The following is a 115,343-nucleotide window of genomic DNA, read 5'->3' as shown; positions in this document are numbered from 1 at the left end:
GATCCAGACAACGGTGCGGGTCAAGGACGGCGAGATCGTTGTACTTGGTGGCCTTATCCAGCAGAACGAAACGACATCGGTCGATAAAGTACCGTTTCTGGGGGATATCCCACTTCTCGGTCGGGCCTTCCGCTCAGACAAGAAAAACGCATCCAAAACCAACCTGATGATTTTCCTTCGCCCCACCATTTTGCGCGGCAGCGAGGATATGAGCGCGGTTACAGCCCGCAAGTATGACTATATCCGCACGAAACAGGCCGGGGTGAAATCCCAGATGCCGATCGACCAGCTGGTGAATGAAGTCATGGGCGGCAATGCGCCCGCGCCTATCAATGCACCGCTTCCCATCTTTGACGAAGGCAGCCCGGAATAAGTGCGATGACGGAACGAGTTGATCCAGTCCTGAAATACAGTTTCGCCCGTGAGCACGGCTTTGCGCTTGTGCAGGCGGGCGGGGGCACAGCAACCGTTGCCATGCGTGATGGTGCGGACAGCCTGATGCTGGCTGAGGTGCGCCGTGTGCTTGCATGCCCTATTGCACTTGAGCATAAGTCAGCGCAGGACTTTGACGGCCTTCTCTCCAACCTATATGCGGCGGACGGCATTGGCGCGCACGCGGAAGATGACCTGCCGGTTGAAAGCCTTGATAGTGCGCTTGAAGGCATGCCGAAGGCGGCTGATCTGCTTGCCAATGATGACGACGCGCCGGTTATCCGCCTGATCAATGGCATGATGGCTGAGGCTGTGAAAACCAAAGCGTCAGACGTGCACCTCGAGCCGTTTGAAAACAAACTTTCGGTGCGCCTTCGTATTGACGGTGTGCTCGCGGAGGTCGCCAGCCTGTCCGCGCGGCTCGCGCCCTATATCGTTTCACGCATCAAGGTGATGGCGCGGCTCGATATCGCTGAAAAACGCATCCCGCAGGACGGCAGGCTTTCCCTCACCCTTGGGGATCGCACCTTCGATGTGCGGGTCTCAACGCTGCCGTCCCGGCATGGGGAACGTGTGGTGCTGCGCCTTCTTGATACGTCTCAGGCGCATCTGAGCCTTGAGGACCTTGGCATGCAACGCGCGGTGCATGACGGCCTTGTTGATGCGCTGGCGGAACCTAACGGCATTATCCTTGTCACCGGGCCAACGGGCTCCGGTAAAACTACCACGCTTTATGCGGGCCTCACGCTTCTTAACGACCAGTCCCGCAATATCATGACGGTGGAAGACCCGGTTGAATATGCGCTTGAAGGCGTAAGCCAGACGCAGGTGAACGCCAAGGTGGGCATGACGTTTGCGAACGGCCTGCGCGCTATCCTCCGGCAAGACCCGGACGTGGTGATGGTGGGTGAAATCCGCGATATGGAAACGGCGGAGATGGCCATTCAGGCCTCGCTTACCGGCCACCTTGTGCTCTCAACGGTGCATACCAACAGCGCGGTGGCGGCGATCACCCGGCTCCGCGACATGGGGGTGGAACCGTTCCTTCTGTCCTCAACCGTCAAGGCCATTCTGGCGCAGCGCCTGGTGCGTCGTCTCTGCCCGAGCTGTAAAAAACCAGCGGCAGATGAAGCGTTTATCCGTAAAGAGCTGGGTATCAAAAAGAAGGTTGAAGCAACTTTCTTCGAGCCTGTTGGTTGCCCTGACTGCGGCGGCAAGGGCTTCAAGGGCCGCATTGGCATTTATGAGCTTGTCCGTATGGATGAAACCCTGCGCCGTATGGTGCAGGAAGGCGCGGCGGAGCAGGATATTGAAGCTCATGCTTTCAGGAAGGCCAAAACGCTGGCCACCAGCGGGCAAGACCTTGTGCTTCAGGGCCTGACAACTGCGCAGGAAGTGATGCGGGTTTCCCGTGTGCAGGGGGCATCCGATGCTGGCGTTTGAGTATGAAGCGCTTGATAGCCGCGGCAAGGCAAAAAGCGGTGTTATCTCTGCCTCAAACGAGCGCGAAGCACGCGAGCGTCTGAAAGCCAACGCGCTTTTTGCAACAGCGCTTTCACCAGCGTCGCAAAAGAAAGCTGCCCGTAAGAAGGCGCTTTTCTCACAGCATGAGGTGATTGGTGGACGCGATCTAGCGTTGATCACCCGTCAGTTGGCGACGATGCTGAGCGCAGGCTCAACCGTGGAAGAAGCACTTGGCGCCATCGCGTCACAGGCAGAAAAACCGGCGCCCCGCCGTGTGCTGACCCGCGTGCGCTCAAGCGTGATGGAAGGCCGCAGGCTCAGTCAGGCCATGGCCGATGAGGCTGGCAGTTTTGACAACCTCTACCGGGCTATGGTCGCGGCTGGGGAGGCGTCTGGTGATCTCGCCCGTGTGCTCGAAAATGTGGCGGAGCATCGGGAGAAATCGCAGGAAACACGGTCAAAGGTGCAGTCCGCGCTGATATATCCCATCGTGCTTGCGGTTGTTGCAGTGTGCGTGGTCACCGCGCTGATGATCTTTGTTGTGCCCAAAGTGGTGAGCCAGTTTGAAAGCTTTGGCTCTGACCTGCCACTCCTCACCCAGATTGTGGTAGGTGTTTCTGATTTTCTGGTGGCTTATGGCGTCTGGCTATTTGGGGGGCTTGGGCTCGCGGTCTTTGCTTTTATTAGCGCGCTTCGCCTGCCCACCTTTCGGTTTTCGGTGCATTCAGTACTTCTGAAAACCCCCGTTATTGGGCGGCTTGTTCGTGCCGTGAATGCTGCGCGGTTCGCCCGGGCGCTGGGCACGTTGGTAGCGGGCGGCAGCCCGGTGCTCGAAAGCCTGATGGCCGCGCGGGAGACCGTGCGGAACGACCGCATGCGCCGCGCGCTTGACGGCGCTATTACCCAGATACGCGAAGGCATGGGCACATCTGCCGCGCTCAAGCAGGCGGGAGAGTTCCCAGCCATGCTCGCCTATATGGTGGCGGCAGGAGAGAAAAGCGGGCAACTGCCGCATATGTTGCACCGGGTGGCCGACTATCTGGATGCGGAGTTTGACGGTTTCACCAAAACCGCGCTCAGCCTTCTTGAACCCCTGATCGTAATTTTTATGGGCGGTATCGTTGGGGCCATCGTGCTCTCGATCATGCTGCCCATCCTCAAGCTCAACAGCTTGGTCCTTTCTTGATGGAGAAGAGCGATGAAAATGCGCTTTAAAAACTGGCTTAAAACACTGGCTGCTGAAAGCAGACGCGATGAAGGTTTCTCGCTTATCGAGCTGATGGTGGTGATCGTGATTATCGGCCTTCTGACCACTGTGGTGGTGGTGAATGTGCTGCCAAGCCAGGATCGTGCAATGGTAGAAAAGGCGCGGGCGGATATCCGCTTGCTTGAGCAGGCGGTTGAGATGTACCGCATGGACACTCTGAAATACCCGAGCCTTGAAGACGGTGTTGAAGCGCTGATGAAAGCACCAAAGGGTGCCGCAATGCGCAGCGAAGGGTACATCAAAACCCTGCCAAAAGACCCATGGGGTAACGCATACCAGTATCTGGTGCCTGGCGAGCATGGTGCGTTTGATATCTATTCGTTTGGTGCTGACGGTCGTTTGGGCGGTGAGGGCCTGAGCGCGGATATCGGCAACTGGGAATCCTGAGAGCAGTAACCAGCCATGAACCGCGTGCTTCAAAAAGATGATGGCTTCTCGCTTGTTGAGCTGATGGTGGTGATGGCCATCATGGGCTTGATGGCGGGTGCTGTCGTTTTTATGATGCCGTCACGCGATACGCGGCTTGAAGATGACCTGGAGCGCACAAAAACATATCTGACTGCCCTGTCGCGCAGCGCGATTGCAAATGGTCGTCCCCTCGGGGTGCGGTTTGAGGAACGCGGCTTTACGCCCTTTGTGCTTGAAGGCGGCGTGTGGCAGGCGCGGCCCTCAATGGTTGGACAGGGGGGCATGTGGGAGAACGTATCGCTCACCAGCGTCACCGTAGATGGCCAGAAGCTTGGGCGTGAATTGAGGCGAGATGCCATACGGCCACATGTGTGGCTGCTGCCTACCGGGGAAGTGGCTGCGTTTGATATCACGCTGATGGTGGATGGCAGGCAGGGCCATGTAAAAAGCGTGGGGAACGGCAGCTTTGAGGTCAGCGCCGATGACTAGGCTTCCACAATATGCGGCACGTGCGGACGCAGGGTTTTCCCTATTGGAGCTTCTCGTGGCTGTGGCGGTGCTTTCGCTCGCGGCTGTTACCATGATCGAACATCAAGCGGGTGGTGCACGCATGACGAGCCGTGTGCAAGTGCAGGCGCTGGCTGCCACTGTTGCGGAAAACCGCCTCGCACTTCTCAAAACCCAGGATGTGGCACCGCGCGCAGGCAGCAAAACGGGTGAGGAAGAACAGCTCGGCGTAACCTTTCGCTGGCGGGAGGAGGTCAGGGTGATCTCCGGCAGTGACATGCTCGCGCTCAATATTGTTGTAAGCCTTGAGAACTCTGAGGCACCCGTCGCCACGCTCACCGGGTTCAGGAGGGCGGAATGATGGCGGGCTTGGTACGGAAATACACCGGTGCTGACGCTGGTTTCTCCCTCGTTGAGACCATGGTTGCCATGCTGATTTTTGCGAGTGTGAGCGCGGCGGGTGTCGCTATCCTGATCAGCTTCAACAGCGGGCAACAGGCGCTGGCGACCGCAGACGATTTTATTGCGGATATGCAGATCAGCTCGTCCCTGTTGCGGGCGGATCTCGAGCATGCGTTGCCGCGTGCGAGCCGCGATGCATCCAGTGCCGTGCTGCCCGTGTTTGCGGGTGGCTTGCGGGGTGATCAGCTTGGCGTGCGGGAGGATGGCATCGTGCCGTTGCTGGCATTTGTACGTGGCGGTCATATGGCGGCGCTGGTGTCGGACACGGCACCGGCTGTGCAGCGGGTTGAATATGTGCTCAAGGATGGCGCGTTGGTGCGCCGGGCTTACGCGCGGCCAGATGCGACCGCAACAACACCGGTGGCTGAGCGCGTGGTGATGCGCGGCGTTACATCAGCCGAAGTGCGTTTCCGCAGCAGCGACACCTGGGTGATGGATTGGTATGGCCGCGCCGGGCAACCGAACAATATGCCGGGTGTTGTGGAAGTAAGCCTTGAGATTGAAGGCCGGGGCACGCTTAAGCGCCTCTATGCCGTAGGGGCTGGGTCATGAAGCGTCTTTTCCACCACATGCGGCACGATAAGGGGGCGGCGCTCGTAACCGTGTTGCTTCTTGTCTCAGTTATGAGTGTGGGGGCGGTTGCATCGTTTGAAAATCTTGGCTTCACGATCAAACGTACCACGGCGATAAAAATGCACCAACAAGCGCGGGAGTATGCGCTGGGCGGTGAGGTGATGGCCAAGCTGGCAGCGGAAGAAATGCACCGGGCGGACGCCAAGCTGATGGCGCTTTCTGGCGGCGGGCGTGGCCGTGCTATCAGCTATCCGATCGATGGCGGCGTGATTGAAGGTTTCATTGAGGATACCAGCAACTGTTTCAACGTGAACAGTTTGGTAACGGCAACGGGCGGCAGGCTCGTCGCGAATGAACAGGCAGGCGCGCGCTATGGTCGGCTTCTGGTAGCACTCGGCCTTTCCGCCTTTGAGGCGGAGCGGCTGACCGCAACGCTGACAGACTGGATCGACAGTGACAGCAGGCCAGGGCCGATGGGCGCGGAGGACTATGACTATGCGGCCCTCACGCCCGCCTATAGGGCAGCCAACACCTTGCTCGCGGATATCAGTGAACTTCGGCTCATAAAAGGCTATGAGGCGGAGGTGCGCGCGCTTGTCGAGCCACAGCTTTGCGCGCGGCCCACGACAGAGCCTGTACTTCTGAACGCCAACACCCTGACGCCGGAAAATGCGCCGCTTCTGGTCGCACTTGTTGGCACAGGCTTGGATATAGGCGCCGCACGGCGCATGATCGCAGAGCGGCCAGCAGGTGGTTACGCAGACAATGCGAGCTTCTGGGCGGAACGCGCATTTGAGGGCATGGCACTTGAGCAAAGCGTGCGGGCCCGTGTGGGGGTGAAACCACAAGCCTTTGATGCAAAAATTTCGGTTCAATATCATGATGCGCGGGTCGAGCTTGTCTCTCACCTCCTTGTTGGGGGGAATGGCAAAGCCACGGTTGCGGCCCGCGGGTTTGGAATAATCTTTTGAGCGATACTCTCCTAATAGAACTAAGTGTGGATGCACTTTCAGTGAAAGCAGCAGGCCTCGTGAGCCCTGACGGACAGTGGCTGCGGGATATAAGCGCTGATGATGTCGCTGGCCTGAAGGCTGAGGGTGTGGTTGCCGTGATATGTGGCACGGCTGTCTCGTCCTGGTCTATGCCCCTTCCGAAACTGCCGACGGCAAAACTCCTCAAAATCGTGCCGGGTCTTGCGGATGAAAAGCTCGCACGCAGCAGCGCGGATAATCACTTTGCGGTGTGGCCGGGTGAGGGTGAGGAAGCGCTTATTGCGGCAGTGTCGAACGACTATATGCAAGCGGTGCTTTCGACCCTTGAGGGGCTTGGGCTGGATGCGGCCTGTATTGTGCCGGATTATATGTTGTTGCCCGGCGAGGAGCAGGTGGTTGCCGTCAAGGCACCTGACGGGCTTGTGCGGGCGCGCCTGCCCTCCGGCGCGGGCTTTGCTGTTGAGGCTGACCTAGCAGCCCACATGTTGGGCGGCACTGAGGCCGCAGCTATTAGTTTAAGTGGCTGGAAAGCCGTTCTTGCGCGCGCGGCAGACACGAGCTTCAACCTGCGCCAGGGCGCGTTTGCAGGGCGCACGGACCTGGGTGCGCTGCTGTTCTTTTTCCGTCGTGCCGCAATGCTGACCCTATTGGCCTTCAGTGTGTATGTCGGCTTGCAGTACTATCAAACTGCGCGCGATAGCGCAGCCGCAGACGCGCTATATGCTGAGACGGAGGCGTTATTTAAAGCCAGTTTCCCTGAGGTCAGCCGCATTGCCAATATGCGGGCTCAGGCATGGCAGGAAGTATTAAAGCTGCGGCAGAAGAGCGGCGGGGAGTTTCTCAAGCTCTCTGATCTGCTGTTCACGGAAGCAAACGGCGCGGAAGGTACGCTTATTGAAGGCCTGCGGTTTGATAATGCACGGGGCGAATTGGCGGTGTCCATTTCCTTTGCGTCTTTTGCGGACGGTGAGGCCTTCAAGAAAAGCTTGTCTCGCCAAGGTGTGCAGGTGAGCGAAGGTGGCAGCCGACAGGAAGGCGCGCGCATTGTCACAGACCTTACACTGAGGAGTTTGTCATGAAGGACTATTGGGCAGGCCTGAGTGATCGGGAGCGGGGGCTGTTGCTCGGGTGCGGTGTGCTCGCGCTACTGGTTTTTGGCTGGTTGCTGATCATAAGGCCACTGGAGCACCAGCGTGCCAGCGCCGCGCGGGATTTGGCGGCGGCCCAAGAGCTTCATAAACTTGTCGCGGATGCCGCGGCAGAGGTGAAGCAGTTGCGCGCGGCAGATAACAGCAACAAGACGGTCGGAAGTGGTGAGCCTCTCCGTGTGGCAGTTGCGCTGGCGGCGCGGTCTGCCGGTGTTTCCATCAGCCGTATTCAACCAAGCGATGACGGTCTTCTTACCATCTGGGCGGATGATGTTGGCTCAGCCGCCTTTTACCGCTGGGTGACGACCCTCGCACAGGAACGGCAAATCACACCTGTGAAAGTATCGCTGCAGAAATCCGGCACCAGCGGGCGGCTTCGTGCCCAGCTTCAGTTTGAAGAGGCCCGGTAATGCTCAGCGTCAAACAGCTTTTCGCCATATTTTTGGTGGCTTTTGCGGTGCTTCTTTTTGCGCTTATGCCCGCGCGGGCCATGGCTGGTTGGGCGGGTCTTGATCAGTATATCCGTTATGAGCGCATAGAAGGCGGGCTCTCGCACGTACGCCTTGAAGGCGTAGAAGTGGGTGGTTTCCCTCTTGGTACAGTAACCATTGAGCCAGAACTTGATGCGCTCCTGCTGGGTAATCTGCATGGTTCTGTAGTATTGAGCGACATGGGGCGCAGCGGCCGCGCTGATGTGACGGCCTTGTCGGATACACAGATTCTGCTTGAGGACGCATCCCTTATAACGCCACTTGCGCTCACAGCAAAGGGCTGGCCCCTTTCTGGCGATGTGGCGCTTACCGCGCAGTCGCTGACGCTTGATGCGGGTCAGGGCTGTGTTGATGGTAACTTCGATATGCGCACGGATATGTTCAGCACAGCCGTTAGCGCTCTTGGGGGCGGTGATCTGATCCTTGCGGGCACAGGGCAGTGTGCGGATGGCCAAGTAAGTGCCAATCTAACAGGGGAAAACACGGCGGTTGCTCTTGATGTTACTTTTAAGCTCTCCCGCCAAGGGCGGGTGGTTGCTGATGTGACGCTGACACCGAAATCAGGGGGTGACAGCCAAGAAGCCTTGCAAACCATGTTGAACTTTGCTGGACTGCAGCGTCAAAAGGGCGGCAAGTGGGTTGGGCGCATTGAAGCGCCACTCTCGTTTTAGGATAGATTGTTTATGATGGTGCGGTTGGTTGTTGTTGGAATGGCGTTAATGCTGGCGGCGTGTGCGGGTAATGGCACAGGGCCGGTTGCGCGTCAAAACACGGTGGATGCCACCTCAATGCCGCGCCTTGGCGCTGACGAAGTTTTATCGCACATCAGCGCGCTTCCGGCACAGTCGCTCTCGACGGGGGAATGCGGCCTTTTCCTCTGGCTCAAACGAGATGATGCACCGCTGATCTTTTTCCAGCGGTCCAAATCTGAAACCGCACAGATGATCATTGATGGCGCACCGCTTGCGCTTGCACGTGTTGAGATGTCAGGCCCCATTGGTATGTCCTTCTTTGAGCGCCAAGGCTTCACGGCAGACGGTATGACGGTCAACCTGCGCATGCAGGTGGTGATGGACCAATCCATGCAAGGGGGGCTTAAGGTGCCCTCAGGCATTATCTCAATTGACCGGGCTGATGGCTGGTCTGCCGCGCTTCCTGCTGCAGGCGCTATCGGCTGCAAGTAAGGCAAAATCCACCCTATGGTCCGCTTGGGCTTGTCACCCTGCGATGCAGTCGTTAAAGGGGGATTAGCGCAGCCCTCTTAACGGAGCCGGTGGGATGAGTGACCTTGTTACCGATCTGGTAAGCGACCTTGTAACAGACCATGACGGTGATCTTGGTCGGGGGCCTACCATTGCATTTATAGGTGGGGGCAACATGGCGTCTGCCATCATTGGTGGCCTGGTGGCGCAAGATTTCCCTGCGGACGATATTATTGTCGCGAACCCCGGTGTTGGGCGGCGCCTGCAGCTTTCAGAAAAATTTGGTGTGCACACGACGGACAGTGTGGCCGAGGCTGTGTCCGAAGCCCTGGTGGTGGTGTTGGCGGTTAAGCCCGATGTGCTTGGCTCTGTGCTTGAAGAAATTGCGGCAGCGAAGGCCATCAAAGACAGGCTGTTCATATCTGTGGTGGCAGGCAAGCCACTGAAAGTGTTCGAGAAAATACTGGGTTCTGAGGCATCTATTGTACGCACCATGCCCAATACGCCCGCACTTGTTGGCTCTGGCGCGACAGGGCTTTATGCCAATAAAAACGTGAGCGACGCGCACCTGAGCACGGCAGTGGCCTTGATGTCAGCTGTTGGTATTTGTGTGCCGCTTGAAAAGGAAGCTGATCTTGATACGGTGACCGCGCTTTCTGGCACGGGCCCCGCCTATTTTTTCCTGCTGATGGAAGAGATGATCAAAACGGGGGAGCGCCTTGGACTTGACCGCGACGTGGCGCGGGCGCTTACGCTTCAAACAGCCCTTGGCGCGGCGGAACTGGCGGTTTCATCTGATGAAGGCCCGGAAACGCTCCGGCGCCGGGTAACCTCGCCGAACGGAACGACCGAACAGGCGATTGGCAGCTTGATGTCCAGTGGTTTTGGGCCGCTCATCGAGCAGGCGATCCGTAAAGCATGGCGGCGGGCGGCGGAGCTTGCGGGGTCTTAGGACGCCTTAAGGTGTGACCGTTAATGGAAATCCCTGCTTTTGGGTACCAGTCCTTTCACGTTTCGCGGGTGGCCGGGATATCGGTAGCTTGGCAGGCGCTGATCTCCCGCCGTGGGGCGCAAGGCTTCATCCGCGCCCATTGTGGGCAGTTTCATCTTGTCTTCAGAAAGCCGCAGCAGCTCAACGGACCTGTCCTCCAGCTCATTTGCGACAAGGTGAATAACACCGCTCTGGTTTTGTACCCTGCCGCGCACCAGCAACAAACGGCTACCCATCACAGCGGCCCGGGCTTTTTCAAAAACTTTCGCCCACACAACGATATTGGCGACCCCGCTTTCATCCTCAATGGTCATGAAAAGCACGCCTTTGGCGCTGCCGGGGCGCTGGCGTACCAGCACGAGACCCGCGGCGGACACCAGGGCGCCATCTTTCTGTTTGGCAAGGTCTGCGCAGTGTATGGCTCCCTCTTCATCAAAAAGGGTGCGCAAGAACGAGAGCGGGTGCGCCTTCAGAGAGAGCCGGAGCGTCTGATAGTCGTTTACCACATGCTCGGATAGCGACATTTCGGGCAGATGGGCCTTCTGTTCCACACCGCGGTCGCTGGCATCGGCGTGGGTGAAAAGCGGCAGGTTAGGAGTGTCATTAAGCGCGCGTACCTGCCAGAGCGCCGCGCGCCGGTCGAGGCTGCAGGAACGAAAGGCGTCAGCCTCCGCCAGTTTTTCAATTTGTGCAACCGGCAGACGGGTACGACTGTGCAGGTCTTCCACATCCGTGAATGGGCGAAGGCGACAGCCTTCAATAGTGAGGGCAGTTTCTTTATGCACGCCTTTTATCTGGCGCAGGCCCAGCCGTAACGCGAACTTCCATTTGCTGTCTGGTGCTGGCTCCAGAGTGCAATCCCAGTTGCTGAGGTTGATGTCTGCGGGGCGGACCTCCACCCCATGCTCGCGGGCATCACGCACAATTTGCGCAGGTGCGTAAAACCCCATGGGTTGAGAGTTGAGAAGCGTGCAGGCAAACACAGCCGGATAGTGACACTTGAGCCATGCGGAAGCATAAGCCAGCAAGGCAAAAGCCGCAGCGTGGCTTTCAGGGAAGCCATAGTCCGCGAACCCCTTGATCTGGTTGAAGCAGCGCTCGGTGAACTCCGGTGTGTAGCCACGGCTGAGCATGCCAGTGATGAATTTCTGCTCAAATTTATGGATTGTGCCGACGTTACGAAACGACGCCATCGCCCGCCGGAACTGGTCTGCCTCAAGCGGGGTGAACTTGGCGCCGATAATGGCAATCTTCATGGCTTGTTCCTGAAAAAGCGGAATGCCGTAGGTTTTGGCCAGTATGTCCCTAAGCTCGTTTGGGTCACCGTGCTCAGGTGCGGGGCTTGGAAATTCCACCGGTTCAAGCTCCTGCCTGCGCCTGAGGTACGGGTGCACCATATTGCCCTGGATTGGGCCGGGCCGCACAATCGCGACCTGTACAACAAGGTCATAAAACTTATTGGGCTTGAGCCGGGGCAGCATGCTCATCTGCGCGCGGCTTTCAATCTGGAAAACACCAATGGTGTCTGCCTTGTGCGTCATCTCATAAGTGGCCCTGTCATCCTGCGGGATATCATGCAGCGTGAGCGCCACACCATAATGGGTATTGAGCATTTCAAACGACTTGCGGATGCAGGTGAGCATGCCAAGCGAGAGGACATCCACTTTCAGGATATTGAGGGCGTCAAGGTCATCCTTGTTCCACTCGATCACCGTGCGGTCCTCCATCGCAGCATTCTGGATGGGAACAATCTCATGAAGCGGGCTCTCCGTGAGCACAAAGCCCCCAACATGCTGGGAAAGGTGACGGGGAAAGCCGATAAGTTCATGCGCGATGTTCAGCGTTTGCCTGAGGCGAGTATCATTAGGATCAAAACCCGCTTCAATCACACGCTCATCCGGTATTTCCTTGCCGTATGAGCCCCAGACGGTCCCCGTGAGCGCTGCAATCGTATCTTCCGATATGCCCATCACCTTGCCCACATCCCGCACGGCGCTACGCATGCGGTAAGTTATGGTAGTGGCGGCAAGGCCCGCACGGTGACGGCCGTATTTTTTGTAAATATGCTGGATTACTTCTTCCCGGCGTTCATGCTCAAAATCCACATCAATGTCTGGTGGTTCTGAGCGGGCTTCAGAGACAAAACGCTCAAACAACAGGTCCATGGCGATGGGGTCCACGTCGGTGATGCAAAGCGCATAACAGATGATGGAGTTGGCAGCCGAGCCTCGGCCCTGGCAGAGAATTTTCTGCGACCGGGCATAGGTGACAATGTCATGCACGGTCAGGAAATAAGGGGCATAGTCTTTGGTGGCGACGATGGCAAGCTCACGCTCCAGCGTTTCATGGGCGCGCGCCTGTGTATCTTTGGGCGATGTTTCATAGCGTTTCAGCAGCCCCGCCCGGGACAAGTTTTCCAGATGTTGTTGGGGGGTTATCCCCTCCGGCGTCTGCTCAAGCGGGTAATTATACATAAGCTCATTCAGCGAAAATGTGCAGGCTTCGGCAATCTCGAGCGTGTGGTTGAGTGCATGCTCGTATCCTTCAAAAAGACGGGCCATCTCGTGTGGCGGCTTTAGGAAACGTTCCGCGTTTGCGTCTGTCAGATATCCGGCGCTGTCAATACGCTGATGTTCCCGCACGCATGTAAGCACATCGGCCATGATGCGGCGTTCCGGCGTGTCATAATGCACATCACCTGTGGCCAGCAGCTTAACGCCTGTGTGGGTGGCGATATGGTCAAGCCATGCAATGCGCTCATTATCTTGCCCACGGTAGCTGTGGTTTGCTGTCAGATAGAGCGGGGCTGCCAGCCGTTCCTTCAGGTGCGGGATGAAGGTCGCCAGGTCATGTTTTGGCTCGGCCACCGGCACAGTTTCTGGCAGCAGCGCGAAAATCATACCTGTTGAGAAAGCACAGACATCATCAAGCCACAGGTGGCAACAGGCCTTGTCAGCCCGCCGGTTGCCGGTGGTTAAAAGCTCGGTTAACCGGGCGTAAGCTGCGCGGTCCGTCGGGTAGGCCAGCAGGGAGATGCCGTCTGGCGTGGCGTCTGCCTCTGGGCTCGTTGTTGTCTCGCGCATCAAATCCAGCCGCACGGCGGGGATGAATTTGAAGTTGAAATTGAAATCTTTTGCGCATTGATGTGCGCGCACAATACCGGCAAGCGTGTTGCGGTCTGTGACCGCGGCGGCTTTGATGCCAAGGCTATGTGCCCTGATCATCAAATCTTCAGGGTGGGATGCCCCGCGCAGAAAGCTGAAATTACTGGTGATCTGAAGTTCCGCATACATGGTTTTATGTCACGCAAAAAAGCCGTGCACATACCAGTGCGGTTGCTGGCTTTCGCCGGGGCGAACACCGGGTACACCGTATAGCCCGTGCCGAAACAGCCAGAAACGCGCACCAGTTGATACCTCCACCCGGTAATAATCCCGCGTGTTGTCATGCGGGTTTAACCACCACTCACAGGCGATACGCTCCGGCCCTTCGGCCTTGACGACCTTATGGTCCACCCGTCGCCAGCGGAAGGATTTCGGCGCGCCTTCAGGTACGGCAGACAGCACATCAACCGCTTCAGGTCGCGGCAGAAGGCGCATGGGACGCCTGTTTTTGCTTGCCATATAGTCCGCCCAGCCGAGGTTCTCTTCACTGGCGGAGGTGATCTGCTGCGCACGTTCCGGCATATGGCTGGCATAATGTTTGAGCTTGGCAACAGAGCCGGGGCCAAGGCGCGCGGCCAGCTTGTCCATCAGCTTTGCTGCTGCCTGCGCTTCTTCCTGCCTGAGGTCACCAATTTGCGAAGGGGCCAGACGTTCGCTTTCAAGCGCGGCAAGCATGATGAGGTCAAAACCAAAACCGGCCTCCAGATCTTTGATTTTCTCATCCAGGAGCCGCATGAAATGCGCCGCATCCCGGCTTGGTTTGCTGATGCCTACTATCCGTTCCTCCACGGTGCCATCCACCCGGTAGGCGCTGAATATCAGGCGCTTGGCGCCGCGCCCGGCTTCCATCAACACGGTGGCAAGGTCTTTGGCAAGGCTGGTTAGCGCATGCTCTATCATCTCGAGATGCTGCGCGGGTTCCATGAAAGCCTGGCGGACCTGCCATTCAGGCAAGGGGACCAGTGGGCTGATCGGCTCATCCCTGCGTCCAAGGGTTTGGTCCAGCTTTTCCAGAAGGGCCGTCACGGCTTTGGCTGGATTCCCCCGAAAACGCTTGGCCAGAGAGGCGCGCGGCAGGGAGGTAAGGCTGCCGATGGTTTTGAGACCCAATCGCCCGAGCGTGGTGATGCTGGCTTCATCAAGCCGGAGCGCACGCACAGGCAGGCCCTCAAGCGCTTTCAGGCTTGTGGTGCTGTCGGTGATGCTACCGCGCCGGTAGCGCGCAAGCGCCCACGCCGCCCCCACGGTTTCTGCCATGGCAGCGCAAGCGGTGATCCCGGCTTTTTGAAGCAGCCTTGTCATGTTCTCAAGCATCTTGGCTTCCCCGCCAAAGAGGTGCGCGCAGCCGGTGGCGTCGATGAGTAAACCGTCCTTGCCATCAGTGCTGACAAGCGGGCTGTAGCGCACCATGAAGCGCGCGAGTTTTTGCAGGCTTTCCGCGTCGGCTTCCCGGCTGGCGGGGCTGGTTGCAAGCGCGGGGTGAATGGCGCGGGCCTCCGCCAGCGTCATGCCAGCCCTAAGGCCAAGCGCAAAGGCATGGGGGCAAGGGGCATATACCTTTTGTGTTTGGTCTACCGTCTCTGTAAGGACCAAAGGTTTGGCTGCCTCACCCTGTTGCGCACCGTTTTGCGAGTGTATCTGCTGGCCTGAAATCCGGTGTGCGGATTGGGCTCTCATGTGGCGTTCTATCGGCCAATGGGGCAACCACAGGGAAACGATCCGGCGCATCTGACCACTCCATTTTTTTGATGTAAGGACGTTCGCCGCCACGGTGTTTTACAAGGGCAACCTCCACATAGGGTTGGCCCGGCGCATAGGGTGCCAAGCCCGGTGGTTCGCTCTGGCTTGAAGAGACCTGATAGCGGCTGAAGCTGGCGCTTGAGGGTGCGCGCTCGCTGCGCAGTATCACAACACAGCGGGTCATATGTTCTCGTGTTGCAAGCGAAAGGCGGCGGCTTTCCGTGAGGTCGATATCTTCCACCTCGCCGATCACGGCGGCAAGGGTGCTGACCTTTAAGCCTTCTTCAATGGCCCACAGGGCTTCAGTGCGGGTGCGGGTGCGAACAAGAATGATGCGGGCTGGGTCGATGCCCAAACCGATAAGGCCGGGCCCGTATGGCAGGCCATGCTCAAGGCATAACCGGCGGCTTGTGACCCACAAGATGGGGAGGTCGTTTTCGGTTGCACAGCCCAGAAGGGCAAAAGCCGTGGCGGGGGTCATGGTGTCGGGCGTTTGGCCCCATACTTCATGAGGGCACCCCGCAGGGAAGGCAGACGTGAGCGGAGTTTTTGCTTTTTTGTCTTCCAGATTATAGGCGTCTGGCCGGGCCTCCAGTTTATTCACCGTTTGGCGAAGCTGCTGCAGGATAGCCGCCTTTTTGTCATCCGCCTGCATGGGGGCGGGGGCATTTCCCCTCGTAGGGCGGTTATCATTTTCAGCAGCATGCCGCACGCAATTTACCTCAATATGTCGGGACTCGGGTGTTCTTTTTGTTCACTATTTGTTCTCATATTTTACCCCATGAGTCAATGAAGGATGGAAACAGCGGTGACGATTTAATCACCGAGAGGTGAGAATATGGTGCTTGACCCCGGAGTATGCTCCGGCCTTATACTGCGCAGCATGAACCGCTTGAAACATACCATTTGCCTTGTGCTTTTCCTGTTTGCCTTTATGGGGCAGAGCGTTGCATCTGCGGCTGACCGCATGGCGTGTTGTGAACGCGGTTTAATGGCGGCAGACACCAGCATGAGCATGGATATGCCTTGCCATGAAAGCGCGGCAGATAACGATATAGCGGTTGATACCTGTTGCAAGGACATGGCGACCGGGCCTGTGATCAGTGATCTGGCTGCGGATATCAGCTTGCCGGCGTTAACCGCCGATAGGGTTGAAGTGGCGGATGGTAGGGTAACGCCTGGCCGCACGCCCGAGTATATTCCCCCACCCCCAAACGCCTGAGAATTGTATGGTAAGGGCCGCAGTGCTGTGGCCCTGATGGTCAATTCTATCAGGTGATATCAGATGAAATTTATACAGGGCCTTGTGGCCGGAATAGTGGCAACCCTTATTGGTGCAGCTGCCCTTTATATGAGCGGAATATTTGCGAGCCCAGCGCCTGCGCCAGAGGGTGCAGCCCAAACAAGCGAGCGCAAGATTGACTATTGGGTCGCGCCGATGGATCCAAGCTACCGGCGTGACGGGCCTGGCAAATCCCCCATGGGGATGGACCTGATCCCCGTTTACGAGGGAGAGGGCGATACGGGCTATGAAGGCGTGGAGATTGACCCCCGCCTTGCGGCTTCTATTGGTGTGAAAACTGCACCCGTGCTCAGGGAAGTGTTAACCCCAAGCGTACACACCATTGGCCAGTTCACCTATGATGAGCGCCTGATGGAACATGTGCATGTGCGCGCCGCAGGGTGGGTTGAAAAACTTTATGTGCGTGCGGCGGGTGAGCCGGTTGAGGCAGGGCAGTCCCTTTTTGAGGTTTATGCGCCAGACCTGCTGGCCGCAGGCGCAGATTATATTCAGGCGCTTGAAACCGGTGAGCGGGTTTATGTAGAGGGTGCAATGGAGCGGTTGCGCGGCCTCGGCATGACCGCAGCAGACATTGAAAAGCTCCATAAAGCCAAAAAGCTGGATAGGGTGTTGACCATCCGTGCACCGCGCTCAGGCATCATTCATAAAATGAACATTGGGGACGGGGACCGGGTGCAGGTGGGCGCGCCTGCCATGTCTGTGGTTGACCTTTCCAAAATGTGGCTGATTGCCAATGTGTTTGAGGCAGACCTGCCGCATGTACGTGAAGGTGCCAAGGTGACGGTCACGCCCCATGCGGCGGAAGGCGCTCGCACTGGCGTGGTGGATTATATCTACCCCGACCTTGATGAGATGACCCGCACGGCGCGTGTCCGCATTGTGCTTGATAACGCTGATGGTGCGCTCAAGATCGGTATGTATGCAGATGTAACCATTGATCGCCCCACCCTTGAAGGGGTGTTAACCGTGCCATCAAGCGCGCTGATCAGGCTTGGCCGCGGCACCCATGTGATGGTGGCGGAAGGTGACGGGCGTTATCGCCCAACCCAGGTAACTACCGGCCCGGAGATGGACGGCGTGACCGTGATTGCTGACGGCCTTTCGGAGGGGGAGGAAGTCGTGGTGCGCGGGCAGTTCATGATCGATTCCGAAGCCAGCTTCCAGGGCGCCAAGATGCGCATGCTGACGAGCGGCGAGGACGACATGGCCGAAGAAGATAGCGGCAGTATGGGCGCTATGGGCGGCATGGATATGGGTTCAATGAGTGAAGATACGGTTGAAGGCACCATCAATGAAGTGATGCTGGATGAGGGCAAGCTCAACATCAGCCATGGGCCGATGGAAAACTTTGGCATGCCGGGTATGACCATGGATTTCCCAGTGGCGGAAAGTGTGGCGCTGGGTGAAGGCCTTGAAGGCGCGCGCGTGCGTTTTACGGTCAAGCGCGAGGGCATGACATTCACGATCATCCGCCTTGATGTGCTGGAGGCTGCGCAGTGATTGCCGCGCTTATCCGGGCGTCGCTTACCAACCGTTTTCTGGTGCTGGCGTTTTCGCTCATTTTGCTCGGGATTGGCTTGATCTCGGCAAAAAACACCCCGCTTGATGCGATCCCTGACCTCTCTGACGTACAGGTGATCGTGAAAACATCTTACCCCGGGCAAGCCCCAAGGGTGGTGGAGGATCAGGTAACCTATCCGCTCACAACCGCGCTGATGGCCGTGCCTAAAGCGACCACGGTGCGTGGTTATAGCTTCTTTGGTGATAGCTATGTTTATGTGCTGTTTGAAGAAGGGACAGACCTTTATTGGGCGCGGTCCCGCGTGCTCGAGTATCTCAATCAGGTTTCGGCGAGCCTGCCGTCTGGTGTGCAACCTGCCCTTGGGCCAGATGCCACAGGCATTGGTTGGGTGTATCAGTATGCGCTTGTTGACCGCACGGGCCGCCACGATATCGCTGAGCTCACGAGCCTGCAGAACTGGTTCCTGAAGTTTGAACTGCAGTCGGTGCCCGGTGTGGCGGAGATAGCCACAATTGGCGGCATGGTGCGGCAGTATCAGGTGACGCTGGATGCTGACAAGCTTCGTGTTCACGGCCTTACGCTTGCGTCCGTGAAAGCCGCGATCATGGCGGGGAATGCCGAGGTTGGCGGTTCGGTGATCGAGATGGCTGAGGCGGAGTATATGATCCGCGCGCGGGGTTATGTGAAAAGCCTTGAAGATTTAGAGCTGATCCCTGTTGGGCGTCTGTCGAACGGCAGCCCGCTTCTTCTGAAAGATATTGGCACTGTCACCTTTGGCCCGGAAATGCGCCGGGGTGTGGGTGAGCTGAACGGTGAAGGTGAGGTTGTTGGCGGCGTGGTCATCATGCGCGTTGGCGAGAATGCCTTGGGTACGATTGACCGCGTGAAAGCCAAACTTGAAAGCCTGAAGTCTGGCCTGCCGGAAGGGGTTGAGATTGTCACCACCTATGACCGGTCTGGCCTTATCACCCGCGCGGTCGATAACCTTTTTGAGAAGCTGACGGAAGAGTTTGTCGTGGTGGCCATTGCCTGTGTGCTCTTCCTTCTGCATCTTCGCTCTTCCTTTATCATTCTGCTCACGTTGCCTCTTGGCGTGCTGTTCGCGTTCACGCTGATGCGCACACAGGGTATTAATGCTGACATCATGTCGCTTGGCGGTATTGCCATTGCCATTGGGGCGATGGTGGATGCAGCCATTGTGATGGTCGAAGCATTGCATCGCAGGCTTGAGACCGAGAAGCTGACGGATGAAAACCGTTGGCAGATTGTTGGCGAAGTGTGCGCGGAAGTAGGGCCTGCGCTCTTTTTCTCGCTTCTGATCATCACCGTGAGCTTTGTGCCTGTGTTTGCGCTTGAAGCCCAGGAGGGGCGCATGTTTGCGCCGCTTGCGTTTACCAAAACATATGCCATGGCGGGGGCGGCGATCCTGTCGGTCACGCTTGTGCCGGTGCTGATGGGCTATCTCATCCGGGGGCGCATGTTGCCGGAGCATAAAAACCCGTTGAACCGGCTTTTGGTGTGGCTTTACCGCTGGGTGCTGCGGGGCGCGCTGCGATTCCCGAAAACGGTACTGGTGCTCGCGCTTGGGGTTACCATTTCAGGGGCGGAGCCGCTTTCCAAACTGGGTAGCGAATTCATGCCGGACCTCAATGAAGGGGATCTTCTGTTCATGCCGTCCGCTTTCCCCGGTGTTTCTGCAGGCAAGGCAGCTGAGATTTTACAGCAGAGCAACAAGATGATCATGACCGTGCCGGAGGTGAAGTCTGCCCACGGCAAGGTGGGGCGTGCGGGCTCAGCGACAGATCCTGCACCGCTCACCATGATTGAAACTGTGGTGCAGCTAAAGCCGGAGAGTGAATGGAGGCCGGGCGTTACGCTTGCGGATATCAAGGCCGAGTTGAACGCGACGGTCCAGATGCCGGGGCTCACCAATCTTTGGGTGATGCCGATCAAAAATCGCATCGATATGCTGGCTACAGGTATCAAAACGCCCATCGGTATCAAAATCGCTGGTGCTGAGCTGGAGGTGATTGGCGGCATTGGTGCCCGGATTGAGGAATTGCTCACAGATGTGCCCGGCACCGTATCCGTCTATGCGGAACGTGTGGTGGGTGGCCGCTATATCGATGTTGATGTGAAGCGGGAAGTTGCTGCCCGTTACGGCATGTCGGTCACTGATGTGCAGGACATCGTGCGTTTTGGTGTTGGTGGTGCCAACATTGGTAGCAGCACTGAAGGGCTGGAGCGGTATCCCATCAACCTTCGCTTCCCGCGTGACAGCCGGGATAGCATTGAGGCGCTCGAGCGTTTGCCTGTTGTGACCAAATCCGGTGCGCACGTGCCGCTTTCTGTGCTGGCGGATATCCGCATTGAGGATGGCCCCGGCATGATAAGGAGCGAAAACGCACGCCCCGGCGGTTGGGTTTACGTGGACATCAATGACCCCGATATCACCGGCTATGTTGCGCGCGCCAAGGAAGTGCTTGCGGGCAAGCTTGACTTGCCCACGGGCTACACGCTCGCATGGTCAGGCCAGTATGAGTTTATAGAGCGAGCAACGGAACGCCTGACGATCATCGTGCCCATCACGCTTGTTGTTATCATGCTCTTGCTCTTCATGGTGTTTCGCCATCTGGGGGATGTGGCGGTGGTTATGCTTTCCCTGCCGCTCGCGCTTACGGGGAGTTTCTGGTTCCTGTATCTCATGGGGTTCAACCTCTCGGTCGCGGTTGTTGTGGGGCTTATCGCGCTTGCAGGCGTGGCCGTTGAGACGGCCGTGGTGATGCTGGTGTTCCTGCATGGCAGTGAGCGGGATTACCGCAAAAAATATGGTGATAATTTTGATGTGAAAGCCATGGTGATGGACGGTGCGCTTCTCCGCCTCAGGCCCATTATGATGACTGTTATCACCGTTATCGCGGGGCTGGTGCCGATCATGACGGGTGAGGGCACAGGATCAGAGGTTATGCGCCGCATCGCGGCCCCTATGGTGGGGGGTATGGTCACGGCAACCATTCTGTCACTGATCGCTATTCCGGTGATCTTCTATCTTTGGCGTAGCGCGAAGGTGCCAAAATAAAGCTCTTGACCCTGTAGTAAGCTACAGGGTGTATGGTAGGTGCGAATCAAGGTGAGGGGCATAGCCCGAGCCGATAGTGAGGAGCATGACCATGCGTGCAATGACAATAGGAAAACTGGCCAAAGCCACAGGCGTGGGCGCGGAGACCATTCGCTATTATGAGCGAAGCGGTTTCCTGCCTGCGCCCGAACGGCTGCCATCTGGATATCGGGTATATAGCGCGGATTCCACCAAGCGCATTCGCTTCATCAAGGAAGCACAGGCGCTTGGGTTTACGTTGCAGGAAGTGAGCGAACTGTTCGCGCTTACGGATGACCCGGACGCAGACTGCGCTGATGTGAACGCACGGGCGCAGGCCAAACTTGAAGAGATCAATGAGAAGATCGCGCGGCTGACGCTAATGCGCGAAAGCCTTGAGCGCATTTCAAAATACTGCCCGGCGGATGAACACCCGATCACGGAATGCAGCATTATCAATCACCTTTACGGCAAAGCGGGGATGGCATCATGAGCGAACATAAGCACAGCAGTTGCTGCCACACTGAGCAGAACAACGAACACAAAAACCATGAAGGCCATGATAGCCACGAGCACGGCGGTAGCTGCCACCCCAAAGACAAAACCGATTGGCTTTTGTGGGGAAGCAGCATTCTGGTGGCGCTCGGGTTTGTGCTCTATTTCTTGCCGCTGCCGGATATTGCTTACCTGAAGTCCTATGCTGACGGTGTTTATGAGCTGGTTGTGCGCATGTGGTGGGGTGTGCTGATTGGCATCGTGATGGTGGGGTTCCTCTCCAAGGTGCCGCGCGAGTTTGTGCTGGCGGCGCTTGGCCGAGGCGGCAGCTTCAGCGGTATCGCAAGGTCGGTCCTTGCCGGTGTGCTGCTTGACCTCTGCAACCACGGTATCCTGATGGTAGGCGCGAAACTTTATGAGCGTGGTGCATCCTATGGGCAAGTGGTTGCTTTCCTTGTGGCAAGTCCCTGGAACAGTTTCTCGTTGACACTTGTGCTTGTTGCGCTCATCGGGCTGAAGTGGACGCTTGCTTTTATCTTCCTCTCGGTCGTGATTGCGCTGATCTCCGGCGTGGCGTTTGACATGCTGGAACGGCGCGGTGTGATCGCCCCCAACCCCAACAAGGTAGACATCAGGGATGATTTTCATTTCTGGCGGGATGCCAAGGCTGGCCTTGCTTCCGTGAAGTGGGACCGCGCTTTCTTCCGCGATGTTGCAAAGCTTGGCCTGCATGAAAGCCGGATGGTATTGCGCTGGATCCTGTTTGGTATCGTGCTGGCAGTTGTGGTGCGCATGCTGATGGACGGCAATATGTTCGAAAGCTATTTTGGCCCAACGCTTCTCGGGCTTCTGGCAACCGTGGGCGCCGCGACGATCATTGAGGTCTGTTCTGAAGGGTCAACGCCCTTGGCGGCAGACCTGATAACCCGCGCCAACGCCCCCGGCAACAGCTTCGCCTTCCTGATGACGGGCGTCGCGACAGACTATACCGAGATTATGGTATTGAAATCCGTAACTGGTCGGTGGCTCAACGCGCTTCTGTTGCCTGCAATCACCGTACCGCAGGTGATCGCCATCGCCTACTTCCTCAACTAGGGCGGTCTAGCGTTTATCAACAGGCAACTGCCGCCTGGCGGTTGCCTGTAAGCCGATATATTCGTCGTAATATGGCTTGGCGATGGTGAGGCAATATTGCTGCACGGTTGAACCCAGCTCTTTCCGCTCAGCACTCAGGTCCGCAAGCGCGGCGGCAAACTCAAACGCATAAATATCGAACGCGAGGTCACGGATATAATCCCGCGTGATGTTATCTTCCTTGCCGACAAATTTGGCCCATTCCGGCTCTTCCCACTGGGCGGTGATGATCTCGGTGAGGTTCATGTGCACCAGCCGGTTGATGGGGGTTAAGTCAACATTCAGGTCATGCCGTTTACAGTAGTTCACATAAGCGCGGAATTTGGATGCGGCGAGAACATAGTGATACAGCGTGTGGTTGGTCAGCCGGATACGGGTCCATTGCTCCATCGTGAAAACACGAAGCTCGGCAAGGCCTTTGTCTTCCGGCAGGAACAACTGCTCCGGCACTTCGTAGTGCGGTACATCCAGCACAGAGGCCTTCTCTTTTGGTGCATATTGCTGGGCCATGGCACTGGTGCCCAGCAGACAAAGTGGCAGAAAAAGGCTGAAAATTTTGCTAGAAAGTCGCATGGTCCCCACCGGTGTTTCGATTTTGCGCCTACTTTTGGGGGTTTTCGAGCAGCTTTCAAGCGCTAAATTAGCCGCCGGGCTTAATTGGCGAGAGGGAGACTAGAGATACGATGATTGCTGAACTTCTGGCTCTACTTCTGCTGCAGAATGCCGAGTTACCGTGCGAGCCGATCGAAAAGGACATCGTTGGCAAATCGCTTGAAGGGCAGCTGATGCCCGGCCAGACCGTTCATGTGCTTCCGATCAGCTGCATGGAACCGCGCCGGATGGATTTTGTGATCTTCACTGATGACGAAAGCCAGAATCTGGTGATCAAGCAGGTTTGGGGCATGCCCGGCGATACCTTCAGTGTGGCGGATAACGGCGGGCTTTTTGTCAATGGTGAGCAGGCGCTGACATCCTTTGATCGGCCCTATATCGTGAACCGCTTCTTCAAGAAAAAGCTCAAAAAGTTTGAGGGTGTGCTTGAAGGGTATCTGGTGCTCGGGCATCCGGGCAGCCTTGATAGCGGCCGTATCGGCCCCATCTCGAAAGACGTGATGCTGGGTGTGGTAAAACGAAGCGAAGGCCGTGAGCGCGCAGACCGTTAGGCGCTTGCCAACACCTCATCCAATGCTTTTCTGAACCGCCTGCTAACCGGCAGCCTGGCACCGCTCTTGAGCGTCAGTTCCGCGTCCCCGTCACTTGTGGGGGTTACGCTCGCGATCCGGTCTGTTGCCACAATGTATGACCTGTGCGTGCGCGCGGAACGCACGCCAGCGTCCGTGAGGATGCGCTCAAGCCCGGCGAGGCTTTGCCGTACAAGATGCATATCCGCTGATGTATGAATTTCGACATAGTTGCCTGCGGCTTTGGCGAAAAGGAAGTCATCGGCCTCAATATAGACTGTCTGTGCGCCGGTTTTGAACTGCAGGCGTTTTGGCTTGTCATCACTCGTGGGTTTAACGCGCGCGAGCACAAGATGCGCGACAGCCGTGAACATGGCGAAGGTGACAACATCCTTGCGGTATTCGTAGCTCGCCTCTCTTATCACATCGCCGAAAAAGATATAGGGGCCGGGCTGAAATAACCAGAAGGCTACCTTGCGGATCATCACCATGCCGGTCACATGAAGGGCGGAGAAGATGACACTGCACCCGAGATAGAGCAGCACATGGGTTTGCCAGTTGCTGGTCAGCACCGGCATGCGGCGCACGAGCAGCAAGACGGCGGGGTAAAGCGCCAGAAGCACCACGGCGCTTGAATATTCATAAAGCCAGGGCAGGCTGGTGTCAACCGCTACGCCCGCGCGTTCAGCATCTACATTAGCGGTAACCGCATTCACGCTTGCGATCGCCACGGTGATAGCCGTGATCAGCAGAAATAGCAGCTTCTCTTCCCGGCTGGGAAGCAAGCGGTCCAACAAGGTCGTTTTATGTTCTGACTGAATGCTCATGCCGTCACTATAGTCAGCAACGCGCACACGTAAATCTTAAATAAGCATACTGCCGCTTGTCCCGCATGAGCGGTATTTCGTCCCTCATTCTCGCCTTTCATGCCGCCGTTTATCCCACCTGTGCGCCGTTTGTGTCTGCGTGCTCGCCACGCGTCGCCAGGTCGTTTAGCTCTTGTCTCACCCGAGTTTCCAATGCGAGGATATAAAAATGAATACGCAAACACATACAAGGCGTTATGACCTGGATTGGCTTCGTGTCATCGCCTTTGCTCTGCTGATTTTATATCATGTAGGCATGTATTATGTGACATGGGGCTGGCACGTAAAAAGCCCCTATGAAAGCGACTTTCTTGAGCCCTTCATGATGCTTCTGAACCCGTGGCGGTTGCCCCTGCTTTTTATCATCTCAGGCATTGCAGTGTGCTTCGCGGCAGACAAGATGGCAGCAGGCCCGTTTGCCTGGGCGCGCTTCAAGCGGCTGATGGTGCCGCTTCTGTTCGGCTCGTTCTTCATTGTGCCGCCGCAAACCTATTATGAGCTGCTGGCTGATGGGGCCATTAACCCGGGATACTGGGGTTTCTATAAACTGTATGTCGACTTTGGCCGGCACTGGGAGATGGCAACCCCCACATACAACCACCTCTGGTATGTGATGTACGTGCTGATTTACACCATGATAGCGGTGCCGCTTTTGCTGCTGCGGCGGCGCATAAAATGGCCCGACGTTTTAGGCAGGTTGATTTCGGGCCCATTGGTGTTGCTTTTGCCTGTGCTGCCATTTGTTCTGTACCGGTTCACCCTTGATACACAGTATCCCGAGACACATGATTTCATGAAAGACTGGGGCGCGCATGCACGGTACGGCAGTTGGTTCCTGCTGGGTCTGCTGGCGGCAAAAAGCGACGGGTTCTGGCGCGGCATCAAAACCTATTGGCGGCATGCGCTTGGGCTTGCGGTTATTAGTGGTGCAATCCTTACACCCATCTGGCTCAACTGGGACGCTTTGGCGGAAGAAAGCGCATCTATGCAGGCCGCGCGGGCGCTTCGTGTGGCATATATGTGGTGGGTGATCGCAGCGCTGTTCGGCGCGGCTGAGGCAAAGCTGAACAAGCCCAGCAAGGCGTTAACTTACCTGACCGAGGCGGTGTTCCCTTACTACATCTTGCATCAGACTGTGATCATCATGATAGGCGTCGCCTTGAAGCCGTACCTTGTTGGGGCCGTGCCCGAGTTTTTTATGGTGGCGATTGGTACGGCTGCCGCGTGCGCAGTGCTCCATGAATATGTTATCCGCCGGGTGGCGATGCTCAGGCCGCTTTTTGGCTTGAAAGGAGCCAAGTCTGCGCCCGCGCCGGTTTCTAGTGTGAGCGCCTGACGGCAATATTTTGTACCCCATAATGCCGGGTCATTGGGTTGAGCTACTACCCAAGAGCGTAAACTGAACGAAACTGTTATTCACCGTTCAGCAAGCGTTCAGCTTTCCTGCCTTACCTCAGGACCATTGCACGACTTAGGGGGTGCTATGGCTAGCACTATCGGAGGGCTGGGCGCCATTGGCGTTCAGCTCCCCGGTAGTCATATTCGGCAGGGTGTTTTTCTCCGTCTTGCCGGAGGCGTTCACTGGTTCCCTCGTATCACCGTGAGTTAAGTGCCGCGTGGGAGCAAAACATGCCTTTTTTTAGTAGAGTTCGCCTTTCATCCTATTCATCAACAGCCCTTTATACCGGTGCGGTAATCGCGCCGCTCATGCTTGCGCCGTTGGCCGCAGCAGAAGACAAGGAGATTGACGATGACCGCACAACAGCGGTTACAACATCAAGTTTCCTTGGCCAATCGGGCAAGCTGACCATCACGGAAAATGGCACGATCAAGGTCTCAGGCGGTGCGCCGCTGACCATTGACGGAAACCACACGCTCTCAATGAATGGTGAATTGAGCTCCGCCAGCACACTCTCAGGTATCGGCCTTAAGGTCGATACAGGGGATGACCTTCGTTTGACCTCAGGTATCGACATTGACGGCAAGATCACCGTCACCGGGCCAACGGCAGTCAATACAGCCACAACAAATGTGGGTCTCGGCCTTTTTGGCGGCGGTGTTTTTGACGGCAATATCAAAACAACGATCGACAGCGCCATCAGCGTTGGCGGCGCGAACGCGAAGGGCATTTATATCGGCTCTGATATGGAAGGAAATCTCGTCAGTAATGGCGGTATCAGCCTGAACGGCGCCAACAGCATCGGCATTCATATCGAAGGGGATGTTGACGGTGATGTTTCGATTGATGGCTCCATCTCGGCACCCGTGAAAGGGGCAACCGGTGTGCTAGTTTCTGGCTCCATTGACGGCGCTTTTGTGCATGAAGGGTCTATCATCATAGGTAAAAATGCCACCACGGACAGCGACGGTGACCCGGTTGATGCTGTGCCTGCAACAGCGGGCGTGCACATCACTAATGATATCACCGGCGGCGTCTATTTTGGCGGTACGGGCATTAACGACAAAGCGGAAGAAGGGGAGACCATTCCCCAATCCACCATCGCCTCAACTGGTGGTGCGCCTGCCTTTCTGGTTGAGAACCTGAAGGATGATGGTTCGGACCTCGTCCTCGGTGCGATCTCTGGTGAGGATTATGCGGTTATCCACAAAGGGACCATGACCTCGAAAGGGGTCAGCTCAGGTATTGAAAGCTGGGGCATGCGGTTCGCTGGCGCGGGCGAGAACGAATGGGTCCGGCTTGAAGGTGGTATGTATCTTGACCGTGGCCGGGTTAGTGTCTCCGCGCTTGATGCTACCGCTATCGGCATTGAAGTTGGTGACTATACGGATATCCCCAAACTGCTGAACCGTGGTGTGATCGAGGCGGTGACGTCCGTGACATCTTCAACCGACAGCGACAACAAGGTCACTTATAGCGAAGGTGGCGACGCTATCGCGCTCTCTGTCACAGAGAATGGGCAACTGCCAGTCCTGCGGAACAGGAACAGCATTGTGGCTGTCGCGTCTGGTGAGGGTAAAGATGCTTTTGCGGTGCAGGACAAATCCGGCACGCTTTCAAGCATCTCTAACTATGGCATCCTGAGCGCAACGTTGGGCACCAACAACACCACAGGCGATGCGGTTGCGCTGGACGTAAGTGCCAACACAACTGGTGTGACCCTCTATAATACTGGCAAAATAACCGGTGATATATGGATGGGTAGCGGCAATGACCGCGTTGAACTGACAGAAGGTACCCTCACCGGTGACATCAAGTTTGGCGCAGGCGCCGATGAACTTCTGATCGCGGGCGATGCTATCTTCACAGGCGGTGTAAGCCATGAAGGCACACTCAATCTCACGCTCTCTGGCGCTGATCTCTCCCTCGGTGTGAACGACAGGTTCGAGGTGACAACAGCAAACCTCACCGGCGAATCCACGCTTTTTGTGACTATTGATCCGCTCACTGGCAAGTCTGGCCTTTTTGATGCCAGCGGCGAAGTGATCATTGGCGAAGATGTTGCGATCACGCCTGTTTTCGAGACATTCATCACTGAGGCACAGGAATATGACCTTCTGCAAGCCGGTAGCATCACCCTTGGTGGTGCGCTTGAGCAGCCTACGCTCGCAAACCAGTCTTTCCTCCTCAACAGCTCCCTCACTCTCAGTGGAGAAGGAGACAAGATCATCCTTGAGGTGCGGCCCAAAACGGCGGAAGAATTGTCGCTCAGTGGTAACAAAGCCAAGATCTATGAGGGTATCCTCGATAGCCTCGACCCTGCGGATGACCTGGGGGGTGCGCTCGCGCAGCTTGAAGACGCAGAAGGTGTTGACCGTGCGATGGAGGCGATCCTGCCGGATACAACCAATGCCATGTTCCAGATGGCTTACTCAGGCGCGCGCCAGCTTGAGGCAACCCTTGGTGACCGCATGATCACCGCAACCGCGAACCGGCGCGTTGATGGCGGCTTCTGGGCACGAGAGCTGGTGGGTTTTGGTACGGCTGATATAGCTGACTCCGCGGCAGATAGCGACTATCTGGGCGCTGGTGTGCTCATCGGTTTTGATAAAAACCTGAACAAAAATGTTCTCTGGGGTATCAGCACGGGTTTCCTGCTTCAGGGCAGCAGCCGTGAAGGCGATATCGGGGATGATGTGTCCCTCTTCACACCGTTTGTGTCCTCCTACCTGATGGCGAGCGACGGCGCGCTCTTCCTCACTGGTTCCGCATCCTTCTGGTACAACAGTGTCACCCGAAGCCGCGGCCTGAATGTGGAGACAGTGAACAAGTCTATCGAGAGCAATTCAAACGGCTGGACAGGCTCGGTGGATGCGCATGTGGGGTATGACCTGAAGCTCGGCGGTTTGCATATCCGGCCAAAAATCGGCGCAAACTATATCCGCGCGAAAGAAAGTGGTTACACGGAAGAGGGCGGTGACGGCGCCAACCTTGTGGTGGAAGGCCGTAACTTTAACCGGCTTGACGGTGTGGGTAGCGTGAGCATCGGCCATGATTTCCTCTGGAAAGGCCAGGGCGAAAACGCTGTTTACGTGCGGCCGGAAGTGTTCGGCTCCTACCGCAAGCGGCTTTCAGGCACCAGTCAGTTTATCACCAGCGCACGGTTTGAAAGCGGCACCGAGTTTTTTGAGCTCAATAATGATGCGATCGCAGACACCAGCACCGAGATGGGCGCGAACCTCAATATCTTCAGTGGTTTTGGGGCTGCAACCCTTCGCTATACCTATGAAAAACGGGAAGACTGGCGCGCACACTATGGCGGCTTCAATTTCCAGATGCAGTTCTAGGAGCAGGGCAAAAGCGAGGATGACCCGAAGATTACTACGGGCATGAAAAAGCGGTGTGGTCAGGCTTGGCCACACCGCTCACTAATTGAAGGTATCATGGTTTAGGCCGCTAGGTTGGAAAAGCGTAGAACGAGTGTCTCAATTCTGGCGCTTTTGACTGTGACAATCTGACGAATTTTGTTGAGGAGAACGCCTGCGCTTTGGTCATCAAGGTCTGTGCAGTCAACCTCGATCCACTGGTTGCCCTCTTCAGTGCGGCGGGCAGCGAGGTTGTCGCAAGCGAGGCCGCGAATGGTGAACAGTTCCAGCACGCGGGACAGGGTATTGGGCTCAAATTCCGCCATGACGGAAAAACGGGTTCGGGTATTGCCTCTGAGGACCATCGGTTGGGTCTCCTTAATATGCTGCCGCACACCCGTGTGGGGCAGATAGGTTGATGATTGAGAGAAAATAAGCCGACACAGATGGGAAAGGGTTCCTAATGTGGCGCTATTTTGCTAAAGAGTGGGATAATTTCCCGAATTGAGTAAGGTATCAGGAAAAATGACCGATAAAATAGATGATCTGGATGCGCGCATCCTAAATTTTCTTCAAAACGACGCGCGTATTCCACTCGTTGATCTGGCGGACAAAGTCGCCTCCAGCCGGTCTGCCGTGTGGCGCAGAATCCAGAAACTCGAAGAAGCCGGGATCATTAAAAACCACACTGTGCTGCTGGACGCCAAAAAAGCGGGTCTTGGCGTGCTTGTGTTCGCGCAGGTGAAGATGCATGCCCACAGCCGCGACAGCCTGCCCAATTTCATTGAGAAAGTGCGCAACTTCCCCGAGGTGATCGAATGCCATACCCTGATGGGGGATATCGACTTTATCCTCAAGGTCAGGGTTGAGAGCGTTGAGGCTTACGAGGAATTCTTCTGGAACCAGCTGTCGCAAATCGAAGGCGTGCGGGAGATCAACTCCTCCATCGCGTTGACGGCGGTGAAAGATACCACGATATTGAACGTGAAGGCCGCAAGCTAAGCGCATCAGACAAGTAATCGCACTTGCTCACCCCTTCCTCCGCCTTGTTCTTGATGAAGGGGCACGTCAGGCCGCCATCCAACTTCACCTTGCCGGGCCGGAGGCCATGCAGTATAGGCTGAAGACGGATGGTGCTTTCACGAACCTCGTGAAAGCTAAGAGGGAACACGGTGCTGCCCTGATGGGCTTAAACCGTGGCTGTGCCCGCAACTGTAGATGGGGACACCTGTCGGCAAATCCACTGAACCGCGAGCATTCGTGGTTTGGGAAGGCGTCGCAAAGGTGAGTGATCCATAAGCCAGGAAACCTGCCATCCCGTCGCCTGTCTGCCGGTCGGGACAACCGGGTAGAAGCGGCCTTGCCGTCTTGGCGACAATCCCGGTGGATACTGGTGATTGTCACGCATTTGTGGGCTTTCCCTTTCCGCCGGTTTGATTGGAAGCAATGAACGGCGAAGGATAGCCTGATGGCTCTCACGCACAGAAAAAACCGGTCAGGGAAGCTAAAGCGTTTGGCGGTGCTTGGTGCCGCTATGTGCTTGGGTGCTTCCTCTGTATCCCATGCAGGCGGTGGTGTGATGTCGCTCGATTTCTGCGCTGACCAATATGTACTCGCGTTCGCTGACAAGGATGATATCGCCTCCGTTTCCTTTGAGGCGGAGGGGGAGAATTCTTTCTTCTCTGGTCGGGCTGACGGTGTGCCGCGCAACATGGGCTCGATTGAGGAAGTCTTGATGCTGAAGCCTGATCTGGTGGTGCGTACATGGCGGGGCAGCCGCGCGAGCGATGCCTTGGCCTTGAAACTGGGTATCAAAACCTTTCAGCCACCCTATGCCATGACGCAGGAAGACAATATCGCCAACCTGAATGTTGCTGCCGAAGCCGTGGGAGGGGGCGAAAAAGCCGCCGCCATGACCGCGGACCTGCGCGCCCGGTGGGAAATCCTCAAATCTGCACCCAAAATACCACTTCGTTCGGTGTATATGACCCCCAGCGGCTTCACTGCAGGCACCGGCACATTTGTGGATGATATCATCCGCCTTGCCGGGCTTGAAACGGTGGCGAAGGACGCCGGGATAAACGGTTGGGTGCCCCTGCCGCTTGAAAAGATGGTCATCAACCCGCCAGACGTGGTGATTGGCGCTTTTTTCCTTGAAGGCAAGGTGCATATCTCGCACTGGAGCGGCGGGCGTCACGGCGCCTTCCGGGGCCTGCTGGATGAAAAACCAACCATCATGGTGCCCAGCAGCTATCTTTCCTGCGGCGGGTCGTTTTTTGTGGAGGCGGCGGAATATATCCGCGCTGAGGCCACCCGCCTGAGCCTCGTATCCAAGATTGAAACCTCCAAGAAGGAAAACGGTTCGTGATCGCACGCCTTAAAACCAGCCCTTGGGCGCTCAATATACTGCTGCTTGCCATCATTATGGTTGCGGTGTTGCTCTCGGCACGGTTCGGGCAGGTGGACCTCAGCACTGCTGACGTGCTGCACGGCATATTCGCATCCGGTGATGACGCCTACACCATCATTGTGCGCGAGCTTCGCCTGCCGCGTATCATCCTTGCCATCATGGCCGGGGCGTCGCTTGGGTATACGGGCGCCGCGCTTCAGGGGTTACTCAGAAACCCGCTGGCAGACCCGGGGGTGATTGGCGTTTCCGCAACCGCAAGCCTTGGCGCGGTGATCGCAATTTACATGGGGTTCACGTCTATCTCCGCGCTTGCGTTGCCCATCACCGCCATGCTTGGTGCGCTGGTCGCAACCATTATCCTGATGGTGCTTGCCGCCAGGGACGCCAGCGTGCTCACGCTCATCCTCGCAGGTATTGGTATCTCAAGCCTCGCCACGGCGGCCATGTCGCTGGTAATGAATTTCACCCCAAACGCCATCACCGTGCAGGAGATGGTGCTGTGGATGATGGGCTCGCTCGAGAACCGCACGTTTGATGACCTTTTCCTTGCCGGGCCGTTCATTATCGCCGGGTGGCTCATGATGATAGGCGTCGGGCAGGGCTTGAACGCCCTCAGTCTGGGCGAGGAAGCCGCCAGCACGCTCGGTATAGACGTTGCCAAACTGCGCTGGCGTGTGGTGCTCGGTACCGCGTTTTCCGTCGGCGCCACGGTGTCCGTGTGTGGTGCCGTGGGGTTTGTGGGCCTTGTGGTGCCGCATATCGTTCGCGCTTTTGTGGGCTATGAACCCCGACGTATTCTGCTCCCGAGCGCCCTGTGCGGTGCGGCGGTGATGGTGCTGGCGGATATTCTCACCCGGCTACCAATCGGCCACGGCCAGTTGCGGCTTGGCGTGGTGATGGCGATGATCGGCGCGCCTGTGTTCCTCTATATCATCTTCAAGACGCGGGAGAGCATGCGATGAGCGCGGATAAGGGCCTGAAAGTTAAAGGGCTGGGGGTTAAGCTCGCGGGGCATGAAATCCTCTCCGAGGTTTCGTTCGGTGTGCAGCCGGGGCAGGTGGTGGGCCTGATTGGCGCCAACGGCGCGGGGAAAAGTACGGCGCTTAAGGCTGTGCTTGATATCCTGCCTGCCGACTATGGCACCATCAGCATTGATGGCCGCAACCTGAACGCCTTAAACGCAAAAGAGCGCGCCATGAAGCTCGCCTACGTGCCGCAGGGTGCCCCTGTGCACTGGCCATTAACGGCGGAGCGGGTCGTGGGTCTTGGTCGCACACCCCACCTCAACCCGTGGCAGGAGCTAAGTAGCACAGACCAGCAGATCATTGAGGACGTGATGCAGGCCACAGACTGCTGGCACCTGCGTGACCGAACGGTGACAACGCTTTCTGGTGGGGAGCGGTCCCGCGTTTTGCTCGCGCGGGCAATGGCGGTTGGCGCACCTTATTTGCTTGCTGATGAACCCACGGCATCGCTCGACCCGCTACACCAGTTGCAGGTGATGGAGATCATGCGCGATGTGGCGGCGCAGGGTGTTGGCGTGCTGATCGTGATGCATGACCTCAGCTTTGCGCTGCGGTTTTGTGACCAGCTGATACTCTTGCATGAAGGCCGTGTGCTGGCGGATGGCACCCCGGATGACGTGCTGACCGACGAGCATCTTGAAAAAGCCTTCGAGGTGCGCGTGTCGCGCTGGACAGAAGGCGGCGAGCAGTTCCTTGCACCGCACCGGGCACGGGTGCGGGGGTGAGCGCACGCGCCTTAATGCTGCAGGGCACCGGCTCTGATGTGGGCAAGTCTGTGCTCACCGCCGGGCTTTGCCGGGCGTTTGCGAACCGCGGGCTCAAGGTGCTGCCCTTCAAGGCGCAGAATATGTCCAACAACGCAGCCGTGGCCGATGATGGCGGCGAGATTGGCCGTGCGCAGCATTTGCAAGCACTGGCCGCCCGCGCGAGGCCCAGCGTGCATATGAACCCGGTTCTGTTGAAGCCGGAAAGCGACACGGGCGCGCAGATCATCGTGCAAGGCAAACCGTGGGGGCGGGCAGAGGCGGACACCTACCAAAAGCGCAAGGCCGAGCTGCTCGGCCATGTGATGGAGAGCTTTGATACCCTCAAGGCACAGGCAGACCTCGTGCTCGTTGAAGGCGCAGGCAGCCCGGCTGAAGTGAACCTGCGCGCGACAGATATCGCCAACATGGGCTTTGCTTTGCCTGCCGGGGTACCGGTTGTGCTGGTGGGGGATATCAACCGAGGCGGTGTGATCGCCGCAATTACAGGCACGCATCAGCTTTTACCGGCAGAGGAGCGCGCGCTTATCCGCGGGGTGATCATCAACCAGTTCCGGGGTGATCTGCGCCTGTTTGAGGGCGGCATCAACGTGATTGAGGAAACCACCGGCTGGCCCAGTTTTGGTGTGGTGCCGTTTCTGCGCGCGGTGAAAGACCTGCCCGCCGAAGACGCTGTGGTGCTTGAGAAAAATGCGCGAAAGGCTGGGGGCACGCTGCGCGTTGCGGTGCCGCTTCTGCCGCGTATCGCCAACTTTGACGACCTTGATCCCTTGCGCGCAGAAAAGGGTGTTGAGGTGGTGATCGTGCCGCCGGGCCAAGCGCTACCAAGAGATGCGCATCTTATTGTCATCCCCGGCAGCAAGGCCACGATCGCAGACCTGCGGTTCCTGAAGGACGAAGGCTGGCATCATGATATTCATGCCCATGTGCGCGCAGGCGGCCATGTGCTGGGGCTTTGTGGCGGGTATCAGATGCTGGGGCGGCATGTGGCTGACCCGCTGGGCGTTGAAGGCTCGCGCGCGGACGAGGACGGGCTTGGCCTTCTTGAGGTTTCGACCTTTTTGCAAGCAGACAAGGCCGTGCAAACGGTGCGGGCCACAGCATTGGGGGCGGAGGTTGAGGGCTATGAAATCCATACAGGCATCACCAAGGGGGAGGCGGTGCCGTTCACTATGGCGGGCGAGCGTGTGCTGGGGCACCGCTCAAAAAACGGGCGGGTGATGGGCACATATATCCACGGTCTGTTCGCGAAAGGGGCGTTTCGTCAGGCCTTTCTTCGGCATATCGGGCGGGATGGCAGCGATGCGAATTTTGACGACCGGGTCGACGATGCGCTCAACACGCTCGCGGCGGCGCTTGAAAAGCATCTTGATCTTGATGCCCTTTATGCGGCAAGCAGGTAAAGCAAGCTTTTGATAGGGCCTCACGATGGAAAACCTGCTTACCCTTTTTGATGTTGTCGGTATTTTTGTTTTTGCCATCTCGGGCGCGCTCGCGGCCGTCAGGAGCGGGATGGATCTCTTTGGTATTATGGTCATGTCGCTGATGCCCGCAGTGGGTGGCGGCACACTGCGTGACCTGATCCTCGACCAGCCGGTTTTCTGGGTTGAAGGCACACAGACCATCTATATCGCCTTTGCCGCCGCTGGCTTAACCTTCTTTTTCTCCAAATATCTAGCGGGGCGCAGACTCACATGGCTCACGTGGGCAGATGCGGTTGGCCTCGCGCTTTTTTGTGTGGTGGGGGCCGAGAAGGCGCTGGCTGTGACCGGCAGCATGCTGATCGCCACCATGATGGGTGTGGTGACAGGGGCCGCCGGTGGCATCATCCGCGATATCATCTGCAATGAGATCCCGCTTGTGATGAAAAAGGGCGAGATATATGCGACCGCCGCTTTCCTTGGTGCTGGCTCGTTCTGCCTTCTGACCTATTTTGGGGTATCCGGCCCGGTGGCGCTCTGGCTTGCCATGGGCGCGGCTTTCCTCGCGCGCGCGGGCGGCATCATCAAAGGCTGGACGCTGCCCGAAGCATTGCACTGAAGCCTGAAGGCTTGCGCGGGGCTAGGGCGTCTAGAACGAGAGAATATGCCCGTCGCGTGGTTTGGCGCGGCCTTCAAGGGTATCTAAGTATATGTCTGCAATGGATTTTGCGCCTTTGTGATGTTTCACATCCACCCAAGCTTCAGCTTTGCCAATGAAGCCAGCCCATGCCGCACCGGTGCGGGCCTGAAAACCTTCCGCCCCCCATTCCTGCATGCGTTTCTGGCCTTGGGAAGGGGCGAAGAACAGTTGCGGTTTGGCGCCCGGCAGGTCACCGCCGCCGCCCATTTCCTCCCAGTGTGACGCGCCCACAGAACAGCTATAGACCAGATTATCGCCAAAATTTGTGTGCACCCGGGCGCGAATATCGGTGCTGCCCGCCATGTCCACATAAACCGTTGGTACGCTGCCATCTAGCTCTTCAATGTCATCATAGGTGACAATTTCGTCATAAAAACCAAGGCTTTGGGTGAAGGCTGCGTTACCTTTGGAGGTGAGCCCGACCACCTTCAGCCCTTCGCGTTTGGCGGCCAGATACGCCGCGCAGTAAGCGGTTTTGCTGGACGCGCTGGAGAAGATCACCTGCGCCGCACCGAAGTTGTTGTTTTCAGCCAGAAAGTCATCGATCAGGAAGGATGTCATGAAGAGCGGGCGGTAGAGCGCCTGCAGCGCTTCTCCCTCCTGAACATAACTCGGGTCCGTGGCCGTGTTTACATAAAGATTATATATTACAGGAAGTTGCGCACGATGCGCCGCACCATCCATGAAGCTTGCCGGGCTCACTTTCTGGGGGCGGACCACCAGATGGCTCGACATCGGGTAATAGCCATAATAGCGGGAACCCTCCGGGATAGCGTCATGTTTGGAGGCCACAACATCAGCGAAACCCCACACCGGGATTTTGCCAAACCCCTGATCGGACGGGAAAAATTCCCAGTACCGCATGCGGTCTCCCATCGCGGCATAGGTGATGTTGTTGGCGGTGAAAGCAAAACCATCGGTGGCCAGACACACTTCTCCGTCCTGCAGATCAGGCAGCGCGGTTTCAGTGATTCTATGGTCTTTAAGAGATTGTTTTTGAACAATAAATTCTCTATTCACGATGGTCTCAGATGTCATGCCAATGCCTTCCGCGCAAAAATATCTCTCCCCTAAGCTGGGGCGATTTGAACGCGTTTCAATCATCAAAAAGGGCCGGTTGGCTGTGGCGGCGGTGTGGCGCAAGTGTGCGCGAATGTGCGGCGCATCTGTGGCGGAATCCGTGCCATAGTGTGGGCATAATGCGCCACACAGGGTGCATTTGAAAATTGAGCTTTAATCGCCTGTCAGCAATCGGCATAATACACTCCAAACTAGGGCAACAGGATTTCTGCATATGGATATTTTTTCTGAAGAGACACCGTCACTTGATGTGATTATGGCCTATAGCATCGACATGGGGCTTACGCTTCTGGGTGCGTTTTTTGTACTGCTGGTTGGTTTGTGGTTTGCGGGCTTTGTTGAGCGGCGCCTTGAAGGTCTGTTCGCGAAAAGTGAGAAGATCGACGACACGGTTGGCTCTTTCCTCGCGAGTCTCGGCAAATATGCCATCATCGTCTTCACCGGCATTGCCCTTCTGGGCCAGTTCGGGGTTGAGACCACAAGCCTTGTTGCTGTTGTGGGTGCTGCGGGCCTGGCCATCGGCCTCGCGCTACAGGGTACGCTCTCAAACCTGGCGGCGGGCGTGATGCTCCTGATCTTCCGTCCGTTCAAAATCGGGCAATTTGTTGAAGTGGCGGGCCAAAGCGGCACGGTGAAAGCCATCTCCCTTTTCATGACCAAGATGGACACGGCGGACAACGTACGCATCACCATCCCGAACAATTCGGTTTGGGGCAGCGCGATCCGCAACTTCAACCACCATGAAATCCGCCGCCTGCAAATCGTGTACGGCATTTCATATAGTGATAATATCGACAAGGCGATGGATATCATCCGCGCAGCCATCGCGGCAGATGAGCGCTGCCTGAAAGAGCCAGAACCTGTGATTGCCGTAACCTCGCTTGGTGAAAGCTCGGTGGATGTCATGGTGCGGGTCTGGTGCGCCTCAAGCGACTTCTGGGCGTTGAACTGGCACCTCCTCAAAACGGTGAAAGAAGAGTTCGACGCGAACGATATCTCCATCCCGTTCCCTTGCCGGACAATCTACAAAGCCGATTGATCACTGCACTCCGAACAGACCAAAAACGGGGGCCATTGGCTCCCGTTTCTTTTTCGGCCTTCCCCACTATTGGCTGTTGACCAAGGCCCTTTGGCCCTGTCTTATACCTTCCTCAGGTGGCTTTTGGGCAATAGGGCCACCGGCACAAAAAATAGAATAAACCTGGAGGGGGATATGATCAGATCAGTTCTCAAATCATCCGTTGCAGCGACGGCACTTCTGCTGGCTGCGTGCGGGAATTCAAACGATAACGCGTCAAATGACGCTGCTGGCAAAGCCGTCGCTGAGATGCAGGCATCGGCCAACACATCGCCAGCTATTGGCGATTGGGGCGTTGACCTCACCGCGCGGGATGAAGCTGTCACACCGGGCAATGATTTCTTCAATTATGCCAACGGCACCTGGATGGCAGAGCATGACATACCGGCAGACCGCAGCAGCTACGGCGTGGGGCTTATTGTGCATGAGCGTGCGCAGGAGCGGGTGAAGGCCATCATTGAAGAGCTGGGCGCCAAAGGCGGCGAAAAAGGCACGCCAGAGCAGAAGGTGGGCGACTATTACGCCAGCTGGATGGACACAGCCACCCTGAATGAGCTGGGCGCAGCGCCCCTTAAGGCAGACCTTGATCGCATTGCCGGGATATCAGACCTCACCGGCCTGACGGAAGAATTTGGCCGCGCCAACTATGTGGGCGGCAACCGCGTGATCACGGCGGGCCTTGGTATCGACCCGCGCGACCCGAACAAATATAATATGAACATCGGCCTTGGCGGCATGGGCCTGCCAGACCGGGATTATTATCTGGAAGATAACGAGCGTTTCAACACCATCCGCGCGGCCTATAAAGACCATATCGCGGAGATGCTGACGCTTGCGGGCATCGAGGACGCTGCCGCAAAAGCAGATGCCATCATGGCGCTTGAAACCAAGGTTGCCGAGCTGCAATGGATCAGGGCTGACCGGCGTGACCGCGATAAAACCTTCAACCCCACCACGGTCGCGAAGCTGAGCGAAGATTACCCCGGTTTTGACTGGGACCTCTACCTCGCCTCAGGCGGTATCGAAGGGCTTGAGGAAATCAACGTCAGCCACCCGGATACCATCAACCCGCTGATTGCGCTTCTCTCAAGCGAAGACCTGGATACATGGAAGGCGTACCTGAGCTATCACCTGATCTCCAACAACGCGAGCCTGCTGTCGGAGGAGATCGACGCCGCCAACTTCCGTTTCTGGGGCGGTGTGATGCGCGGGCAGGAACAACAGCTTGACCGCTGGAAGCGTGGTGTTTCCCGCGTGGGTGCTAAAACCGGCCTCGGTGAAGCACTTGGCCAGATTTACGTGAAGCGGCATTTCCCAGAAAGCTCAAAAGCCAAGATGGAAACGCTGGTTGAAAACCTGCGCAAGGCTTATGGCGAACGTATCGATACCCTGCCATGGATGGGCGATGACACCAAGGTGGAAGCCCGCGCCAAGCTTGCGGCCTTCCGCGCCAAGATCGGCTATCCGGATAACTGGATGGATCTGGGTGGTATCGAGATCGACCGGGCTGACCTGTTTGGCAATGCCCGCCGCATCACCAAATTCTTTGAAGACTTTGACGTTGCGCGCCTCAAGCGCCCAACCGACAAGGAAGAATGGTTCATGATGCCGCAAACCGTGAACGCCTATTATCTCTCCAACTTCAATGAGATTGTGTTCCCGGCTGCTATCCTTGAGCCGCCTTTCTTTGACCCGAACGCAGACCCGGCGGTGAACTACGGTGCCATTGGTGCCATCATCGGGCACGAAATGGGCCATGGTTTTGACGATCAGGGCTCCAAGTCTGACGCACAGGGCATCAAGCGTAACTGGTGGACAGATGCGGACCGTGAAGCGTTTGAAAGCCGCACCAAAGTGCTGGGTGACCAGTTCTCAAGCTATGAAGCGGTGCCGGGTGCCTTTGTGGACGGCAACTTCACCATGGGTGAAAACATTGGTGACCTTGGCGGCCTTGAGGTGGCGTACCTTGCGTACAAACTTTCGCTGAACGGTGAGGAAGCCCCGGTGATTGATGGCCTGACGGGTGACCAGCGTTTCTTCCTCGCTTATGCGCAGTCATGGCGCACAAAGGTGCGGGATGAAGCAACGCTTGAACGGTTGAAGTCAGACCCGCACTCACCTGCCAAATACCGGGTGAACGGCATCGTGCGCAATGTTGACGCCTGGTATGACGCCTTTGGCGTGAAAGAGGGTGACGAGCTTTATATCGCCCCCGATGACCGGGTGAAAATCTGGTAAGTGGCGATATAACCAAATTGAAAGGGCCGGGGCTTCTCCGGCCTTTTTTTGTGATGCGGTCCCATGCGCCAGGCCAGCAGTTGCCTGCACCCTCAGCTAAACGAAGGCTATACACCACTCATCGCGCAAGACTGGCACCATGGGCCGTTTGCCGTGAAGATGGCGGCGAAACAGATGGGGAATTTCATGAAACATATCACGCGCGCTGCGCTCTTTGGCGCTGGGCTTCTTATGGCGGTAGCACCCGCTTCCGCCACACCAATTGAAACCATTGAGGTGACCGAGGATTTTTACATCCTCATCAGCAACGGCCTTGGCGCCAATGTGGGGGTGCAGGTAGGGCCAGACGGTGTGCTGCTGGTGGACACGATGATGGAGCGCGGCAATGAGGCATTCGACGCAGCCCTTGCCGCAATCACGGATAAATCGGTGCGTTATGTGCTCAACACCCATGAGCATATGGACCACAACGCTGGCAATACACGCTTCTCGGAAGGTGGGGCCACGTTGGTGTATCACAAGGCATCGCCAGACCTTGGCCTGCCGCGCGAGACACGTTTCTCCGGCACGCTGTCTGACCAGATGGCGGGCACACGTGTTGATATCTACACGGTGGTTTCACACACCATGAATGATGCCATTTTTCACCTGCCTGAAAAGAATGTGATTTTTATGGGCGACACTTATGCCACCAACTGGCACCCCACCTTTTATGGCGGTGGCCGAGAAGGGCAGCTCGAGACCATTGATCTGGTGCTGAGCCTTTCGGATGAGGCAACCATGATCGTGCCGGGGCATGGCCCCGCCACCGGTGTTGCCGGCTTAAAGCAATATCGCGCTGCGTTTACCGATTGGCTTGACCGTATGCAGCAACTGGTGGAAGCAGGCCAGAGCGAAGACCAGATGGCAGATGACGCGGCGTTGCAGGCGATCATCGCGCGTTTCCAGCAGGAAGAAGGCGGCAGGGCAATCCCGGAAAACTCCTTCCGGCGATTTATCCAGCGTACGATCGAGCGGGAATTTACGCCGCGCAACTAACGGGCGATGAATTCACTACCGCATGACGGGCACCTCTGATAGCGTTGACCCGGCGATTTGGAGGTGCTTTATGCTCAGATATTCCCTGCCTGCTCTTATCCTTGGTGCAAGTGTTTTGAACGGCTGCACGGGCCTTGGTGGTGCCTTCTGTGATAGCGAGCACCCGGACCCGCGCGTGGCCGCCATGATGCGTGACAGCTGTGAGGGCAACAGGCTCGCATCCCTGCAGCTTGGCTTGTGGTTTGAAGGCAATGGCGACTATGCGGAAGCCGCGAAGTATCTTGAAATTGCCTCCACCCCATCAAGCGGGCGCAACTATGTGTATGTGCCGCCTGCGGGTGATGTGCCGGGCTTTACCACGCCGGTTGACGGTGGTGGGCGGCATGACGGCTTGCCCGAGGCGCAATACCGCTTGGGGCTTCTCTACCAAAAAGGGCAGGGCGTACCGCAAAACACCAAGAAGGCACGGAAGTATTTCAAGCTCGCCGCAGAGCAGGGCCATAGCGCCGCCAAGTTGGAGTTGGCTAGGGCTGAATAGGTTTTTCGGGCTGAACCACAGGTTTCGTACAAGTAAACAACAGGTCGCACCGCAGCGGCGCCTTGAAGTATGACTGTTTGATCTGGTCAATCTCACCCGACAGGCGCATCTCGGTGAGGATAGCCGCCAGTTTTTCCGTCACCGCAAGCGGGACATCAAGCGAGGCCACGAGATATTGCTGTGGTGTAGGCCATGATTTGAGCACGATAAGCTCGTCCGCATTGCCGCCAGATTGCTCATACGCCCACACGCCGGGCAGCCCGCGCTGCATCCACAGGGTAACCCGGTTCGCCATCATCAGTCGGGCGCCGACCATCTCGTCTTCCACCAGCGTGATATCGCTAAAACCTAAGGATTGTGCCGAAAACTGTGCGGGCGATTCCATGCGCGCGGCAATCGGCAGTTTGGTGAGCGCATCAAGGGGCAGGGAGACAAGCGACCTGTCCCGTGTGACGAGCTGCAGGAAGGATATATTCACCGGGGCCACCCAGCGATAGAGCGGCTCCCGCGCCTCAAGCCGGGTCAGGGGGGCCATGAAGGCGCGACCGTTTTGTTGTACGGCCGCCTGTTCGCGCTTCCAGGGTGCATAGACAAATTCATGCGGGATACCGGCGCGGTTAAATGCGGTATGGACAATCTCGACGATAAAACCGCTGTCGGTTTCCTCGTCTCCCCATGGGGGGTTGTCAGGCTGGAAAACCTTATAGGGCTGGTTTTCTTCGCTTTGTGTGGTTGGCTCTGTATCGGCAGGCGTGTCAGTGGCCGTATCAGCGCTTGCCGACAAAGCGCCAAATAGCAGCGCCGCAAGCATGCAGCAGTATCGTATCAAGCTTGAAATAAGCCTTCCCCATCTTTCGGTTGCGAGCCTGACGCCTTACTTGCCCTCTTCCCTTATAGGGCCACCGGCGCACGGCTAACACCATATAATTGTTGCAATATATCATAGGGGTAGTGCGGACGGGAAGGGTAATTCTACACTGTTTATAAGCAATTAGTCTTTTGCGCTTAAAAGCCAGTCACGGAAAACCTGCACCTTTTTCATCGCTGCGCGGTCTTGCCCATACACCAGATAATAGGCGTTTCGGCTTTTCACGGGGCCACCAAAAGGCGCGATCAGTTGGCCGGATGCCAGGTCATTCGCCACATACATGAGCGGCAGCACCGCCACGCCAAGGCCCGAGCGCACGGCTTCAATCATCATGGTGAAATTCTCAAACTGGGTGTTGCCGGGGCGTGTGGGCGGTGTGTGGCCCATCCATTCCGCCCAGGCAGAGGGGCGGGTGGTCATTTGCAGGCGGTCGAACGCCGTAATGTCCAGCTCGGTTTTGCCTTTGAGAAGGGCAGGAGAGACAACGGCGATGATCTCCTCGTCCACCAGTTTGTGGGCGACAGTATCCGGCCAGTCGCCGTCACCATATTGCACGGCAACATCCGTGCGGGCCGTGCGGAAATCCTCCGGGGTCAGGCCGGTGACGATATTGAGCTGCACATCCTGATGGTCTTGCGTGAAACCGCCAAGTTTGGGGATGAGCCAGCGTGAGCCAAAGGTGGGCAAAAGCCCAAGCGTGAGCACACGGTCATCCGCGCCCCATGTCATCATCTTCAAGGTTTCATTTTCAAGCTGAGCCAGAAGGGGGCCAATGGCGGCGGCATATTGTTTGCCTGCGTCTGTTGCGATCAGGCGTTTGCGCTCGCGTCTGAACAGGGGCTGGCGCACAAAAGCTTCCAGATTGCCGATCTGCCTGCTGACCGCACTTTGCGTGAGGTTCAGCGCTTCGGCCGCACGGGTGACATGGCCCTCTTTCATGACCTGCTCAAAACATTCCAGCGCGATAAGGCTCGGTAATTTGCGCTTCATAAGGTTTATTCATTCTATTTTGTAATGAAATCAGACCGAAATGTTACTTTATATGCGCAGATATTGCTATATACATTACTCAAAATCATACACATGTCGCCCATACACTGCTGAACCAAAGGGAAGTTTCATGAGCAAGCCGCAATTCAACTGGGAAGACCCGCTGTTCCTCGATGATCAGCTGACAGAAGAAGAACGCATGGTGCGCGACAGCGCGCGTGATTATTGTCAGGCCAAGCTGATGCCGCGCATTCTGGAAGCCAACCGCCATGAAAACTTCGACCGTGAGATCATGACGGAGCTGGGCGAAATGGGCCTTCTGGGCGCTACCCTGCCGGAAGAATTTGGCGGCGCAAACGTGAGCCACGTGGCTTACGGCCTGATTGCCCGCGAGGTTGAACGGGTGGACAGCGGTTACCGCTCTGCCATGTCTGTGCAGTCATCCCTGGTGATGTACCCCATCTATGCTTACGGCACGGATGAGCAGCGCAAAAAATATCTGCCGAAGCTTGCGTCGGGCGAGATGGTGGGCTGTTTTGGCCTGACGGAGCCTGACTTTGGTTCCGACCCCGGCGGCATGCGCACCCGCGCAGAAAAAGTGGATGGCGGCTATAAGCTGACCGGCAACAAGATGTGGATCACCAACAGCCCGATCGCTGATGTGGCGGTGGTATGGGCCAAGCTGGACGGCAAGATCCGCGGTTTTATTGTTGAGCGTGGCACTGAAGGTTTCTCGACCCCCAAGATCGAAGGCAAAATGAGCCTGCGGGCATCCATCACCGGCGAGATCGTGCTTGATGGTGCCGTGGTGCCGGAAGAGAACCTGCTCCCCAATGCGTCCGGCCTTGGTGGGCCGTTTGGTTGCCTCAATAAAGCACGCTTTGGCATTGCATGGGGTGCGCTTGGGGCGGCTGAGTTCTGCTGGCACGCCGCGCGGCAATATACGATGGACCGCAAACAGTTTGGCCGTCCGCTCGCGCAGACCCAGCTCGTGCAAAAGAAACTTGCGGATATGCTGACGGAAATCACCCTCGGTTTGCAGGCGTGCCTGCGGGTGGGGCGTTTGCTGGATGAAGGCCGCTCGGCGCCTGAGAATATCTCGCTTATCAAACGCAACAGCTGTGGCAAGGCGCTTGATATCGCGCGTATGGCGCGTGACATGCACGGCGGTAACGGCATCGCGGATGAGTTCCACGTTATCCGCCATATGGTGAACCTTGAGACGGTGAACACCTATGAAGGCACCTATGACATCCATACGCTGATCCTTGGCCGTGCGCAAACCGGCCTTCAGGCCTTCATGTAAGGCTTGGGTGATTTATGGCAGGCCCTTTAAGCGGCATTCGTGTTCTTGACCTCAGCCGGATATTGGCTGGCCCCTGGGCCGGGCAATGCCTGGCCGACCTGGGTGCTGATGTCATCAAGGTTGAAAATCCAAATGGCGGTGACGATACCCGCACATGGGGCCCGCCTTTTTTTGAGGAAGGTGAGACCAAGCTTTCCGCCTATTATATGTGTGCGAACCGGGGCAAGCGCTCGGTTACCATTGATATCACCACGCCTGAAGGCCAGGCGATTGTGAAAGAACTGGCCGCCAAAAGCGATATCGTGATCGAAAACTTCAAGGTTGGTGGCCTCAGGAAATATGGCCTTGATTATGAGGGCCTGAGCGCAGTGAACGCTGGCCTCATCTATTGTTCCATCACCGGTTTTGGCCAAACGGGGCCTTATGCCAACCGCCCCGGCTATGACCTCCTGATCCAGGCGCTGGGTGGATTGATGAGCATTACGGGTGAAGCAGACGGCGTGCCCGGAGGCGGGCCGCAACGCGCGGGCGTCGCGGTCACGGACCTGTTCACCGGGCTTTATAGCACCGTCGCGATCCTCGGTGCCTTGCATCACCGGGAAAAAACCGGCGAGGGGCAGCATATCGATATGTCGCTCCTTGATACGCAGGTGGCGGTGCTGGCGAACCAGGGCTCCAACTATCTGGTGTCAGGCAAGGCGCCGACGCGGCAGGGCAATTCGCACCCCACCATCGTGCCGTACCAGAGCTTCAAAACCAAAGACGGCTATATGATCCTCGCGGTGGGGAATGACGGCCAGTTCGCACGGTTTTGCGCGGCGGCGGGTATGCCCGCGCTGGCAAATGATGAGCGGTTTAAGACAAACCCGTCTCGGGTGGCACATCGTGAGGCGCTGGTGCCTATTGTGGCTGGCATCATCGAAGGCAAAACGACAGATGAGTGGGTGAGCATTCTTGAGGCTGCCAATGTGCCCGGCGGGCCGATCAATACCATTGACCGGGTGTTTGAGGATGCGCAGGTGAAGGCGCGCGGCCTTGCGCTTGAGCTTGAGGGTGAAGATGGCGCCGTTCTGCCGTCGGTTGCTAGCCCCATCCGCTACAGCAAAACCAAAATCGACTATAAAAAAGCCCCGCCCAAACTTGGGCAGGACACCGCCGCCGTGTTGCATGATGTTTTAGGCATAAAAAGCTAGGCAGCAAAAAGGGCCCCGTAGGGCCCTTTTCTATTTCTATCCAGATCAGGATTATACTTCAATCGTGGCAGATTCCATCGCTGTGAGGTCAAGACCTGCGAGGAAGATGCTGTTGCCATCGCCTGTGTCGATCATTACACCGGCTGTGCCGTCCACGGTCGTTTCAGTGCTGCCGGCCAGCACATCGGCGCTTGTATCGAAACCGGTTATGTAGAGAGTATCCTCGTCCACGCTAAAGTCGGTCACGACATCTGCACCATCATTGGTGTCAAAGTGGAAGGCGTCCGCACCTTCACCACCGGTGAGTACATCGTCTTCTGCACCACCATAGAGGTTATCATCGCCGTCACCACCGTTCAGTTCATCATCGCCGTCACCACCGAAGATGATATCTGCGCCGGCTTCACCAAAGACGGTATCGTCACCGTCGCCTCGGCCGCCATAGAGGGCATCGTCACCGGCGCCACCTTTGATGAGGTCGGCACCCGTGCCGCCGCCAATCGCGTCAACACCAGCAGAGCCGTATACGGTATCGTCACCGCTACCAGCCCAGGCTGAGTTCGAAGCATCACCTTCGGCTTGCACTTCGTCTTCATCAACGATGCCGTCAGCGTTTACGTCGCTCCAGCCACCAGTGACCAGCATGTCATCGCCTTCACCGCCGAAGAGGAAGTCGCTACCGATATTGCCAGCTTCTTCCGCGCCCATGCTGTCACCAATGATGATGTCATTGCCTGCACCGGCACCAACGAGGTCATCACCGCTGCCGCCTGCGAAGACATCAGCGTCCTCATCGGCGTGGCCTGCGAAGATCAGGTCGTTTCCTGCGCTACCGTCAACGGTGTCGGCGCCCATGCCGCCGGTGATAAAGTCACCACCGTCACCACCGATGAGTTCATCATCGTCTGGGCCACCACGAATAATCAGACGCGGGTCTTCCTCAGGATCAGGATCTTCGCCTTCGTTCAGGAATTCAAAGTTATCTTCGGTGAGGTCAGACAATTTGGTGTCTTCAATTGTCAGGGTTTGCTCGCCACCAAGATCGATAACAACGTCTGCACCGTCCTGGGTTGCGGCGTCCATAGCCGCCTCAAAGGAAGTGATGCTGCTGGTGCTCTCGAACTGGATAACTTCGTTACCCTTTGCTTTGAAGTCCACGATCACGTCTGATGAGGTACCGTCAATCACAAAGGTGTCTTTGCCCTGACCGCCCATCAGCGTATCATCGCCTTCACCACCTGACAGTTCGTCACGGCCGCGACCGCCATCAAGCATGTCGTTACCTTCTGCGCCGATAAGGACGTCGGCGCTATTGTCGCCGTCAATCACATCATCACCTGCGCCGCCGTTCAGCAAGTCTTTGCCGTTGCCGCCGGAGAGGTCATCGTTACCGTCGCCGCCGTTCAGGTTATCAACGCCGTTGCCACCCTCAAGCATATCGTCGCCGTTTTCACCTTGCAGCTCATCGTGACCCTGATCGCCGATCAGCTCATCATTACCTTCACCTCCGGCAAGAAGGTCGGCGCCTGAACCACCTTCGATGACGTCATCCCCGTCGCCACCAAACAGTTCATCAAGGCCCTGGTTGCCCTCCAAGACATCATCGCCAGCTTCGCCGTAGATGCTGTCATTGTCGGAACCACCAGTTAGGTCGTCGTCGTCATCGGTGCCGATGATCTCATTGCCGATGTTGTCGTCATCATTATCATTATCATCGTCATCGTCATCGTCATCGTCATCGTCGTCGTCGTCGTTATCATCATCATCGTCATCCGTCGCAAAGACGATGCTGTTTTCAACATCAGCCCATGTGGCCCCTTCAATTGTCAGGGAGCCACCGTCAGGCAACGCGATTTCAAGATTGCCATCAACTTCCGTGGAAGCTTCCATCACGGCCTCAACGGTCGCAAAATCAGAAAACGCTGAAAGGTCGATCGTGTCGCCCGCTTCAGCGCTAAAGTCTGTGATGACGTCGTGGCTGCCTTCAGAGGTTACAAACACATCTGCGTCGGCACCGCCGGTCATGATATCATTGCCAAGACCGCCCGCGATGATATCAGCGCCAGCACCACCATCCAGCGTGTCGTCGCCACTACCACCGTATACGGTATCGTCACCTTCCAAAGCAGTCACTTGGTCTGCGCCGGCAGATGCGGAAATATGGTCGTCAAGCGCCGTGCCGCTAAGCACCTCGCCAAAAAATGTTCCTTTAATAGTACTCATCTTACTCTCCCTTAACGTGAGGATGAAACTCAGGATGAACTTCCTGTTTGTTGTAGGCGTGGCCTCGTTTGGGAGAGGCTTAAGGAAAAACGCATGAATATTCAGTTTGCTTTGGGCGCGCTCTTATAAGCCCATCCTCAGGAAAGAATGGCGCTCGTGTGGCGGTATGGGGGCGGGGGTGCCTCAATGGCGCATGGCGGGTTTTTTACTGCTCCCCGGCAGGCTATATTTTTATGGTTTCTTTATAAAAGCAGCACATGCACTTATGAGGCGGGTAGGTTTACACGCAAGCGGTCAGTCGTCTGTGAAACGAACACCGGTTTGGGCTTTGGTATTCACACGCAACTCAAAAACATCGGGGCGGCTATAATGCCCGTCGGTGTCGAGCGTTAGGCAGGCTTCGCGCTGGCGCGTCATATCAACCGTGCCGTAAAGGATACCTGCTTCGCCATAAAGCGGGTCTGTAATATAGCTGCCGTCAGCAGCGATAATGGCGCTGCCGCCGTCATGGATAAGGGTGTTTTCGTCACCGGGCATCGACTTGAGCATGGCTTCGGCTTTTGGGGCATCCACACCAAGTGAGCGGAAACCACTCAGGATATCAGCTTTGGTCATAACGGAGCCCGCTGCGGCGACGGCGCACCGCCCCTCAAAAGCATAGTGCCGGCTGGCAACCTGATGCATGTCCTTGACGATAGGCCACTGGGCGATATGGATAGCCTCACCGCGCGCATGCATGGCTGCGCGTGCAAGCGGCATCCAGTGTTCCCAACAAATCAGGCTGCCAAGGGTGCCAAAGGGTGTTTCAACCGCTGCGAGGGTCGAACCGTCCCCCATGCCCCACACCAACCGCTCCGTATAGGTTGGTATGAGTTTGCGGTGCGGCGCTGGTGCATCCGCTCCGGGGCTGAAGGTGAAGGTGGTGTTATAGAGTGTGTTGCCCGCGCGTTCATGACTGCCCATCACAATATAAGTGCCGGTGTCGTCAGCAAGCGCCTGAAGGCGTTTGAGGTGTTCGTCCCCTTGCACCACTGAATTTTCAGCCAGAATGCGGTATAGCGCTTTTGCGCCGTCATCATCCCAAAGGGCCGCGTCAGGTGCAAAGTCAAGCCATATGGGGTAGCCCGGCAACCAGCATTCGGCAAAAGCGATGATGTTGGCGCCGCCATCTGCGGCTTTACGGATATGGGTTTCCGCAGCATCCACGCTGGCCTTGAGGTTCAGGAAAACCGGTGGTTCTTGTACAATCGCGAGGGTTGGGTTGGTGCTCATAGATGTCTCTTAGGTCCATTCACCCTCAGTAGGGATGTTGAGAACAACACCGCAATGTTTGCAGTGCACAGCGTCCGGGTCATGGCGGCTCAGGCCGCAGCTTTCGCACGAATGTTTTACCTTGGGGGGCTTGAAGATGGTCTGCACAAGCCGCAGGAAGAGGGCGACGCCAAACACCATGATGATAACAGCCACCATGCGGCCGAGCGTGTCGTCCATCGTAATGTCGCCAAAACCAGTGGTGGTGAGCGTGGCGACCGTGAAATAAAGCGCATCCAGATAGTTGGTGATGGCGGGGTTGCGGCCTGCCTCAAGCACATACACAACCGCCGTGATCACAAAGATAAAGATGGCGAGGTTCACGCTCGACTGGATGATCTGCTCATGGTCGCGAAACCAGCTGAACTCCTGCCTGAGCGCGCGCAACATATGGTAGGAGCGCATGAGCCTGAGCATGCGCACAATACGCAGGAAGCCGAGATTGTCGAAAAATACCGGCGCGACGAGCGAGAAAATAACCACCACATCGGCCAGCGTATCAAACTTGAGGAGGAAGCGTCCTTTCCCTTTGGTGATGGCAAGCCTTGCCGCAAACTCAAGCACCAGCAGAAAAGCAATGGCGAAGTCGAGAATGCGAACAAAAAGGCCAGCTTCCATCATGGAAGAGACGATGAAAAACCCGATGGTAACAAGATCGAACGCCAGAAGCGCCAGACGAAAGCGATGGGCGTTTTTGTCATGGCCAAAATAGAGCGATCTGATTTTTTCTTTCACCCGCGCATCCCCCGCACTGCCAGTTTTGAGAGCCCACCCTGCCAAATTGCCCCCAAGACATCAAGCGCCAGTGTGGGGGAGCAGGGTAGGGGGTGCGGTAATCACTTCCATTATATTAGGAAAGCGTTAACCGGAGGCCGGGCATACTGACCATAACGATTGGATGGTCCTGATGCTTGAGAGTTTTGAGCCCTTCCTCGCCTATTGGCAAACCTTGCGGGGAGTGGAGATGCTGCCGTGCCGTGAAGATTTTCACCCCATTCAGGTGAAGGACTTCATGGGCCGAATTGTTATTGTGGAGCGGCTCAGCACCTCTCACTTTCAGGTGCGCCTCGTGGGCACGGAAGTGGTTGAGCGCCTGGGGCATGACCACACAGGCGAAGATTTCCTTTCCCTTCTTGATGGGCCTGAAGAGCGCGCGGTTCGCCTTGCGCTTTTTAATGCCATGCTCGACCAGCCCATGGGCATGTGGGGCAACCGTGAGGTGATCACCAATAAGGGCACCTATATCGCGCATTTCCTCCAGCTTCCTATCCGGCACAAAGCCAGCCATGCGGGCGAATTTTTCAATGTTTTTGACTTTGACCAGAGCCTTGTTGCGGTATCTGGCGCTGAGTTCAAACGTTTCGGAAAGCTTGTGAGCTTTGGCCTCATTGATATCGGGGCCGGGGTTCCAGAAGCTTATCAGCACCTTGGGGTTACATCCCTCGTTCACTAAAGCGTGCAGGGGGCTGGACCTCGCGCAAACTCCCACTATGATCACACCATTCGTCTATCAGATAGACTTGGACATTTAGACAAGGGAGCCACGCATGTATGTGCTGCGTTCTGTCGCCCTGGTACTGGCGGCGCTTTGGGCTGTATCGGGCGCATCTTTCGCGAACGATGCCGACCCGATCATTATTTACGATACCCAGTTCCATCCGGAATATGCCCGGAACGGCATGGTGGTTTCGCAGGAATATTATGCGAGCCAGGCGGGGCTTGAGATTTTGCGTGCGGGCGGTAACGCCATTGACGCCGCCGTTGCAACGGGGTTTGCGCTGGCGGTGACGCACCCGCAAGCCGGTAACCTTGGTGGCGGTGGGTTTTTCCTCGCTTACATCAGGGAAGAGGACCGCGTGATCGCGATCGATTACCGTGAGATGGCACCGTCTGCCGCGCACCGTGACATGTTCCTCAATGAAAAGGGCGACGTGGATAATGCCAAAGCCCGCTTCAGCCTGCATGCGAGCGGCGTACCCGGCACCGTGATGGGCCTGACAACCGCGCTTGAGAAATATGGCACGCTGCCGCTTGCACAAGTGATGGCACCTGCCATTCGCCTCGCCGGTGAGGGTTTCCCGATGACATGGGGGCTATATGACAGCCTTGGTCGGTACCAGAAACGCCTGAAGGCTGATCCCGTTAGCGGCAAGAATTATTTCAAGGCGGATGGCAGCCGCTATGCACCGGGAGAGATATTCAAGCAGCCTGACCTTGCGACGACCCTGCGTCTGATCGCGGAAAACGGCGCGAAAGGTTTTTATGAAGGGCCGGTTGCGGACAAGCTTGTGGCTGCGATGCAGGCTGGCGGCGGCATCATGACCCACGAAGATCTCAAGAACTATAAAGCGGTTGAGCGGGAGCCGATCTTCGGCACCTATGACAACTACAAGGTTGCCACCATGCCGCCACCATCCTCGGGCGGTGTGCATGTGATTGAGATGCTTAATGTGCTTGAAGACTGGGACCTGAAGTCGCTGGGCCACAATAGCGCGGCTTATATTCACCGCCTTACCGAGACGATGAAATACGCCTATGCGGACCGCTCGAAATATCTGGGTGACCCGGACTTTTTTCCGGTGCCAGTGAAGGGCCTGACCAGCAAAGAGTATGCGGATACCATCCGGGCCAAGATCAACCTTGAAAAGGCAACCCCGTCAACCGAGATTGGGCCAGCGCCTTCACTGCCGGATGAAAGCCACGATACCACGCATTTCTCTGTGGTTGATAAGGCGGGCAACATGGTGGCTAACACTTATACGCTTAACTTCACCTACGGTAACGGCAAGTCTGTGACAGGCGCGGGTTTCCTTCTCAATAACGAGATGGATGATTTTTCTGCCAAGCCTGGCACGCCAAACGCCTTTGGCCTTCTGGGTGGCGAAGCCAACGCAATTGAGCCGGGCAAACGGCCGCTCAGCTCCATGACGCCAACGCTTCTCTTCAAGGATGGCCAGCCCTTTATGGCAACAGGTAGCCCCGGTGGCTCCACCATCATCACCGTTGTGTTGCAGTCTGTGCTGAATGTCATGGAATTTGACATGAACGTGAAAGCCGCGATCTCTGTGCCGCGTATCCACCACCAGTGGTTTCCGGACAGGTTGGCTATGGAGCCGGGGCACTCGGTAGACACACGTCGTCTTCTCGGGGCCATGGGCCATCAGGTGAAGATGGGTGAAACCGATGCGTGGGATGGCGTGTTGGGCTCCGCTCAGTCGATCATCCTGGCGCCAAACGGTATTATCATGGGGGCCGCGGACCCAAGGCGTCCGGGTTCAACCGCTGCGGGGTACTAAGCCGTACCAGCTTAACACCGAGACAAAGAAAAAGGCCACCAGCATCGCTGGTGGCCTTTTGTGTGTTTTCAGGTCCGGTTGGCTTATTCAGCCTGTGCCGGTGCCTCTTTCGGGCCAAAGCCAAGCATGCGTTTGATGCGAAGCTTCAGGCCTGAGAAGAAGAGGCCCAGATCGTCGCCAACTGCATAGAGCGCAGGCACCATCAACAGCGTTACGAAGAAGGCGATCAGTACCCCTGATGCCAAAGCCACAACGATTGGCTTCAGGAAAGCGGCCTGGATAGAGCGTTCCATCATCATCGGCACAAGGCCCACAAATGTGGTAACCGTCGTCAGCATGATCGGACGGAAGCGGGCAACGCCAGCCTCCAGTATGGCTTCCTTGGGTGACAGGCCGCGCTCGCGCAGCTTGTTGCAATAATCCACCAGTACGAGGTTGTCGTTCACCACAACGCCTGCGGCGGCCGCAACACCAAAGTAGCTGAAGATTGCCATCGTCATGTCCACAGCGAAGTGACCATAGATCGCACCAGCAAAAGCATACGGCATCGCAATCATGATGGAGATAGGCTGCCAGTAGCTCTTGAAGGCGATTGCCAGCATCATATACATGACAAAGAGCGCCATACCGTAAAGTTTCAAAACATCAGCGATAAAGCGGGCTTCACCTTCAGCCTGACCGATAGAACCCCGGATGATGCCTGGGTACTTCTTCTCCCACTCAGGGAAGAAGTTTGCGTTCAGGTCTTCCATCACCTCTTCACGGATGTTCTCTTTCATGTCAGCACTGACACGTGCCGCACGGTTACCGTTCCAGCGCTGGATGCGCTTGATGCCTGGGGCATATTCAAGCTCAGCCACTGCCATCAGCGGTACTTCACGGCCATCAGCTGTGCGAACACGGAAGTCTTGTAGGCTTTCGATCGAACGGCGGCTTTCACGGGGGTAGCGAACCATGACTTTTACGTCCTGGCCACCCCGTGGGATGCGCTGAACTTCTTCACCATAATAAGCCTGACGAACCTGACGGGAAACATCCGCAAGGGTGAGGCCAAGCTTTTCCGTGCCGGGCTTGAGGGTGATGCGGATCTCTTCCGATGCACCTTCAAGGTTGTTGCGCACGTCATAGAGGGCTTCAAAGGTCCGGAGCTTGTCCTCAAGTTCGCCCACAGCTTCACGCAGGAGCGCGAGGTCAGGGTGACGAACGGAAAGTTCAAAGCCAGGATCGTTGTTGCCTTGGGTGTAGCGAACAGACACTTCCTTCGCGTCAGGAATATCACCGATCAGCTCACGCAGACGGATAGACGCATCCTTGGCAGACATGTCCCGCACTTCTGGCGGCGCAAGCTTCACGATAGCCAGTACACTGTCCCGGCGGGAGCGTGTGTACCAGTTCTCGATCAACTGGCCTTCACCGCCTGTACGCTCATTCACCTCTTCAACAAGCTGGCGTTCGCCTTCCTGAAGTTGAGCGAGAATATCAAGCGCACGGGTATAGGACGCGCCTTCAGGCAGAACCACGTTCACGGTGATCTCGTCTGATTCGATATCAGGCATGAAGCTTTTCTTCACATAACCGACGCTGAAGAGGCCAAAGGCCACGATCAGAACAGCGATGAAGATGCTGAGCGTCAGATACCGGCGCTCAACCGCCCATGTACCGAACCGGCGGTAGTGACGCTGTGCGAAGTTGGTGATGCCGTTTGCGATGCCTTTTTGCAGATGACCAAAACGACCGAGCTTTTCGCGCGGCTTAAGGTGTGCAAGGTGCGCAGGCAGGATCATGAGTGATTCTACAAGCGAGAAGGCAAGGGCTGTGATCACCACCCAGGTGATGTGACGGGTAAACTCAGACGTGGAACCGTCCAGGAATACCCACGGCAGGAACGCGATGATCGTGGTAAGAACCGCGAAGATAACAGGCTTGGCTACAAGCTGGGTGCCAAAGACCGCAGCAGTAATGCCGCCACCTGTTTTCTGGCTTTCTGTGTGGATACTTTCCCCCACGACGATGGCGTCATCAACCACGATACCCAGCACCAGAAGGAAGGCGAAGGTTGAAAGCATGTTGATGGAGATGCCAAGCGCAGGCAGGAAGATGAAGGCACCCGCATAAGCGGTCGCGATACCGATAGATACCCAGAAAGCGACTTTGGGCCGCAGTGTGAGCATCAATACGATCACCACCAGAATAAGACCATAGAAGGCGGAGCCGCCAATGGTTTCCATCCGGCTTTGGAAAGCTTCGTTATTGTCTGTCCACAAAGTCAGTTTCGCGCCCGCTGGCAGGCTTTCCTGACGTTTGGCGATCCACTCGTTGATTGAAGCTGACGCGGTGACGATATCCATGCGCTCGGTTGACATAACCTGCAAGAGCACAGCGGGTTCGCCGTTCAGCGTTGCAAGGATTTCATTGTCTTCAAAACCGTCAACCACAGTCGCAACATCACCAACGCGGATGGTTGCACCGTCGTCGGTTTGACGCACGATAATGTCGGAAAAGTCTTTTTCAGTATCCGCGAGGTTGCGCGCTGTAATCTGGTACTCACCCGCTTCCGTACGCACAGACCCGCTTGATGTATTAAGAGAGTTGGTGCGGATCACGCTGGCAACGTCAGCGAAGCTCAGGTTGTAGCGGCGCAGGGACTCTTCAGAAACCTCGATAGAGACCTCTTCGCGGCGCACACCAAACAGTTCCACAATGGATACCGCTTCAAGCTGTGCAGCTTCGCGGCGCAGCTTCTCAGCCAGCCGTTTCAGTTCACGCTCACCAAGATCACCATGAACAGCGATACGGATAAACTCATCCCGGTTTACCCATTGCTGGACCCGGGGCGGTTCAATATCGCTTGGAAAGCTTGAGATGGAATCAACGCGGATTTTTACGTCGTTCATGAACTGGGTGAAGTCTACGCTCTGTTCGGCGAGAATATAAACCTGCCCGCCACCCTCACCAGAGGAGGAGCGAACCCATTCGATGTTATCAAGGTCACGAACCGATTCCTCGATCCGCGCAACGATTTGCTCTTCCACCTCTTGTGGGCCAGCACCCGGCCAGCTTACAGAGATTTCAAGCCCTGGAAAACGAACCTGTGGGTCCATCTCCCGTTCCATCGATGAGAAACCTGCAAGACCGGCCAGGAAGATACCAACCATCAGCAGGTTGGCAGCAACAGAATTGCGTGCCCACCATTCGATCAACTTATTCATGATTGCCTCCCTTAGCGCGATGCGCTGTCAAGATCGTTCCGGGCGCTGCGGGTAATTGGCACGGCGGCCATACCATCATGTGCGCCACGTACTGGCGATGTTACCACTTGTTCGCCGGGCTCGACACCCGATGTCACGATAACCTGTTCAGCCGATGTGGAAAGAACATTCACCGTGCGGATCTGAAGCTTTTCATCAACGATGACATAAACCTTGTCTTCGCTTCTGAGAGCATCACGCGGCATAACAAGCGCTTGCTGTGGCACCACACCTGCAATCTCTGCTGAGACAAACAGGCCTACTGCCAGTGGCATGCCCTGGTCGGCTGCGCGGTCATACGGGTCCTCAATTTCGGCAACTGCGTACATCAGGCGGGTTTGTTTATCCACCGATGCGTGGGTGCGGACAATACGACCCTGCCACACATGATCTTCACCACCGAGGCTCGCGCGGAGTGCGACGGTCGGGGCGTTGTCTTTATCGGCAACAAAGCCGATGGGGAGGTTAAGTTCTGTCAGCTGGCGGTCAGTCAACGGCAGGCGTACTTCAACCTTGTCGGTTGCGAACACGCGGCCAAGCTTGGCGCCAACATTTACATATTGGCCAACACCAGCGGTGCGCTCAAGAACACGGCCCTTGAAAGGTACCTTGATCTGAGTACGGGAAAGGTTGAGTTTTGCGTTGTCGAGGTCAGCTTCTGCGGCGCGCAGTTTTGCTTGTGCTTCGGCAACCTGCGGCTGGTTGAGAGCAAGCGGTGTAGGCTCACCATCTTTCACCCAGTCCTGCCACTGTTTGCGCTTGATGCGGGCGTCTGCCAGTTCCTGCTCAAGCTTCACTTTAGCTTCGGCAAGGCGGGCTTCCGCGCTGGTCACAGCAAGCTGGTAATCTGAATCTTCAATCTGGATCAGCGCTTCATTCGGGGTGAACCCGGCGCCCTCAGCAAAAGAATCGGAGATTGAAACGATGCGGCCTGATACCTGCGGCACAAGGTCAATCTCGGTTTTGGGGCGAACTTCGCCCTGTGTCCTGACGGAAAGCCGAACGTTTTCGGACCGGACATCATCCACATAAAGGGATACCGGACGCGGTGCTTCTTCTTTCTTTTCAGGGGCTTCTTTGGCAGCGCTGAGTGCCATAACGGACCCAACCCCAGCCGTCAGCACCAAGATAGGTGCGACAAACTTAAGTATTTTCCTCACTGTCATCCTCGCGTTTGTTATGTGACTTATGTCACTTTTTACCGTGGCTTATGCCACTTTTACTTATAGGAAAACCTATATATCAACTCTATATAGTTGTCACGAATTTATTTTAAAGTGGCCGGGGCTTTGGCGATGCACAATAAACCAACGATATAAGGTTTCTGTGGGCAGGTGTGGTCGTTTCGGCATTGCTTTTTCTTCGTGTGATCCTATGATTTCAGCGACTTGTTGGCGACTGGGGTAGAATCGGGGAAATAGTCTTGGGTAAAGGGGGCCAATCCTTGGCGAAAATAAGGGTCGAAAATACCGGCACCACGGCGCTTCTGAATGCGCTGGCCGAAGGCGTGATGGTGCGTGCGGGCGACCGGTTCATTTTTGTCAATCAGACAGCACTCGACATGTTCGCCTATCCGGGCACGATGGAAGAATTTCTGGATGAGCCCGTATCACGCTGGGTCCATGTGGATGATCAGGCGCTGGTTCAGGAAAATTACGACAAGCGCATCCGGGGGGAGGACGCTGAACAGAATTACGAGTTGCGCCTTTTGCGGGCAGACGGCGAAACCCGCTGGGTGTCGTGCCGGGCCAATGCGATAGAGTGGGACGGTGAGCCTGCCGTTGTTGCCTGTGTGTATGATATTACCGAGCAGCTAGAGGAAAAGCGCGCGTTTGAGCGGGCTGAAAACATCTTCCGCAATATCTTCCGCCTCACACCAGAAGTGATGCTGATTTCCGGCTTGACGGACGGCAAGATCATTGATGTGAACCCGGCGTTCCTCAATATGTTTGGCCGCCGCCGGGATGAGGTTATTGGCCACACGACACAAGAACTGGACATATGGGCTGACCCAACCTTCCTCGGGCGGTTTGTTGAAGAGCTGAAGATGACAGCCTCCATGACCGATGTGCCTACCACCGTAAAAACACGCGGCAATTTGATCCGGCATTTTCGCATTTTCGCGCAGAAGATTGACCTCCAGGGCGAACCCATGCTGCTGCTGATCGGCCGGGATATCACGGAGGATCTGGTGCAGGCGCAAGAGCTGCAGCGCTCCAAGGATACGGCCGAGCTTGCCAACCGCGCGAAATCCGAATTTCTCGCCAATATGAGCCATGAGCTCAGGACACCGCTGAACGCTATTCTTGGTTTTGCTGAAATCTTGCGGGACGAGATGGTCGGCCCGATTGGTAACCCGCGCTACAAGGAATATGCGCAGGATATCCATGAAAGTGGCACGCATCTGCTCTCGATCATCAATGACATTCTTGACCTCTCCAAGGTGGAGGCCGGGCGGCTTGAGGCGTATCTCACGTGGATCAACCCGCTTGAAAGCCTTGAGATGTGCATGACCCTTGTGCAGCAGCGCGCTTTTGAAGCTAGCCTGTCGCTTGAGCATCAGTTTGACCGTACAGTGCTTATTGAAGCAGATGAGCGGCTGGTGAAACAAATCGCGCTCAACCTGCTTTCAAACGCTATCAAGTTCACTGAGCCCGGCGGCAAGGTCACCATGAAACTGGAGAAAACCGGCAACGGTGGCCTCTGCCTAAGCGTGACCGACACAGGCATTGGCATGACAGCGGAAGAGATCAAGATCGCCAAACGTCCCTTCGGGCAGGTGGACAGCAGCCTGAGCCGCCGCCATGAAGGCTCTGGTCTTGGCCTGCCGCTCGTGTCAGCCTTCTCGGAGAAGCTGAACGCGACCATGACAATCGACAGCCGCCCCGGTGTTGGCACCCGTGTCAGCATCATGTTCCCGCCCTTCAAGGTGAAAACACGGGAAGATGATGGCGAGTAGGGGGTAGCTTATATCCTTGCCGTTCGCTTTAGGCTTATCAGTAAACAGACGGCCTAGCCTGTCAGGCGTTATTCTTTTTCCCGCGCGACCGCGCGCCAGCCGATATCCCGGCGGCAAAAGCCGTCCGGCCATGTGATGGTATCAACGGCTTTATAGGCTTTGGCCTGTGCTTCGGTCACGCTGCCGCCTGTAGCGGTCACGTTCAGCACCCGTCCGCCGGTTGCCAGCAGCTTGGCATCCTGCCGTTTGGTGCCCGCATGGAACACATGCGCACCGGTGGTTTTTTCAGCCGCAGAAATATCGCTGATCTCGGTGCCTTTGTTGTAGGCGCCGGGGTAGCCCTTCGCGGCCATCACGACCGTGAGCGCCACATCGTCCGACCATGTTGCGGTCTTGCCGATCAGCTCCCCTTTGGCTGCAGCCATCAGAAGCGGCACGATGTCTGAGGTCATGCGGGTCATCAGCACCTGGCACTCTGGGTCGCCAAAGCGGCAGTTATATTCGATCAGTTTCGGGCCTGCGTCTGTGATCATCAGCCCTGCGAAAAACACCCCCTTATAGGGGTGGCCCATGTCTGCCATGGCCTTCACGGTGGGTTCAATAATCTCAGCCATCACCCGCTCGCACAGCGCGTCGGTCATCACAGGCGCAGGGGAGTAGGCGCCCATGCCGCCGGTGTTGGGGCCGGTATCGCCTTCGCCCACAGCCTTGTGGTCTTGCGCTGTGGCCAGCGCGAGGGTGTTCTGGCCGTCTGAAAGCGCAAAGAAACTGGCTTCTTCACCGGTCATGAACTCTTCCACCACCACTTCCGCGCCTGCGTCACCGAAGCTGCCGGCGAACATGTCGTCAATGGCGCTGTGTGCTTCCGCAACCGTTTGCGCGATGATCACGCCTTTGCCAGCGGCGAGGCCATCGGCTTTCACCACAATCGGTGCGCCTTGTTCGCTCACGTAGGCTTTTGCGGCCTCAGCGCTATCGAACCGGCCATAAGCTGCTGTCGGGATGCCGTATTTCGCGCAAATATCCTTGGTGAAACCTTTTGACCCTTCAAGCTGGGCACCGCCTTTGGTTGGCCCAAAGGCCAGAATGCCTTCCGCTGTCAGGTCATCAACAAGGCCAGCAACCAGCGGTGCCTCAGGGCCCACCACAACAAAATCAATCTCCATCTCGCGGCAGAAGTTGATCACGGCGTCGTGGTTGCTCGCGTCCAGCTCAACACAGGTGGCAACATCGCCAATCCCGCCATTGCCGGGCGCGCAGTAAAGCATTTCTACGAGCGGGCTTTGGGCGATTTTCCAGGAAAGGGCGTGTTCGCGGCCACCGGAGCCGAGCACGAGAATATTCATATTTTTTCACCTGTCACGTGGCGGGTTGCTTGAAGGCTGCCCCCTTGTATCATAGGTTCCTGTTCACTCAAGGGAGAAGTGCGCGATGCGACAATCTGGGTTAAGGATCAGCCATGTCAGATAACTGGCCGGACATGCCAGGCGATGATGCGCCTTCAGGCAGCAATGCCCATGAATTTACGGTGTCTGAACTATCAGGCGCTCTCAAGCGCTCGGTTGAAGACAGGTTTGGCCATGTGCGTGTGCGGGCGGAACTGTCCGGCGTCAAACGCGCTGCGTCAGGTCATGTGTATTTCTCCCTCAAGGATGATAGCGCGGTGCTCGATGGTGTGTGCTGGCGCGGTAGCGCCCAACGCCTCGCTTTTGTGCCCGAAGATGGCCTCGAGGTGATCTGTACTGGCAAGCTGACAACCTACCCAGCCCGGTCCAAATACCAGATGGTGGTGGAGCATATGGAGCCGGCGGGCGCCGGTGCCCTGATGGCGCTTCTTGAAGAGCGCAAGAAAAAGCTGGCCGCCGAAGGCCTGTTTGATGCTGAGCGCAAACGCCCGATCCCCTTCCTGCCGAAAGTGATCGGTGTGGTGACATCCCCCACGGGGGCTGTGATTCGCGATATCCTGCATAGGCTCAGTGACCGTTTCCCACGGCATGTGCTGGTGTGGCCCGTACTGGTGCAGGGGGAAGGCGCTGCCGCACAAGTCGCGGCCGCGATCAAGGGTTTCAACGCCATTGACGGCAAGGGTGCAATGCCGCGCCCTGATGTACTGATCGTGGCACGGGGCGGTGGCTCAATCGAAGACCTGTGGGCATTTAACGAAGAAGTGGTGGTGCGCGCCGCAGCAGAAAGCGATATTCCGCTGATCTCAGCCGTGGGGCACGAGACAGACACCACGCTGATTGACTATGCGTCAGACCTCAGGGCACCAACCCCGACCGGTGCGGCAGAGAAAGCTGTACCGGTGCGGGAAGACCTGCGTTTCACAGTCGCGGACCTGGGCCGAAGGCTTGAGGGCCAGCGCATGCTTATGGTGCGGGACAGGCAGGAACGCCTGACCGGTCTTGCACGTGGGCTTCCGAGCCCCAAGGATATCCTTGGCCTCGCACAGCAGCGCTGGGATGACCTGTCTGAGCGCTTGCCGCGCGGGTTGATGGCTGCGGCGCAGATCAAGTCAGCGCAGTTGAACCGCCTTGTGGGCGGCTTAAGCGCTGGGCGTCTCAAGCAGCTTGCGGCTTATCGGGGCGAACAGCTTGAAGGTACCTCAAAGCGGCTGAACCCGGCCTATGGGCGGCGGCTTGAGGATTTGGCTGCACGATTGCAGGCCTCGGGGCGCATGCTTGATAGCCTTTCCTATGAGCGCGTGCTTGAGCGGGGGTATGCGCTGGTGGAGGATGCTGGCGGTACCCCTGTGACCAAGTCGGCGCAGTTGAAGGCAGGTGACGCTGTGTCTGTGCGCTTCTCAGACGGGGTGCGCGGTATGCAGGTGCAGGATGGTGAACTGCCGCCGCCTGCGGCACCTACACCGCCAAAGGCAAAAAAGGCGGCAAAACCCAAGCCAAAACCCGAACCCAGAAAAGATGAGAGGCAAGGTAGTCTGCTATAGCCGTTGCCGCAATTTTGCCGCCTTGTTTATGAAGATGATGTGCATGAAATTTATACCAAAAATCCTGATCACCCTTCTCTTTGTTACGGCGTCGCCTGCCATGGCGGTTGAGCTGTCTGGCACACCGGCGCAAGGCGGCATGGTGTGGGGGGTAACTGAACCGGGTGCTGTGGTAACGCTGGATGGGGAAGCCATCATGGTGGGGCCAAACGGCAATTTTGTGCTGGGTTTTGGGCGTGACGCGGGTGCGAGTGCTGAACTAGTGATTACCCATGTTGGTGGTGCTCGTGAAACACAAACCATCACTATCAAGGATCGGCATTTTTATATTGAGCGTGTTGATGGCCTGCCACCCAAAACCGTGACGCCCCCGCCGGAGTGGCAGGAGAGGCGCGCGCGGGAGACCGGCATGGTGCGTGAAGCACGCTCGCATCTCACAGGGGCCCTTGATTGGCTCAAGGGTTTTGTTCGCCCGGCGGAAGGTCGTTTCTCAGGCTTTTATGGCAGCCAGCGTATTTTGAACGGCCAGCCACGCAGCCCACATTACGGCCTTGATATCGCGGCGCCCATTGGCACGCCCATTGGGGCGCCAGCCGCAGGCATCATACGCCTCGCAGTACCGGATTTCCTGCTGGAAGGCGGTATTGTGATCATCGACCATGGTTTTGGTGTTACCTCAACGCTCTTTCACATGAACAGTGTAGACGTGAAGGTGGGCGATACGGTAGAGCAGGGACAACAGATTGGTACGGTTGGCAAAAAAGGGCGTGCGAGCGGCCCGCATGTGGATTGGCGGGTAAACTGGCGAAATGTCAGGCTTGATCCCATTTTGTTGATTGAACCTGAGCCCATGCGGGCACCATTTTAGGATAGGGTAATGAAACAATTTATTATTGGCGCGTTGATGGTTGGCGCTTGTGCGCCTGCGGCTCTGGCCCAGGACAGCGGCAGCTCTTTCAGCTTTGATGGATACCTCGGTGTGGTTAGCGACTACCGCGACCGGGGCCTGACCCTGTCTGACAAGGACCCGGCTGTGATTGCCTCCCTCGGGCTATATCACGACAACGGCCTTTATGTTGGCGCGAGCGCAGGCAGTATCAGTGAAGCTGCGGGCGGTGACGCGAAAGCAAGCGTGTTTGCCGGTTACAGCTTTGATGCGGGTGATTTTATCTATGACCTGTCGGTTGAGCTTGATAGCATTCAAGGCAATGACGCGAAATATTACCCTGAAATTAGCGCATCGGTATCCCGCGATTTTGGCCTGGCCTTTATCCGCACCGGGGCCGTTTATGCGCCTGATGGCCGCTGGAGCGCACCAAACACGGATAGCTTTTACATCTACACAGATGTTGAGGTGCCAGTGCCAACCATGCCTGAGCTGACGATTATTTCTCGCCTTGGCTATGACATGCGGCAAAACCGTGCTGACTTGTGGGATTATGCCATCGGGCTTTCAGCCTTCATTGATGTAGTGGAATTTAGCATCATGTATGAAGACAGCTCGCTCGATCAGGCGATCGGTGGTGGTGCCATCCTTGGCGGTATCAAGCTCTATTTCTAGGTCCTGACCTGCTAGGCCGTTGGTGCCCCGCTTCCCCTTCATTATCCTTGCTTGCCGCAGCTTCTTCCGCCGTGACTTTGCGCTCAGCCGGGAAGGTAAGGATCACAAGCGTGCCCATGCGCTTGATGGAGCGCACTTCAAGGCTACCGCCATGCAGTTCCATCAGGCTTTTTACGAGTGGCAAGCCAAGCCCTGTGCCTTCATGAGAGCGGGTTGCGGTGGTGCCAGCCTGCCCAAATGGCAAGAGCGCGATTTCAAGCTCGTCTGGTGACATGCCGATGCCATTGTCCTCAACCTCTATAACGACGTCTTCATTATCCATCTCATAGACACGGCAGGTGATCTCCCCACCGTTTTCCGTGAATTTGCTGGCGTTGCTGAGGATGTTGAGGAGGATCTGCTTGCAGAGCCGGGTATCCGCCTTCAGGTGCGGTACGCGCGGCGGCACGTTTATCTTCAGGGTAAGGTTTTTCGGTGTGATGCGCGGTGCCATAAGCTTGCTCAGGTCACCAAGAAGCTGCTTCAGATCAACGATCTCATCCCGCACGATCAGCTTGCCGGATTCCACCTTTGAGAGATCAAGAATATCATTGATGATATCAAGAAGAAGCCTGCCGCTTTCATTGATATGCCCGACATAGTCGCCATATTGTTTGGCTCCCAGTTCCCCAAAAACGCGCTGTTCCATCATCTCGGAAAAGCCAAGGATGGCGTTAAGCGGTGTTCTCAGTTCATGGCTCATGTTGGCAAGAAACTCTGATTTGCTTCTGTTGGCCATATCTGCCGCGTGTTTGCTGCGGGCCAGTGCGCGATTGTGTTTGCGCATGATGAACACGAGCGCAACAGCGCCCGCGATGACGAAGAATGTGAGGATCAGGAGCAGGCGTTTGTTTGACGCTTCGGCCACTCTGAGCGCTTCTTCTGTGCGCTGTTTTTCAATCAGGGTTACAATGCTGGAGCGGAGATCAGTCACGCTCACCTGAAAGCTTTCAAACTGATCATCCAGAAGGCCACGCCGAGCTTTGTTGAGAAGCTCAAAACCTTCCTTGTAGCGACCTTCGGCAGCTAGAATATAGGCTTCGGTTAACTGATCATCAGCGTCCGAGATAACGAGCTTGAAATCCGGGTATTTTTCATATTGCTCAAGCACGATCTGGCGATATTTGCGGGCTTCCTCGGCGTTACCTTGCCGCGCGTAACCAATGGCCAAAAGGTCATAGAGCTCAACGTCAAAGCTTGGTTCGCCCTCGAAATCATTGAGAGCTTCATGAGCGAGAGCGATGCAGTCAGCGTAGCGCTCTTCGTCATACGCGATCCAGGCAAGGCCGTAGAGCGCATAATAGCGCCCTTCCAGATGCCCGGTTTGTGTCAGTACCGCCGTAAGGGCCTCATAATATTTGCGGGCAAGGGCATTCTCATCGATATCGTTGAGGGAGGACGCGATATTGAAGAGGATAGTTTCACGGTCGAGCGCGATTTTGGCGCGCCGCGCGACATCCAGCGCCTTGGTGTAGTTCTCAACGATCTCATCAACCTCGCTCACGCCGGTGTATATATAGGCAAGGGTAAGGTAGGCCGTCATGCGCATCTTCTCCCCCTCAGCGCTGTCAGGCAGTTCGGCAACGCTTTGGGTCATGGCCAGCAGGCCTTCAAGCATATTACCGAGCTCTGGCCCAAGGGCGGCAAGGGAGGAGCGGGCGAAAAACTGATCGGTAGTGCTACCGCGCGCTTCCGCGAGCGTGAGGGCTTCCTGTATTTTGCTTTCCGCGTTTTTGATGCTGCCTGCGATATAGTCAATCTCCGCGAGGCCAAGCATGCCGTAAACCTGCAGGCTGATGTCATGGCGCTTTTCACCAAGGGCAATGGCCTCAGCGGCCATAGGCTCCAGGCCCTCCACCACGCCCGTGTCGATATGATAGAAGATGACATCTTTGAGGAGAGGCCCGCGTGCTTGCTCATTGGTGGTGGTTGCCAGCATTTCCCTAAGCGTTTTGAGCCGCAGGTGGGCGTCAAGGCCGCTCGCGTCTATGAGGCTGGGCAGCAGGGCTTCCGCGCGGGTGCGGGCATCGTCGCTGAGCTTGGTTGCTGCAAAAGCGGGGTAGGTGGCGGCGAGAAGGAGCGCAAAGGCAAACGCATTCCGCATCAGTCGGCTTGCAGCACCTTTTAGCATATAACCACGTGTCCTTCCCTGAACCCGGACCCCAAGCTCAACTATATTCCACAAAAGCAACCAAACGGCAATGCGCACGGTAACGTTGCGGTATATTTCTCAAGTCGGCACAAGCACCTACGCGCTCATGGCGTTTTATGCCGCAACGTGGCGCCACTCCGCCAAAGCCGGTTCAACCCGTTCCATGATAGACGGCACCAGCGCCGGGCAACTGGCCACAATATGGTCATGAAGAGGCCTTTTGCGGTTGAACACCAGGCCTTTCCCGGTGCCGGTGGTAAGCGTGCCGCCCGCTTCCGCGATGATGAGGTCTGCCGCCGCCACATCCCAATCGTTTTTCGGGCGCAGGGTCACGCAGCAATCAAACTGGCCATCCGCGATCTGACAGATACGGAGGGCGATGGAGTTGGCCTGTTCCGTGTGCATGCTGTCCGGCCACGGGGTAGGCCAGAGCTTCTTGGCCTTGAAGGCGGACGGGTCGCCCATCATGCGGGCAGCGTCCAGATTATTCTGGTCTGATACCTTGATCGTGAGGCCGTTTTTGGTGGCACCGCGGCCGGTTTCCGCAAAATAGAAGGCGTTTTTCACCGGCGCGTAGAATGCAGCGATCACTGGTTTCTGGTCTTGCACCAACGCAACCGAGATGCCCCAGTCGTCACCGCCCGCGAGAAACGCCCGGGTGCCGTCGATGGGGTCCACGATCCAGAGCCTGCCGCAGCGCAGGCGGTCTGAATGGTCTTCGGTTTCCTCAGAAAGCCAGCCGTAGCCGGTGCGGTTTTGCATCAATGTGGTGCGCAGAAACTCGTCCACAGCCATATCGGCTTCGGATACCGGGTTGTTGGGGGATTTATCCCACGTGTGGATATCACGCGCGAAATAGGAAAGCGCGATCCGGCCTGCTTCTTCGGTCACCCGCCGCACGAGGCGGACATCGTCTGCCAAACTCCAGGGGCAGGTGCTTTCATCAAACGGGTCGGCGCTATTGCTCACTCTGGTCTCTCACCCTTACTCCGGCACGCGCATATGGCCTTCTCAGGCGCCTGCGATGGTCATGCCGTCAACGCGTATGGTTGGCGCATTGCTGCCATACCGGAACTCAAGGTCTGATGCTGGCACAAGATGCCTGAACATTTCCTTAAGGTTGCCCGCGATTGTAATTTCGCTAACCGCCCCTGCGATCTGGCCGTCCTTGATGCGGAAGCCTGCCGCGCCCCGGCTATAGTCGCCAGTGACACCGTTCACGCCCATGCCGATCAACTCGGTCACATAAAGGCCGTCCTTGATATCGGCCATCAGCTCGGCGGGCGATTGTGCGCCCGGCGTCATATAAAGGTTGCTGGTGCTGATGCCGGGTGCCGACGAGGTGCCGCGGCTGGCGTGGCCGGTTACCTCAAGGCCAAGCTGTTTGGCGGCGGCTGCGTTCAACAGCCATGTTTTCAGCACACCGTCTTCAACAAGATTGCATTTGCCAACACGCACGCCTTCACCGTCAAAGAGGCGCGAGGAAAGCCCGCGTGTGATCAGCGGGTCGTCGGTGATGGTCACACCGGGGGCGAAAATGGCTTCGCCCATTTTGTCTTGCAGGAAGCTGGAACCACGCGCCACGCTCATGCCGTTGATAGCGCCGGTAAAGTGCCCGATAAGCGAGCGCGAGACCCGGGGGTCAAACACCACCGGCAGCTTGCCGGACGGCATGCGCTCAGGGCCCAGCCGTTCTACCGCGCGGCGGCCCGCCTCAGTGCCAACCCATGTGGCGCTTTCAAGGTCTTCAAAATGCCGGGCGCTCGTGAACTCATAATCCCGTTCCATACCGGTGCCTTCTCCCGCTACGGCGGAGGAGGAGACTGAGAAGCTGCTGCCCTGATAGTGACCGCTGAACCCGTGGCTGGTTACGAGCGAGATGGCCCATGATGATGCGCTCGCACCTGCGCCTGCGGAATTGGAGACCCCTTTAACGGCGCGGGTTGCTTCTTCCGCCTCGCGGGCGAGGTCCGTGAGTGTTTCCGCGCTCACGTCCTTGTCGTCAAACAGGTCCAGCTCTGCAAAGCCACCTTTATGCAACCGGTCTTCAGGGGCGAGGCCGCAATAGTCATCGTCCGGCACTGCCTTTGCCATGGCGATGGTGCGCTCAACAAGGGCCTTCAGGTTCGCTTCGCGGCGGTCGCTGGTGGAAACCATCGCCTGTTTGTGGCCAATCATCACCCGGAGGCCAATATCTTCGCCCTCGGAGCCTTCCACGTCTTCCAGTTTGCCTTCCCGCCATGACACCCCGCGCGAGCGGGCATCCACAGCAACAGCGTCTGCGGCGTCCGCGCCTGCTTTTGCCGCTTTGGCGACAAGGTCGGAAAGAAGGTCGAGCGTGTTGTTGGCCATGAAGTATCCTGAAGTTTGAATAGGGAAAATGCTTGCGCGCCAATAAGCCATAGTTGGCGCGCCTATTCAATACCGCTCTCTAGCCCATTGTGCTGAATTTGGCGTGCGGCGCTATTCGAGATGCTGTTCAAAAAACGCAAGGGTGCGGGCCCAAGCCAACTCCGCCGCATGAGCGTTATAGCGCGGTGTGGTGTCGTTATGGAAACCATGGTTCGCGCCTTCATACATGTGCATCTCATAGTCTTTGGCGTTTGCTTTGAGGGCGGCGGCATAAGCCGGCCAGCCCGCATTTACCCGCTCGTCCAGCTCCGCCAGATGAATGAGAAGCGGGGCCTGAATATTGGGCACGTCTTCTTCGTCTACACCGCCACCATAAAAAGGCACCGCTGCCTTCAGCGTCGGCATTTTGGCGGCCAAGCGGTTTGAAACGCTGCCCCCAAAGCAGAAGCCCACACAGCCCACATTGCCTGTGGTGGCCTCATGGTTTTGAAGATAAGTGACAGCAGCGGCGAAATCCTCGACCATTTCTTCACGGTCCCGCTCGCGCTGCATTACCCGGCCATCATCGTCATTGCCGGGGTATCCACCAAGCGGGAACAGCGCGTCGGGCGCGAGAGCTACATAACCGGCGATGGCAACCCGCCGCGCCACATCGCGGATATAGGGGTTTAGCCCCCTGTTTTCATGGATGACCACAACGCCCGGCTTTTTCATGGCCGCTGACGCATCCTTCGGCATCACCAGATAGCCCATCATATCACCCGCGCCCTGAGGGGAGGGGTAGGGGATATCTTCCCCCACGATACGCTCATCATCAGGTTTCACCTGTTCCGCGAGCGCATAGTTGGGCAGCAACTGGTCCATCAGGGCCGCGGTTGTCAGGCCGCCAACCGCATAGTTGCCAAGCTTCTCCATGAAAGCCCGGCGGGACATCAGCCCGTGGGCATATTTGTCATATAGGTCCAGGGCCCCTTGTGGTGGTGTGCTGTGGTCATATGGCATGCGTTGTTCTCCCCATCTCCAAGCGTTGGAGCTATTGTGCAGTGGCGTGCGGTGAAGGCAAATAAATTCCCGGTGATGAGGGCTTGGTCAACTTCATGCTTTCAGACGCATGTGGCATCGGATATCAAACAGCCTGAGAGGACAGGCGATGGTTATCGATATTATCAAGGCTGAAGAACAGCACGCGCGGTTGCTGCCGGGTATTGAGCGGTCAGCGGGGGAGGGTTTCCTGCATGTACCCGGGTATGAATGGATCGCCTCCGATGATGTGATGACCGTCGGTGCGCACCTCAAGCTCATTCACAAGGGAACAGTGTGGGTCGCGCGCGGCGCAGACGATCACCTTTGGGGGTTTCTGAGCGCGGAAGCCTTTGAGGACGCATTACATATCTGGGAAATATCCGTCCACCGGGACGCACAGGGGCAGGGCATAGGCCGTGCGCTGATGCATGGGGCGGAAGGCTTTGCGGTGCAAGAGGGTTTGCAGGCGGTAACGCTAACCACCTTTCGCGATGTGCCCTTCAATGCGCCTTACTATGCACGCCTTGGCTATGAGGTGTTGGAAAGCCCTGCGCTTGACGCTCGCCTAAGGGCTGTTTTGGCCGATGAGGCCGCCGCGGGGCTTAGCGCCGATAGCCGCTGCGCGATGATCAAATACCTCTAACTGCCGTGTTGGTGGACTTATCTCGCGACCTCAGCCGGTGTTTCAAGTCGGGCGAGAGATGTCTCCAGCGTTTTGAGGAAAACCGGTGTTTTGGTCGCCACCGTTGTTTCGTTCAACTGGGCCAACTTTAGCCAGCTTTCCTGTGCCGCGTCATGTTTGCCGGCAGCGTTCAACTGGTCACCATAGAAGAGGTACAGCTCGCCCGCATAATCCAGAACATTGTGCGCACGGGCATAGCTAGTATCCTCCGCTTCAAAAGCAGCAACGGCGGAGGCGGTGAGCGTCAAAGCCTCTCCGGCCCTGCCTCGTGCTGCAGCCAGTTTGCTTTTCAACAAACCTATCTTGTGGGCGGTAAGGCGGCGGCTGATGCGCTGGTTGTCAGCCTTTAGCGCCCGGGATATCTGATTATCGGCGATACTGAGCGCTTCTGTAGCGGTGGTGAGATCCCCGGCCAGCAAGGCAGTTTTGGCATAGTCGTGGTAGGCGGTGGCGGAGTCCGCGAGCCACATGATGTTTGCGGGGTCCTTTTTTGTCAGCGTGTCAAAGTCTTGAGTAATTTTGAGGAGGGTGCGCAGAGCGGTCGCGTCAGATGTGCCCGCGAGCCCATTGGTTCGCACCATCTGTTGCCGGGTCATGGCGGCGCGGCGAATGATTTTAAAGTTGGTGGGAGCCTTTGCCAGCGTGCTTTCGTATAGCTCAAGACGTGCCTGAAGTTTGACGAGCGCCTCATCATACTGGCCAACCGCTAAATGGGTCATAGCAGAATGAAAAAGGCTGCTGGCGAGATCAGTCTTCTTCATGTCATTTTCTGGATCACTCGAAAGAATTTCCTGCCTTAAGATCAAGCTCTTTCGGCACTGGTCGAGCGCTTTTTCCGCATTTGCCAAGGGCACAGCGTTTAGCGTGCAAAGCGTAGCCAGGATATCCGCCATCAACTCCTTGCGTCCATCGACCTGTTCTGCCAAGGGCAATTCACTTTCCGGGGCGAAGGGCAGGTTTACAAATTTCTCGGCCACCTTCAGGCGATATTCGTGCTCTGCGACAGCGTGTTCATACTCGCCGCGCCGTTGGGCCAGATATCCGGTGAAAAACAGGGTGGTTGCAAAGCCGCTAAGCGCTTCTCTGCTATCGGGGTTGCTGAGGTAGAGTTCCTCCGCAATCACCCGCGTTTTCCTGAATATCTCTGCCGCTCGGTCCGTTTCACCGCGCCGTTCGAGGGCTTGCCCCAGCCTTAGGTTGGTTGGGATTATTAAGGCCAGTTGTTGCGCGCGGTTCTCTGAAAACTCTCTTTCGTTGAGAAAGGTGAGCAAGGTTTCTGACAGGTTCTCTAGCGATTCCAGGCTGCCGGCGGCGAGCAAGTCTTCGTATATGGTGAGCATCACAACGCGCATCAGTTGCTCGTTGTTGTCGAGATGCTGCGCGGCTTCGATGCTTTTTGCTTCAGCAAGCTTGAGGGAAGATTCCGCTTCAAGGCGGGCATTGCGCGCCTCATAGGCCAGCCCTCCCATAAGGGCCATGCCGACACTTGCGGCAATGGCAAAAGCCGTCAGTTTGCGTTGGCGGCGCTGGTTCTCGCGCCGGACAAGGTCGTTAAGCCCGATATTGAGCATGCCCGCGATCAGCTTCAGAAGTGCCTGACGTTCACCGTCACCTTCTTCGCGCGCATCAGCCGCCAAGCCCTCCGCCGCAAAACCGCTTTGTTTGCCTTCTTCGGTGAACTTGAGCTTCAGGGTTTCGGGGAAACATTCGTCATCTGGGTTGGAGGCAAATGGGATGCCATCAATGATCACACATAAAATGTTGCCGTCGCCCCGGATGCGCTTGAACTCGGCGATCTCGCGGTTCACAAGCTTGGATTTGGCGCTGGCGGGGGAGCAGACCACGATCAGATATTCAGAGGCTTCCAGCGCCTCGAAGATGCGGTCTGTCATATGGCCGGTGGCGGGTAGTTCGTCCCGGTCCCGAAAAATGCGGCCTAGTTTAGCGGGGGCAGCTATCTTTTTTCTGACATGGGACGGTAGCCGATAGCCTTCAAGTGCGCGCAAAAGCCAGGAGGAGAATTTGTCGTCCTTGTGGCTGTAGCTGATGAACGCTTTGTATTGAAACTCGTTTGTTACTACATGCTTACTCATGACACCCCCAAAGGTCATGTTTTGGCATTTCTATTTCCAGATTTTTACGCCCTCACCCGGAATGCCCAGTTTATCCCAAATTTCATCGACACGGTGGATGACCGCATCCTCCATATAAATTTCACGGCCCCACTCGCGGTTTGTCTCGTTGCCAACCTTGTTTGTGGCATCAAGCCCGAGCTTGCCCCCAAGCCCGGATTTGGGACTGGCGAAATCGAGATAATCGATCGGTGTGTTTTCAACCGTCACGATATCGCGTACCGGGTCCATGCGGGTCGAGATGGCCCACATGACATCCTTCCAGTCCCGTGCGTTGATGTCATCGTCCACCACAATTACAAATTTTGTGTAAACAAATTGCCGGAGGAAGGACCAAACACCCTGCATCACGCGTTTTGCGTGGCCAGCATAGGCCTTTTTCATGCTCACTACAGCGATGCGGTAGCTGCAGCCCTCAGGCGGTAGCCAGAAGTCTGTGATCTCCGGGAACTGTTGCTGCAGAAGTGGGATGAAAACCTCATTGAGTGCTTCACCAAGGATCGCGGGTTCGTCCGGCGGGCGGCCCGTGTATGTGCTCAGGTAGATCGGGTCCTTGCGCATGGTGATGGCGCTAACAGTGAAAACCGGGAACTGCTCAACCGAGTTATAATAGCCGGTGTGGTCACCGTACGGTCCCTCATCGCGATAATCCGTGAGGCTGACGTGGCCTTCAATCACGATCTCGGCTGTTGCGGGCACCTGAAGGGGCACGGTTTTACAGTCCACCAGCGGGACTTTATTGCCCCTGAGTAGCCCGGCGAACTGATATTCGCTCAAGGTGTCCGGCACGGGTGTTACCGCAGCCAAAATGGTGCCCGGGTCCGCGCCTATTACCACGGCGGCGGGCAGGGGCTCCGGGTTTTTATCTTTCCAGCGCGCATACTGCTGGGCACCGCCCCGGTGCTTGAGCCAGCGCATCAGGGTTTGTTTTTTGTTCAGCTTCTGCATGCGGTAGATGCCGAGGTTATAGTTATCCTCTGCTTTGTCAGATGGCCCTTTGGTGACCACAAGCGGCCAGGTGATCAGCGGCGCGGGTTCATCCGGCCAGCAGGTCTGGACCGGCAGGCGGTCAAGGTCGATATCATCCCCGGTGAGCACAACTTCCTGCACGGGTGCTTTTTTTACCCGTTTGGGCTTCATCGACAGCACCTGTTTGGCAAGTGGCAGCAGGCTGATGGCATCCTTGATGCCGCGTGGTGGCTCAGGCTGGCGGAGGAAAGCAAGCGTTTCACCCACCTCTCTCAACTCATGTGGCTCACGGTTCATGCCCCAGGCGACGCGCTCAACGGTGCCAAACAGGTTCACGAGCACCGGCATCTCTGCCTTCTCACCCTGTTCATTCACCACATTTTCAAACAAAAGCGCCGGGCCGCCAGCGTGCAGCACGCGGGTTTGTATCTCGGTCAACTCGAGATTGGTTGAGACCTGCTCGGTAACACGAACAAGCCTGCCTTCGGCCTCAAGCCGGTCAATAAATTCACGTAGAGAATCGTAAGCCATGTTTGCCTTATAATGTGGCCTCACCCCTCAGCCAAGCGCCGATGATAGGGGTGTGGCACTTTACGCCACAGATACCCCATTTTATGCCACCAATATCCCACAAAACCCGCCACACTTGCGCCACACCTGCGCCGCACATATTGTTACGATACCGTAATGACTTTTGAGGGTAGTACGCCGCCCACATAGTACACAAGTTCAGCGGGCTCTGTGATGTCAAAGAGGTTGATATTGGCGCGTTTTCCGGCCTCAAGCGTGCCGCGGTCTTCCGCGAGCCCCAGCGCTTTGGCGGCGTTCAGGGTAATCCCCCTCAAGGCTTCCTCCGGGGTCAGGCCAAAGTAGGTGCAGCCCATATGCAGCATAAGCTGGAGCGACAGAACCGGCGAACTGCCCGGGTTCGCGTCGGTCGCGAGCGCGATGGGCACACCGTGCTGGCGGAACAGGTCAACCGGCGGCAGCTTGGTTTCCTTGAGCACATAAAATGCGCCGGGCAGCAGGACAGCGGTGGTGTCTGCCTGCGCCATGGCCTTTGCGCCAGCAGCGTCCGTATGTTCCAGATGGTCAGCCGACAGCCCACCAAATTGGGCGGAAAGCGCGGCACCTGATAGGTTCGAAAGCTGGTCTGCGTGCAGCTTCACTTCAAGACGGTGTGCTTTTGCCGCTTCAAAAACCCGCGTGGTTTGGGCCGGTGTGAAGGCGATGTTTTCACAGAAAGCATCCACCGTATTCGCCAATTTCTCCTTTGCAACCAAAGGGATCATCTCGTCACACACGAGGTCGATATAACCATCCGCGTTATCTTTAAACTCCGGTGGCAGGGCATGGGCGCCAAGGAAAGTGGTGCGAATGTCTACCCCAGCGGCATTGCCCGCAGCCTTCGCGGCGCGCAGCATTTTCATCTCGTCTTTGGTGGTGAGACCATAACCGGATTTGATTTCAACTGTTGTCACCCCCTCAAGTTTGAGGCGTTTGAGGCGCTTGGCGGCGGCGGCGGCTAGCTCCTCTTCGCTTGCGGCTCGGGTGGCGGTGACGGTTGAGATAATACCGCCGCCCCGGCGTGCGATCTCCTCATAGGAAACACCGTTCAGGCGTTCCTCAAACTCGCGTGCGCGGTTACCGCCATAAACAATATGAGTGTGGCAGTCGATAAAGCCGGGCAGAGCCCACTGACCTTCGCCATCAAGGGTTTCCCGTGCGTCACCACCGTCAAAGCCGCTTGCGGAGCCCACGTAGGCGAGTCGGCCATTCTGTGTTGCGATCAGGCCGTTCGCGATGGCGCCGTAGGGCGCATCGCCCTCAGCCATCGTGGCGATGTTTATGTTGCGGATGATGAGGTCAAACATGGGTTTATGGTCCTTCGGTCGTGCGCGTCGGAAGCTTTATCACACAAGTCGCTTGACAGGAAGATCAGCTTGTACAAACCTGTATATACAAGTTAGGAGATCACATGCAAAAGCTTTATTTCTCTGAAGGGTTGGTCGGCCGCGATTGGGCGGCGGATATCTGTTTGCATGTGGGCCCAGGTGGTTTGATCGAGGCGGTCGAGACAGGGGTGAAGGCCCCCAAGGGCGCACAGGTTTTTGGGGCCGTTCTGCCAGGCATGCCAAACCTGCACAGCCATGCGTTCCAGCGTGCCTTTGCGGGCCTCGCGGAATTTAAAACACCGGGGCAGTCTGATTTCTGGTCATGGCGCAGCGCCATGTATCATTTCGCAAAACATATGACACCCGCGGCGGTCGAGGTCATCGCCCGCGCGCTTTATATCGAGATGTTGAAGGCCGGATACACGGCGGTCGGTGAGTTTCATTATCTGCACAACAGCCATAATGATCAGGCGCTCGCGATGTCGAAAGCGGTAATCAAGGCAGCAGATGAGACGGGAATTGCACTTACCCATTTGCCGGTTCTCTATCAAACGTCTGATTTTGGCGGCAAGGCCGCAAATGAGGGGCAGCGTCCTTTTCTGCATGATGATAAGGCTTATGCTCGCCTCCTAAACATTCTCGCGTCGCGCCTGAAGGGGCGGCACCGGCTTGGGCTTTGTTTTCATTCGCTTCGGGCCGTGCCTGCTGGCGGCTTTATGCCAGCTATTGAGGCTGTTGATGCGATCGACCCGCGCGCACCGATCCACATTCATATCGCCGAGCAAACCGCTGAGGTTGATGCCTGCATGATGGCCACCGGCAAACGCCCGGTTGAATGGCTGCTTGCGAACGTGGATGTGGATGATCGCTGGTGCCTCATTCACGCAACCCATGTGAATGAGGCAGAGTGGCGCGGCATGGCGGAGCGCGGTGTGGTCGCAGGCCTTTGCCCTACCACAGAAGCCAACCTTGGGGACGGTATTTTCCCCGCCGCTGAGTATATGGCGGCAGGTGGTCGGTTTGGTGTCGGCTCAGACAGCCATATCAGCATTGACGCGCGAGAGGAGCTGCGCCTGCTTGAATATGGCCAGCGGCTCACGCGGCGCGCCCGTACGGTGCTCACCGGCGGTGATGATGGCCATACGGGTGAGTTCTTGTGGCGTAGTGCTGCGCTTGGTGGTGCGCAGGCGCTCGGTCAAAACGTGGGTGAAATTGCGGTTGGTAAGCGCGCAGACCTTGTGGTGCTAGATGGCGCAGCCAGCCAGTTCGCGGGCGCGTCTTACGGCCAGATTGTGGATGCCTTTGTGCTTATGGGCCAGCCAAACCCGATCAGCGAGGTGATGGTCGCCGGCGACTGGGTGATAAGGGGCGGCAAGCACGCGCAGGAGGATACAGCCTTCGCTGAATACCGCGATCTTGTGCGTGGCATTGCTGCCAAAATGGAAGGAAACGCACCATGACCATGCCCCTTCCGCGCTACGAACAGGTTAAGCGCCATATCATGGACGGTATCGAGGGTGGTTCTTATGTGGCTGGCGACAAGCTGCCGAGCGAGAATGAGCTTGTGCGCGCGCTTGGTGTCTCCCGCATGACCGTGAACCGGGCGCTCAGGGAACTGACGGAAGACGGGCATATCGTGCGGCGCGCGGGCATGGGCAGCTTCGTGGCTGACCGCCGCATGCGCGGGCACGCAGCTGATATCCTCTCGATCCGCGATGAATTGGCAGCGCGAGGTGAGCTATGGTCCGCGAACGTTCTGGCCCTTGAGGCTCGGCCCATGCCGAAAGAGGTGGCTGCCGAGTTTGGCGCAAAAGCGGGCGAGCAAGCCTATTACCTGCTGGTGCTGCACCGGGGGGACGATACCCCGATGGAGCTTGAGGAGCGCTGGGTGAACCCGAGCATCGCGCCTGAACTTTTAGCGCAGGATTTCACAAGCCGGACCCCGACGGATTACCTGCTTGCGGTCGCACCCTTGCTGCGGGCCGAGCATGTGGTGCGTGCCGTTGCGGCAGATGCGCGCGACGCAAAACTTCTGGAGATAGAGCGCGGCAGCCCATGCCTTGAGATTGGCCGCCGTACCTGGACGGGGGAGCGGGTCGCAAGTTACGCGCGGCTTCTTTACCCCGGCGACCGCTATGAACTGACCGCGCGTTTCTCGCCGGTTGGTGCCGCGAACAACACATAAAACGTTTGAGTTAGAGGGAAACTGAAAATGAAAAACCGTCCCGATATTCACGCGCCGCACGGTGCTGAGCTAAACTGTAAAAGCTGGGCCACGGAAGCGCCGATGCGCATGCTGATGAACAACCTTGACCCGATGGTGGCTGAAAACCCGGAGGAGCTGGTTGTCTATGGCGGGATTGGCCGCGCGGCCCGCAACTGGGAATGTTATGAGAAGATTGTTTCCACGCTGAAGGGCATGGAAGAAGACGAAACACTTCTCGTGCAATCAGGCAAGCCGGTTGGGGTTTTTAAAACCCACAGCGATGCACCGCGAGTGCTGATCGCCAACTCAAACCTCGTACCCGCCTGGGCGAATTGGGAGCATTTCAGCGAGCTGGATAAAAAAGGCCTGATGATGTACGGCCAGATGACGGCTGGCTCATGGATTTACATCGGCAGCCAGGGCATCGTGCAGGGCACCTATGAGACATTTGTTGAAATGGGGCGCCAGCATTTTGGTGGCAGCCTCGCAGGCAAATGGATTTTAACAGCAGGCCTTGGTGGCATGGGCGGTGCACAGCCGCTGGCGGCCACCATGGCGGGCGCAAGCTGCATGGCGATCGAGTGTCAGGAAAGTCGTATCGAATACCGGCTGAAAACTGGCTATCTGGACGAGCGCGCCGATACGGTGGAAGAAGCACTTGAGATTATTGAGCGCGCGCATGCGAGCGGCAAAGCCGTTTCCGTTGGTGTGCTTGGCAACGCCGCAGAAATCCTGCCTGAGATGGTGGCAAAAGGCATCAGGCCTGACGCGTTGACCGACCAGACCTCGGCCCACGATCCGGTTAACGGTTATCTGCCAATCGGCTGGAGTGTGGATGAATGGTTCTCGAAGCGCGAGAAAGACCCTGCTGCTGTCGCGGTTGCCGCCAAGGCGTCCATGGCAAAACATGTTGAAGCCATGCTCGCTTATCACGGCATGGGCGTGCCAACAGTAGATTACGGCAACAACATCCGCCAGGTGGCGTTTGACGAGGGCGTGAAAAACGCGTTCGACTTCCCAGGCTTCGTACCGGCCTATATTCGCCCGCTGTTTTGCCGAGGTATTGGGCCGTTCCGCTGGGCGGCACTTTCAGGTGACCCTGAAGATATCTATAAAACCGACCAGAAGGTGAAGGAGCTTATTCCTGATAACCCACACCTTCACAACTGGCTTGATATGGCGCGGGAGCGCATTCAGTTCCAGGGTCTGCCAGCGCGTATTTGCTGGGTTGGGCTTGGTGACAGGCACCGCCTTGGTCTTGCCTTCAACGAGATGGTCAAAAACGGTGAGTTGAAAGCCCCGGTGGTGATTGGCCGTGACCATCTGGATAGCGGCTCGGTTGCAAGCCCCAACCGGGAAACGGAAGCCATGATGGACGGCTCAGACGCCGTGTCTGACTGGCCGCTTCTGAACGCACTCCTGAATACCGCGTCTGGCGCTACATGGGTCAGCCTGCACCATGGTGGTGGTGTGGGTATGGGCTACAGCCAGCACTCCGGTGTGGTGATCCTGTGTGACGGTACAGACGAGGCGGCAAAACGTGTTGGTCGTGTGCTGTGGAATGACCCGGCAACGGGCGTGATGCGCCATGCGGATGCCGGGTACGAGATCGCGCAGGACTGCGCGCGGGAAAAAGGCCTCAACCTGCCAATGTTGGCCCGTTAAGAGAGTAGGGACGTTTATGAGTAAACATCAGATGGTCCGCAAAGCGGGCGAGTTGAGCCTTAAAGACCTGAGGCATATTTACGAGGAGCCTACCGAGCTTGCGCTTGACGGTTCTGACCGTGCCCGCATTGAGGAAGCTCGTAAAACGGTGACAGACCTTATTGCGCGCGGTGATACAGCCTACGGCATCAATACCGGCTTTGGTTTGATGGCGAACACCCGCATCAAGTCCACCGATGTTGAGAAGCTGCAAGAGAATTTGGTGCTGAGCCACGCCACCGGCACCGGCACGCCGCTTAAGGATGGTGTGGTGCGGCTTGTGTTGGCGCTTAAAGCCACGTCGCTCGCGCAAGGCCATTCCGGCATTCGGCCAAAAGTGATTGATGTGCTCCTGAAGCTGTTGGAAGCTGAGGTCTACCCGGTAATCCCTGCCAAGGGGTCCGTCGGTGCGTCCGGTGATCTGGCGCCGCTCGCGCACCTGTCATCCATCCTGCTTGGGTATGGTGAGGTTAGCCATAAAGGAGAGACGCTCACGGCGGTTGAGGGCCTGAAGCTTATCGGGCTTGAACCCATGGCGCTTGAAGCCAAGGAAGGCCTCGCGCTTTTGAACGGCACGCAGGTTTCAACAGCGCTGGCGCTCTCCGGCCTGTTTGAGATCGAGAATGTGTTTGCAAGCGCCATGGTGGCAGGGGCCATGTCTGTCGATGCCATGAAAGGCAGTGATGTGCCGTTTGACGCGCGCATTCATGCGGTGCGGCGCCAACAAGGGCAGATCGATACGGCGGCTACATACCGTGCACTGCTTGAAGGTTCTGAAATTCGCCATAGCCATGATGATTGCGAGAAGGTGCAGGACCCCTACAGCCTGCGTTGCCAGCCACAGGTGATGGGTGCGGCCCTTGGCGTGATGCGGCAGGCGGCGGAAACACTGCTCACGGAAGCAAATGCCGTGACTGACAACCCGCTTATCTTCCCGGACGAGGGGGATATCCTCTCCGGCGGCAATTTCCATGCGGAGCCGGTGGCCATGGCCGCCGATATGCTTGCGATTGCAGTCAGCGAGATTGCCAGTATTTCCGAGCGTCGCACATCGCTGCTCGTTGACCCCAAAATGTCGGGCCTACCAGCGTTTCTGGTGAAAGATGGCGGCCTCAACTCCGGCTTCATGATTGCGCAGGTAACGACGGCGGCGCTTGTGAGTGAAAACAAGACTTACGCGCATCCGGCGAGTGTCGATTCGATCCCAACTTCTGCGGGGCAGGAGGACCATGTCTCAATGGCGACCTTCGCGGCCCGCAGGTTGCACGACATGGCGGAAAACTCCGCTGCGGTGATCGCAATTGAACTTCTCTCGGCGGCGCAAGGGGTTGATTTCCACAGGCCGCTCAAATCCAGCGCAGTCCTTGAAGAGGCGCATGGCCTCATTCGGGATTTGGTGGATTTTTATGAGGAAGATCGTTATTTTGCACCGGATATTGAAGCCGTGCGTCGTCTGGTGGCGGCGGGCTCCCTCAACCGGTTTGTGGAAACGCTGCTACCTTCGACCCACCTCGGGAGCAAAGTATTTTGAGTGACGTTTTCCACCTTGTGAGGGGGCATAGTCCCCTCATCGTTTCCATGCCCCACAGCGGTGAAGCGCTTGGCCCTTACGCGGAGCGTATGACAGCCGAAGCGCTTGAGATTGCCGATACGGACTGGCATTTGCCCAAGCTATACAGCTTTTTGGCGGACCTTGGTGCGACGGTGATTGCGGCGCAGCATTCTCGCTACGTGATCGACCTGAACCGGGACCCATCCGGCAAGAGCCTTTACCCCGGCCAGAATGTGACCGAGCTTTGCCCCACCACCACTTTTGCGGAACAGCCGATCTATCAGGATGGTGAAGCACCACACGCGGCTGAGGTGCGGGCCCGGGCTGAAACCTACTGGCATCCCTATCATAACGCCTTGAAGGCGGAGATTGAGCGCGTGAAGGCAGAACACGGCTATGCTCTTTTGTGGGACGCGCATTCCATTCGCTCTCATGTGCCACGCTTTTTTGAGGGCCGCTTGCCCGACTTCAATCTTGGCACCAATGATGGTGCTTCGTGCGATGAGGCGCTGGCGCGGGTGGTGCTGGCAGCAGCCGGAAGTGCGCAAGACTATACCAGTGTGCTGAACGGTCGTTTCAAGGGCGGGTATATCACCCGCGTATACGGCAACCCGGCTGAGCATGTGCATGCGATCCAGCTTGAGCTCGCGCAAGTCACCTATATGGAAGAAAGTTTTCCGTTCTCTTATAAGCCAGAGAGCGCGGCCAAAGTTGCAGCACCCATCAGGGATATGATGGAAGCGATGTTGGCGTGGAAACCTTCAGAAGCGCGGCTTAGAGCCAACGCCTGACGCGCGCTTTATAAGCAATATACTCATCGCCAAAGGTGGCGGTGAGCATGCGTTCTTCGCGGCGGATGAAATAGTGCTGGATCAGGCCCACGAAGATGGCGAGCGGGGCAAGCGGCCACCAGCCACCGGTGAGCGGCCAAAGCCCAACCAGCAGCAGCGCCATGGCCAGATACATGGGGTTGCGCGTATAGCGGTAAGCCCCTTCGGTCACCAGCTTGTGGGATTCTTCACCGGGGAAGAACGTAGTGCCTGAGGCGATGAAGCGGTTCTTTTCCCGGAAGGCCAGCCACACAGCAAACACCGATAGCGGTAAACCATAAAAATGCGCGAAGGACTGCCCGGTCTCGAGCCTTCCAACAATATGCATGGCAATGCCCGCCAAAATCATCAGGTGCGGCGGGTAAATCCAATAGGGTTTGTCATTGCCTTTGTTTTTCATGGCCTGTCTCACTTTGCGAAAAGCTGGCTTGGGTCTTTGAAGGCTTTGAACTCAAGGGCATTGCCTGCGGGGTCGAGGAAGAACATGGTGGCCTGTTCGCCCACTTCACCTTCAAAGCGGATGCCGGGCTCAATAACGAACTCAACCTCCGCTGCTGCGAGCCGCGTGGCCAGGTCGTGCCACGCCTCCCACTCCAGCACCACACCATAGTGAAAACTGGGCACGGCTTTGCCGTCAACATCATTGGTGTCGGCTTGGCCTACCGGGGTGCCCAGATGCACAACAAACTGATGGCCGAAGAAATCAAAGTCCACCCATGTGGCGCTTGACCGGCCCTCAGCGCAGCCCATCAGGCCACCATAAAACGCCCGCGCGGCGGCAAGGTCGTCAACAGGAACCGCAAGATGAAAGGGCTGCACCATGGCGTTTGCCTCCTATTTTGCCATCAGGTCCATAACCGCAATCGTCATGGCTTCCACACCAGCCTTGATTGCGGGTTCAGGCGCGATTTTAAAGAAGGGTGAGTGGTGGCCTGCAACCGCGGGGCCGCCCTCTTTTGCGGCATCCATCCATTCCTGTGGTGTGCCGCCAACGTAGAAATAGAAGCCGGGTACATCCTCGTCGGTCATGGTGAATTCTGAGAAATCTTCTGCCCCCATGCCGCGCTGTACATAAGGCATAAGCTGGTCTTCGCTCAAGCGTGCCCTGAGCGCCTTGTCAAGGCGGGCGGTCAGTTCCTCGTCATTGACCGTGGTGGGCGCGCTTGTCACCGAAAGTTCAACCGTTGGCAGCATGTCCTCGGGCAAGCCCGCAACACGGCCGGTGTTCTCTGCAATGCGCTTGATGCCTGCAAGCAGCTTGGCCCGCACTTCTTCGTCGTTTGAGCGCACTGTGAGCGTCAGCTTGGCTTCGTCTGAAATAATGTTGTTTTTGGTGCCTGCGTTGAAAGTGCCCACGGTCACCACTCCCGGGTCAAGGGGGGAAATTTCGCGTGAGACAAGCGTTTGCAGTGCGTTGACGATCTGCGCACCAATCACAATCGGGTCTTTGCCCTGATGAGGGGATGCACCGTGGGTGCCAACGCCGTGCACGGTGATGTGTACGCTGTCAGACGACGAGAACATAATCCCGCTTTTATAGACCACCTTGCCCGCAGGCACGTTTGAGGCCACATGCAGCGCCAGCGCATAATCGGGTGTGCCGAAGCGCTTGTAGATATTGTCGTCGATCATCGCCTTCGCGCCGGAGATCACTTCTTCCGCCGGTTGGCCAACCAGCATCAGGGTGCCGGACCAGTTGTCCTTCATCGCCACAAGGCGGCGCGCGGTGCCGATCAGGCTTGTGATATGCACGTCATGGCCGCACGCGTGCATCACGGGCATCTCGATACCGTTCATATCCACTTGGGTGACGGTGGATTGATACTCAAGACCTGTGTTTTCTTTCACCGGCAGGCCGTCCATATCGGCGCGTACCATCACAAGCGGGCCATCACCGTTTTTCATTTTGGCCACAAGGCCGGTACCCGCCACGCCTGTTGTGACATCAAACCCGAGCGATTTCAGCTCATCCGCGATTTTGGCGGAGGTGCGGGTTTCGCGGAAGGAAAGCTCCGGGTTTTTATGGAAGTCCACAAAAAGCTCATGCAGGTAATCATAATCTGCTGCGATATCGCCTTTAAGGTCAGCAGCTTGGCTTGCAACCGGTAGAGCCATCATCATGGCAACTGCGGCTGATATGCTTCTCAATTTCATTGTCTTCCCCTCCCGTGCAGGTCTTGTCTTGGTTGTCTGCGCCCCTAGGCCGCATGGTTAAGGCAATTCCTGCATAAATACGGCCCCATTGCAATGCGCCTTGGTGCTTTTCTTGCGGTTAAATTCAGGGGCCAAAACCGGGGTGGGGCATTTTTTTTATGGAAGGTGAGAATGTGTCGTTGACTCACGAGGGGCGCTTCGCTATTCACGGCGGCGGAGAGGTGGCCGAGTGGCTTAAGGCGCTCGCCTGCTAAGCGAGTTGGGGGGCAACTCCCTCGCGGGTTCGAATCCCGTCCTCTCCGCCACTTTCTACAAAACAATGGGTTATGACGCTCCCGTGTCATAACCCATTGTTTTTCTACACACCGGATACAGTGAATATTCGTCTAGGGTGCTAGGTTACGGCTGACGGTCGCGCAGCAGGCGTTTCACCTCGGCAACCGGCAAAACGGGCACACCGCTGTCACCTTCCTCGTAGCGTTTGCCGTCATGCTCCGCCCCTGCCATCAGAAGTGAATTATAGATGGCTTCCTCAGTTGCCTCGATCGTGGCTTCAAAAAGCGGTGATATTTCCCCGTTGGGCAAGTCCTCCACCAGGCTTGTGGCACTGCGGCGCTCAGCCGTGCGACGCACACTCTCTGCTGTTGAGAAGCTGATGACATAATCGCCGCTGCCGTTGGTGAGCGATGCTCCGGTGCGTGCGAGGCCGCCCATAGCGCGGCGCGCCAGGCGTTCGAGGTTGCGATCAGAGAGGGGAGCATCGGTAGCGATCACCATCATGATGGAGCCGTCAGCCTTATCGTCCGCTACATGATCCCGCAGGTAATACTGCCCAAGTGCTTCGCCGACCGGCAGGCCGTCCATCTGCAAAATGCCACCGTAGTTCGACTGCACAAGAACGCCGACGGTGTGACCACCAAGGGAAGCTGGCAGCTTACGGGATGAAGTGCCGATGCCACCTTTCCAGCCAAAAGCGACCGTGCCGGTGCCTGCGCCAATAGCGCCTTCGCTCACCGGCCCGCCTCTCGCGCCTTCAATCGCTGTTTTAACCATCTCCGGCGTGATGTGACGACCGCGAATGTCATTGAGGTGGCCGTCATTTGTCTCTCCCACCACAGCGTTGACGGACCGGACCTCTTCATTGCCCGGCTGCGCCAGCGTCCATTCAATCACACCGGCGGCAGCTTCTGGCACGTTCAGGGTATTGGTGAGCACAACAGGCGTTTCAATTTCGCCCAGCTCCATGATCTGGCTGATGCCCATCATCTTGCCGTAGCCGTTGCCAATCACCACGGCGGCGGGCACTTTGTTTTGATACAAGTTGTCACCGTGCGGCAGGATTGCTGTCACGCCTGTGCGAATGGTGTCCCCTTCCATCAGCGTATAGTGCCCGACCTTCACCCCAGCCACATCGGTGATTGCATTGTTTTTGCCCGGCGTGAGCACGCCCGGGGTGATGCCGATATCGCGTGCCCGTACAGCCTCATCCTCTGCCTGCAGCGGTGACAGCGTTATGGTCAAGCTGAGCAGGGCGATGAGAATCTTGTGCGTCTTCATAAAATTCCTCCGAGGCATTGATGGGCTGATGAGCCGCTTATGTGACGCCATTAAAAGCACCGCGGCATGACATGTCCACCCCCAGGCGCGGTTTTGGGTCTAACCCCGGCGCTTTCTGATGAAACGCACGATACCCCATATAACCAGCATCAACACAATGCCCGCACCTGCGGCAACCACCATCAGCATATGCATGGGGTGGGTGATAACGTAGTTCGGGTACGGGGCATAAAAGCCGTTAAAGTCTTTTAGCCTCGCTGGCAGCGCCATCAGGTCATCCTTGCCAAGCGCGAGGCCGCGTTCCTTCGGGTGATGCAGCGAGCCGAAATCATAAAGCGCACCGGCCTGATCAAGCTCAACATGTGCGCCCAGGATATGGGGGACCGGTTTGTCGTTCAAAAAGGCCACAAGCCGCTCTGCGCTTTTTAGATAAGTATCCGTATCCTCAACGATCAACCGGCCGGGTAACAGGAAATCGCCTGTAAACGCCAGCGCGGTCGCTTCATCATAATAAACTACATGGGTTTTATGATGGCCGGGTGTTGGCACGGCATGAACGGTGCGACCACCTAATTCAATGCGGGTACTATCATTAGGCCAGTCGGTGAAACCAAGCCCCGCCTCTAGTGCATCAAGCTGTGCTCCGATGACCCTCACGGACGGGTGTGCCGTAAACTCGGCATCACCAGCTTTGTGGTCACTATGGCCGTGGCTGTGCACAATTGTGAGCGGCATTTGGCTGCCGTCTTTTTGGGGCAGTAAGGGCAAGACGGTGTCGGCAAGTGGTGTGCTGCTCAAAGCCTCAACGCCCCCGGTATCGATCAGGAGCGCTTTATCCTCACCAATGAGGAGATACATAAAAGGTGCCTCGAAGGTCGAACACAGGCTTTGGCGCAAAATATATGTGGTCTCATTGAAGGCATGAACCTCAATCTGCGGTGCGCTTACTACGGCCGAACAATCTGCCGCTCCTTCGAACCAATCGGTTTTTAATGATCCGGCAGCGGCAGTCGCTTGGGCGTAGGCTGGCGCCGCACCGAGAAGCAGAGTGGTGGCAAGCCATGCTGCCACAAGCGTTTGAATTTTCATGTGTTCATGTTCCCCGTCGTTTTTCTTGTACGTCAATTTTTCTTATATTTAGGCGTCGTAGCAGCAAGGTTCAGGCGCCCTTAAACTCGCATCCGACTATCTAACATCTGCGCCTCTCGCTTGGCACGTCACGTCAGCGTTATATTGTGAACTTGTATCGGCCACATTTTGCCAGTAACTCTGAATTGGAACTCTGGCTTAAACGCTCGCCTGAACAATGACCCCGGGGGTGAACTCGGTGCGCACCACCTATGCTGCGATCTTATCTTTGGCGTTAATGTCCGCGCCGCTTTATGCTGACGATGGCTGCAGCAAAGGCGGGGTCGTGGTCGGATTCTCGCTCGAACTGCCCGAGGGGCAGGAAGACCTGCGCGACCTCCTTACCTCTGTTTCATTGCTGCAGGAAAAAAAGGGCAACTGCCTAAGCTCGCTCGCGCGACTTGATGCCAACCTCGAAGCTGATGTCGAAATGTTCAAACGCGTACTGCGGTCTGAGGGCTACTATAGCGCTTCCGTTGATAGTCGTGCCGAGAATGTGGGCGACAGAGCTAATTTGCGCATCGTGGTGCGGCCGGGCGCACGATACAAGGTGTCCGCTGTGTCGGTGACCTTCACAAATGAGGGGGAAGAGCAGCCGGTGAGCGGCGTATCAGCCCCCCTTCCCGAAGGGGCCGCAGCGCGCTCGGAAGATATACTGGCGGCGGAATATCGGGTGCTGACAGCTCTCGGCGACCAGGGGTTCCCTTTTGCCATGGCAGATGAACGGCAGGTGGTTATTGATCATGCGCTCAAGACAGCCGCCGTACATTATAATATTGATACAGGGCCTGAAGTGAATTTCGGAACGGTGGCCTATGAAGGGGCTGACCGCACGGAGGAGAGCTATCTCAGCCGGTTGATTCCGTGGCCGGAGGGTGGCCCCGTTCGCAAATCACACATGGATGAATTTCGCTCGCGCCTTCAAGGCACAGGCCTGTTCAGGAGCGTGTCGGTGGCGGTGCAGGAGAAGGATGCCAAGGGCGGTACCGTGCCCGTCGCGGTTGCGCTTGAGGAAACACCCCCACGCCGGATTGAGCTGGGGGCGGGATATTCAACCGGTGAGGGGTTTGACCTTGAAGCCTCATGGACAAATAAAAACGCCTGGGGCCGCGGTGAAAACCTCAAGTTTTCAACCGTCATTGGCGAGACGGAGCAGACTGTTTCCGCGAGCTTAAGGAAACCGCATTTCAGGCGTTTTGGCCAATCTTCTGTCCTGCGGTCCCGGTTCGGGCGCGAGAGCACCCCGGCTTATAAAGCGCACCTTCTTGAGACCTTTGCGGGTATTGAGCGCCGGTTCAATGACCGGTTTATCGGATCGCTTGGGCTTTCGGGCAAAGCAACGCAGGTGCGTGAGGATGGGGAGCGGGACGAATTTGTGCTGCTGGGGGTGCCGCTGGGCATCGGGTTTGATACGTCAAATTCGCTATTGGATCCCAAGCGCGGTGTGCGCCTGCATTTCCGTGTGCAGCCGAACCTGTCCCTGATCAACGATAGTTTTGTGTTTGTGACCAACGAGTTGAAGGCGGCGGGTTACTGGCATTTTGACGAGCTGGACAATGTGGTGTTTGCAGCTCGTACCCGGATTGGGGCGACCTTTGGGCCTGCCAATGAGCGCATTCCGCTGCCGGAACGATTTTTTGCGGGCGGCGGTGGTTCCGTGCGTGGTTTCCCCTATCAGGCGTTAGGGCCGCTGGACGACGATGGCGACCCGCTTGGTGGGCGCTCTGTTGCGGAAGTTGCGTTTGAAACCCGCCTGCGCGTGAGCGACACCATAAGCCTTGTGCCGTTCATCGATGGTGGTGCGGTTTATGACGATAGCATCCCGGAGTTTGGCGGTTTCAGGTGGGGCACGGGGCTTGGTGTGCGCTATCACACTTCAATCGCGCCCGTTCGTCTGGATGTTGCTTTCCCGCTTGGGCGACGGGAAGGTGAAAGCGCCGTGGCAATATATCTCAGTATTGGGCAGAGCTTCTGATGGCGGCACAGAATATCCAGAGCATGGTTAAGCGGGCATTGCGCTACACCGCAGTTGCGGTTGGTGCTGTGGTGCTAGTGCTCAGCGGCTTTCTGCTGTGGCTGTCCTCCAGTTCTGGTCGTGCTTGGGTCGCGTCTGAGCTAAGCACAGCGCTTGATAGCGCAGACATGGATGTCGATGTGGCGCGCATTGACGGCGGTCTGTTCTCCGAGTTCACCTTGATCGATGTGGTGGCTAAAGACAGGGAAGGCCAATTCCTGAACGCCCCCAATATCACCGTGAGCTGGACACCCCTCGCGCTTTTGGGCGGCACTGTGGAAGTCAGCAAGCTTTCGAGCGACGGTGTTAATGTGGTGCGGCGGCCAATAACAACACAGACTGAGCGACGCGATGGCGGCGGGGCTGGCGGACTGCCGGTTGCCATCAAGGTTGATGAAGCTGACATAGCTGTTGTTTTTCAGGGGGAGCCGTACCGCGCGACCGCTCGCCAGGTACGGGTCGCGGAGGTTGATGTGCGCGGCAATCTCTCGCTCACCAACGCTGACCGAAGTGACATCGCGGAAGCGATGGTTACGTGGAATGACGAACAGGAACGTTTCACTGTTGAGGGTGACGTGCGGGCGCGGGCTGGTGGCCTGATCACCGGGTTGCTTGGCCTTGACGACAGGGACAGCCTCACTGCGGGTGTTGAAGCATCGGGTACGGTGCAGGAATGGAATGGCACTCTTACGGCCGAAGTGCCGCAAAAACTTGTCCTAAATGGTGAAGTGTCGGGGTCGGGCGGTGTGTGGCAAGGCGCTGTGACACTTGAGGGCAATATATTGCTCCCTGATGATTTACGGGCGTTGATGGCTGAGCAAAGCAAGATCAAATTTCAAGTCACACCTCAGCGCGACAAACAGCTGAAATTTAGTGCGGAGCTTGTGTCCGGCGGCCTGCTTCTTGAGGCCGAAGGGGATGGTGAACTGGAGCGTGGCGCCAGCTTCCGCGATGTGGCCTTCACCCTTGAAAGCCCAAAAGTGCGGCTGGCGGAGTTGACGGTTGATGGTGTGAAGGTATCCGGCACTCTCAATTATGAGGATGGCTACCTGGCGCTCGACTATCATGCCCGAGCAGACGGGCTGACACAAAACAAGATCGCATTGAGCGGTATAGACACAACCGGCACCTTGCAGATGAATGCGGGAAGGCTGAACGGCGCAGTTGAGCAGGCGAGCCTTGATTTGCGGGCAGATGATATGCCGGTCCTGCCTGTAACGGCGCTCACAGCGCAGTGGTCGTACGAGCTTGGCACGAGGGCGCTGGGGGTGCGGGCGGCTTCCCTGAAAGGCGAGGGTGTGGCGGCACACGATGTCGTCTTTGAGTATGCGCAAGGGCAGACCAGAACGCTGGACGCAGAACTTCAACTGAGCGCGGCTTTCCTCTCTCCATGGGTGGGAGAGGCGCTGAAGGAAGGTGCTCTGGATGCGGTGATTACCTCCAAAGTGTCAGAAAGCGGCCTTGTCCTTCAGGCGAAGATGAGAGGGCGTGCTTTCCGGTTTGAAGATGGGTCTGTGCAAGCGTTGGTTGGTGCCACGCCTAAGGGCAGTGCGGAGCTCCATCTTTCAACGCGTACGAACGAGAATATCCAACTGAAGGCCGCGCAGCTGGAAGGTGCTGGTTTTGACGCACAGTTGAGCGGCGCATACACGCCGGCAACTGATCATCTCGACCTAAGCGTCGACGGTACGTTGGGGCGGGAAGGACACCTTAATCTCGATACCATGGTCCTCTCTGGCGAGGCGAAATTTAAAGCGCGGCTGAGGGGAACCGCTAAAGCTCCCTCCCTCGATTTGACGGCTGGGATAGACGCCTTTGAAGGTTATGGCGTGAGCCTGGATAAACCGCAATTAAGTGCGTCCCTAAGTCCCGATGCCCGGAGCGCAGGCCACTGGGTCGGGAGCGTAAGGCTTCAGGGCGGGACACCATTGGGCCCAACAACGCTGGTTGGTGACATAAAAGCCAGCAAAGAGGCTGCTGCGTTTGAAAATATCAAATTGAACGCGCCGGGGGCTGTCGCGGAAGGCATGGTGGCTTGGTCACAATCGAGCGGCATAAGCGGCGGCCTTGAAGGACGGTTGCAAAGTATTGAGGACCAGAGCTTTGATCTCAAAGGGGATGCGCTTCTTGCGGTGCAGCTAAAAACCAATGGGGGCGAGGGTGAGGTTTCGGCGAACTTTGATGCGAAGGATGTTTCCTTCATTCGGCAAGGGCATTTCCCGGTTACGCTTGGTGGTGCGAACGGTGAATTTTCCTTTGATTGGGGTGTTGAAAAGCCGGGGTACCGGGCGAGCTTCACGGGGCAGGGGCTAACCTACGGAGCGCAGTCGCTTGACGTTATCTCTGTTCAGGGAAACTCAAAGGATGGCGAGCCGCTACTCGCGGAGCTGAGCGGTTACTGGGGCAGTCGGTTTACGCTGAGCGCCAGTGTTGCACCGATGGAAGATGGCGCTGACGCCGAATTCCTAGCCACCTATGGCACGGTCACTGCGGCAACAAAGAAACCTGTTCAGGTGCGTTGGCCATCTGACGGAGCGCTCTCTATCCAGGCAGAGTCGCTCGATCTGGCGGGTGGAAACGCCTCCGCCTCTATTACGCGAGATGGCCAGCAATCATCCGCCCGTGTCAAAATGGAAGGGGCTGACTTTACGGCCATTAATCTCTTGCAGCCGGGGGTGCTGGAGACAGGCAGTATCTCGGCAGAACTGGTATTTGACCGTAATGAGGAAGGCGAGACCGGCCATGCGGCGGTTGACTTCAGCAATGTTACTTTGCCGCAGTGGCGAGTGGCCGCGGCACCTGATGTATACAATGGCACGGTAACCGCGGAGTTGCGCGAGGGCGCGCTGATTTTGAAAGGCGGTATCTCGGAAGCATCGCGAGAGTTTGGCCAACTAACGGGTAACCTTCCCTATCAGCGAAAGGAAGACGGCGCGGGGTATGAGATCAGGCCCGATACACCGCTTGCGCTTGATCTCACATGGCGGGGTGATGTGGCACCAGTGTGGCTGCTTGCCCGGCGCCCCAGTCACCTCTTAACCGGGACGCTTGATGGCAACCTTAGTCTGTCGGGCGATTTGGATAATCCCACCTTCAAGGGGCAGCTTGACCTCACCGATGGCCATTATGAATATGAACCTTTGGGGCTTGTGGCTGAAATCACCGAACTGCGTGTTGAAGGCACGCAGGACCATATCGAGCTTGCATCCCTAAAAGCAACCGACGGCAACGGCGGAAAGTTGACCGGGCAGGGTGAGTTCGAGCTTTCAAGTGCGCTGTCGTTCCCGGGTACTTTGTCTGTTGAAATGACAGACTTCAGGGTGGCTCGCCTTGATGAGATCGGGGGCACCGCGTCTGCGTCGCTTGTCTATCAGCGGGCGGAGGAATTCGCGACGCTGACAGGCCAAGTCACAACCGGCAAAATGCAGGTTGCCATGCCGCGCGAGTTGCCGCGCAGCGTCGTGGAAATAGATGTCATTGAGATTAACGGCGAGGAAGAACTTGAGGCCGCGCAGGCGCAAGCGGTGATGCAGCGACGCAAACCAACACAGTTAGCGATCTCCGTAGAGGTGCCGGGCCAGTTCTTCTTTGAAGGCCGGGGCCTGCAAAGCGAGTGGGAGGGGGACCTGCTTCTGAGCGGCACGACAGACGAGCCCGAAGTGAGCGGCACCATGCAGGTGAAAAACGGTGTGTTCAACTTCGGCAGCAAGGCGTTTGAGATCACAGACGGACGCTTGATGTTCTTGGGAACTTCCCGCATTGATCCGGACATCGCCGTAACCGCTGTTCACAAGACAGCAACCATTGAGGCGCAGTTGCAGATAACCGGTGCGGCATCCGCCCCGAAGATTGAGCTGAGCTCTATTCCTGATATGCCGGATGATGAGATCATGGCGCGGGTACTATTGGGCAAGTCGGTTTCCGACCTCACAGCTTTGCAGTTGGCTGAGCTTGTGGGGGCTATGGATACCTTGCGAGGCGGTGGCAGCTTGGATGTGGTTGGCCGCTTGCGGCGTGGTCTCGGGCTCGACACGCTTTCCCTGAACAAAGGGGCGGATGACGATGACGGTGCTACAACAATCACTGGCGGCAAATACTTGCGTAAGAACATCTATTTGGAGGTTGAAACCTCAACAGTGAGCAGCGAAACCGCCACACGTCTCAAAATAGATATTAGCAAAAACCTGCTGGCGGAGACAGAATTGGGCGCACGTCAAGGTAGTAGTCTTAAGTTAAAGTGGTTTTGGGAGTACTGAGTACTTCTCTGCCCTTCGAATTCGGAATCTAAAGATTCTTTAATCCTCTGTATTCATGTTTATTTTTGATTAACCCTGTAAGTAAACTGCCTGTTAACTAAGAATTGTCATATTCTGGCTTCTTCCAATTTGAAGACGCTGGGGTCGATATGTCTAAATATAAAGTTACTCCTGTAGATCAGGAGCTTAAGTTCAGTGCCGATGAAATCATCGTCTCAAAAACCGATGTTACAGGCAAAATTCTGTATGCCAATGATGTCTTTTGCCGCCTGGCGGAGATGTCTACCGAGGAAGTGATCGGGCAACCGCACAGTATTATCCGGCATCCGGATATGCCGCGCGCTGTTTTCCAGCTACTTTGGGACACCATCTCAAAAGGCAAAGAGATTTTTGCCTACATTAAAAACATGTCCGCGACCGGCAAATATTATTGGGTGGTCGCGCATGTCACACCAACGCGTGATCGGGCCGGTAATATCATCGGTTACCATTCAAACCGGCGAGCACCAAGCCAGGCCGGAGTAGCTGACATCCTGCCGCTTTATCGTGAGCTTTTGGCAGAAGAGGCCAAAGGTGGTGACCGCAAAGCTGCTCTGGCGGCAAGCACAGGGCTTCTCAAAGCCAAGCTGGATGCCATTGGCAAAACCTATGACGAATTTATCTGGAGCACGGGAGAAGCAAATGTTTGACCGTTTTGGATCGGATAAAGGGGCTTCTCGCGCGCGCATCAAGGAACTTGAGGCAACGGTTGCGGCAATGGAAGAGGAGCTTGGTGGCTATAAGCGCGCTTTTGCGGCGATAGATACTGTTCTCGCTCGCGCAAGCAAGGGGGACCTTGAGGCACGTATTATTGATTGGGACAGACACGGAGACCGGGGTGAAACACTTTCCGGCCTTAACCGGGTGCTTGACCTGACCGATGCGTTCATTCGCGAGTCGACAGGGTCACTTGATGCTGCAACGGATGGGCGCTTTTACCGGCAGTTCCTGCAAACCGGTATGGCAGGTGAATTTGGTGATGCGGCACACACTATCAACGCCACGATTGAACGCATGGAAGGAATGAAAGAGGAGCGCACCCGTGCTCGCCGAGAAATGGCTCAGGCGTTTGAGAGTAATGTGGGTGTGGTGATCACTTCGCTGACCAGTGCCGTGGAGAAAATTGGTGATGTGAGTGTAAGCCTTAAGGATTACGCGAGTGAGAACCAGGCACTTGCTGCAACTGTAGCGGCGGCGGCGGAGCAAGCCAGTGCCAATGTGCAAACTGTTGCGTCGGCTGCGGAAGAGCTTTCAGCGTCAGTTGAGGAAATTGCACGGCAGGTGCACACCTCATCAGAGAAGACCTATTCAGCATCGGAAGAAGCGAAAAATGCGTCCCACACGATCGATACGCTCAAAGCTGGCTCGGAGACCATCGGGCAGGTTGTGAAGCTGATTAGCGATATCGCGGAACAAACAAACCTGCTTGCGCTGAATGCAACCATTGAGGCGGCACGCGCTGGCGAGGCCGGTAAAGGGTTTGCTGTTGTTGCAAGCGAGGTTAAGTCACTCGCTAAACAAACAGCGACCGCGACAGGCGAGATTGGCACGCAAATTCACAACATTCAGGGCAACACGGGCTCAACCGTGAAAGCTGTGACCGAGATCTCCACAACCATTCGCACACTCCATGAGATTGCGGCCACAATTGCGTCTGCGACAGAAGAGCAGACGGCAGCAACTACCGAGATCAGCCGTAATATTCAGGAAGCATCGGCCGGAACACAGGAAGTTTCCAGAAATATCGGCCGGGTGAATGAGACCGCCGCTGGCACACTTTCTCATGTCGAGAATCTTGAACATGAATCGAGGCACCTCGCAGAAGTGGTCGAGCAACTCAGGAGCCAGTCAGAAGCTTTTGTCCAGCAAATTCAGGAAGGGTAACCTTTTGAATTTGGACCATGTGCTGTGGAAAGGTATTTTCCACAGACACAGGCTTGTTATGAGGAGATGGTAAGGTTTTTTGCTGATCCCCAATAGATGTATTAGGATGGAATAAACATGCTCATATCTCAGGGGGCGGAATGGCAAACGGGTTTAAATGCACCAAATGCGGTGAATGCTGCCGAAATCTTGGTAATGCGGTCGTCGTGATTTTTCCGTCGGATTATACGCCCATGGCGAGAGGGTTTGGGGTGTCGGAACATGAGTTCCGTGAGAAATTTACCGACGTTCTTTACCCGGCCACCAGCGAAAGGCTGGAAATACGCGTTCTAAAAAAAGCCGACGATGCTTGCATTTTTGTCACCCCCGATAACCTTTGCAGTGTGTATGGCTTTCAGCCGATCCAATGCCAGTTAGGGCCAGATAGATACATGGCGCGCAGTATGATGCACTACCCGTGCATGCAAGCGATGGATGAAGGTCTCATTGTTGACACTACTGAGTCTGACGATAAACTCTATCAACAGTTTTATCTAAACAATGATAGGGAGATTTGAGAATGCCAAATATCATCGAGCCGGAAATCAAAAAAATCCTCGCCCGTGTTGAAAAGAAAAATCAACCAGCGACGAAAAAGTCAAAAGCAAAATAGCGCCTGTGCCTGAAGTTATCAGGCTAAAGGGAGCGCCCTCAAGACGGGATTGAACTTGAGGGCGCTTGGGAACCTTGCCGGGGCAACGGCAAGGTTGATGGAGCTTGTTTAGCTAGCTGTGGCTGGCAGGGCTTCTGCTGAAGTTGCCAATATCTTCCATAATTTCTGGCCAGCACTGATGCATGACCGTGTGGCCTATGTTGTCCTGAAACCTGAAGTGGGGCTGTGGGGCTGTCTCTATATAGGCTTGGATTTCATCTTTGCTGACATGTGAGTCTTCCATTCCGTGCCAAACGAGAATTGGGCAGTCGAGCGCGCTGATATCGACAGGCGGACGGCCAGCCCGGAAAATCATTTCTGTGCTGACACCTTCGCTGGTGCGCACAAGGCTAGCACGTGTTTTTTGGATAAACTGTTCCTCAATAAGAGGATTTTCCGTGAACGCTCGGTCGCTGGACCCAGGCGGGTAAAATTCCGTTATAAGGCTACGGCCAACCCTATAATTGAAGCCGTTTCGGAAAATGCGCCAGAAACCGCGCAGCATCCACGGGCTCTGGTTCAGGGTGTGATAGAAGTAACGAAAGAAGTTTGAATTTCTCTCTTTTGGTGTTTTGGGCATGAAGTGGACAGCTGCCGTGAGGGCAACAGACCGGACCATGCCGTTGAGTGTCAGGGCACTTTGAAGGGCGAAGGCAGTGCCTGATGCCTCAGCGAGCATCGAAACGGATATGAAGCCCTTGCCTTTGACGAAATCTGCGATATCGGCCGCGACGCTTTCGAAGCTGTAGGGTGTTGACGCATCCGACATGCCGAAGCCAGGCCTTTCTATCACATATAAACCGAGGCCATTTGCCGCCGCGCTATCGACCTGGGAGACCAGCGGCACGATTGAATCAAGACCCGAGTGAAAAGCCAGAACCGGATGCCCGTCAGTTTTGCCATAGAACCGGTAAGATAGCTTGCGGCCGTCCGGGAGCAGATAATATTTGCGGGGTACGTGGGCGATGGCATCAGGCTTGGTTCCCGGCGCAGCCCATATGTCGCGCTGGTCAATCAGTATTCTACTCAGAAGCCCTAGTTCGATCAGCAGCTTGATAAGCTCAGACTGACGGTTGATGCCTGTTTTACTGTATATGGACTTAAGCTGGTTGCGGGCCGTGTGAACGCTGATGTTCAACTCTTCCGCTGCATCGGCAACAGTGGCGCCAGCTCCAAGTTGCATGGCAAGCCTTGCTTCGGAGTGCGTTAGCCCCAGCTCTGTGCGCAAGATTTTACTGTTATCTGTCGCGATAGATATGGGGGAAAATACAAGGCGATAGCGTCGCCTGGGTGATTTAGCCATGGAGGGTTCTGACGCATCGTCTGTGCCGTTTGACGCGCCACCCGGATTGCTCATTAATACGCCAAGGAGTGTTGTTTTCTCCTTAATAAGCTCAAATCTCATCAGTGTCGATTTTGCGTTACTCTTGTCGAGGCGCGCCCGTGCATCGAGATAGATTTGCTGATGGTCTTCAGAGTTGAAACTGAGATCGTCTTCATTCTGGAGGGAGGCCAGGATGTTATAGAGGAGGGTCCGCGCCGTGCGGTTGGAAGCGCAAATAACACTGTGCGCATCAACCTCAAGGATTCCGTAATCGGTGTCGTGAAGCTCGTTATCTTGAAAGCCGTTGAATATTTTTTGGCTCAACTCCGCAGCCTGCTCGATATGGCCCTGCAGAATATCAAGTGCCTTCTCGTCAGCTTTGCCGACAATGTCTAATATCTGGTCCCAGTTTTCAGGTTCGGACGCAAAGTTATAAAAAGCCATGACGATAGCGGCTTCGTTATAACGCGCGTCTGCAGGTCCATCTTCCGTGTGCATCTTATGCCCGATCAGCTATTGGTCTCTGTTTCTACTCTGAACGAACTGGTGATCGTGTGGGGCAGGGGCTTCTAAAGGCCCCTGTTGACTTTCAGTTCTAGAAGACGTTGTTTTTCTGCAGTTTCCCGAACTTCCTCGTTGAGCTCAAGATATTTTTGACTGGAGGAAGCCAGTGCTTGAAGGCCTGCATAGTCATTTGCATTTGTATCTGTCTGGCTGGCACTCTCTGCCTTAGCCGTAGCGAAGCCAGCAAGGCCTGATAGGGTGCCGAAGTGAGCCGCACCTACGGATGCGCTTACGGGTAGTTTATTCGAGTAAGCCACGTTTTGAAGCGCACCTTGAGCAGCCATAGTGTGCATACCGTTTGCCATATAAGGCTTTTCGCTTGCCAGCGCCTGATCATAAGACTGCAGGTTCTGATTGAGGCGTGAGGCTGCAAGCAGAAGTACATCGCCGGAGGCCTGTGTGCCTTTTTGAATTTCCTTCAGGTATTTTTTTGCTTTGCTTTTTTTGATCTCGTTTGCGTTGACGCCGCGCGCGAGCTCGTCATAAGCCTGCTCGTAACACCTTTGGGACGCACTAACCGCACTTGCTACTTGCGCAAGGTCATGTGCTTCGCTGCTCATGTGATCGCCGTAGGCCGCAAAACGGTCATTCGGGTCGGGATGATCTGTGCGCATTTGGCTCGTGAAACCGCCAACGTCGTCAATAATCTTACTGTATTTATTGACCTTGTTGACGGTATCTGCAGCTTTCACCATGCTGCCGCCCGCGCCACCAATACCTGCGAAACTGCCGACAGACCCAAACAGCCCACCAAGTTTGCTGGCTTTTTTAGACAAGCTTTCCTTTGGTGTCACAAGCGGAGCGACATCCGCAACGCCCGCATAACATTCTTTGTAGTACTTCGCTTTAAAAGACTTGGCGTTGGCAGCTTCGGGTGCCTGCGCGAGCGCGAGCGCAAAAAGTGCAGCTCCTGCGCTATAGGTGGCGATACGTGAATTCATGACATTTCCCCATACATTTCGGTTCCTCATGGTGTCACGCTACGCCAGCGTGTGGCGCGGGGCATGACCCATTTGGGCTAAACCGTGTTTTGCGGTTTGGGTGAGTATGTCTTGCCATCGACCGGTCTTTGGATTATCAGCACAACCAGACGGTTTCCCCGGCATCGCCGGGGGCTAAGAGGGAATGTGGTAAGCGTTCGCGTAAATCCACAGCTGTGCCCGCAACTGTATGTGGGGAGCGACCATCTGACGATATCCACTGGCGTTAAGCCGGGAAGGATAGATGGAAGCCTCGATCCATAAGCCAGGAGACCTGCCGTCGTGTCGCCCATCTCGCGGTCGGGTTAACCGGTGAGAGCGGAACTCCGTACAGGCGACAAGCTCAACGCTGTGTACGGAGCTTGTCAGATACCTTCAGGCAAACTCCAGCAGTAAATCTGACCTTATGGTCGCTTATTGGAGTTTGAAACGTGTCTAATTCCCTATCTTTCAAAGTGGCTCTTGTAGCCTCAACAGCCCTTTCCAGCATCGGTTTTACCGCCAGTGTCTATGCGCAAGACGTTGCGCTTGATGCGGCCGCTGATGTTGAAGAGGTTGTGATAACCGCCAACCGCCGCGCGCAGCCTATTACGAATGTTGGCAAAAGCATCAGTGTGATTGGTGAAGCTGCACTTGAAGCGAGCCAGTATACCTTCGTGCTCGATGCGCTTCAAAGTGTGCCGGGTGTGGCTATCAACCAGAACGGCTCCTTCGGTGGTACAGCCTTCGTGAGCATCCGCGGTGCCAGCACGGACCAGACCGTGGTGCTGGTCGACGGTGTGCAGGTCAATGACCCTTCCGTGACCGGTGGTGCGTTTGACTTTGCCAACCTTGACCCGAACGGCATTGAGCGTATCGAAGTGCTACGAGGGCCGCAGGCTGTGTTTTATGGCTCTGACGCTATGGGCGGTGTGATCAATATCATCACCAAGTCAGGCACTGAAGGTTTGAGCGGTAATGCTTTCGCGGAATATGGCTCCTACAACAGCTTTCGGGCAGGTGGCGCGGTCAGTGGTGGCACCGAGCGCATCGGCTATAGCCTGAGCGCCAGCTACCGTGACACGGACGGTATTTCAGCCGCAGATAGCGCGGACGGCAACAGCGAGCGTGACGGGTATGAAAACCTCACCTTGCGCGGCAAGGTCTCGGCCAAGTTTTCAGAAGCCGCGCGCCTTGAACTGATGGCAAACTATAGCGATAGCGAAAGTGAGTATGACGGTTTTGCTTTTGTGAGTGGTGCCTATGCGCTTGGCGATACGGATGACCTCAGCAAAAGCGAGGAGGTTTCCCTCGCGGCACGCGGATTTTTCGACCTATGGGACGGCGTTATTAAGAATACCGTATCGCTTGAGTATTCCGAGATTGAGCGCACCAGCTTTACCGGCGGCGTAGAAAGCTACGGCGCCAAAGGCGAACGTGTAAATTTTGACTATCTGGGTGCGTTGGCGCTCTCTGATGATCTGCTGTTCACAACCGGTTTGCAGCACGAGGCAGTGAAAGCGGAAACTCAGTCGAATGAAGCCATCAGCACCGATAGCATCTTTGCCTCGCTGTCTTACGAGGGCGTAAAAGGCCTGAGCCTCACCGGCGGTGTACGCTACGACGACCATGAAACTTTCGGCGGTACTACCAATGCGGAGGTGTCCATGTCTTACCTCTTCGAGGAGACGGGTACACAGATCATCGCTAACTGGGGCGAGGGCTTCAAAGCGCCGACAATCTTCCAGCTCACCTATTCCTGCTGTGGTTTTGACCCGAACCCCAACCTGCAGCCTGAGCGCGCGAACGCATGGGAAATGGGTGTTCGTCAAACCGTCTTGGATGACAAGCTAACCCTCGGCGCAACCTATTTTGATCAACGCACGGAAGACCTGATTATCTTCACCTTTACTGGTGGGTATCAGAATGTTTCCCGCGCGCGCGCTAAAGGCATTGAGTTGACGGTAGACGCAAACTTGACGGATAGCCTTTCTGTGAACGCGAACTACACCCATACCTCAGCGAAAGACCGTGATACGGATACGGTTCTGGTGCGTCGCCCAAAAGATCAGGCATATGCGGCAATCAACTGGGCGCCGACGGATAAACTCTCTGGTCTCATCTCGCTGACCTATAACGGCAGGGAACTGGACAGCAGCGGAGCCTATGCGCCGTCGTGGGCACGGGTTGACGTGCGCGCAGCTTATAAACTGAACGAGAGTGTTGAGCTTTACGGCCGCGTTGATAACCTGTTTGATGAAAGCTATCAGCAGGTGCTGGGCTACGGCACGCCAGGGCTTTCCGTGTTTGGTGGTGTCCGTACACGGTTTTAAGAGCTTTGCTAGCTGAAGGACTGTTATGATCTAGAGCCGGGTTTCTCAATGAAGCCCGGCTTAAATCTGTTTGTGAGAGATATATGCCCAGTACCCCAGAAGATGAAACAGCCGCTGCGCACAACGAAGCCATGAAACGCCAGCAAGAAGAACACCGCACCAAAATGCGCGAGAAAAAGCAGGCAGATCGCGGCCTTCTGATGGTCAACACCGGTGACGGCAAAGGCAAGTCAACAGCTGGTTTTGGTACAGTTATCCGTGCGCTTGGTTGGGGGCACAGGGTTGGTATCGTGCAGTTTGTGAAAGGGGCATGGAAAACCGGGGAGAAAGAGTTTTTCAACCGATACCCTGACCTTGTGGACATGCATGTGATGGGGGACGGTTTCACGTGGGACACGCAGGACCGGGATAAAGATATCGCATCGGCTGAGAAAGCCTGGGCACAGAGCCGAGAAATGATGGAAAGCGGGCAGTATGACTTCATCCTGCTGGATGAGCTTAACATCGTGCTCAGGTATGGTTATCTCGATGTTGCGGCAGTGATAGCAGGCATCGAGGCGCGGTCCAACCGCACCTCCGTGATGGTAACGGGGCGGAACGCGCCGGAGGCATTGATGGCAGCGGCTGATCTTGTCTCCGAAATCAAGGCTGTTCGTCACCCCTTTGAAAGCGGCATCAAAGCAAAGCAGGGCATTGATTACTGATAGCTCGCGGCCCGACCGCTAGTCCTCACGGGCGTTGCTGATCAACTCGTCAACCGTCGATGTGAGGCTCGTCAACCCAGCTTCTGCGCCGACCTTCATGGCTTCAGATGGGCTCATTTTCTGCACGTGAAAGGCACGGAGCGCCATAAGAGCACCGACCCGGTTTCCGGATGCACAGTGCAAAAAGGTCGGCCCTTCCGCAAGTTTGAGGGCCGCGTCCAGCTTTTCTGCGTTCTCAAAGGTCAGGTCGTTTCGGCTGGTGACGGGAAGTGCAATGTACCGCAAGCCGAGCTCATCGGCGATTGCAGCCTCGTCCAGGCTGCTTTCTTCAAGCCCTTGCAGATTTATAAGCGTGGTGATCCCGGCGTCCTTTAAGGCTTCCAGGTCCGAACGGGTGGGATGACCACCGGTGATAAGATTGGGGGCGGGCTGCCTGACATTGGGAACCTCAAGCGGCGGCAGGCTTTGCTGTGCGAGTGAGGCATTAGCCGTGAATAGTACGGCACAGATAACAAGAAGCCATTTCATTGAGGTCTCCGTTCCACTGCTGGCATGTGGTCTCAGCCTATTAGAGGCCGCACACTATTCCCAATCAAATTTTGGATAGCTTGGATATTCTAGAATAATTTCGGGCGCATTCAGCGCCGCCTGCCTGCGGGCAATTGCACGCAAAGTGGTGAGGTCTTCGGTAATTTTATAGCGCATGACCCGTACCTGTTCCCAAAGCTCATAAAAATTGGCGGGGCGGTCCTTGCGGTCTAGTGCGATCAGTGGGCTTAGGTGTTCGTACGCCGTGGCAATCCGGGCCGCCTGTTCATTCTCAAAGGCATCGATGTCAGCGAAGGCTTTCTGGAGTTGTGGTGACGCGGGCGACGATTGTTGAGGCGGCGCGACCATTAGGTCCGCAAAATGGCTAACAGTGTCATCGAGGCTGATGCTTGCGGCGGCGCGCCACTGATGCATGCTCTTTTCATTCACCTGCTGTTCCGTCTCGGGGTCGATGACAAGCACAGTGGGTGTGCCGTATATAATGGGATGACCAAAGCGCTGAACAATATCGCCACCGTATTCAAGATAGCCGACATCCACCAGAAGCAGTTCGTATTTATCGCTCAGCACCTGTTGCATTTCAGATGTGTTGAAATGCTCAACGAGCCCCATGCTGTCATGGCACCAGTTGGCGCCCAGAACGATAAGCGCAAGCTTGTTGTTTGCCTTGGCGGAAGCGAGGGTGCGGTCAACATCCGCCATAGCGTTATCAGAGGGGTGGAAAGGTTGTTCAGCATCTGCTGCGGCAAAGAGCTTTTCATTGCCGCGTTCAAAAACACCAGATATCTCGCGCCACAGGCTAAAGGTCGGCGAAGGCGCAATAGCAACCTGAATTGCCACGGCTCCCACTACCAGCCACAAAACCACAAGCAGCGAAATTTGCTGACGCTCTGTCATAACCCTCCCTGAACCAGCGCTTTTTAAACGTATTTTCTATAGCTATACCAGCAATAATCGCTGTTTTGCCGCCTGTTAGCGATTTCAGCAACACTTAAGTGTATTTGACGCCATTTCTAAGTGTTTTGGTTGAATTATAGGGCGAATGCGCCACAGTTATAAAAAGCATATGGGGAAGAATCATGCGCGGGGGAAACACGTGATGAACAAGAAACCACTATTGATTGGCACTGGCGTTCTGGTCGGGGCGGCAGCACTATTTGTGCTGGATACCGTGATAGATGGCGGTGCGTTCAAGACAATTGACCCTCATTTCGAGGGTACATGCACAGCCGTTCACGGGGTTGTCGGCGCGGAAGACATCACGGTCGATCATACTTCAGGGTTTGCCTATATCTCGTCCCACGACCGACGGGAATGGATGCGAACGGGCGAGTCTGAAGGCGGTATATACCGCTACCGCCCAGGCAGTATGGCTGCTCCGCTTGAGATCGCGCATGACATGGAAATGCCACTACATCCGCACGGTATATCCCTTTGGAAAAACCCGAACGGTGGGCCGGACCGTTTGTTTGTTGTGAACCACCCGAACAAGACTGAGGGCGATGTCACAATGGATAATGCTGGATCACAAGTGGAAGTGTTTGAGGTTTTGGATGATCGCCTGCGCCACATTCGCTCAGTAAAACCAGATGAAGGTTTCAGCCTCAATGATGTTGCCGCTGACGGGTCCGATAGCTTTTACGCGACCATAGACAAAGGCAGTAAAACGCAGCTTGGCAAAACGCTGGAGACTTTTGGTCGCCTTGCGCGTGGGGGCATTGCACGCGGCAATGAGTTCACTGCCACACGCATAATGGGTGATTTGGTTTATCCAAATGGTATTCAGGTAAGCGGTGATGGCCGCACCGTGCTGGTGGCTGAGACAACCGGCAGCCGCATCTTGGCTTATGACCGGGCAGATGATGGCACCTTGAGCCTGAAGGCTGAAATGGATACAGGCACGACCCTTGATAATATTGAGTGGGGCGAAGACGGCAGCATCTGGATTGGGGCCCATGCCGTCGCGCTCAAGTTCCCCGGCCACGCAAAAGACGGTGCCAACCGCTCCCCATCGCAAGTGCTGAGGCTCACTTTTGATGGTGAGGCGTTTGAGATGGAAGAAATTTACCTGAACGATGGGGAGCCGCTATCGGGCTCAAGCGTTGCGGCGCCCGCGGGCAACCGTTTCCTCATCGGCGGTGTGTTTGACCCGCTGATCCTCGATTGTGGCCCCAAAGAAGGCCCGTAACCCAAGCGTAGTCCATACCTGCGCGCTTTGACGCGCGGCAGGGTGTCGCAATATTTTCGGCTTATTTGCGTATTATATCTATAGGGCCGCTTGGATATAAACCAATTGTTCTGAGTAGGTCTTCCTGCGGCAACGCAAACATGGAGGCATGCGATGAAGGCGAATGCAGAAAAAGGCACGACAAACAAAACGCCCGTTACCGGCGTACATCACGAGGTTCAGAACCTCAGTGACCGCCTGGCTTTTACATTCGTAAAATTCCTGAGGTTTTTTGCGGATACGTTTTTCGCCAAGCGGTATGGCCACAGGGCTGTGGTGCTCGAGACGGTGGCTGCCGTGCCCGGCATGGTGGGCGGCTTGCTGCAGCACCTCAAATGCCTGCGTCAAATTCGTGATGATGAAGGGTTTATTCGTGAGCTTCTTGAGGAAGCGGAAAATGAACGCATGCACCTGATGACTTTTATCGAGATTGCGCAGCCCAGTTTTCTTGAGCGTGCGCTTATCATGATTGTGCAGCTTGTGTTTTATAACTGCTATTTTTTCCTCTATCTGCTCGCACCCAAAACGGCGCATCGTGTGGTTGGCTATTTTGAGGAGGAGGCGGTCACGAGCTATAGCCAGTATCTGGCAGAGATTGAGGCTGGCCGGCACGAGAATGTCCCCGCGCCCCAGATCGCCATTGAATATTGGCATCTGCCTGCAACCGCGAGGCTCGCGGATGTGGTAAAGGCTGTACGCGCCGATGAGGCAGGGCACCGAGACCGGAACCATGACTTTGCCAATGCGCTCGCACGCGGCAAACAGCCGGTCGGGCACACGACTTAAGTTCAGGGCTGAGGGCAGGGGCAGCGAGTTAGCCGCTGCCCTTAGTCTGCGTACACCAACTCAACGTGTGAGCCGGTAATCCTTTTTGCCACCTCGTTTATCTGAGCCTCAAACCGGTCAAGCACGTGGCTGCGCCTTACCTTCATGGTGTGCGTCAGGATTGCGTTTTCAATCGTCCAGGGTTCGCGGCATATGATGATGGCGCCAATGCGCGCGTGTTTTTCGGCCGTGTCGTTAATGTAAGCTGTAAGCGCCATCAGCTTGCTTTCCAGCGCTTCTTGATCAAGTGCGCGGGCGGTTTCTGATGGGACGATCAACACCACAGGCTGCGGCAAGCCATGGCCGATGATGCAGGTTTGCTCAACATACTCCGATTGTTGAAACTCGGTCTCCATTGGCCCTGGGGCCACATATTTCCCTTTTGCGGTTTTGAAGGTTTCTTTCACGCGCCCACGCAGGAAAACATAACCGTCTTCGTCAATGAAGGCGCGGTCACCTGTGTGAACCCAGTCGCCCTGAAATGTCTCAGCGTTTTTGTCTGGCGCGTTATAGTAGCCGAGGCTGCGTCCCGGCCCGCGCACAATAAGCTCGCCTTCTTCCGTGAGCTTAAGCTCAACCCCGCTTGTCGCTTTGCCAACGCTGCCTTTTCGCGGTTCGTGCCCTGATGTTGTGGTGATCGGCAAAATCTCCGTCTGGCCGTAGCCGTCAAGCAGGCTCAGGCCAAAGAGGTCAAACCATTCTTTGATGGCAGGCGGCACGGGTGCTGTGGTGGAAAGCATGGATTTCACGCTGGCGAGGCCCAGCTTCTCCCGCACGCCTGCGGCAACCATCGAAGCGTTTGGACCGGTGAGGGCGGCTTTAAGCGCGGCCGCGTCACCACCAGCGCCAGCCAGCACGGCTTGCACCATTTTTTCCCAAATGCGGGGAACGCCAAAAAAATAGTCCGGCTTGGCATACTGGAGATCAGCGCCAAAGCTCTCCAGCCCTTCATTGAAATGGATGGTGCCACCAACACGGATGGAGTGCAGCTCGATCACCAACCGTTCTGCGAGATGGGCAAGCGGCAGGTAGGAGAAGAAGCGCCAACTGGGGGTCGATTCCGTTTCTTCCACAAGGCCATCGGTCGCGCGTTCCAGCGTGCGCAGGCTGTGCATCACCCCCTTGGGTTTGCCTGTAGTGCCGGAGGTGAAGATGATTGTGGCCACGGCTTCGTCATTGACGGACGGGGCGGGCCCCTCAATACCCAAGCGTAAAAATTCATCCCACGTTATATCACCTTCCGCTGCGTCAACACCGGGCAGGGTTACGATTGTAATGCCTGTGGGCAGATGGTGCTTCACCTCACTCCAGTTGGCACTTTCTCCCAGAAAGAGAAGCTCAACACCCGCAAAATCCAGCACGTAGTTGAAGGTGTCTGGCCGCATGGTGGTGAACACCGGCACAGCGGTCATGCCTGCACTAAGGATGGATAGGTCCGCGAGTATCCAGTGCGCCCGGTTGCGCGACAGGATCGCTGCCTTTTTTCCCGCCACCTTGAGCTGCGCTTTAATTGCGCGCGAAGCTTGGTCAACTATCGCCGCGCCTTCAGCCCAGCTGAACGTTAGCCCGGGTTGGCCGCCTTCCATGTCAACCAGCCAGGGAACATCGGGCTGAACCTTCCGCCAATGCGCAAGGTTGTTGAGCACATGTCCTGATGCGATTTTTTGATGTGTCATACCCGTTCCCCCGTCGTGTTTAACGTGTTTGTTCTGGCATTACCCTCTAAGCATTTCCTGCGCGATGATCGACTGCCGGACCTGATTGGTGCCCGCGCCGATCTCAATCACCTTTCCGCTGCGGTACAGGCGGTTCACCTCGGTTTCGCGCATGAAACCCATGCCGCCATGAATTTGCACAGCGCTGTCCAGCACCCGCATCAACGCGCGACCTGTGTGAAGGGCGGTCATTGCGGTGCGCATGTGCACAGGGCCACGCCCGCCGCCGCCACGCTCAAGGTCGTTCACCTCCTTCAAAAGCTGGTAGCTGGTGGCGCGCATGGTTTCCACGTCAGTATACATGTCAGCCAAGAGACCCTGCACCAGCTGAAACTGGGCAATGGGTTTGCCGAACTGCTGGCGTTCTTTTGCGTAAGCGACAGAGAGATCAAGCGCGCGCTGCGCGACACCGATGGTGGAAACACACAAGAGCACGCGCTCAATATTCAGCCCGCTCATCACAACCGCGACGCCGCCGTTTTCAACGCCCACAAGGTTTTCCGCCGGGACCCGGCAGTCCTCGAACACAAGCTCACCTGTCGGGCTGCCGCGCCAGCCCATCTTGTCAAGTTTCTGCGCGACGGAAAAACCAGGGAACTCTTTTTCCACAATGAAAGCAGAGATGCCGTGCGCGCCAGCGCTCGGGTTGGTTTTGGCGTATACGAGCAGGATGTCGGCCACTGGCCCGTTTGTGATAAACATCTTGCGCCCGTTCAGCACATAATGATCTCCGTCCCGCACAGCAGTCGTTGCCATGGAGCCAAGGGCATCGGAGCCCGCGCCCGGCTCCGTAAGGCCAAGGGCACCAATGGCACCCTTTAGAAAACGAGGCAGATATTTTGCTTTCTGCGCATCATTTGCATTACGGACGATGTTGTTGATGCACAGGTTTTCGCTTGAACCCCAACTGGCGGACAGGCAATGGTTCCAATAAGAAAAAGCCTCAGAAACCAGCGCTTGTGAGATGAAATCAAGCCCTGCACCGCCAAGCTCCTCGGGGATGGTGGTGCCCAGCATGCCCGCATCAGCCATCGCGCGGTACTGCGCATCAGGAAACCAGTCTTCATCATCCATGCGGGCTAGAAGCGGGTGCAATTCTTTTTCCGCATATTTCCAGGCGCTGTCATAGATAGCCTGGTGATCATCAGAAAAACCGAAGGATTTGAGGTCGATACGCATGCTGCTTTTACCTCCAACCTTGTGCCTTGATGGTGGCTTGCGTCTCCTCAGGCGAGGATATACTGCGCCCGGCGTTTTCTGCGCATTTGGCAAGAGCGGCGATCATCTCCCCGTTTGAGCGGGCCTTGTCGCCATTTGGCAGGTAGAAGCAGTCTTCAAGGCCTGTGCGCAGGTTGCCGCCCAGTTCAGCCACCCGCTGATGCACGGGCCACACATCCGTGCGCCCAATCAGTGTGGCCTGCCACGGGCTGCCTTCCGGCTTGTATTTTACGAGGAGGGGCAGGAGGTCAGCATCACACGGCATGCCGGAAGCAACGCCCATCACGAAGTTCACCTCTGCGTGGTCGACCATACCGTTGTGGATATAGAGACCGACCGAGCGCAAAATGCCAATGTCGAAACACTCAAACTCTGGCACGATGTTATGCTCTTTCATCAGGGCGAGCATTTCCTCCACCTTGTCTACCGGGTTCTGGAAGGTCATGGGCGGCCAGGCCCAACTGCCGTCGCGCCGGGTTTTAAGGTAATTAAGGGTGCCCGCGTTCATTGCTGCCATCTCAGGCTTGCAGTGCGTGAGATATTCCAGCACCTCTTGCTGGTCCCTCCCCACAACACCGGTGGTCATGTTGATAACCACATCAGGGCATGCGTCGCGGATTGCCTCATTAATCTCGTGGGCGAGGGCGCCATCCCAGCTTGGAAGGTGGCCCTTGCCGTCGCCCTGCTGCCGGTAGTGGCAGTGCATGATGGTGGCGCCTGCGTCATAGGCTGCTTTGGCTTCTCTGGCCATCTCTTCCGGGGTGACAGGCACATTGTGGGCCTTTGGGTCTGTTAGTACGCCTGTGAGCGCACAGGTCAGGATCACTTTGTCTGTCATGAGCTTTCTTTCGCTGAAGTGGAGGTGTCGGATGTGATGATACCTATGGGCGCCCGGCTTTTGACCTGATCCCCAACTTTGATCTCAATGCCGGATATGGTGCCGCTGATGTCTGCGCGGATGTGGTGTTCCATTTTCATCGCTTCGATTACGCAGACCAGATCACCTGCTTTCACTACCGCACCGTTCTCGACGGCGATAGCGACGACCTGTCCGTCCATCGGGGCTTTCAGGAGGCCATTGCCGTCCTTGTTATTAGTTGTGGCTGCCGCATGCGTGACGTCCTGCACAGCGATGTGATGGTCACCGATATCAAAACAGTGATGGGTATGGTGGCGGTAGTGAGCAAAACGCTGTTTTTTACCAACCAATCGATAGGTATTTCCCTCAATACAAACCGTTTGTTTGGTTTCATCATCCAAGGCAACGGTAATATCCCAACCGTTTGCTGTTCGTTCGGGCAACACATCAACGGTATACCGCTGCCCTTGGGCCTCCAGGATAAAACGGTCATGAGCGTCCGCATTTGTCCGCCATGCCGCGAGGGATGGCATTGGGCACGTCTTCAGCGCATCAGCCTCAAGAAGGGCTGCCGCCAGCATGGCTTGGGTGCGCGCGGGCATTTTGGGTCCGGGCTCAGCACTATCAAGGCTGTGGGTGCGGGTTTTGCCGGACCTGAATTCTTCCGAGCATAATATCTGGTTCAGATACGCCTTGTTGGTGGTCACCCCTGCGATGCAGCTCTCGCGAATAAGCGCGCTCAGGCGGTCAACCGCACTCTCGCGGGTGTCACCAAAGGCGATCAGTTTCGCGAGCATCGGATCGTAAAAGGGTGAAACTATATCACCCTCAACTACGCCACAGTCGCGCCGCGCATTCGCGCACACTTTCGCCTCACCTGTGGCGGTCTCTCCAAGGTCAAAAATTCCAAGGGTGCCGGTCTGCGGCAGGAAACCATCGCTTGGGTCTTCCGCATAGAGGCGAGCTTCAACCGCGTGCCCGGTGATGGCAATATCACTTTGACGAAACGGCAGTTTTTTCCCTTCCGCGACAGTGAGTTGTGCCTCTACGAGATCAATGCCCGTGATCATTTCAGTGACCGGGTGTTCAACTTGCAAGCGGGTGTTCATCTCAAGGAAATAGAATGCGCCAGCTTCATCAACCAGAAATTCAACGGTCCCTGCGCCTGTATAGCCGACAGATTTGGCCAGGCTGACTGCCGCATCCAGAAGGCCCTGTCGTGTCTGCTCGCTGATTGTGCTGCAGGGCGCTTCTTCAATGACCTTCTGGTGGCGGCGCTGAGCCGAGCAGTCCCGCTCGAAAAGATGCAAAACATTGCCGTGATTATCTGCCAGAATTTGCACCTCAACGTGGCGTGCACTCTCAATCATTCGCTCCAGCATCACCGCACTGTTTCCGAAGGCCGCACCTGCCTCACGTCTCGCACTCATAAGCGCTTCATGAAATTCGTTCATCTCGTCAATGCGCCTGAGGCCGCGCCCGCCACCACCGGCTGTTGCCTTGATCATCAGCGGTGTGCCAATCCGGTTCGCATGTTCAAGCAATATGGCGTCGTCTGTATCGTCACCATCATATCCGGGCACAACGGGTACGCCCGCGTCTGCCGCGATATGGCGCGCGGCACGCTTGTCGCCCATCTTGCGGATCACCTCTGCGCTCGGCCCCACAAAGATATAGCCAGCATCCGCAATCGCGCTGGCGAAGTCAGCGTTCTCGGAAAGGAAGCCATACCCTGGGTGCACAGCATTCGCGCCTGACGCGCTCATCGCGTTCAGGACATTTTCGATCGACAGATAAGACTGTTGGGCGGGAGCTGGGCCTATACAAACCGCTATGTCCGCCAGTTTGACATGCTGTGCGTTCGCGTCTGTTTCTGAATAAACGGCGACGGTTTCAATGCCTAGTTTCTGCGCCGCGCGGATGATGCGCACGGCAATCTCGCCACGGTTGGCGATTAATAGGCGTTTGATGGGGTTGATGCTCACGCGCGCCCCTCCGTCCACACTGGGGGGCGTTTTTCGCGGAAAGCACGGGTGCCTTCAACACCCTCAGCACCGAGAAGAGTCTCGGCAAATATCTGCGCCGCAGCATCAAGCGTTTCGGATGTCACCACTTGGGCAGAGGCCATGAGTAGTTCTTTTGTGGCTTTTACAGCCCCCGGCGCTGCTTTCAGGCATTGTTTCAAAACAATATCCAGTCGTGCTTCAACCGCCGCAGCTCCCAGCGCGCTATAATGCACGATGCCAAGGTCTTTTGCGCTGTCACCATCAAGGATATGGCCTGTGAGCGCGAGACGCCGGGTTTCCGTGAGGCCAATGCGGGCCAGCACAAAAGGTGCGATCTGGGCCGGTAATATACCAAGCGTGACCTCCGGCATGCCAAAGCGGCAGCCGCTTTCAGCGATCGCAATATCTGATACGCAGACAAGGCCAAACCCGCCGCCCATGGCGGCTTTTTCACATACGGTGACGAGGATTTTTGGGAACGCCTGCGCGACCTCAAGCAGTTGGCCAAAGCGGCGATTACCAGCGGCCACATCGCTAGGGTTTTGCCCGCTGCTGCCCATGTCCTTCAAATCACCGCCTGCACAGAACACGCCGTCCGCACCCTTTAGTACAAGCACACGAACGCTGTCGTCCTGTGCGGCGGTATCAAAGGCTTCAATCAGTGCATCGACCATGGCGAAGTTCATGGCGTTTTTTGCATGCGGCCGGTTGAGCGTGACGGTCAGTACGCTGCCCGACCGTGCCGTCAGGATGGTATCTTCAGCCATTGCCCATGCCCATCATGCGGGTGAGGATGCGCAGCATTGTCTCGTCCGAGCCGCCGCCGATGCTGGTGAGCCTGCCGTCCCGATACGAGCGGGAGACCGGGTTATCCCACATAAAGCCCATGCCGCCCCAATACTGCAGGCACGCGTCAGGCACTTCGCGTGCCAGTTTTCCCGCTTTCAGCTTTGCCATGGTGGCGAGCTTGGTGACATCTTCGCCGTTCACATAGGCTTCCGTCGCGTGCCAGATCAGGGCACGGAGGGCCTCCACTTCCGTCTGAAGTTCGGCGAGGCGATATTGCACCACTTGGTTATCAAGCACACTGCCGCCAAAAATCTTGCGGTCACGTGCATAATCGATGGTTGCCTGAATGGTGTTCGTCATGCCCTTGGGGCCAAGCATGGCGGCACACAAACGTTCTTCCTGAAACTGCATCATCTGCATGCGGAAGCCGTCACCCTCGCGTCCGATCAAATGGCGCTGTGGCACCCGCACATCATCAAGGAAAATTTGTGCGGTATCGCTTGAGCGCATACCAAGTTTGTTGAGCTTCTCTGAGAAGGAAACACCTTTGCTTTTGGTGGGAACCACGATCAGGGACTTGTTCTTATGTGCCGGCGCATCGCCTGTGTTGGCGAGGAGGCACAGGAAGTCTGCCTGAGTGGAATTGGTGATCCACATCTTGGTGCCGTTGATCACATAGTCGTCGCCGTCCTTAACGGCTGTGGTCGAGATGGCCGCCACGTCTGAGCCTGCGTGAGGCTCTGATACTGCGATTGAGCACACCATGTCGCCCGCGATTGCCGGGGCAAGAAACTCGCGCTTCAGCTCATCTGAGCCAAAACGTGCGAGGGCAGGGGTCGCCATGTTGGTCTGCACACTGATACCCATGGGCACACCGCCACAGTTGATGCCGCCCAGCTCTTCCGCCAGCACCATCTCATAAGAGTAATCAAGCCCTAGTCCGCCATATTCCTCGGGTTTCGAGATGCCCAAGAGGCCAAGGTCTCCCATTTTCTTGAAAAGCTCGTGGGCAGGGAAAATGCCTGCTTCCTCCCACGCGTCCACATGCGGGTTGATTTCTTCTTCCACAAAACGGGCGACGGTGCGCCTCAGTTCATTATGTTCCGTTGTAAAAATCATGTGTCTTCCCCCATGTTTTCTAGAAGCGTGCGACGCCGAATGTGTTGGTCCTGAGGACGCGGTTGTCTGCGTCCCGGCAGATGTCGAGAATGTAGGTCAGAAGCTTGCGGGTATCGCGCGGGTCGATAATGCCGTCGTCCCACAGTCGCGCGCTGCCATAGAGCGCGGTTGAACAAGCGTCCATCTGGCTTGCGGTTGCGGCCTCAAGTTTCTCAAGCTGGGCAACGTCCGCCTCAACGCCCATACGTTTGGCTTTTTCAAGCCCCACGATCTTGAGCACCATGCCTGCTTGCGCACCGCCCATAACGGCGGTTTTCACATTCGGCCACGAGAAGACAAAACGTGGGTCAACCCCGCGCCCGCACATGGCATAGTTGCCAGCACCATAACTGCCACCGATATGGATGGAGATACGTGGCACCCGCGCGTTGGTGACGGCCTGAATAAGCTTGGAGCCGTGCTTGACCACGCCGCCCGCTTCCGCGTCTTTACCCACCATAAAACCGGTGGTGTTGTGGAGGAACAGGATCGGCACACCCGCTTGGTCGCAAAGCTGCACAAAATGCGCGGCTTTGGTCGCGCCTTTTGGGGTGATCGGGCCGTTGTTTCCGATGATGCCAATGGTTTGCCCTGCTACTGAGGCATGCCCGCACACTGTCTGTAGGTCATAGTCGTTCTTGAAATCAAGGAAGTCCGAAGCGTCTACCAGGCGGGCGATCACCTCCCTCACATCATAGGGGGTTTTGGCATCAGCCGGGACAACGCCGATGAGCTCGTCAGCGGCATGCACTGGCTCATCGTATGCAGACGACGCAGATGTTGGTGCCTGCCATGGCAGCCGGGCCATGATGTCGCGGGCGTAGCGGATACCGTCTGCGTCATCTTCCGCTAAATATTCGGCGGTGCCGGTCACTTCGGCGTGTAGCTCCGCGCCGCCAAGCTCTTCATCATTGGCAATCTCACCTGTTGCAGCCTTCAGGAGCGGTGGGCCTGCTAGAAACACTTTCGAGCGGCCTCGCACCATCACAACATAGTCGGAAAGGCCGGGCTGATAGGCACCGCCCGCGGTTGAGCTACCATGCACAACCGTGATTTGCGGGATACCTGCGGCCGACAGGCGCGCCTGATTGGCGAAGCTGCGTGCACCTTCCACAAACATGTCGGATACATGCTGGAGGTTGGCGCCGCCGCCTTCCATCAGCCCGACGATGGGCAGCTTGTTTTCTAGCGCGATATCCTGAAGGCGGAGGGATTTGTTGAGCCCGGCGGGGGTGACGGTGCCGCCCTTAACCGCGCTGTTTGATACAATCACCATGCAGCGCTTGCCGCTTACATACCCGATGCCCGCAATGGAACCACCGGCGCCGGAGCCATCTTTGTCGTCATACATCAGGTAACCGGAGAGGGCCGAAAGCTCCAGAAACGGCGCGCCTTTATCAAGGAGGAGCGCTAGCCGTTCCTTGGGCAGGAGTTTGCCGCGCTTGTCAAACAAGGGGCGGGCTTTCTCCTGCGCGGCAGACTTGAGCGCTTCAATGGCGTTAATCTCATCAAGCTGTGCCTGCATCGCCAGCGCATTGTTTTTGAAGCTTTCTGAAGCCGTGTCTATCTTGCTTTCAATGACCGGCATGTCAGTCACCCGCCCTCAAGGCTTTTGGCGGGGTGTAGCGATGAAAGCCCTGATAACTTTCGCTGTTTTTCGCGCCTTGTGGCGGGAAGAGGGGGCTAAAGAGGCTACCGCCACCGTCTACGCGGAGGCTCGCGCCGGAGATGAAATTCGCGCCGTCTGACAAAAGGAAAATGATGGCAGAGGCAATCTCGGCCTCTGTCGCGATACGGCCAAGCGGTACCATGTTTTTGAGCTGCGGCAGCATGGCCTGCACGCCGGGGTCGTCATAAGTATCAAACCCTGAAGACGCCACCCAACCCGGCGCAATAGAGTTGGTGCGAATGCCATAGCGGCCCCACTCAACGGCTGCCGTTTTGGTGAAATTGTCACAGGCTGCTCGCGCGGCGCCCGAATGCCCCATGGTGGGCATGCCGCCCCAGAAATCAGCGGTGATGTTGACAATGGCGCCACCTGTTTTGCTCATGGACTGTGTGACGAGCTCACGTGAGACATTAAACGCTCCCACAACATTGGTGCGCAGTACCGCTTCAAAACCCCTGGTGGAAATCGCCTCAAGGGGAGAAGGATATTGGCCGCCTGCGTTGTTGACGAGGCCGGTAATGGGGGCGCCGTCTTTCATAAGGTCCGCGATCGCCGCCTTTACGGCGTCTTCGTCACGAATATCAAATGCTTTATACGTACAGGTGCCGCCGTCCGCCGTGATCTCTCCAGCAACCGTTTGCAGCTTGTCTTCATTGCGACCTGTGATGATCACATCAGCACCAAGGTGCGCAAGCTCGTGTGCACTACAGCGGCCAATACCACTTCCGCCACCGGTCACGATGATACGTTTGCCTTCAAAAAGCCCCGGCCGGAAAACGGAGTTATAGCCCTGTGTGCCGTCCTGCATGGTCGGTCCACTCCCTTGTGCGTGTTCAATGTTTTAATTCTTCCCATTAATATAAAAACAAGCAAGCGCTTGGTTGTCAATCAAAAGCGTTTGGTTTAAGCTCAAGGGATGGATGACCTTGTGAAAAGCAGTGCCAAAAGCATGGAAGTAATCAGTCCGGCCAAAGCCCGGATTGTGGCTAAGGCTATTGATTTATTTTATGAAAAGGGCTTTGAGCGGACGACCGTGCGCGATATCGCTGCGGCAACGGGCATCCTGTCGGGCAGTCTCTTTCACCACTTTGCCAATAAGCAGGAAATTCTTTTTACCGCGATGGCGATGACGACTCGTGACATGGGCGTGCGGGCAGAGAAGGCCGTTGCGGGCATCTCGGACCCTGTGGCCCAGCTTAAAGCGCTAGTGCTTTGTGAGCTGTATTCCATCCACCGGGAAGATGGACAGGCGGCCTATGTGCTGGTGGACGAATGGCGCAGCCTTGATGAAGTATCACGCGAGAAGGTTTTGGCGCTGAGGGACGGGTCCTATGAGAAATGCTGGGATGCAGCGCTTGAGGGCTGTGACGCGCTGGGGCTGCTCAAATCTCCGCCGAAAGTCGCGCGGCAGCTTATCCGCGGTGCCCTTGCCTGGACGAGAAACTGGTACCGCGCCGATGGTGACATGACCCTCGATATGCTGGCAGATGAGGTGTGCAACAGCTTCCTGCACACGCTTTCTGAATAATCTCAGGTGTAAAGCCGGACGATTTTGTCTTCCGCTAAACCCTCGCTTCTAAGCGCATCCGCAATCGCCCGCTCGGACGCGTAGGATGAGATAATCACATGCTCGCCCTTATAGGCTTTTAAAAACTGTTCTTTGCTCAGGATGCTGAAGGGGCCCTGTTTCTTGCCGGTCTTCAGGGGGCTACTGTCCACCAATGCTTTGATGTCCACCGTCGAGAGGATCGAGGTCTCGCTAAACAGCTGAGCGGTGTGGACGCCTGC

95 protein-coding genes, 1 tRNA gene and 2 riboswitches (2 of these 98 only partly in view) are annotated in these 115,343 nt (G+C 56.6%); of the genes, 56 read left to right on the top strand and 40 right to left on the bottom strand.

The annotated features are described in order from the left end of the window. From gspD to proC, 13 genes are all read left to right on the top strand, one after another. Window positions 1-373 carry the 3' end of a type II secretion system secretin GspD gene (gene gspD, locus ACN0XZ_RS11815; RefSeq protein WP_417457970.1) on the top strand. Its footprint begins 1,631 nt before the window's first position, so the window shows 373 of its 2,004 coding nt (coding positions 1,632-2,004); its start codon lies off the left edge, out of view; its stop codon occupies window positions 371-373. 5 nt (window positions 374-378) lie between these two features. Further along, complete coding sequence (gspE, locus tag ACN0XZ_RS11810; protein ID WP_417457969.1) at window positions 379-1,875, top strand: type II secretion system ATPase GspE; 1,497 nt, start codon at window positions 379-381, stop codon at window positions 1,873-1,875. Next, entirely contained in the window at window positions 1,862-3,082 is a 1,221-nt protein-coding gene (gspF, locus tag ACN0XZ_RS11805; RefSeq protein WP_417457968.1) for a type II secretion system inner membrane protein GspF, read from the top strand. Before gspE ends, gspF begins: the two co-directional genes overlap by 14 nt. Before the next feature lie 12 nt (window positions 3,083-3,094). After that, window positions 3,095-3,550, top strand: a complete 456-nt coding sequence (gene gspG / locus ACN0XZ_RS11800) for a type II secretion system major pseudopilin GspG (protein ID WP_417457966.1) — start codon at window positions 3,095-3,097, stop codon at window positions 3,548-3,550. A 15-nt stretch (window positions 3,551-3,565) separates the two neighbouring features. Further along, a complete protein-coding gene (locus ACN0XZ_RS11795) occupies window positions 3,566-4,060 on the top strand; it encodes a prepilin-type N-terminal cleavage/methylation domain-containing protein (RefSeq protein WP_417457965.1) in 495 nt (164 codons plus the stop codon). Then, window positions 4,053-4,439, top strand: a complete 387-nt coding sequence (gene gspI / locus ACN0XZ_RS11790; RefSeq protein WP_417457964.1) for a type II secretion system minor pseudopilin GspI — start codon at window positions 4,053-4,055, stop codon at window positions 4,437-4,439. Before ACN0XZ_RS11795 ends, gspI begins: the two co-directional genes overlap by 8 nt. Then, window positions 4,436-5,092: a type II secretion system minor pseudopilin GspJ gene (gene gspJ / locus ACN0XZ_RS11785; RefSeq protein WP_417457963.1), complete on the top strand. Its 657-nt coding sequence runs from the start codon at window positions 4,436-4,438 to the stop codon at window positions 5,090-5,092. The genes gspI and gspJ overlap by 4 nt, the downstream gene beginning before the upstream one ends. Then, complete coding sequence (gene gspK / locus ACN0XZ_RS11780) at window positions 5,089-6,084, top strand: type II secretion system minor pseudopilin GspK (protein ID WP_417457961.1); 996 nt, start codon at window positions 5,089-5,091, stop codon at window positions 6,082-6,084. Before gspJ ends, gspK begins: the two co-directional genes overlap by 4 nt. Then, window positions 6,081-7,184 (top strand): type II secretion system protein GspL, encoded by a 1,104-nt coding sequence (gene gspL, locus ACN0XZ_RS11775; protein WP_417457960.1) that lies wholly within the window; start codon window positions 6,081-6,083, stop codon window positions 7,182-7,184. Before gspK ends, gspL begins: the two co-directional genes overlap by 4 nt. Further along, complete coding sequence (gene gspM, locus ACN0XZ_RS11770; RefSeq protein WP_417457959.1) at window positions 7,181-7,663, top strand: type II secretion system protein GspM; 483 nt, start codon at window positions 7,181-7,183, stop codon at window positions 7,661-7,663. The genes gspL and gspM overlap by 4 nt, the downstream gene beginning before the upstream one ends. Continuing rightward, a complete protein-coding gene (gene gspN / locus ACN0XZ_RS11765; RefSeq protein WP_417457958.1) occupies window positions 7,663-8,415 on the top strand; it encodes a type II secretion system protein N in 753 nt (250 codons plus the stop codon). The genes gspM and gspN overlap by 1 nt, the downstream gene beginning before the upstream one ends. Window positions 8,416-8,427: 12 nt before the next feature. Next, window positions 8,428-8,928, top strand: a complete 501-nt coding sequence (locus tag ACN0XZ_RS11760) for a hypothetical protein (protein ID WP_417457957.1) — start codon at window positions 8,428-8,430, stop codon at window positions 8,926-8,928. A gap of 94 nt (window positions 8,929-9,022) precedes the next feature. Further along, on the top strand, window positions 9,023-9,898 hold the full coding sequence (gene proC / locus ACN0XZ_RS11755) for a pyrroline-5-carboxylate reductase (RefSeq protein WP_417457956.1): 876 nt from the start codon (window positions 9,023-9,025) through the stop codon (window positions 9,896-9,898). 20 nt (window positions 9,899-9,918) lie between these two features. Here the strand turns inward: proC and ACN0XZ_RS11750 are convergent, their stop codons facing one another. From ACN0XZ_RS11750 to ACN0XZ_RS11740, 3 genes are read right to left on the bottom strand one after another with little or no spacing between them, the layout of a single operon-like run. Next, window positions 9,919-13,230, bottom strand: coding sequence for an error-prone DNA polymerase (locus ACN0XZ_RS11750; protein WP_417457955.1), 3,312 nt, complete (start codon window positions 13,228-13,230; stop codon window positions 9,919-9,921). A gap of 9 nt (window positions 13,231-13,239) precedes the next feature. Beyond that, window positions 13,240-14,778: a Y-family DNA polymerase gene (locus ACN0XZ_RS11745; RefSeq protein ID WP_417457954.1), complete on the bottom strand. Its 1,539-nt coding sequence runs from the start codon at window positions 14,776-14,778 to the stop codon at window positions 13,240-13,242. Beyond that, entirely contained in the window at window positions 14,708-15,496 is a 789-nt protein-coding gene (locus tag ACN0XZ_RS11740; RefSeq protein WP_417457953.1) for an ImuA family protein, read from the bottom strand. The genes ACN0XZ_RS11745 and ACN0XZ_RS11740 overlap by 71 nt, the downstream gene beginning before the upstream one ends. Window positions 15,497-15,679: 183 nt before the next feature. Between ACN0XZ_RS11740 and ACN0XZ_RS11735 the strand changes: the two genes are divergently transcribed. The 5 genes from ACN0XZ_RS11735 (at window position 15,680) to ACN0XZ_RS11715 (ending at window position 22,353) form a co-directional block, all read left to right on the top strand. Next, complete coding sequence (locus tag ACN0XZ_RS11735) at window positions 15,680-16,063, top strand: hypothetical protein (RefSeq protein ID WP_417457952.1); 384 nt, start codon at window positions 15,680-15,682, stop codon at window positions 16,061-16,063. Between the two features lie 63 nt (window positions 16,064-16,126). After that, window positions 16,127-17,644 (top strand): efflux RND transporter periplasmic adaptor subunit, encoded by a 1,518-nt coding sequence (locus ACN0XZ_RS11730; protein WP_417457951.1) that lies wholly within the window; start codon window positions 16,127-16,129, stop codon window positions 17,642-17,644. Continuing rightward, entirely contained in the window at window positions 17,641-20,745 is a 3,105-nt protein-coding gene (locus tag ACN0XZ_RS11725; protein ID WP_417457950.1) for an efflux RND transporter permease subunit, read from the top strand. The genes ACN0XZ_RS11730 and ACN0XZ_RS11725 overlap by 4 nt, the downstream gene beginning before the upstream one ends. Window positions 20,746-20,836: 91 nt before the next feature. After that, a complete protein-coding gene (locus tag ACN0XZ_RS11720; protein WP_417457949.1) occupies window positions 20,837-21,256 on the top strand; it encodes a heavy metal-responsive transcriptional regulator in 420 nt (139 codons plus the stop codon). After that, a complete protein-coding gene (locus tag ACN0XZ_RS11715) occupies window positions 21,253-22,353 on the top strand; it encodes a permease (RefSeq protein WP_417457948.1) in 1,101 nt (366 codons plus the stop codon). The genes ACN0XZ_RS11720 and ACN0XZ_RS11715 overlap by 4 nt, the downstream gene beginning before the upstream one ends. 6 nt (window positions 22,354-22,359) lie before the next feature. On the opposite strand, the gene ACN0XZ_RS11710 is transcribed toward ACN0XZ_RS11715, so the two are convergent. Further along, a complete protein-coding gene (locus ACN0XZ_RS11710; protein ID WP_417457947.1) occupies window positions 22,360-22,965 on the bottom strand; it encodes a hypothetical protein in 606 nt (201 codons plus the stop codon). 110 nt (window positions 22,966-23,075) lie between these two features. Here ACN0XZ_RS11710 and ACN0XZ_RS11705 point away from each other — a divergent pair, with 110 nt between their 5' ends. Beyond that, complete coding sequence (locus tag ACN0XZ_RS11705; RefSeq protein ID WP_417457946.1) at window positions 23,076-23,555, top strand: S26 family signal peptidase; 480 nt, start codon at window positions 23,076-23,078, stop codon at window positions 23,553-23,555. On the opposite strand, the gene ACN0XZ_RS11700 is transcribed toward ACN0XZ_RS11705, so the two are convergent. After that, a complete protein-coding gene (locus ACN0XZ_RS11700) occupies window positions 23,552-24,427 on the bottom strand; it encodes a LytTR family DNA-binding domain-containing protein (RefSeq protein WP_417457945.1) in 876 nt (291 codons plus the stop codon). The genes ACN0XZ_RS11705 and ACN0XZ_RS11700 overlap by 4 nt on opposite strands. Window positions 24,428-24,608: 181 nt before the next feature. On the opposite strand from ACN0XZ_RS11700, the gene ACN0XZ_RS11695 reads away from it, so the two are divergent. Both ACN0XZ_RS11695 and ACN0XZ_RS11690 read left to right on the top strand, forming a co-directional pair. Beyond that, on the top strand, window positions 24,609-25,775 hold the full coding sequence (locus ACN0XZ_RS11695) for an acyltransferase family protein (protein ID WP_417457944.1): 1,167 nt from the start codon (window positions 24,609-24,611) through the stop codon (window positions 25,773-25,775). Window positions 25,776-26,068: 293 nt separating this feature from the next. Beyond that, entirely contained in the window at window positions 26,069-29,185 is a 3,117-nt protein-coding gene (locus ACN0XZ_RS11690; RefSeq protein ID WP_417457943.1) for an autotransporter outer membrane beta-barrel domain-containing protein, read from the top strand. A gap of 101 nt (window positions 29,186-29,286) precedes the next feature. On the opposite strand, the gene ACN0XZ_RS11685 is transcribed toward ACN0XZ_RS11690, so the two are convergent. Then, on the bottom strand, window positions 29,287-29,568 hold the full coding sequence (locus tag ACN0XZ_RS11685) for a hypothetical protein (RefSeq protein WP_417457942.1): 282 nt from the start codon (window positions 29,566-29,568) through the stop codon (window positions 29,287-29,289). A 160-nt stretch (window positions 29,569-29,728) separates the two neighbouring features. On the opposite strand from ACN0XZ_RS11685, the gene ACN0XZ_RS11680 reads away from it, so the two are divergent. The 6 genes from ACN0XZ_RS11680 to ACN0XZ_RS11655 all read left to right on the top strand — a co-directional run bounded on the left by ACN0XZ_RS11680 (window position 29,729) and on the right by ACN0XZ_RS11655 (window position 35,442). Continuing rightward, window positions 29,729-30,205, top strand: a complete 477-nt coding sequence (locus tag ACN0XZ_RS11680) for an Lrp/AsnC family transcriptional regulator (RefSeq protein WP_417457941.1) — start codon at window positions 29,729-29,731, stop codon at window positions 30,203-30,205. Between the two features lie 112 nt (window positions 30,206-30,317). Continuing rightward, a riboswitch (cobalamin riboswitch) is annotated at window positions 30,318-30,535 on the top strand. 136 nt (window positions 30,536-30,671) lie between these two features. Further along, a complete protein-coding gene (locus ACN0XZ_RS11675; RefSeq protein WP_417457940.1) occupies window positions 30,672-31,571 on the top strand; it encodes an ABC transporter substrate-binding protein in 900 nt (299 codons plus the stop codon). Beyond that, window positions 31,568-32,575 (top strand): FecCD family ABC transporter permease, encoded by a 1,008-nt coding sequence (locus ACN0XZ_RS11670; RefSeq protein WP_417457939.1) that lies wholly within the window; start codon window positions 31,568-31,570, stop codon window positions 32,573-32,575. Before ACN0XZ_RS11675 ends, ACN0XZ_RS11670 begins: the two co-directional genes overlap by 4 nt. Beyond that, window positions 32,572-33,363 carry an ABC transporter ATP-binding protein gene (locus tag ACN0XZ_RS11665; protein ID WP_417457938.1) on the top strand — a complete coding sequence of 264 codons (792 nt, stop codon included), beginning with the start codon at window positions 32,572-32,574 and terminating at the stop codon, window positions 33,361-33,363. The genes ACN0XZ_RS11670 and ACN0XZ_RS11665 overlap by 4 nt, the downstream gene beginning before the upstream one ends. 14 nt (window positions 33,364-33,377) lie before the next feature. Next, window positions 33,378-34,805 (top strand): cobyric acid synthase, encoded by a 1,428-nt coding sequence (locus ACN0XZ_RS11660; RefSeq protein WP_417458001.1) that lies wholly within the window; start codon window positions 33,378-33,380, stop codon window positions 34,803-34,805. Between the two features lie 25 nt (window positions 34,806-34,830). Further along, complete coding sequence (locus ACN0XZ_RS11655; protein WP_417457937.1) at window positions 34,831-35,442, top strand: trimeric intracellular cation channel family protein; 612 nt, start codon at window positions 34,831-34,833, stop codon at window positions 35,440-35,442. A gap of 30 nt (window positions 35,443-35,472) precedes the next feature. Here ACN0XZ_RS11655 and ACN0XZ_RS11650 read toward each other — a convergent pair whose 3' ends face one another. Next, window positions 35,473-36,561, bottom strand: a complete 1,089-nt coding sequence (locus ACN0XZ_RS11650) for a DUF2855 family protein (protein WP_417457936.1) — start codon at window positions 36,559-36,561, stop codon at window positions 35,473-35,475. 256 nt (window positions 36,562-36,817) lie between these two features. Here ACN0XZ_RS11650 and ACN0XZ_RS11645 point away from each other — a divergent pair, with 256 nt between their 5' ends. From ACN0XZ_RS11645 to ACN0XZ_RS11630, 4 genes are all read left to right on the top strand, one after another. Then, entirely contained in the window at window positions 36,818-37,642 is an 825-nt protein-coding gene (locus ACN0XZ_RS11645; RefSeq protein ID WP_417457935.1) for a mechanosensitive ion channel family protein, read from the top strand. Between the two features lie 174 nt (window positions 37,643-37,816). After that, window positions 37,817-39,919 (top strand): M13 family metallopeptidase, encoded by a 2,103-nt coding sequence (locus ACN0XZ_RS11640; RefSeq protein ID WP_417457934.1) that lies wholly within the window; start codon window positions 37,817-37,819, stop codon window positions 39,917-39,919. 63 nt (window positions 39,920-39,982) lie between these two features. Continuing rightward, window positions 39,983-40,957 carry an MBL fold metallo-hydrolase gene (locus tag ACN0XZ_RS11635; RefSeq protein ID WP_417457933.1) on the top strand — a complete coding sequence of 325 codons (975 nt, stop codon included), beginning with the start codon at window positions 39,983-39,985 and terminating at the stop codon, window positions 40,955-40,957. A gap of 70 nt (window positions 40,958-41,027) precedes the next feature. Beyond that, window positions 41,028-41,495: a tetratricopeptide repeat protein gene (locus tag ACN0XZ_RS11630; RefSeq protein ID WP_417457932.1), complete on the top strand. Its 468-nt coding sequence runs from the start codon at window positions 41,028-41,030 to the stop codon at window positions 41,493-41,495. Here ACN0XZ_RS11630 and ACN0XZ_RS11625 read toward each other — a convergent pair. Beyond that, window positions 41,482-42,306, bottom strand: coding sequence for a substrate-binding periplasmic protein (locus ACN0XZ_RS11625; RefSeq protein ID WP_417457931.1), 825 nt, complete (start codon window positions 42,304-42,306; stop codon window positions 41,482-41,484). The two genes, ACN0XZ_RS11630 and ACN0XZ_RS11625, sit on opposite strands and share 14 nt — an antisense overlap. Window positions 42,307-42,486: 180 nt before the next feature. After that, window positions 42,487-43,353 (bottom strand): LysR substrate-binding domain-containing protein, encoded by an 867-nt coding sequence (locus ACN0XZ_RS11620; RefSeq protein ID WP_417457930.1) that lies wholly within the window; start codon window positions 43,351-43,353, stop codon window positions 42,487-42,489. Between the two features lie 130 nt (window positions 43,354-43,483). Between ACN0XZ_RS11620 and ACN0XZ_RS11615 the strand changes: the two genes are divergently transcribed. Further along, window positions 43,484-44,659: an acyl-CoA dehydrogenase gene (locus ACN0XZ_RS11615; RefSeq protein WP_417457929.1), complete on the top strand. Its 1,176-nt coding sequence runs from the start codon at window positions 43,484-43,486 to the stop codon at window positions 44,657-44,659. Window positions 44,660-44,673: 14 nt separating this feature from the next. After that, window positions 44,674-45,852, top strand: coding sequence for a CaiB/BaiF CoA transferase family protein (locus tag ACN0XZ_RS11610; protein ID WP_417457928.1), 1,179 nt, complete (start codon window positions 44,674-44,676; stop codon window positions 45,850-45,852). Window positions 45,853-45,903: 51 nt separating this feature from the next. Here ACN0XZ_RS11610 and ACN0XZ_RS11605 read toward each other — a convergent pair whose 3' ends face one another. The 3 genes from ACN0XZ_RS11605 to ACN0XZ_RS11595 all read right to left on the bottom strand — a co-directional run bounded on the left by ACN0XZ_RS11605 (window position 45,904) and on the right by ACN0XZ_RS11595 (window position 50,121). Beyond that, window positions 45,904-48,075 carry a calcium-binding protein gene (locus ACN0XZ_RS11605; RefSeq protein ID WP_417457927.1) on the bottom strand — a complete coding sequence of 724 codons (2,172 nt, stop codon included), beginning with the start codon at window positions 48,073-48,075 and terminating at the stop codon, window positions 45,904-45,906. 294 nt (window positions 48,076-48,369) lie between these two features. After that, window positions 48,370-49,347: a carbon-nitrogen hydrolase family protein gene (locus ACN0XZ_RS11600; RefSeq protein ID WP_417457926.1), complete on the bottom strand. Its 978-nt coding sequence runs from the start codon at window positions 49,345-49,347 to the stop codon at window positions 48,370-48,372. A 9-nt stretch (window positions 49,348-49,356) separates the two neighbouring features. Further along, a complete protein-coding gene (locus tag ACN0XZ_RS11595) occupies window positions 49,357-50,121 on the bottom strand; it encodes a potassium channel family protein (protein ID WP_417457925.1) in 765 nt (254 codons plus the stop codon). Between the two features lie 172 nt (window positions 50,122-50,293). Between ACN0XZ_RS11595 and ACN0XZ_RS11590 the strand changes: the two genes are divergently transcribed. After that, on the top strand, window positions 50,294-50,839 hold the full coding sequence (locus ACN0XZ_RS11590) for a PAS domain-containing protein (protein WP_417457924.1): 546 nt from the start codon (window positions 50,294-50,296) through the stop codon (window positions 50,837-50,839). 94 nt (window positions 50,840-50,933) lie between these two features. Beyond that, a complete protein-coding gene (gene ggt / locus ACN0XZ_RS11585; protein ID WP_417457923.1) occupies window positions 50,934-52,682 on the top strand; it encodes a gamma-glutamyltransferase in 1,749 nt (582 codons plus the stop codon). A gap of 83 nt (window positions 52,683-52,765) precedes the next feature. Here the strand turns inward: ggt and ACN0XZ_RS11580 are convergent, their stop codons facing one another. Further along, window positions 52,766-55,891, bottom strand: a complete 3,126-nt coding sequence (locus tag ACN0XZ_RS11580) for an efflux RND transporter permease subunit (protein WP_417457922.1) — start codon at window positions 55,889-55,891, stop codon at window positions 52,766-52,768. 11 nt (window positions 55,892-55,902) lie between these two features. Beyond that, entirely contained in the window at window positions 55,903-57,090 is a 1,188-nt protein-coding gene (locus ACN0XZ_RS11575) for an efflux RND transporter periplasmic adaptor subunit (RefSeq protein ID WP_417457921.1), read from the bottom strand. A gap of 284 nt (window positions 57,091-57,374) precedes the next feature. On the opposite strand from ACN0XZ_RS11575, the gene ACN0XZ_RS11570 reads away from it, so the two are divergent. Beyond that, window positions 57,375-58,889: a PAS domain-containing sensor histidine kinase gene (locus ACN0XZ_RS11570; RefSeq protein ID WP_417457920.1), complete on the top strand. Its 1,515-nt coding sequence runs from the start codon at window positions 57,375-57,377 to the stop codon at window positions 58,887-58,889. 68 nt (window positions 58,890-58,957) lie between these two features. Here the strand turns inward: ACN0XZ_RS11570 and purD are convergent, their stop codons facing one another. Next, a complete protein-coding gene (gene purD, locus ACN0XZ_RS11565) occupies window positions 58,958-60,235 on the bottom strand; it encodes a phosphoribosylamine--glycine ligase (protein ID WP_417457919.1) in 1,278 nt (425 codons plus the stop codon). 113 nt (window positions 60,236-60,348) lie between these two features. Between purD and xseA the strand changes: the two genes are divergently transcribed. Genes xseA through ACN0XZ_RS11550 form a run of 3 tightly spaced genes read left to right on the top strand, consistent with a single transcriptional unit; the run spans window position 60,349 to window position 63,397 of the window. Further along, on the top strand, window positions 60,349-61,836 hold the full coding sequence (gene xseA / locus ACN0XZ_RS11560) for an exodeoxyribonuclease VII large subunit (protein WP_417457918.1): 1,488 nt from the start codon (window positions 60,349-60,351) through the stop codon (window positions 61,834-61,836). 43 nt (window positions 61,837-61,879) lie between these two features. Next, window positions 61,880-62,704, top strand: coding sequence for a M23 family metallopeptidase (locus ACN0XZ_RS11555; RefSeq protein WP_417457917.1), 825 nt, complete (start codon window positions 61,880-61,882; stop codon window positions 62,702-62,704). A 9-nt stretch (window positions 62,705-62,713) separates the two neighbouring features. Beyond that, entirely contained in the window at window positions 62,714-63,397 is a 684-nt protein-coding gene (locus tag ACN0XZ_RS11550) for a TorF family putative porin (RefSeq protein WP_417457916.1), read from the top strand. Here ACN0XZ_RS11550 and ACN0XZ_RS11545 read toward each other — a convergent pair. From ACN0XZ_RS11545 to ACN0XZ_RS11530, 4 genes are all read right to left on the bottom strand, one after another. Continuing rightward, a complete protein-coding gene (locus tag ACN0XZ_RS11545; protein WP_417457915.1) occupies window positions 63,381-65,567 on the bottom strand; it encodes an ATP-binding protein in 2,187 nt (728 codons plus the stop codon). The genes ACN0XZ_RS11550 and ACN0XZ_RS11545 overlap by 17 nt on opposite strands. A gap of 135 nt (window positions 65,568-65,702) precedes the next feature. After that, window positions 65,703-66,557, bottom strand: coding sequence for a 3'(2'),5'-bisphosphate nucleotidase CysQ (locus ACN0XZ_RS11540; protein ID WP_417457914.1), 855 nt, complete (start codon window positions 66,555-66,557; stop codon window positions 65,703-65,705). A gap of 42 nt (window positions 66,558-66,599) precedes the next feature. Next, window positions 66,600-67,940, bottom strand: a complete 1,341-nt coding sequence (locus tag ACN0XZ_RS11535) for a TldD/PmbA family protein (protein WP_417457913.1) — start codon at window positions 67,938-67,940, stop codon at window positions 66,600-66,602. Window positions 67,941-68,051: 111 nt separating this feature from the next. Next, window positions 68,052-68,942: a dienelactone hydrolase family protein gene (locus ACN0XZ_RS11530; protein WP_417457912.1), complete on the bottom strand. Its 891-nt coding sequence runs from the start codon at window positions 68,940-68,942 to the stop codon at window positions 68,052-68,054. A gap of 148 nt (window positions 68,943-69,090) precedes the next feature. Here ACN0XZ_RS11530 and ACN0XZ_RS11525 point away from each other — a divergent pair, with 148 nt between their 5' ends. Further along, window positions 69,091-69,606, top strand: a complete 516-nt coding sequence (locus ACN0XZ_RS11525; RefSeq protein WP_417457911.1) for a GNAT family N-acetyltransferase — start codon at window positions 69,091-69,093, stop codon at window positions 69,604-69,606. Window positions 69,607-69,623: 17 nt separating this feature from the next. On the opposite strand, the gene ACN0XZ_RS11520 is transcribed toward ACN0XZ_RS11525, so the two are convergent. From ACN0XZ_RS11520 to hutI, 3 genes are all read right to left on the bottom strand, one after another. Then, window positions 69,624-71,738, bottom strand: a complete 2,115-nt coding sequence (locus ACN0XZ_RS11520; protein ID WP_417457910.1) for a TIR domain-containing protein — start codon at window positions 71,736-71,738, stop codon at window positions 69,624-69,626. Between the two features lie 30 nt (window positions 71,739-71,768). Continuing rightward, window positions 71,769-73,277 (bottom strand): UbiD family decarboxylase, encoded by a 1,509-nt coding sequence (locus ACN0XZ_RS11515; RefSeq protein WP_417457909.1) that lies wholly within the window; start codon window positions 73,275-73,277, stop codon window positions 71,769-71,771. Window positions 73,278-73,420: 143 nt separating this feature from the next. Then, entirely contained in the window at window positions 73,421-74,620 is a 1,200-nt protein-coding gene (hutI, locus tag ACN0XZ_RS11510; RefSeq protein WP_417457908.1) for an imidazolonepropionase, read from the bottom strand. Window positions 74,621-74,724: 104 nt separating this feature from the next. Between hutI and ACN0XZ_RS11505 the strand changes: the two genes are divergently transcribed. From ACN0XZ_RS11505 to hutG, 5 genes are read left to right on the top strand one after another with little or no spacing between them, the layout of a single operon-like run. After that, the gene (locus ACN0XZ_RS11505; protein WP_417457907.1) at window positions 74,725-76,101 is read left to right on the top strand and encodes a formimidoylglutamate deiminase; all 1,377 of its coding nucleotides are present in this window, start codon (window positions 74,725-74,727) and stop codon (window positions 76,099-76,101) included. Next, window positions 76,098-76,826 carry a histidine utilization repressor gene (gene hutC / locus ACN0XZ_RS11500; RefSeq protein ID WP_417457906.1) on the top strand — a complete coding sequence of 243 codons (729 nt, stop codon included), beginning with the start codon at window positions 76,098-76,100 and terminating at the stop codon, window positions 76,824-76,826. Before ACN0XZ_RS11505 ends, hutC begins: the two co-directional genes overlap by 4 nt. 27 nt (window positions 76,827-76,853) lie before the next feature. After that, entirely contained in the window at window positions 76,854-78,512 is a 1,659-nt protein-coding gene (gene hutU / locus ACN0XZ_RS11495) for a urocanate hydratase (protein ID WP_417457905.1), read from the top strand. Window positions 78,513-78,528: 16 nt separating this feature from the next. Beyond that, window positions 78,529-80,082 (top strand): histidine ammonia-lyase, encoded by a 1,554-nt coding sequence (hutH, locus tag ACN0XZ_RS11490; protein ID WP_417457904.1) that lies wholly within the window; start codon window positions 78,529-78,531, stop codon window positions 80,080-80,082. Continuing rightward, window positions 80,076-80,894: an N-formylglutamate deformylase gene (gene hutG / locus ACN0XZ_RS11485; protein WP_417458000.1), complete on the top strand. Its 819-nt coding sequence runs from the start codon at window positions 80,076-80,078 to the stop codon at window positions 80,892-80,894. Before hutH ends, hutG begins: the two co-directional genes overlap by 7 nt. Here hutG and ACN0XZ_RS11480 read toward each other — a convergent pair. From ACN0XZ_RS11480 to ACN0XZ_RS11470, 3 genes are read right to left on the bottom strand one after another with little or no spacing between them, the layout of a single operon-like run. Continuing rightward, on the bottom strand, window positions 80,878-81,333 hold the full coding sequence (locus ACN0XZ_RS11480; RefSeq protein WP_417457903.1) for a methyltransferase family protein: 456 nt from the start codon (window positions 81,331-81,333) through the stop codon (window positions 80,878-80,880). The genes hutG and ACN0XZ_RS11480 overlap by 17 nt on opposite strands. Before the next feature lie 8 nt (window positions 81,334-81,341). Next, a complete protein-coding gene (locus tag ACN0XZ_RS11475) occupies window positions 81,342-81,755 on the bottom strand; it encodes a VOC family protein (RefSeq protein WP_417457902.1) in 414 nt (137 codons plus the stop codon). A 12-nt stretch (window positions 81,756-81,767) separates the two neighbouring features. After that, entirely contained in the window at window positions 81,768-83,087 is a 1,320-nt protein-coding gene (locus ACN0XZ_RS11470; RefSeq protein ID WP_417457901.1) for an amidohydrolase, read from the bottom strand. A gap of 215 nt (window positions 83,088-83,302) precedes the next feature. Here ACN0XZ_RS11470 and ACN0XZ_RS11465 point away from each other — a divergent pair. After that, window positions 83,303-83,392 (top strand) — tRNA-Ser (locus ACN0XZ_RS11465). 94 nt (window positions 83,393-83,486) lie between these two features. Here the strand turns inward: ACN0XZ_RS11465 and ACN0XZ_RS11460 are convergent. Both ACN0XZ_RS11460 and ACN0XZ_RS11455 read right to left on the bottom strand, forming a co-directional pair. Continuing rightward, entirely contained in the window at window positions 83,487-84,644 is a 1,158-nt protein-coding gene (locus tag ACN0XZ_RS11460) for a P1 family peptidase (RefSeq protein ID WP_417457900.1), read from the bottom strand. 99 nt (window positions 84,645-84,743) lie between these two features. Next, a complete protein-coding gene (locus ACN0XZ_RS11455) occupies window positions 84,744-85,733 on the bottom strand; it encodes an MBL fold metallo-hydrolase (protein ID WP_417457899.1) in 990 nt (329 codons plus the stop codon). A 238-nt stretch (window positions 85,734-85,971) separates the two neighbouring features. On the opposite strand from ACN0XZ_RS11455, the gene ACN0XZ_RS11450 reads away from it, so the two are divergent. From ACN0XZ_RS11450 to ACN0XZ_RS11430, 5 genes are all read left to right on the top strand, one after another. Then, window positions 85,972-87,747: an autotransporter assembly complex protein TamA gene (locus ACN0XZ_RS11450; RefSeq protein ID WP_417457898.1), complete on the top strand. Its 1,776-nt coding sequence runs from the start codon at window positions 85,972-85,974 to the stop codon at window positions 87,745-87,747. After that, on the top strand, window positions 87,747-92,042 hold the full coding sequence (locus ACN0XZ_RS11445; RefSeq protein WP_417457897.1) for a translocation/assembly module TamB domain-containing protein: 4,296 nt from the start codon (window positions 87,747-87,749) through the stop codon (window positions 92,040-92,042). Before ACN0XZ_RS11450 ends, ACN0XZ_RS11445 begins: the two co-directional genes overlap by 1 nt. A 149-nt stretch (window positions 92,043-92,191) precedes the next feature. Then, window positions 92,192-92,731, top strand: a complete 540-nt coding sequence (locus tag ACN0XZ_RS11440) for a PAS domain-containing protein (RefSeq protein ID WP_417457896.1) — start codon at window positions 92,192-92,194, stop codon at window positions 92,729-92,731. Beyond that, window positions 92,724-93,965, top strand: coding sequence for a methyl-accepting chemotaxis protein (locus tag ACN0XZ_RS11435; RefSeq protein WP_417457895.1), 1,242 nt, complete (start codon window positions 92,724-92,726; stop codon window positions 93,963-93,965). Before ACN0XZ_RS11440 ends, ACN0XZ_RS11435 begins: the two co-directional genes overlap by 8 nt. Window positions 93,966-94,105: 140 nt before the next feature. Continuing rightward, window positions 94,106-94,522, top strand: a complete 417-nt coding sequence (locus ACN0XZ_RS11430) for a YkgJ family cysteine cluster protein (protein WP_417457894.1) — start codon at window positions 94,106-94,108, stop codon at window positions 94,520-94,522. A 207-nt stretch (window positions 94,523-94,729) separates the two neighbouring features. On the opposite strand, the gene ACN0XZ_RS11425 is transcribed toward ACN0XZ_RS11430, so the two are convergent. Both ACN0XZ_RS11425 and ACN0XZ_RS11420 read right to left on the bottom strand, forming a co-directional pair. Beyond that, window positions 94,730-96,478, bottom strand: coding sequence for an alpha/beta fold hydrolase (locus tag ACN0XZ_RS11425; RefSeq protein WP_417457893.1), 1,749 nt, complete (start codon window positions 96,476-96,478; stop codon window positions 94,730-94,732). 71 nt (window positions 96,479-96,549) lie between these two features. Then, window positions 96,550-97,485 (bottom strand): hypothetical protein, encoded by a 936-nt coding sequence (locus tag ACN0XZ_RS11420; RefSeq protein ID WP_417457892.1) that lies wholly within the window; start codon window positions 97,483-97,485, stop codon window positions 96,550-96,552. A gap of 133 nt (window positions 97,486-97,618) precedes the next feature. Next, a riboswitch (cobalamin riboswitch) is annotated at window positions 97,619-97,821 on the top strand. A gap of 134 nt (window positions 97,822-97,955) precedes the next feature. Between ACN0XZ_RS11420 and ACN0XZ_RS11415 the strand changes: the two genes are divergently transcribed. Together ACN0XZ_RS11415 and cobO are read left to right on the top strand one after the other, a co-directional pair. Continuing rightward, window positions 97,956-99,836 carry a TonB-dependent receptor plug domain-containing protein gene (locus ACN0XZ_RS11415; RefSeq protein ID WP_417457891.1) on the top strand — a complete coding sequence of 627 codons (1,881 nt, stop codon included), beginning with the start codon at window positions 97,956-97,958 and terminating at the stop codon, window positions 99,834-99,836. A gap of 83 nt (window positions 99,837-99,919) precedes the next feature. After that, window positions 99,920-100,540, top strand: coding sequence for a cob(I)yrinic acid a,c-diamide adenosyltransferase (gene cobO, locus ACN0XZ_RS11410; protein WP_417457890.1), 621 nt, complete (start codon window positions 99,920-99,922; stop codon window positions 100,538-100,540). Window positions 100,541-100,558: 18 nt separating this feature from the next. Here cobO and ACN0XZ_RS11405 read toward each other — a convergent pair whose 3' ends face one another. Together ACN0XZ_RS11405 and ACN0XZ_RS11400 are read right to left on the bottom strand one after the other, a co-directional pair. After that, the gene (locus ACN0XZ_RS11405) at window positions 100,559-101,068 is read right to left on the bottom strand and encodes a fused DSP-PTPase phosphatase/NAD kinase-like protein (protein ID WP_417457889.1); all 510 of its coding nucleotides are present in this window, start codon (window positions 101,066-101,068) and stop codon (window positions 100,559-100,561) included. Window positions 101,069-101,122: 54 nt separating this feature from the next. Next, window positions 101,123-101,986, bottom strand: a complete 864-nt coding sequence (locus ACN0XZ_RS11400; RefSeq protein ID WP_417457888.1) for a thioredoxin family protein — start codon at window positions 101,984-101,986, stop codon at window positions 101,123-101,125. 202 nt (window positions 101,987-102,188) lie between these two features. Here ACN0XZ_RS11400 and ACN0XZ_RS11395 point away from each other — a divergent pair, with 202 nt between their 5' ends. Both ACN0XZ_RS11395 and ACN0XZ_RS11390 read left to right on the top strand, forming a co-directional pair. Next, window positions 102,189-103,277, top strand: a complete 1,089-nt coding sequence (locus ACN0XZ_RS11395) for an SMP-30/gluconolactonase/LRE family protein (protein WP_417457887.1) — start codon at window positions 102,189-102,191, stop codon at window positions 103,275-103,277. Window positions 103,278-103,430: 153 nt separating this feature from the next. After that, window positions 103,431-104,102 (top strand): alternative oxidase, encoded by a 672-nt coding sequence (locus tag ACN0XZ_RS11390; RefSeq protein WP_417457886.1) that lies wholly within the window; start codon window positions 103,431-103,433, stop codon window positions 104,100-104,102. Window positions 104,103-104,143: 41 nt separating this feature from the next. On the opposite strand, the gene ACN0XZ_RS11385 is transcribed toward ACN0XZ_RS11390, so the two are convergent. From ACN0XZ_RS11385 to ACN0XZ_RS11350, 8 genes are read right to left on the bottom strand one after another with little or no spacing between them, the layout of a single operon-like run. Further along, a complete protein-coding gene (locus tag ACN0XZ_RS11385; RefSeq protein ID WP_417457885.1) occupies window positions 104,144-105,817 on the bottom strand; it encodes an AMP-binding protein in 1,674 nt (557 codons plus the stop codon). Window positions 105,818-105,856: 39 nt separating this feature from the next. Then, complete coding sequence (locus tag ACN0XZ_RS11380; protein WP_417457884.1) at window positions 105,857-107,035, bottom strand: acyl-CoA dehydrogenase family protein; 1,179 nt, start codon at window positions 107,033-107,035, stop codon at window positions 105,857-105,859. Window positions 107,036-107,042: 7 nt separating this feature from the next. Beyond that, entirely contained in the window at window positions 107,043-107,912 is an 870-nt protein-coding gene (locus ACN0XZ_RS11375) for a 3-keto-5-aminohexanoate cleavage protein (protein WP_417457883.1), read from the bottom strand. Then, entirely contained in the window at window positions 107,909-109,918 is a 2,010-nt protein-coding gene (locus tag ACN0XZ_RS11370) for an acetyl/propionyl/methylcrotonyl-CoA carboxylase subunit alpha (protein WP_417457882.1), read from the bottom strand. The genes ACN0XZ_RS11375 and ACN0XZ_RS11370 overlap by 4 nt, the downstream gene beginning before the upstream one ends. Beyond that, entirely contained in the window at window positions 109,915-110,706 is a 792-nt protein-coding gene (locus ACN0XZ_RS11365; RefSeq protein ID WP_417457881.1) for an enoyl-CoA hydratase/isomerase family protein, read from the bottom strand. Before ACN0XZ_RS11365 ends, ACN0XZ_RS11370 begins: the two co-directional genes overlap by 4 nt. Next, the gene (locus ACN0XZ_RS11360; protein WP_417457880.1) at window positions 110,699-111,847 is read right to left on the bottom strand and encodes an acyl-CoA dehydrogenase family protein; all 1,149 of its coding nucleotides are present in this window, start codon (window positions 111,845-111,847) and stop codon (window positions 110,699-110,701) included. Before ACN0XZ_RS11360 ends, ACN0XZ_RS11365 begins: the two co-directional genes overlap by 8 nt. 19 nt (window positions 111,848-111,866) lie before the next feature. Further along, window positions 111,867-113,474: an acyl-CoA carboxylase subunit beta gene (locus tag ACN0XZ_RS11355; RefSeq protein WP_417457879.1), complete on the bottom strand. Its 1,608-nt coding sequence runs from the start codon at window positions 113,472-113,474 to the stop codon at window positions 111,867-111,869. 1 nt (window position 113,475) lies between these two features. Next, window positions 113,476-114,363, bottom strand: coding sequence for an SDR family oxidoreductase (locus tag ACN0XZ_RS11350; RefSeq protein WP_417457878.1), 888 nt, complete (start codon window positions 114,361-114,363; stop codon window positions 113,476-113,478). Window positions 114,364-114,483: 120 nt separating this feature from the next. On the opposite strand from ACN0XZ_RS11350, the gene ACN0XZ_RS11345 reads away from it, so the two are divergent. After that, window positions 114,484-115,083 (top strand): TetR/AcrR family transcriptional regulator, encoded by a 600-nt coding sequence (locus tag ACN0XZ_RS11345; protein ID WP_417457877.1) that lies wholly within the window; start codon window positions 114,484-114,486, stop codon window positions 115,081-115,083. 2 nt (window positions 115,084-115,085) lie between these two features. On the opposite strand, the gene ACN0XZ_RS11340 is transcribed toward ACN0XZ_RS11345, so the two are convergent. Then, on the bottom strand, window positions 115,086-115,343 hold the 3' portion of the coding sequence (locus ACN0XZ_RS11340) for a class I SAM-dependent methyltransferase (protein ID WP_417457876.1). The gene runs 906 nt beyond the window's last position; the window shows 258 of its 1,164 coding nt (coding positions 907-1,164); the start codon falls outside the window, past its right edge; the stop codon is at window positions 115,086-115,088.

Origin of the sequence: Kordiimonas sp. (assembly GCF_048264555.1) — a bacterium.
Lineage (GTDB): Bacteria > Pseudomonadota > Alphaproteobacteria > Sphingomonadales > Kordiimonadaceae > Kordiimonas.
This window is presented reverse-complemented; position numbering and strand designations above follow the sequence as displayed.

Coding starts and splice junctions, on each gene's coding strand:
- gspE (WP_417457969.1), top strand. CDS start 379: ATGACGGAACGAGTTGATCCAGTCCTGAAATACAGTTTCGCCCGTGAG.
- gspF (WP_417457968.1), top strand. CDS start 1,862: ATGCTGGCGTTTGAGTATGAAGCGCTTGATAGCCGCGGCAAGGCAAAA.
- gspG (WP_417457966.1), top strand. CDS start 3,095: ATGAAAATGCGCTTTAAAAACTGGCTTAAAACACTGGCTGCTGAAAGC.
- ACN0XZ_RS11795 (WP_417457965.1), top strand. CDS start 3,566: ATGAACCGCGTGCTTCAAAAAGATGATGGCTTCTCGCTTGTTGAGCTG.
- gspI (WP_417457964.1), top strand. CDS start 4,053: ATGACTAGGCTTCCACAATATGCGGCACGTGCGGACGCAGGGTTTTCC.
- gspJ (WP_417457963.1), top strand. CDS start 4,436: ATGATGGCGGGCTTGGTACGGAAATACACCGGTGCTGACGCTGGTTTC.
- gspK (WP_417457961.1), top strand. CDS start 5,089: ATGAAGCGTCTTTTCCACCACATGCGGCACGATAAGGGGGCGGCGCTC.
- gspM (WP_417457959.1), top strand. CDS start 7,181: ATGAAGGACTATTGGGCAGGCCTGAGTGATCGGGAGCGGGGGCTGTTG.
- gspN (WP_417457958.1), top strand. CDS start 7,663: ATGCTCAGCGTCAAACAGCTTTTCGCCATATTTTTGGTGGCTTTTGCG.
- ACN0XZ_RS11760 (WP_417457957.1), top strand. CDS start 8,428: ATGATGGTGCGGTTGGTTGTTGTTGGAATGGCGTTAATGCTGGCGGCG.
- proC (WP_417457956.1), top strand. CDS start 9,023: ATGAGTGACCTTGTTACCGATCTGGTAAGCGACCTTGTAACAGACCAT.
- ACN0XZ_RS11750 (WP_417457955.1), bottom strand. CDS start 13,230: ATGTATGCGGAACTTCAGATCACCAGTAATTTCAGCTTTCTGCGCGGG.
- ACN0XZ_RS11745 (WP_417457954.1), bottom strand. CDS start 14,778: ATGAGAGCCCAATCCGCACACCGGATTTCAGGCCAGCAGATACACTCG.
- ACN0XZ_RS11740 (WP_417457953.1), bottom strand. CDS start 15,496: ATGCAGGCGGATGACAAAAAGGCGGCTATCCTGCAGCAGCTTCGCCAA.
- ACN0XZ_RS11735 (WP_417457952.1), top strand. CDS start 15,680: ATGGTGCTTGACCCCGGAGTATGCTCCGGCCTTATACTGCGCAGCATG.
- ACN0XZ_RS11730 (WP_417457951.1), top strand. CDS start 16,127: ATGAAATTTATACAGGGCCTTGTGGCCGGAATAGTGGCAACCCTTATT.
- ACN0XZ_RS11720 (WP_417457949.1), top strand. CDS start 20,837: ATGCGTGCAATGACAATAGGAAAACTGGCCAAAGCCACAGGCGTGGGC.
- ACN0XZ_RS11715 (WP_417457948.1), top strand. CDS start 21,253: ATGAGCGAACATAAGCACAGCAGTTGCTGCCACACTGAGCAGAACAAC.
- ACN0XZ_RS11710 (WP_417457947.1), bottom strand. CDS start 22,965: ATGCGACTTTCTAGCAAAATTTTCAGCCTTTTTCTGCCACTTTGTCTG.
- ACN0XZ_RS11705 (WP_417457946.1), top strand. CDS start 23,076: ATGATTGCTGAACTTCTGGCTCTACTTCTGCTGCAGAATGCCGAGTTA.
- ACN0XZ_RS11695 (WP_417457944.1), top strand. CDS start 24,609: ATGAATACGCAAACACATACAAGGCGTTATGACCTGGATTGGCTTCGT.
- ACN0XZ_RS11690 (WP_417457943.1), top strand. CDS start 26,069: ATGCCTTTTTTTAGTAGAGTTCGCCTTTCATCCTATTCATCAACAGCC.
- ACN0XZ_RS11685 (WP_417457942.1), bottom strand. CDS start 29,568: ATGGTCCTCAGAGGCAATACCCGAACCCGTTTTTCCGTCATGGCGGAA.
- ACN0XZ_RS11680 (WP_417457941.1), top strand. CDS start 29,729: ATGACCGATAAAATAGATGATCTGGATGCGCGCATCCTAAATTTTCTT.
- ACN0XZ_RS11675 (WP_417457940.1), top strand. CDS start 30,672: ATGGCTCTCACGCACAGAAAAAACCGGTCAGGGAAGCTAAAGCGTTTG.
- ACN0XZ_RS11665 (WP_417457938.1), top strand. CDS start 32,572: ATGAGCGCGGATAAGGGCCTGAAAGTTAAAGGGCTGGGGGTTAAGCTC.
- ACN0XZ_RS11660 (WP_417458001.1), top strand. CDS start 33,378: ATGCTGCAGGGCACCGGCTCTGATGTGGGCAAGTCTGTGCTCACCGCC.
- ACN0XZ_RS11655 (WP_417457937.1), top strand. CDS start 34,831: ATGGAAAACCTGCTTACCCTTTTTGATGTTGTCGGTATTTTTGTTTTT.
- ACN0XZ_RS11650 (WP_417457936.1), bottom strand. CDS start 36,561: ATGACATCTGAGACCATCGTGAATAGAGAATTTATTGTTCAAAAACAA.
- ACN0XZ_RS11645 (WP_417457935.1), top strand. CDS start 36,818: ATGGATATTTTTTCTGAAGAGACACCGTCACTTGATGTGATTATGGCC.
- ACN0XZ_RS11640 (WP_417457934.1), top strand. CDS start 37,817: ATGATCAGATCAGTTCTCAAATCATCCGTTGCAGCGACGGCACTTCTG.
- ACN0XZ_RS11635 (WP_417457933.1), top strand. CDS start 39,983: ATGCGCCAGGCCAGCAGTTGCCTGCACCCTCAGCTAAACGAAGGCTAT.
- ACN0XZ_RS11630 (WP_417457932.1), top strand. CDS start 41,028: ATGCTCAGATATTCCCTGCCTGCTCTTATCCTTGGTGCAAGTGTTTTG.
- ACN0XZ_RS11625 (WP_417457931.1), bottom strand. CDS start 42,306: ATGCTTGCGGCGCTGCTATTTGGCGCTTTGTCGGCAAGCGCTGATACG.
- ACN0XZ_RS11620 (WP_417457930.1), bottom strand. CDS start 43,353: ATGAAGCGCAAATTACCGAGCCTTATCGCGCTGGAATGTTTTGAGCAG.
- ACN0XZ_RS11615 (WP_417457929.1), top strand. CDS start 43,484: ATGAGCAAGCCGCAATTCAACTGGGAAGACCCGCTGTTCCTCGATGAT.
- ACN0XZ_RS11610 (WP_417457928.1), top strand. CDS start 44,674: ATGGCAGGCCCTTTAAGCGGCATTCGTGTTCTTGACCTCAGCCGGATA.
- ACN0XZ_RS11605 (WP_417457927.1), bottom strand. CDS start 48,075: ATGAGTACTATTAAAGGAACATTTTTTGGCGAGGTGCTTAGCGGCACG.
- ACN0XZ_RS11600 (WP_417457926.1), bottom strand. CDS start 49,347: ATGAGCACCAACCCAACCCTCGCGATTGTACAAGAACCACCGGTTTTC.
- ACN0XZ_RS11590 (WP_417457924.1), top strand. CDS start 50,294: ATGCTTGAGAGTTTTGAGCCCTTCCTCGCCTATTGGCAAACCTTGCGG.
- ggt (WP_417457923.1), top strand. CDS start 50,934: ATGTATGTGCTGCGTTCTGTCGCCCTGGTACTGGCGGCGCTTTGGGCT.
- ACN0XZ_RS11580 (WP_417457922.1), bottom strand. CDS start 55,891: ATGAATAAGTTGATCGAATGGTGGGCACGCAATTCTGTTGCTGCCAAC.
- purD (WP_417457919.1), bottom strand. CDS start 60,235: ATGAATATTCTCGTGCTCGGCTCCGGTGGCCGCGAACACGCCCTTTCC.
- xseA (WP_417457918.1), top strand. CDS start 60,349: ATGTCAGATAACTGGCCGGACATGCCAGGCGATGATGCGCCTTCAGGC.
- ACN0XZ_RS11555 (WP_417457917.1), top strand. CDS start 61,880: ATGAAATTTATACCAAAAATCCTGATCACCCTTCTCTTTGTTACGGCG.
- ACN0XZ_RS11550 (WP_417457916.1), top strand. CDS start 62,714: ATGAAACAATTTATTATTGGCGCGTTGATGGTTGGCGCTTGTGCGCCT.
- ACN0XZ_RS11545 (WP_417457915.1), bottom strand. CDS start 65,567: ATGCTAAAAGGTGCTGCAAGCCGACTGATGCGGAATGCGTTTGCCTTT.
- ACN0XZ_RS11535 (WP_417457913.1), bottom strand. CDS start 67,940: ATGGCCAACAACACGCTCGACCTTCTTTCCGACCTTGTCGCCAAAGCG.
- ACN0XZ_RS11530 (WP_417457912.1), bottom strand. CDS start 68,942: ATGCCATATGACCACAGCACACCACCACAAGGGGCCCTGGACCTATAT.
- ACN0XZ_RS11525 (WP_417457911.1), top strand. CDS start 69,091: ATGGTTATCGATATTATCAAGGCTGAAGAACAGCACGCGCGGTTGCTG.
- ACN0XZ_RS11520 (WP_417457910.1), bottom strand. CDS start 71,738: ATGAGTAAGCATGTAGTAACAAACGAGTTTCAATACAAAGCGTTCATC.
- ACN0XZ_RS11515 (WP_417457909.1), bottom strand. CDS start 73,277: ATGGCTTACGATTCTCTACGTGAATTTATTGACCGGCTTGAGGCCGAA.
- hutI (WP_417457908.1), bottom strand. CDS start 74,620: ATGTTTGACCTCATCATCCGCAACATAAACATCGCCACGATGGCTGAG.
- ACN0XZ_RS11505 (WP_417457907.1), top strand. CDS start 74,725: ATGCAAAAGCTTTATTTCTCTGAAGGGTTGGTCGGCCGCGATTGGGCG.
- hutC (WP_417457906.1), top strand. CDS start 76,098: ATGACCATGCCCCTTCCGCGCTACGAACAGGTTAAGCGCCATATCATG.
- hutU (WP_417457905.1), top strand. CDS start 76,854: ATGAAAAACCGTCCCGATATTCACGCGCCGCACGGTGCTGAGCTAAAC.
- hutH (WP_417457904.1), top strand. CDS start 78,529: ATGAGTAAACATCAGATGGTCCGCAAAGCGGGCGAGTTGAGCCTTAAA.
- ACN0XZ_RS11480 (WP_417457903.1), bottom strand. CDS start 81,333: ATGAAAAACAAAGGCAATGACAAACCCTATTGGATTTACCCGCCGCAC.
- ACN0XZ_RS11475 (WP_417457902.1), bottom strand. CDS start 81,755: ATGGTGCAGCCCTTTCATCTTGCGGTTCCTGTTGACGACCTTGCCGCC.
- ACN0XZ_RS11470 (WP_417457901.1), bottom strand. CDS start 83,087: ATGAAATTGAGAAGCATATCAGCCGCAGTTGCCATGATGATGGCTCTA.
- ACN0XZ_RS11460 (WP_417457900.1), bottom strand. CDS start 84,644: ATGAAGACGCACAAGATTCTCATCGCCCTGCTCAGCTTGACCATAACG.
- ACN0XZ_RS11455 (WP_417457899.1), bottom strand. CDS start 85,733: ATGAAAATTCAAACGCTTGTGGCAGCATGGCTTGCCACCACTCTGCTT.
- ACN0XZ_RS11445 (WP_417457897.1), top strand. CDS start 87,747: ATGGCGGCACAGAATATCCAGAGCATGGTTAAGCGGGCATTGCGCTAC.
- ACN0XZ_RS11440 (WP_417457896.1), top strand. CDS start 92,192: ATGTCTAAATATAAAGTTACTCCTGTAGATCAGGAGCTTAAGTTCAGT.
- ACN0XZ_RS11435 (WP_417457895.1), top strand. CDS start 92,724: ATGTTTGACCGTTTTGGATCGGATAAAGGGGCTTCTCGCGCGCGCATC.
- ACN0XZ_RS11430 (WP_417457894.1), top strand. CDS start 94,106: ATGGCAAACGGGTTTAAATGCACCAAATGCGGTGAATGCTGCCGAAAT.
- ACN0XZ_RS11425 (WP_417457893.1), bottom strand. CDS start 96,478: ATGCACACGGAAGATGGACCTGCAGACGCGCGTTATAACGAAGCCGCT.
- ACN0XZ_RS11420 (WP_417457892.1), bottom strand. CDS start 97,485: ATGAATTCACGTATCGCCACCTATAGCGCAGGAGCTGCACTTTTTGCG.
- cobO (WP_417457890.1), top strand. CDS start 99,920: ATGCCCAGTACCCCAGAAGATGAAACAGCCGCTGCGCACAACGAAGCC.
- ACN0XZ_RS11405 (WP_417457889.1), bottom strand. CDS start 101,068: ATGAAATGGCTTCTTGTTATCTGTGCCGTACTATTCACGGCTAATGCC.
- ACN0XZ_RS11400 (WP_417457888.1), bottom strand. CDS start 101,986: ATGACAGAGCGTCAGCAAATTTCGCTGCTTGTGGTTTTGTGGCTGGTA.
- ACN0XZ_RS11395 (WP_417457887.1), top strand. CDS start 102,189: ATGAACAAGAAACCACTATTGATTGGCACTGGCGTTCTGGTCGGGGCG.
- ACN0XZ_RS11390 (WP_417457886.1), top strand. CDS start 103,431: ATGAAGGCGAATGCAGAAAAAGGCACGACAAACAAAACGCCCGTTACC.
- ACN0XZ_RS11385 (WP_417457885.1), bottom strand. CDS start 105,817: ATGACACATCAAAAAATCGCATCAGGACATGTGCTCAACAACCTTGCG.
- ACN0XZ_RS11380 (WP_417457884.1), bottom strand. CDS start 107,035: ATGCGTATCGACCTCAAATCCTTCGGTTTTTCTGATGATCACCAGGCT.
- ACN0XZ_RS11375 (WP_417457883.1), bottom strand. CDS start 107,912: ATGACAGACAAAGTGATCCTGACCTGTGCGCTCACAGGCGTACTAACA.
- ACN0XZ_RS11365 (WP_417457881.1), bottom strand. CDS start 110,706: ATGGCTGAAGATACCATCCTGACGGCACGGTCGGGCAGCGTACTGACC.
- ACN0XZ_RS11360 (WP_417457880.1), bottom strand. CDS start 111,847: ATGATTTTTACAACGGAACATAATGAACTGAGGCGCACCGTCGCCCGT.
- ACN0XZ_RS11355 (WP_417457879.1), bottom strand. CDS start 113,474: ATGCCGGTCATTGAAAGCAAGATAGACACGGCTTCAGAAAGCTTCAAA.
- ACN0XZ_RS11350 (WP_417457878.1), bottom strand. CDS start 114,363: ATGCAGGACGGCACACAGGGCTATAACTCCGTTTTCCGGCCGGGGCTT.